Below are 111,645 nucleotides of genomic sequence, written 5' to 3'. Positions count from 1 at the left end.
TCAGGTGACGCTAAGAAAGATGCAGTCGCTGCCGCTATTGCTCGTGCTAAAGCAAAGAAAGCTCAACAAGCGGAATCAGCTACTCAAACCGAAAGTGAAGCTCCAGCTGAAAGTACTGGCGACGCTAAGAAAGATGCTGTTGCTGCAGCTATTGCTCGTGCTAAAGCCAAAAAAGCACAACAAGCTGAATCAGCTACTCAAACCGAAAGTGAAGCTCCGGCTGAAAGCTCTGGCGACGCTAAGAAAGATGCTGTTGCTGCAGCTATCGCTCGTGCTAAAGCCAAGAAAGCTCAACAAGCAGAATCAGCTGCTCAAACCGAAAGTGAAACTCCGGCTGAAAGCTCTGGCGGCCCTAAGAAAGCCGCTGTTGCTGCAGCCATCGCTCGCGCTAAAGCCAAGAAAGCTCAACAAGCTAAGCAAGCCGAGACTGAAGAAACCGCTTCTGAACCTTTAGTTGAAATAAAGGCTGAAACTCGACAAGAGCCCGTCGATCCCAAAAAAGCTGCCGTTGCCGCTGCAATAGCTCGCGCTAAAGCGAAGAAAGCTCAGCAGGTCGAAGCAGAAGCAACCGCTCCTGAACCTGTAGTTGAAATTGAAGTGGAAGCTGAGATTCAATCAGAACCAGTCGATCCTAAAAAAGCAGCGGTTGCTGCAGCGATTGCTCGTGCTAAAGCAAGAAAGGCGCAGCAAGAGCAAGACAAAAAGAATAATGAGGAGAAAGAGTAGTGGCCTTCTTTATCGCCAGCTCACCGCACGCACACAATCGTAGAAGCACCCCTGATCTCATGAAATGGGTCGCTATTTGTGCATTGCCAGGTCTACTAGCTCAAACCTACTTCTTTGGATGGGGTACGCTCATCCAATTAGTATTTGCTATTGCACTTGCTGTTACCTTTGAAGCCGCTGTAACGCTGCTAAGAAAACGTCCGCCAGTGATGGCATTACGTGATTACAGTGCTGTTGTCACCGCTTGGCTACTCAGCGTCGCGATTCCTCCACACTCTCCGTGGTGGATTCTAGTGATAGGCATGTTCTTCGCAATTGTCATCGCGAAACACCTATACGGCGGCCTTGGACAAAATCCATTTAACCCAGCGATGGTCGCTTACGTTGTTTTGCTGATCTCATTCCCAGTTCAGATGACCAGTTGGAATACTCCCGCGAGCTTAACGGCTGAAGCAACCAGTTTTGTTGACTCATTCTTGATGATCTTTACTGGTTTCAATAATGAAGGGTTATCTCTACAGCAAGCTCGTTTAGGGATTGATGGCACCACAATGGCAACGCCACTCGATGCCTTCAAAACCGCACTAACGGCAGGCAACACCGCTTCTGAAGCTCTGTCTCAACCTCAATTTAGCTGGTTAGCTGGCGTGGGTTGGGAATGGGTAAACCTTGCTTACCTTATTGGTGGCTTGGTGCTTATCAAGCAACGCGTGATTCAATGGCATATCCCAGTCGCGTTTCTGGGTAGCTTGACCCTATTTAGCCTAGTGTTCTTGATGTTCACTCCTGGCGAAACCGCATCACCGACCATTCATCTATTGTCTGGTGCGACTATGCTAGGCGCATTTTTCATTGCGACCGATCCAGTTTCAGCATCCACGACAGTCAAAGGTCGCTTGGTGTTTGGTGCTCTGATCGGCGGTTTGGTATTTATCATCCGCAGTTGGGGTGGTTTCCCTGATGGCGTGGCGTTTGCTGTATTGTTAGCCAACATGTGTGTTCCACTGATTGACTACTACACCAAACCTCGTACATACGGCCACTAAAGGGAGCGGATACCATGCTAAATGCAATTAAGAAAAACGGCCTTGTACTCGCGATTTTTGCGTGTGCTTCGACGGGTTTGGTCGCGGTAACTCACTACCTGACCAAAGATCAAATCAAACAACAAGAACAGGCTCAGTTACTGTCTGTGCTTAACCAAGTGATACCACACGATCTGCACGACAACGAGCTGTTTTCGTCTTGTACTTTGGTTCAAGCAGAAGAGCTTGGTACTGAACAAGCGATGCCGGCTTACATTGCTAAAATCAATGGTGAGCCGAGTGCGATTGCGATCGAGGCGATTGCCCCAGACGGCTACAACGGCGCGATTAAAGTGATTGTTGGAATGAAGATCGACGGTACTATTTTAGGTACTCGCGTGCTTTCTCACCAAGAAACGCCAGGTTTGGGTGATAAGATTGATTTGCGTGTAAGTGATTGGATTCTTTCGTTTGCAGGCAAACAAGTTACAGATTCTAATCTTGACCGTTGGAAGGTTCGTAAAGACGGTGGTGACTTTGACCAGTTTACTGGTGCAACCATCACACCAAGAGCGGTCGTGAAGTCAGTCAAACAAGCGGTTCAATACGTTAACCAAAACAACCAAGCATTGCTTGCTCAACCTCTAAATTGTGGTGGTGAATAATGAGTGACCATAAAACACTGATCAAAAATGGCATGTGGGCCAATAACCCTGCCCTAGTGCAACTTCTTGGGTTATGTCCGCTGCTGGCTGTATCGTCAACAGTCACTAACGCACTTGGGCTAGGTATTGCTACCTTGCTTGTACTGGTCGGCTCAAACGTTTCTGTTTCTTTGGTTCGTAACCATGTACCAAAAGAAGTGCGTATCCCAGTATTCGTAATGATCATTGCCTCGCTAGTAACCTGTGTTCAATTGCTGATGAACGCTTACGCCTATGGGCTTTACCTATCTTTAGGTATCTTCATCCCACTGATCGTAACCAACTGCATCATCATTGGCCGAGCGGAAGCCTTCGCGTCTAAAAACGAAGTTTTACCTGCTGCTCAAGATGGTTTCTGGATGGGGCTTGGCATGACATCGGTACTGGTTGTATTGGGTGCAATGCGTGAGGTTATTGGTAACGGAACTCTATTTGATGGCGCAGACCTACTCCTTGGTGATTGGGCTTCGGTGTTACGAATCCAGATATTCCAATTTGATAACAGCTTCTTGTTAGCCCTGCTACCACCCGGTGCCTTCATTGGTGTTGGTTTCTTGATTGCTTTGAAAAACATCATCGACAACCAAGCTAAATCTAGACAGCCAAAACAAGAAAAACCAGCTATTGAACGCGCTCGCGTTACCAATGCCTGATAAGTTACAGTAGCTTAAATCCTGCTGAGTAGCTCAACAGCTCAGCAGGTAAATAGATTGACCAAGTACACATAATAATGACGCTCATAAGAGCGCGTAACCGATGATAAAGCCTGAACCATTGCGAAACTTGTTATTTTAAAACGAGTAAGTTTGAAAGAACTTCGCCGGAACTCAAGCCCTAACTATTTGAAAGTAATGTCGCTATGAACAATGTAAAACGAGTAGAAATACTTGAGCGTTTGAGAGAAAACAATCCAAAGCCAGAGACTGAGCTTAACTGGAACAGTCCATTCGAGTTGCTCATCGCCGTGCTCTTATCTGCGCAGGCAACCGATGTCAGCGTCAACAAAGCCACTGATAAGCTTTACCCTGTGGCTAATACTCCACAGGCTATTTTCGATCTAGGTGTCGATGGCCTAAAAGAGTACATCAAGACCATTGGCCTGTTTAACTCAAAAGCAGAAAACACCATCAAAACATGTCGTATGCTGCTTGACCTACATAATGGTGAAGTACCGGAAGATCGCGCTGCATTAGAAGCCCTTCCAGGCGTTGGCCGCAAAACTGCAAACGTAGTGTTAAATACCGCCTTCGGTTGGCCAACGATTGCCGTTGATACTCACATCTATCGTGTATCAAACCGCACTAAGCTAGCAATGGGTAAAACGGTCGATGATGTTGAAGCTAAGCTACTTAAAGTCATCCCAAAAGAATTCAAACTGGATGTCCACCATTGGCTCATTCTTCATGGACGTTACACCTGTGTGGCGCGTAAACCACGCTGTGGCAGCTGTATCATTGAAGACTTGTGTGAGTTCAAGGAAAAAACCGACGTCTAGGCTAGCTCTAAGCGAATGAAGCTAAGAAGCTAAGAAGCTAAGAAGCTAAGAAGCTAAACAATGCCGCATTTTTCTAGCGGCATAAAACAGAATTACAAAAACGTATACATAATTAAAGCTAGGAGCAAATCATGTCAAACGGCCGTATTTTACACACCATGCTACGCGTTGGTGATCTAGACAAGTCTATCGAGTTCTACACTAATGTAATGGGCATGCAGCTGTTACGTAAGAACGAGAATAAAGAGTACGAATACACACTGGCTTTCGTTGGCTTTGGTGACGAATCTCAAGGCGCTGTGATTGAGCTGACTTACAACTGGGGCACGACTGAATATGACCTTGGCTCAGCTTTTGGTCACGTTGCTATCGGAGTTGATGACATCTACACAACGTGTGACGCGATTAAAGCAGCAGGCGGTAATGTGACACGTGAAGCGGGCCCTGTAAAAGGCGGCTCTACTCACATCGCATTCGTTAAAGATCCTGACGGCTACATGATTGAGCTTATTCAGAACAAACAAGCAAGTGCTGGTCTAGAAGGTTAACCCTTCGTAGCCTCTGCAATATTTGGCTATGGAATAAACACTATAAGCGAGCATAAAGCTCGCTTTTTTTGTAGCTCTATTAATAATCGATATTCTTTACTAATTATTACAACATTCTCACTGATGAAACTTTACATGATAATAATTATCATTTAAATTAAGTCCCCTATTGATTAGTGAGGTAACACAATGATTAGCGAATGGGAAAAACACACGTTACTTGCCGATACGGCATTGCAGCTCGACGATCCTGTACGAAGTATTCTTCACTATCAGCAAGCACTGAACTTAAGCGAAGAAATCACTGAGCGTACCGATATTCAGGCTGACGAACGCCTACTGATCTCGGTGATCTCTTGTCACAATCTCGCGCAATTCTGGCGATGGGCTGGTGATACCGAATACGAGCTCAAGTATCTTCAATTGGCTTCAGAAAAAGTACTGACACTGATCCCGCAATGTCCCAATACGCAATGTTCAAGCTTCATTGACTCAATTGGTTGCTGTAAGAAAGCCCTTATCGATTTCATGAAACGCCATCCCAACCCTAAAATTGCTTCTATGGTGGAAAAGATCGATACCGCGACCAACTGTGAAATGATCGCCCGCTTCCGCTTGAACTAAACAAATTACGTTTAAACAACGACTCAAATTTAAAATATAAAAAAGCCCGTCATCAGTGAAGACGGGCTTTGTCATTTCAAAACGAGCTATTGTTCAGATTACACCTGTGTGCGACCTAAAGAGATAACAACACGTCGGTTTTTGTCTTTACCAATTGGCGAGTTGTTGTCAGCAATTGGACGACGCTTACCATAACCTTGTACTTGAATACGGTCTTCTGGCAAGCCTAGAGATTTAAAGTACTCTCTTAATGATTCCGCTCTGCGCTCTGAAAGATTCTGGCTAATACCTTTGCTATCGACGGAATCGGTGTATGTAGCCACCAGCACAAGGTCGATGTCTTGGTTATAGCGAACATAGTCGGCAATCTGGCTGAGTCTCTTACGTGAAGACTTATTCAACTGATCGCTGTTACGATCGTAGTGCAAGATAGTAAAAGAGATATCTTCGAAGCTGTAAGGCAATAAGTTGGCGATACAGTCACTGAACACATTGTACTTCTCTTGGAATAATACCGATGATAGTGCAACTTCGATTCGCTGATCTCGGCTCTGCCACTCTTGATAGCTGAATGTCGGGTAACGCCCTTTCTCCAACTCACTCAAAATACCCCAAGCGGTTTGACCACCAACATAGCCATCAAATTGTTGGAAGAACTTAATGGTCGTCATGCGGTCAGCACTTTCGCCCGGACGCCAAGCTGGCGGCATAGAGATCAAGCTTACATTGCGTGTCGCACCCATTGGGCGACGCATTTTAAGCTCAAAATCCAAAATGATTTTTTTACTCGCGCGAGATGAAAACTCAGCATCACCGAAGTTGGGGATAGGGTGAACCAAGCGACATTCTAGTGGCGTGTTAGCCACCATCTCCCACGTCGACTGTAGAGGAGATGCTCCGTAACGCTTTGCTTGTGCCAATACCGATGACGACATAAGTAGCGAAAATAGCATTGAACCTGTTATGAGTTGTTTCTTCATAAAGTGGAGTATCTCTTAAGCAATTCGTTTAACAATGCAGCCAATTGCCGCATTTTTCCATCACGTTTGAATATGCAATTATCAAGCCGAAATAGGTCGGCTAATTTATGATTTATTGCCCTTCCCTAGTTTTTATCACTGCTATTATCTGCAATAATGCTGCCTTAATCACACATATTTGGGCTAACATGACTGTAGAAAACGAAGCTCTGACCCTTAAAAAACGCTTTCGTGGCTATTTCCCAGTGGTCATCGACGTGGAAACCGCAGGGTTTAACGCTGAAACCGATGCATTATTAGAAATCTGTGCCATTACACTAAGAATGGATGAGAACGGAGATCTGCACCCTGCATCAACGCTTCATTTTCACATTGAGCCTTTTGAAGGCGCAAATATAGAGCAGGCAGCATTAGACTTTAACGGAATTAAAGACCCATTTAGCCCATTACGTGGTGCTGTGTCGGAACAAGAAGCCCTTAAAGAAATCTACAAGCTTGTGAGAAAAGAACAAAAAGCTTCAGATTGCAGTCGCGCAATCATGGTCGCTCACAATGCTACGTTCGATTTAAACTTCGTTAATACAGCAAGTGAGCGTTGTAAGCTTAAACGCGTCCCTTTCCATCCATTTGCAACTTTTGACACTGCAGCCCTTAGTGGTCTTGCCTACGGTCAAACCGTTTTGGCTAAAGCTTGCCGCACTGCGGGGATGGAATTTGACAACAAAGAAGCACACTCTGCTTTGTATGATACGCAAAAAACCACAGAGTTATTTTGCGGCATAGTAAACAAATGGAAAGCCCTTGGTGGTTGGCCTCTTGTTGACGAAGAATAACAAATAGAGTCGGTAAACGTTCACTCGTATTGCCTTCATAAAAAACACAACATCCCGAGAATAATATGAATCCTGTTGTAATTTCAGTTTGCATCATGCTTGTTTTAGCTTTGATGCGCGTAAACGTTGTCGTGGCTCTCACGTTCAGCGCAATTATCGGTGGCGTAGCCTCTGGTATGAGTGTGAACGATGCTGTAGCAGCGTTCGAAAGTGGATTAGGTGGCGGTGCAACTATCGCACTTAGCTACGCAATGCTTGGTACCTTTGCTGTTGCTATCTCTCGTTCTGGTATCACAGATCTACTTGCTCAAAGCGTCATTAAGCGCATTCACGGCAAAGAGAACAGTGCGGCATCTAATGGTCTAAAATATGGCATCCTTGCGTCTTTGATCTTAGTGACCATGTCTTCGCAAAACGTGATTCCTGTGCATATCGCCTTCATCCCAATTTTAATCCCACCTCTATTAGGCGTATTCGCAAAAATGAACCTAGATCGTCGTCTGGTTGCGTGTGTACTTACTTTTGGCCTGATTACTCCGTATATGGTCCTACCTATCGGTTTTGGTGGCATCTTCCTAAACAACATCCTGCTTAAAAACCTTCACGACAACGGTCTTGAAAACGTAGTAGCAAGCCAAGTACCAATGGCGATGTTGTTACCGGCTGCAGGCATGATCTTTGGTCTTCTTACAGCAGTATTCTTTACTTACCGTAAGCCACGTCAATACAAAGAAACGTCTCATACTGTTGTTTCAACCGAAGTGAAAGAGATCAACAAGAAGCACATCCTAGTGGCTGCTGCGGGTATTGTTGCTGCACTAACGGTTCAACTATCGACAGGTTCTATGATCATCGGTGCTTTGGCTGGTTTCATGGTATTCACCTTCGGTGGTGTAATCGCTTGGAAAGAGACACACGATGTCTTCACTAAGGGCGTTCACATGATGGCAATGATCGGTTTCATCATGATTGCAGCGGCAGGTTTTGCAGCGGTAATGAAGCAAACAGGTGGCGTTGAATCTTTGGTTGAAGCGCTTTCAACCAGCATCGGTGACAACAAGCCTCTAGCGGCACTGCTTATGCTAATTGTTGGTCTATTGGTAACTATGGGTATTGGTTCTTCGTTCTCTACGATTCCAATCCTTGCAACTATCTACGTTCCACTAGCAGCAGCATTTGGTTTCTCACCTATGGCAACGATCGCTCTAGTAGGTACAGCTGCTGCGCTTGGTGATGCTGGCTCTCCAGCTTCTGACTCAACCTTAGGTCCAACATCGGGTCTTAATGCTGATGGTCAACACGAGCACGTATGGGAAACCGTAGTACCGACGTTCCTACACTACAACATCCCACTGATCGTATTCGGTTGGATTGCAGCTATGGTTCTGTAGTTAAAGAATCCTACGCTCACTTTTATAAAGACCGCCTCGTGCGGTCTTTTTTGTATATAGTATCTTTCCCCTTTTATTTCTAACTTTAGAAACACGCTAACCTTCTGAACCAACATCACTCCCTATACACTATTCCGTACGTATTGATGTGCAACTTGTGGCTATTCATTGAATTCACTCCTACACTTAAGTGTTTAATAAATAAGCCGCTAATTCATAGACGACAAAGTGGCAAGGCTCAATACGTCAGAAGGCTACTATATGGATATACTCGCCCGATCGCGCTACCTCATCGTTGATGACAGCAGCGTCATTCAAAGTGCTACCCGCGCACTACTTATCAAGTTAGGCGTGCCTAACAACAATGTGATTAGCGCATCCAATGCACAAAACGCGATTGAGGCTTGTCGCGCACATCGATTCGACATCTTATTAGTTGACCACGATTTAGGCTCAGGAAGCAATGGCTTGCAGTTGCTTGAGTTCTTGCAGCAAAAAGAATTAATCAGGCCACAAACGATCGTCTTTATCGTCACTGGCAATGACAGCCAAGATACCTTCTTTGGTTATGCTAACTTAGAACCTGATGGTTATTTGATTAAGCCAATACGTGCAGATGACATCATAAAAAGAGTCACATCCGCACTCTCTCGGCAGCAATACTTTTCGACATTAGAGCAGGCCTTTTTAAAGAATGGCCTCAATGCGGTAAAGCCACTCTTTGGCAAAGCCCCTGACCCGTCGACACTGAAAGATGCCATTATTTATATGGCGAATATTCTGATAAAAAGCCAACAACTCGATGACGCACAAGCCATGTTGAATGGGCTTTTGCAGCTCCATGATTACCTGCCCGCTAAAGTTAAGCTCATTGAAATACATATCCTCAAGCAGCACTATCACGACGCACTCCGTCAAATCGATGGTCTAATAGAAAGCAACCCTCGCAATATCAAACTTCAGCAACTTAAGGTCAAGATCTGTCTCAATACCAGTGATTTAGATTCCGCGAGCGAACTGATTGACCAAGTACTCACCGTGAACAGCAGTAATATTGAGTTAACCAACACCATGGTCTGGCTGCAGTTGCTAGATAAAAATGTCACACAAGCGACCCAACATCTCAAATCTCTCGCACAACTCATTCCTCACTCAGTTTGGGATTCTACAGGTAAGCGAGCACTCATCTTATGGGCGGATAGTTTGGCGCTCACCCACGAAGAACTAACACTTTGGAAACCTGAAGCCACTTGGCAGAGGCTTTCTCACTCTGAAAAGTCTTACGCATTGAGCAAGCCGCTTCTAAAGCTTTGTCGTACCTTACAACTGATTCAACTCGATCAACATGAGGTTGCAACAGAGTGCATTGAGAGTATTTCGATAAACGAGTTTTCAGGCAATGATGTCGACGCGTTCTTCTTGTTGGCGCTGTGTTATCAAGCCTTAGGATTACAAGACAAAGTCGTTCAAATAAAGCGCCAAATTGACGTTCATTTAAAAGCGGATCACACGAACCTTGCTCTACTTCAACGTATGGCATTGCAGCAAGCTGATAATTTTTCACTCCCCACACTAACTAAAGCCCCTTTGGCTGCCGTTAGTTAAGCATGGCGATACTCTAAAATCAGCAAGCAAACGACAGGATGTCTTTATGCAAAACAGCGCTTCAAAAACGAAAACGTGGTGTGTCGCCTTTTTATTGAGTTGTCTTTCACTGTTGATGTGGCCACTGCTCACCTTTGCCGAAAACACCCCACCAGGGAACACATCACCCGCTAGCTCCTTAGCAAACAAAACAGAGAACTCATCGAGTGACCAAGTCATATTGCGGGTTGGCCTACCTTCTTACGACATGGTCCCCTACAGCTATCAACATAAGACTCCCTCAGGCAACACTGTTTCTGAAGGGCTACTCATCAGTATGTTGGATCAGGTAGCGGTAAATGCAGGTTTCCAATATCAGATTAAGTTGTATTCAACATTTAGTGATGTACTGAGTGCATTCGAAAGAGGTGAATTAGATCTGCTAGTCGGTGTCTCTTCGACCAAGGAGCGCCATAATTACATGACTTTTAGTGAGCCGATGTTTTCCATAAGACGAGCGGTGATTACCCAAAATAGAAAAATAAACGATTTAGGTGCGTTGGCAACCGCCAACCTAGCATTGGAGAAAGGGTTTGCGCTCAATGATCTTCTTCCTAGCCTGCTTCCTGATAGTCAAATTACAACATTAGACAGTACGCAAGCGGCATTCACGGCAATTCAGGAGGATAGCGTGGATGCGTACATTGGCGATGCGCTTGCACTTTCTGCGTTATTACGAGAACAGCCTCGAGACTCACTCACACTATCAGTTCTTCCTGACCTTCCAGCTGACCACTTGCACTTCGCGGTCAAAAAAGGAAAGCACAGATTGCTTAGCCGAATCAATTTCGCTTTACAGGACATTAAGGAAGGCTCACTGCAATCTATTTATAATCAATGGCTTGCTCCGTCACAACATTCGATGCTGCTGAACTATGGAACATTGAATTTAACCCAAGATGAAAAGAACTGGCTCGACAGCAACCCTTCCATCCCCGTAGGCACACACTCCAATTGGTACCCTTACGACTTTACCAATGAGCAACAGCAACACTCAGGCTTATCTGCTGACATCTTAAACCTAATAAGTAATGTGCTTGGCGTGTCATTCGAAAGTACCACTTACCTAACACCAGAAGCGGCCGAGGTCGCGTTCAATAATGGTGAGACAATGGTGCTAACCAACATCACACCAACCACAGATAAAGCCCGATACATGGACTTCACTCAAGCTTACAGTTTTGAACCTTGGGTGTTATTGAGTCGCTCTGATCGCTTAGGCAACTTTGCGCCAAGTGGCACCGAAGCTGTTGGTGTGATTGAAAATTCTGGAGGCTCAACAGTTCTGCCTTCTCTCTGCCTTACTTGCCTAGCCGTCCCTTACATCAATCACGTCAGCGCTTTCCAAGCATTACAGAAAGACGACATCAGTTTCGCGCTTGCTTCACTTCATCATGCTGCACCTTTATTGCATCAAGACTATGTAGGGCAATTCAAAATCACTGGCACCATTAATGAGCAAAACAGCGCACCACTAGCTCTCGCAGTGAACTTCCGCCATCCCATGCTGTTGAGTATTCTCAACAAAACCATTGGAGCACTGCCTGCCAATGAATTAGAGCGCTTGGAAAGCAAATGGTTAACCTATGAATACCAAGAAGGCTTATCACCACGCGAAGTCGCTAAATGGTCGGTGATCATCGGGCTTGGGATCTTTGTGGTCATTTTCGTGATCGTATTTTGGAACCGAAAAATGGCGGCTGAAATCGAGCAGAGAAAGATCGCCGAGCAGAGAGCAAAAGCAGCAGAAGCCCATTTGCAAACGCTGGCCGACAACATTGATGGGGTCGTGCTTAAACATATTCAAACGCACCCTCGACAGCCTTTAGATATCCGGTTTAGCTTTGTCAGTGCAGGTGTAAGCGATATGTTCGGCTTATCCGTGGATAACGTAAAAGAGCACCCTCAACACCTGTTTGATCTGATCGCAGAGGATGACTTGCCCCAGTTTGAAACCAGTATGCTCGAAGCTATTGAAACCGGGCATTGGGAAAATGAACAGCGAATGCAGTTAGAATCAGGTCAAACTAAATGGGTGAAATTTAATAGCCAAGTATCGAACAGCAAAACCATTGAGTGGAATACGGTGATAACAGACATCACCCTACTAAAAAAACAACAGCAAGCTTTAGACAACGCACGCCAAAAAGCAGAAAGTGCAACGGCTGCAAAGTCGCAATTCTTAGCGACCATTAGCCACGAGGTTCGCACCCCGATTAGTGGGATCTTAGGGCTGTTGGAATTAATGCAGGAACATCAGCTGAGTGAAGAGTTACTGAACTTACACGGTGGATTGAATCAGTCAGCTCGGAACTTACTGCACATCGTTAATGACGTACTCGATTACTCCAAGATTGAAGCAGGAAAACTGGATCTTAACCCGACCGAAATTGAGCTCGGCAAAGTACTCGCCCGTATCGTGCAACCGCAATCCATTCATGCACAGCAAAAAGGCTTAGCCTTCCACTATTGGCAAGACCCAAACCTCGCTCAGTGGATGTTTGCAGACGATATACGACTCCATCAGATTCTAAACAATTTCCTTAACAATGCGATTAAGTTCACCGAACATGGCACTATTTCATTGCATATTGATGTGATTGAGCAGAACGAACATCAGCAGAAAATTAGCCTAACGGTTTCCGACACGGGCATCGGCATCCCGAAAGACAGACAACAAAGCTTATTCCAACCTTTTGAACAAGTCGACAAAACCACTAGCCGCCGTTTTGGTGGCACAGGGCTTGGACTATCTATCGCTTTGAAATTGATAGAACAGATGGATGGCAACATAGAACTGTCGAGTGAAGAAGGAAAAGGCAGCCACTTTACGGTTACCGTCACCCTCCCAACTTGTACCCCTGAACATGCAGTAAGCAACGCTTTGGCTCTACGACAAACGCTGATTTTCCCTTCAGAGGGTGAGAATTCTATTGAGCTAGATGTCGGTAATCACTCAAGCGAGGTATACGTCGTCGGCTACGTTCTGCAACAAGAAGAGCTGTGTCGATATCTGAAACACTTCGATCTTGAACCAAAAGTTCTGCACATTAATCAAAAGCACTTACTCAAAGAGATGGTCGTCAAACATCAGCCCAAACACATCTTTGTGGCGATGTCGGTTTGGCAACAACTGGCGATTAGCGATGCTTGGATTCAGCAGCATACGGGTTCAACACGCTTCACCGTAATCAACCAAAACCCAATGCTCTCACCAGAGCCTTTAGGTAACTCTTGGTGCTTGTCGGTAAATCCGCTGCTGCCCGATAACCTTGTTCATGTTTTAACGAAACCCGTCAGTCACAACAATCTAATCCCATCATTAGACAACGAAACCATAGTGCCTATCGCCATCGAGACTCGCGAACAAGCCGAGAGTAATGGCCGACTGATTCTTGTTGCGGAAGACCACCCGATCAATCAGCAAGTCATCGCCAAGCAGCTTGAGAGTATTGGTGTCCACGCTGATATTTTCGATAACGGAGTGCTAGCGCTGAATGCTTTAAAAAATAAACGTTATGGTTTGCTTCTCACCGATTGCCATATGCCGGAGATGGACGGTTACACGCTTGCCTCAAGCATTCGTCAGATAGAACAACGCAATGAAGAACTAAATCAAGAAACTCAAAAGTTGCCTATCGTCGCGTTGACGGCGAATGCGGTTCAGGGTGAAGATGCCAACTGTTATGCACACGGCATGGATGATTTCCTAGTTAAACCTGTTTCCATTAAGCAAATGAAGCTGACCATTGAAAAATGGCTACCCGCAATCCACGATTTAGATCCGACGCTTGAAACCGATATTTCTGATGCAGAAAAGCCAGACTCGCAAAATCAGGACACAAGCTCTTCGTCAAACGCTTTACCTGCAGCTCAAGAAACCAATGAGTTTTCGATGCTGTTCCAAGGCATTGAACAGAGCTTTGCGGAATCGGCAGAAAATAACAACTCAGAGACAATCGAAGATGTTGACCCCACGGTCCCTCAAGATTCACTCCACGAGACCAATAGCCCCATCATCAACTACACCGCGCTCTACGATCTATTTGAAGATCACGATGTGGTGATGACCTTACTCGACGAGTTTGCCGCAAGTTTTCTTGCAGATAATGAACAGATAAAAGCCCAGTGGGCTAATAAGGAATATAAGGGACTAAAAACCACATCACACCGACTCAAAGGTGCTGCTAAAATGGTGGCATGTGACGCGATTGCTTCTCCGCTCGCAATCATTGAAGCACAAGCAAACGACCTAGTAACCGAAGCCACAGACTTAGATCAAGTCGAATCAGAAATTGAAGCATCAATCTCGGAAGCAACTAACACATTCGAACGGTTTACAGAGGAGATAAACCAACTACGTCAGACAAAAGAAAAGGCTTACTCTTATGAGTAAGCCTTAGAGGTTATTGCGTCAATACAGACAGCTCTCGCCGGATTATGCAGCGGGAGCGTTATTCACTAGAATTTCGCGAATAGACTTAAGTGTCGCTTCAGTTGAATGGTAATCCAATTCAACTTCACTAAAGATACCGTTTACCTCAAGCATTAAGGTTGGGTAAGAATGCACACCCATCGCTTCTTTAAAACCTAACTGGTCATCTAACTCGCTTTCCAATAGCTTACTAGAAAGGTCATTTTCAAACTGTTGTACATTCATCCCTAGCTCTTGAGCTAACTGCAAATGCGTTTCTTGGCTATGAGGCAGCATCGCACGAAGGTAGTAAGCGTGTTGGATCGCTTCAAGCATTGCTTCGTAGTGATCTTGAAAACCAGCAGCGATCACTGCACGACACGCTGGGTAAGTGCTGCGAACTGGTTGGCATTCAGTCCAAAACTCATGATTAAATTCAGTACCCAGCTTAGCTTCAATCTGCTTCCAAATAGCCTGAAGCTTGCCTTTCATCTCTTCTGACATCGGCTCTTCAGAATCCGGAGCCAAACCACCGACTACGTAGCTAAACTCAATGCTCGCTGGCAATTGTTGTTTTAATAACTCAAGCGTTGGCTTGTAGCCCCAACACCAGCTGCACATTGGATCATGCACATAATGAAGTTTTACGTTCATTGTTCATTCCTTATCGAGTCTTTGTTGAACCATTCAAACGAAAAAAGGAGCCTAATTAAGGCCCCTTCCATTCAATATTTAAGCACCAAGGCCTAAAGCTTACTCAGCGTCGTCGCCAGCTACTTTAGCAGCGGCTTCTTTAACGATTGGCTGAAGCTCACCCTTTTGGAACATCTCAAGAATGATATCACAACCACCGATTAGCTCACCTTCAACCCAAAGTTGTGGGAACGTTGGCCATTGTGCGTAAGCTGGAAGCTCTGCACGGATATCAGGGTTTTGTAGGATATCTACGTAAGCAAATTTTTCACCACATGCCATTAGCGCTTGAGACGCTTGAGAAGAGAAACCACAGCTAGGTAGCTTAGGAGAACCTTTCATGTACAGTAGAATAGTGTTTTCTTCAATTTGCTGTTTGATTTTATCGATAGTTTCCATTGCTTCCTCGTTAATGGATTACGGCTTTCATTGCCTTTATTCTACCCCAAACCAAAAGAATAAAAACCATATAAAAAAAGAGGTTAACCAGTTAAGCTAACAATTCACACAAAAGTGATGAATTAAGCTTTTAATAAAGTAAAAACTTGCTAAACTATATCGCAAGTCAGCAAATTGACCGTGGTTGGCAATATAGCGAGCCATGAATAATAATATCACTGGAAGCAATCGAAAGAGTTAACTCTTTCATATCAATGGAGAATTGAGCAATGGCATTTGAACTACCGGCTCTTCCTTACGCGAAAGACGCGCTAGAACCACACATCTCAGCAGAAACGCTAGATTTCCACCACGGTAAGCACCACAACACTTACGTTGTTAAGCTAAACGGTCTTATCCCAGGTACTGAGTTTGAAGGCAAAACACTAGAAGAAATCGTTAAGACTTCTACTGGTGGTGTTTTCAATAACGCTGCTCAAATCTGGAACCACACGTTCTACTGGCACTGTCTTGCTCCTAAAGCAGGCGGCGAACCAACAGGCGCGGTTGCAGAAGCGATCAACGCTGCATTCGGTTCTTTCGAAGAATTCAAAGCGAAATTCACTGATTCAGCAATCAACAACTTCGGTTCTTCTTGGACTTGGTTAGTTAAGAAAGCTGACGGTTCTCTAGACATCGTTAACACTTCTAACGCTGCGACTCCTCTAACAGAAGAAGGTGTTACTCCACTTCTAACTGTTGACCTATGGGAACACGCTTACTACATCGATTTCCGCAATGTTCGCCCTGACTACATGGCTGCATTCTGGAACCTAGTAAACTGGTCTTTCGTAGAAGAGAACCTAGCTAAGTAATTATTACTTACGCTGCGCTATTTATAGCAAGTTATCTATTGAAAGCTCATGCCTCGGCGTGAGCTTTTTTGTATCTGTCGTATTCTAATCAATGCGAACATTGCGAAACGAACTAGCAGATCAAGCCTACTTTTCAACCTATTCTTACCTTTCTCAATCGCCCTACATAAATTCGTTATTTGCCTGTAATTAAACTCTAAAGTTTGCCAACTCCATGCCGTTAAAGGTGTATCCAATGAGAGGCAGCATGCAAATACATACTTTAGACAAAGCAGGAATCATCAACGAACTGAAGTTCGGCATCGGGATCAGCCAAGCGGTTGAGCAAGGTCGCCGTGCAGATTTTGCGTTGCTGTTGTCTATGTTTTCTAATGATGTTCGCGACTGTACTCCCATCGACACCATTGACGTCACTGAAACGACTGAAGATCGCTTACGTAAGCAATTTGGCGTAGCAGAACCGCAACAACTGCGTTCAAACCAATCGTCGTATGAAATTTCAGCGCAACAATCGAATCACTTTCATCAAGCTAGCCTTGCCAGCGCCAAGCTAAGCCACTACTTGAAGCCTGAAGCACTTGCTTTCATGCCAGAAGATACCGCCGACTTCCCCGAAGAGGTTTACCAAAACCTTTCTGGTCATGACCGGCGTAAACTGGCAAGTAAACAGTTACCTGATTTACCAAATGCGACGCTCTACAACGAGCTGTCGACAGCTCAACGTCAGTATCAGATTCAGGCGCAAGTATAGCCGCTGCCTAGCCTTCCTCTTTCTCGCTCAATATTCACGACTGCTCTTTGTTCGATCTCGCTTTTTTAATGATTGATGTAGGCAATATGAACCATCACCTTTGGTCATCATCAAAACCGGAGATGTCGGTTAACACTTGAAGTTACTGTAAAATGTGACCTGCCACAAAGTTCATAAAAAGTTATCAATGGGTACACCTTAGTTTGAGCCAATTCACACCCGCTGTATGAAATTTAACCCATCATTATCCAACATGGACGATTTGCTTAGGTACTGGGATGGAAATAAAAAGCTCAATTATATTGGTAACATCTGCCGGCTCGCGATTGGGAGGAACGATTGCGAATCACTTTGTTAACCTTGGAGCCACTGTCATCCTTTGTGATAAAGACGCAAAAGCACTTCAGGCGACTTATTTACAATGTGCCCGCTTCTCCGACTCTGTTTACCATTACACGCTCGAAGGGAATGACAGCCAAGCTATCCTCAGCGTATTTGATTTTATTCAAGCCACCTTTAACACTACACCCGATGTTCTGGTCAACAATTGGATAAGTTCCCCAATGCCTAGTCTAATTGGCGATCAGCCTGTCAGTAGCTTTATCAATGATCTGTCTGCTATGGCATCGACCCTTTTCGCATTTGGGCAAATCAGTGCAGAGAGGTTACGAGAGCAAGACAAAGAAGGCGTAATTGTGAATGTGATATCTCACGATGACTTTCATGATGTGTCAGGCTTAGAGAGCGCAAACTCCATGATTACCGGCTTTACCCATAGCTGGGCGAAAGAACTGACGCCATTTGGTATTCGAGTCGGCGGTGTTGTCCCTGCCGTTCATAACTCCGAAGGCAAGCTCAATGGGTGTCACTGGGCACAACTGCAAGACGAACTGACCAGAACAACGGAATACATTGTCTCTAATGATTACTTTAGCGGACGGGTTGTAGCTGCAGAGGTGTAAGCGTCTGCGGAGGTGTAAATGGATAATAAAAAATAAACCTATTTCAATTCACATAAAAAAAGCCCCAACCTTTCGGTTGGGGCTTTGAATTTCCCGATAGATAAGTATCGTGCTAGCGAAAACCTATCTCAAACTAATGCTTACTTATTATGCGTTAGCTTTTTCTTTTTTAGCTTTTGGTGCTGCTTTTTCTTCAGCTGGCTTTTGGTCAGCTTTCTTCAAAATTACAGTCGTACCTTCAAAAGTTTCACCTTCAACGTATGCTTTACCGAAGTAAGACGTTGTTAGAACTTCTTTAAGCTCAGTGATTAGAGGGTAACGTGGGTTAGCACCTGTACACTGGTCATCGAACGCTTCAACAGCTAGCTCGTCTAGTTTAGCGATGAAGTCAGACTCGTTAACACCCGCAGCCTGGATAGACAGTGGGATGTCTAGGTCAACTTTAAGCTCTTCTAACCAAGTCAGTAGACGTTCAATCTTCTGAGCAGTACGGTCACCAGCTTGGCTTAGGCCTAGATGGTCAGCAACTTCAGCATAACGACGACGTGCTTGTGGGCGGTCGTACTGAGAGAATGCAGTCTGCTTGGTTGGGTTATCGTTCGCGTTGTAACGTACAACGTTTGAGATAAGTAGTGCGTTTGCAAGACCGTGTGGTAGGTGGAACTCAGCACCAATTTTGTGAGCCATTGAGTGACATACACCTAGGAATGCGTTCGCAAAGGCAATACCAGCAATCGTTGCAGCGTTGTGTACTTTCTCACGAGCGATTGGGTCTGCTGAACCGTTTTTGTAGCTTGATGGTAGGTATTCTTTAAGCATCTTAAGAGCTTGTAGAGCTTGACCATCTGAGTATTCGTTCGCAAGAACTGATACGTAAGCTTCAAGAGCGTGAGTTACTGCATCGTAACCACCGAACGCTGTTAGAGACTTAGGCATGTTCATTACTAGGTTAGCATCAACAACAGCCATGTTTGGCGTGATTTCGTAATCCGCTAGCGGGTACTTAGCACCTGTTTTGTCGTCAGTAACAACCGCGAATGGCGTAACTTCTGAACCCGTACCTGAAGTAGTAGTGATACATACTAGCTCAGCTTTTTTACCCATTTTAGGGAACTTGTAGATACGTTTACGGATATCCATAAAGCGCATTGCCAGTTCTTCGAAGTGAGTTTCTGGGTGCTCGTACATAACCCACATGATCTTAGCAGCATCCATTGGAGAACCGCCACCTAGAGCAAGGATTACGTCAGGTTGGAAGCTCTTCATTGCTTCAGCGCCTTTCTCAACAACAGACAGTGTTGGATCCGCTTCTACATCGAAGAATACTTGAACTTCAATACCTTGCGCTTTCAGAATTTGTACTACATCGTCTGCGTAGCCGTTGTTGAATAGGAAACGGTCCGTTACTAGGAATGCGCGTTTCTTACCTTCTAGGTCGCTCATAGCGATTGGAAGGCTGCCACGACGGAAGTAGATAGACTTAGGTAGTTTGTGCCACAACATATTTTCAGCTCGCTTCGCTACAGTTTTCTTGTTGATAAGGTGCTTAGGACCTACGTTCTCAGAGATAGAGTTACCACCCCATGAACCACAACCAAGAGTTAGAGAAGGCGCAACGTTAAAGTTGTACAGGTCACCGATACCACCGTGAGTAGTCGGGATGTTGATTAGGATACGAGCCGTCTTCATCTTGTCACCGAAGTAACGGATGCGATCTGCGTTTACGTCTTGGTTAGTGTAAAGACCAGATGTGTGACCGATACCACCGATTTCAACCATAGTTACTGCTTGAGCAACAGCGTCTTCGAAATCGTCTGCGCGGAATAGACCTAGAGTTGGAGACAGTTTCTCGTGAGCAAATTCGTCATCGTAAGAAACTTTACCAAGGCCTTCACCTACAAGTACTTTTGTATCAGCAGGAACTTTAACACCCGCCATTTCAGCGATTGCAGGAGCAGGTTGACCTACGATTTTAGCGTTTAGGTTGCCGTCGATAAGAAGAACTTTACGTACTTTATCTGCGTCAGCTTTAGATAAAACGTGAGCTTTGTGAGAAGCAAAACGCTCTTTAACTTCGTCATATACTTCGCTAACTACGATTGCAGCTTGCTCAGAAGCACATACAACACCGTTATCGAATGTTTTAGACATAAGGATAGATGCTACTGCACGTTTGATGTCAGCTGTTTCATCGATAACTACAGGAACGTTACCAGCACCAACACCGATAGCAGGCTTACCAGAAGAGTATGCTGCTTTAACCATGCCTGGACCACCAGTAGCAAGGATAAGTGCGATACCGTCGTGCTTCATCAGCGCGTTAGAAAGCTCTACAGATGGTTGGTCGATCCAACCGATGATGTCTTTTGGTGCACCCGCTGCTACAGCTGCGTCTAGAACAAGCTTCGCCGCGTCATTAGTTGAGTTCTTTGCACGTGGGTGTGGCGAGAAGATGATGCCGTTACGTGTTTTAAGAGAGATTAGAGATTTGAAGATTGCTGTAGAAGTTGGGTTCGTTGTTGGAACGATACCACAGATGATACCTACAGGCTCAGCGATAGTCATTGTGCCTAGGCTTTCATCTTCATCAAGAATGCCACATGTTTTTTCGTCTTTGTATTTGTTGTAGATAAATTCAGATGCAAAGTGGTTTTTGATAACCTTATCTTCAACAATACCCATTCCAGATTCAGCAACTGCTTGTTGTGCAAGTGGGATACGAGCGTGGTTAGCAGCAAGAGAAGCTGCGCGGAAGATTGCGTCTACTTTCTCTTGAGAGAATGTTGCAAACTCTTCTTGTGCTGCTTTAACGCGTGCTACTAGAGCATCAAGTTCCGCTAAGTTAGTTACAGGCATGGTGGATCTCCTAAAATAATAAATATTAAAAACTTTTTATTAATTTCGCTGCTTGCTTTTAACCTCAAACAACAACGTTCTTAGTAAATTGCTTTCAGGACTGAGTATATTATTTCACAGTGTGAAAAAAATTGACCCAGATCAGTTACCCAAAAAGAATTAACCAAAAAGTAGTAAGGCAATCGCAAAAACATGCTTAAGATGATGATTTATATAGATTAAAATCACACTTTTCGTTAGTTCAAAAAACAAGCAAACAGACAAACTTTTTCTACATAGAGTCATAAACTGTAAAAAAGTTTCATTTTTAGTCAGTTAAATTACATGTATACAGCCATATTCGTGCTACTGAGAGTATATCCATACCGTTGCACGGGCTAGATTTTGACATAATTTTTATTAAATTCGTGCGGCAGTTAACAGTTACTCGATAATAAATTACAAAATGAAACACTAACAACCAACTCGCAACACCGCCAATACAAAAGTGATATTCAATTAGTTTTTCTAAAAATAATCCCCTATTTCAGGTTAGTTTTTTTCATTCGTGCAAATCCGATTTGTCCCTTACATTACGCGCTCAGACTATTCACCGAATCAAACCTTCAACCTTAAAATTCGCTAACTGGAGATCGCTCTCATGCAAGGCTTAGAACTCGCAATTTTTATGCAATTCTTCCTTGGGCTTGTTGCTGCCGTAAACCCAATCGGCATCATGCCTGTTTTTGTTTCCCTTACTGCACATATGCCGCCAGAAGAGAGGAACAGGACAGCCTTACAAGCAAATATTGCCGTTGCCGTTATCCTGATTGTGTCGCTTGTCGCGGGGCAAATGCTGCTTGATATGTTTAGCATCTCCCTGGATTCATTTCGTGTTGCAGGTGGTTTGCTATTATTGAGCATCGCATTTTCGATGATGAGCGGTAAGCTCGGTGAAGATAAGCAGAATAAACAAGAGAAATCTGAATACATCAGCAAAGAGCAAATCGGTGTTGTTCCTCTTGCGATGCCATTAATGGCGGGCCCCGGGGCAATCAGCTCGACCATTGTTTACGGATCTCGTTACCCTGCAGCCATTGATACTGTGGGAATTGGCATTAGCATCATCGCGTTTGCAACCTGCTCTTGGCTTCTGTTCCGTTCAGCGCCGGTTATCGTTCGCTTTTTAGGTCAAACGGGTATCAATGTGATCACGCGTATCATGGGCTTGATTCTTGGCGCATTGGGCATCGAGTTCATCGCCAATGGCCTACGTAATTTGTTCCCAGGTTTGGCATAACGTTTAACGGTAACCCGTTGCTCTATAAAGGGCAACAATATTGCAATATAGATGAGGCGAGTAAAGCAATTGGGCTTTCACTCGCCTCGTTATTATGAAGCTTGTATAATGACTGTTAATGCATTTAACAAAAGATAAATCTCTCCTTATGTCACGCAAGCCCCTCAAGCATCATTTGTACGTCATTATCTTTGGTACTCACACGCCAGCCGGACGTGCATTTGATATTTCTCTGATCGTTGCAATCTTGGCTTCGCTATTGGTTCTGATCTTAGAGTCCATCCCTAATGTCATGACCGAATGGTCACAGCCGCTGCGTTATATTGAATACACTTTTACTGCTCTCTTCACTCTTGAGTATTTGTTAAGGCTCTATTGTTCTCCGAAACCAAAATCTTATGCCACCAGCTTTTATGGTGTCGTGGACCTATTGGCGATTCTTCCGACCTACTTAGCGATCATCTTCCCAGGCGCTTCATTTATGGGTGTGGTAAGGCTGCTGCGTGTGATGCGTATCTTCCGAATCCTAAAACTGGTTCGCTACCTGCAAGATTCAAACATTCTGTTACGTTCACTTTTAATGGCAAGACGAAAGATACTGATCTTTTTCAGCACAGTTGGCATCTTAGTTGTTATCTTCGGCGCGCTTATCTTTGTTATTGAAGGGCCAGAAAATGGCTTTACAAGTATTCCCCACAGTATTTATTGGGCAATCGTAACCATTACGACGGTTGGCTACGGTGACATGATCCCTCAAACCGCGTTAGGGAAAGCGATCGCTTCTCTGACCATGCTATTGGGTTACTCTATTTTAGCGGTACCGACAGGGATTATTACTGCAGAGCTCAGCAATGAGATGAACTCGCACAAAGAGTTGGTAAAGTGTCCGAACTGTAACCGCGCCGGCCATGATTCGGATGCTATGTATTGCAAACACTGTGCGAGTGAATTGGCAGACCCCGACAAGCGTGTCGTTACAGAAGAGAAATAAAAGCAGACTCGAGATGCGAAGAGGTTTAAGGGCAGTTTCGAGGGCCGAATAACGAGATATCAATAAACTAAAAAGGGTTGACGTTTATCGTCAACCCTTTCGGTTTATCAGCTAATAGAATTTAAGCAATCTTGCCGATTACGCTTTCTCAGCAAGGATAATGCGTAAAGTACGGCGTAGTGGTTCTGCAGCACCCCAAAGTAGTTGGTCACCTACCGTGAACGCATTCAGGAAATCGTTACCCATCGACATCTTACGCAGACGACCGACTGGTACAGACATTGTGCCTGTTACTTTCGCTGGTGTTAGCTCCTGCGCAGTGATGTCTCGGTCATTAGGAATCACTTTAACCCAATCATTGTGCGTCGCGATGATCTCTTCGATCTCGTCCATAGGCACGTCTTGCTTAAGCTTAATCGTTAGTGCTTGAGCATGACAACGCATTGCACCGATTCGTACACAAGTGCCATCAATTGGGATTGGCTGACCATCTAGGCCAAGAATCTTGTTCGCTTCAACGCCGGCTTTCCACTCTTCTTTGCTTTGACCGTTTTCACGCTTCACATCGATCCAAGGAATCAGTGAGCCCGCAAGCGGAGCACCGAACTGATCGGTTGGAAATGAAGATGAACGAATGGTATCAGCGACTTTCTTATCGATATCAAGAATTGAACTTGAAGGGTTCGCTAACTCAGAACTTACGCTGTCGTTGATCACACCCATTTGTGAGATCAGTTCACGCATGTTCTTAGCGCCCGCACCTGAAGCGGCTTGGTAAGTCATGGCACTCATCCACTCAACCATGCCTTTCTCGTATAGACCACCCAAAGCCATAAGCATTAAGCTCACAGTACAGTTACCGCCTACGAAAGTGTTAGTCCCACCGTGGATGCCTTGTTGGATTTGAGCCAAGTTAACAGGATCAAGAGTGATGATTGAATCCGCGTCCATACGTAAGGTAGAAGCCGCATCAATCCAGTAGCCTTTCCAACCTGCTTGACGCAGTGCTGGGTATACTTTTGAGGTGTAGTCTCCGCCTTGACAGGTAATCACCGCATCAAGCTGTTTTAGGCTATCAATATCAAAAGCGTCTTGAAGTAGACCCGCATCTTTACCACCCAAAACAGGGGCAGGAATACCAATCTGAGACGTACTGTAATAAACCGGTTCAATCAAGTCGAAATCTTTCTCTTCAACCATACGTTGCATCAATACAGAACCAACCATACCGCGCCAACCAACTAGACCTACTCTCATCGCTCACTCTCCATGTATAAATTAAAAATTGCTCTCCCCCATCTATAAGTTTTTCAGAAACAGAACTCAAGTGCTTTTTGTCAAAAAGTGTAACTTTTTCGTTTCTTTTAAGTGAACGCAATGAATCGTGCAGTTATCCCTGTATCGACATTTAATATCCACCTCATTGATAAAACGCCCATTATCCTCAAATTCAAACATTTGCATCGCCAAAGCAGCTTAATCCCACTCGCGTCACAAACAGTAAATCCCTCTTTTTAATCAATACTATCCAGAATAATACTTCACAAAACAAAAACAACGTGCGACAAGTTTCAACATGTAACAACCATGAATTTAACAACATTTCAGATAATGAAACCATGATTAACTGTGTTAGCAGTCAAATATCACAACTTGGACGTATTTTTTCGATATAATAAACTAATTACTGTAGTGTCCGTTTTGCACCACACACCATAACGAAGCACTATAAATGCTCGAAATCACAAGAGGCTTTTATGAAGCAGAGTAAAACTCGCCTACCGAACCTATTGCAGGTATTCATCGCGTTAGGATTATTTCTATCCCTTGCTTTTTCCTTTACTGCAAAGCTTGACCTTCCAATTCAACTTGCCTTGTATATTGGCTGGTTCATTATCATGGTTCTCGGTATTCGCCTTGGCCACGAATACAAAGACTTAGAAAAAGCGGCACTCAAAGGAATATCCAATGGCTTAGGCGCGGTTTTAATACTTTTAGCCGTTGGCGCTCTTGTTGGTACTTGGATCTCAGGCGGGATCGTACCTACTATCATTTACTATGGTCTGAAAGCAATCCACCCTTCTATCTTCCTTTTAGCGACCATGATTATCTGTTCTCTAACCGCATTAGCAACTGGTACTTCTTGGGGCGCCGCGGGTACAGCTGGTATCGCGATGATGGGTATTGGCCAAGGCCTAGGTGTTCCAGCACCGATTACTGCAGGTGCAGTGCTGTCAGGTTGTTACTTCGGTGACAAGATGTCTCCACTTTCTGATTCAGTGATTCTGGCTTCTTCAATGTCTGGTGTTGAAGTGGTTGAGCACATCAAGGGAATGCTGCCAGTTGCGTTAATCAGCTACGTGATTACTGGCATCATGTTTACTGCGTTTGGTTTTCACTACGCGGGTAACGTTGACATGAGCCAAGTAGATTCTGTCATTAAAGCAATGGAAGTTCAGTTCTACATCACGCCTTACTCATTTGTCCCAGTACTGATCGTGCTTGGTCTGTTGGCTTTCCGCATGCCTTCATTCCCGGTAATCAGCTTCGGTTCTCTGCTAGGTATTATCTGGGCAGTCATGATCCAAGATATCGATTTCCTAACGGCATTCAATACTGCTTGGGCACCGTTCTCTATCTCCTCTGGCGTAGAGTTTATTGACTCGATTCTTAACCGTGGCGGCATGTCTTCAATGCTTGGTTCGGTAGCGGTGATTGTGTTTGGTTTAGGTTTTGGTGGCTTACTGGATAAAGTGGGCGTATTAGAGACGATTGCTAAGGTGTTCGAGCGCCGAGTAAATAGCGCTGGTTCTCTAGCAACAAGCACGATCGGCACGGCCTTCATGGGTAACGTATTCGGTTCTGCAATGTACGTATCGTTAATCCTAACGCCAAAAATCTGTGCGAAAAACTACGACCGTTTAGGTTACCAACGTAAAAATCTATCTCGTAACGCTGAGTTCGGTGGCACGTTAACTTCAGGCATGGTTCCTTGGAGTGACAACGGCATCTACATGGCGAGTATTCTTGGTGTCGCAACGCTCTCTTACGCTCCGTTCATGTGGTTGAGCTTCATCTGTATCCTCGTGACTATCGTAACGTCTTACATGGGTTGGTTCGTTGATAAATGTGAACCAACAGCACCAGCGCTTGAAACTGAAGAAGCCACTGAACTGAGCAAGCAACAAGCTTAAGCTAAGGCTTTAGTGCGTAAGCACAAAAATGTTGATGATATAAATGCCAAAAGAGCGCTCTAGAGCGCTCTTTTTTGATCTACTTAATTACTGAATTTATTTGCTAGCGGTTCGTTTACCCAACCAATAACCGATGCCTAACGGTGCAAAGAACACCACCAAGATAAACAGGATGAAGTAGATAATCACACCTTTGATTAAGTCCATCAGTTTATCAATCGCGAGTACCACCACCTCTTGAGAGACGCGATCAAGATCTTGTGTAAACAGTTCCCTTTCAGAAGTCACAATGCCTGCAATTTCAATACGCTCTTTCGCAATCATCGCGACCAGAGCTTCTCTCTCTCGTGTCACCATTTTTTCTAACGCTACACGTTCTTCAGTGAGCATCGCCAATTTTTGATCTGTCTTATCACTTAGGTCGTTGAGCAGAGGCTGCATTTCTGTCGACATAATAGAAGCCAATGTTTGCATGTACTCAGGGTTATTCTCAATGAAGTCCTGCATGCTTGCTGATGTTTGACGAAGGCTTTCCAGCGTCATCGATAGGTCTTCACCCGTTAGCGAGCTATTCATCGCCACCAACTCAGCTTTCCACGTCATCAATTTCGGTGTTTGGTCAGCCATTAGGCTTAAGCGGTCTGATGCATCGCTCATGGCTTCTGGCATGGTACCTAGGCTCTGAACGATTTGAGATTCGTCTTTACCCAGATAAGCCAGCCATTCGCGATAAGCAGGCGTACTTCTGAAGGTAAGATCTTTAAAAGGATTGCTCGCGGCGAACTCTGCGACGAATGCTTTGCTCTTTTTGAAATCACTTGAACTCAATACACCCTTTGCTAGCTTCTCAGCTTCTTGGTCAAGAGAACGAGCCGTCTCTACCGCATTATCCGTCACGAACAGATCCGCACCATCGCCTTGGCTATAAAACTGATTCATTTGGGCTGTGAAAACCCATGAGTCAATTAATGCTGACATTGGGGAGGTTTGGTACGCTGCTTGTTGTAAGCCCTGCTCAGCATGGATCTTCCAAAGCAACACATAAGATTGATGTAAGGTGTCATCAGCAGGGTAAGATTGCGCAATGAGATCGGCCGAGTCTTCTACTCGTGTAAAAAACATCTTGGCGTATTCACGCGTCATGATCCGAGCCTGTAACTCTTGCTGAGTAAGAGGCGTAGTTTGAGTATCTAGCTTAACTTCCAAGAGAGAACAACCACTTAGCACAATGCTAAGCACCAACACTATCCAATTTCGACTCGAAACTCGTGACATATAAACCTCTGACAAAGACTAAGGGCGCGGATTGTATGAGCGCTTCGTCAGAGTATTGTCAAAAAACCTGTAAAAGTTAACGTTGGGTATTTAAATAGTCATGAGCAGAATCTACAGAGGCTTTTATCGCCATCTCTAGTTCGGCTAAATCGTGCTCGCTGATGGCTCTGGACTGCTTCATTGTCATTTCAATAGTCGCTGCAATGATCGCTAGTCGAGACGCTTTGATGCTGCCAGCCACACCTTTTAAGCTGTGCACAATGCGAGCAGCAGAGGTTTCATCCTTGGTGAGCAGAGATTTGAATCTGGTATAGTCATCTGCGTGATCTTCGACAAACACCCCTAGCAACAATTCAACAGACTCGGTATCGCCATCAAGAGTCTCTAGCATCTCTTCAATATCAATCGCTGGCTTTGAATCCGTCACACTGGCAATGTGCTTCTCTGGCTCTTGCACTTGTTCTGGTGTTCGCTGAGTTGGGGGTTGCTGAATAGAGTTTTGCTGAACCGGAACTTGTGGAATAGGTTCTTGCAAAATCGGTTCTTGTGAAATAGCTTGCGGGCTTGTCGCACAAACACTCTGCTGAGGTTGGGTATCAGAATGTTGACTCGCTGGCGTAATATCTAATACTGATGGGGGATTACTTGGCGGCGTCACCGCGGAAGAAGCAATATCGCTGTGAGAAACAATATTATTGCGAGCAGCAGTATCGTTACGAGAAGACGTATCTTTGTTGGAAGTAGAGAGAGCATCGTCCTGACTTGAATCGATGACTGGTTCCGGTCTGAGTTCTTGGTCTACTTCTTTCATCGATTTTTGGGACCTAACGCTCCACAACACTAACGCAATCATTGCCATTAAGCTTAAACCTAGCATGACCAATAATAGGGTGTACTGACGCTCATGGAACTCATCTTCAAGTTTAATGATCTGGTCGTTTACTGAATTCTTCTTGATTTTATCGACTAAATAATTGAGCTGAGCGTAATCACTCAGTAATGCTGAAGCATCAGCCAGTAATTGTTGGAGTGCATCTTGCTCTTCGGATTTTAATGAATAAGATTTTTCAAGAATAGAATCAAAGGCGCGATAAGTTGCTGATGAACTTTGGTTATCGGAATACATCGCTTCAAAAACGACGACACCAAATTCGTTGAGTAGCGGCTTTAACTTAGGGGAAAGTTCAGTATCTGTGCGTAACACTTTGATGTTATCGACGATATCTTGCACCTGACTTTCTATCGGAATGAATTCATCAAATTTTTCTAAAAATTGATCGGCAACGTAAAGCAGTTGGTTCACATCAGGGCGAAACAAGGCGTGTTGGAAATCAGATTCAATCTGCAGTCGGATCGAATAAACCAATTGAGCATCGAGTGCTAAATCATTAATGCGAGAGACTCGCAGCGGCTCAGAGAAATAAAGCGATTGCCTCAATTCATTAACGCGAATACCGAGTTCTTCAATTTGAGCGAGCGAGTGAGAGTAAGAACGGCTTAGATTAAGGAGAGCCAGTGAAGGAAGTAGCCACAGAGCCAAGAGTGCAACCAAAAAAGTTGCGGGTCTTTTAAAGCGATTGGGCTTTGCTACTGATTGTTCCATCGATATTCCTTGTTCATGCGAACTCTAAACCATTATGTTGCTAAACATAAACAAGCGACAACAACCTGCTGTCGCTTGCTACCTAATAACTTCGGACTATGACTTATTGCGAGTCAGTTGATCACGTAAGTTCGGTGGCGTCCCTTTAATGGTTAGCGTGTCTGTCTCTGGATCGTAGAAGATACGCTCACCTAAAAGCAGACTATCAAAACTAACATTCAAACCGCCACCAGCACCAACAAATTTTGTTAGTTTACGCATAGTTGCGCGGTCTGCTGGGAAGCTGTCTTCTAACTCGTAGCCTTGCTCACTAGTATAGTCAAAGAAGCTTGTACCATCTGTGCTTGCTGGCAATTCTCCAGAAAGTTCACGAACTTGAACTTCATCACCCGCTTTAAGCTGTTCGTTACAGTAATCCGCAACTTGTTTTTTATAGCTGATTGCTTCTTCTTTCTCTAACTTAGAGTCAGAAACAAAGTCTTCTACCGCTTGCATCAATACTTGGTTTTGCTGCTTAGCATCCAAGCCTACTTCTGCTTGAAGGAAGTCTAAGAAGAAGTCAGCGACTTTACGACCAACGCGCCCTTTAATATAAGTAAGGTAACGGTTTGACTCTTTGTCTGTGTCGTATGTTGAAAGATCAAGGCGCGCAACAATATCCATCTTCGAGATATCAAGGTAATCCGTCGCACTAATATCTAGCCCTTCGGTCACTTTCAAACTTTGGTTTGAAGGCAGTAGTCCGATGAAAAGGTAGTCTGTCGCCAGTGATTGATATTCAGCCAGTACCAAAGTTCCTTCATCAGCAAAAGGATACTTTGAAAGCTCATCTTTTAGACGTAGCGCACTTTTTTGAGAGAAATCATAAAAACTTTGTTCTCCAGCTCGAAATTCATGCAACGACTGCTGGAACTCGCTGTCGGATTTGAAAGAACCAAATCCTTTACCTGCTTTTGAATTAAAAACTCGGTGAAGTTCAGCGACTAGGTTTTCAGATGCTGTATCGTTTTCTAGAGATTCAGCACGATAGTTAACAATCAGCTCTTCCTGATCGTTCTTGCTTAGCTGGTGTAAAATTACGTTGGAAAGGTGAAGGCTCATAGTGAAAATATTACCGTTCAGGTTTCAGTTGTTGTGCATAGTAGGTTATCATAAGCCGCTTTTACTATCATTATTAGAGTCCTTATGCCGATTATATCTAAATACACAGATGATCAAGTTGAAAAAATCCTAGCTGAAGTAGGTGCTGTACTGACTAAGCACAAAGCTTCACCTGAGCTTTCATTGATGATCGCTGGAAATATCGCAACCAATGTCTTAAATCAGAACGTTGCTGCTTCACAACGCAAAAGAATTGCTGAAAAATTTGCCGAAGCTTTAATTTCTTCTCTTGAAGATAAAAAGTCTCACTAAGTTTGATTGACGGAAAAAGAATTATAAATGGTAGACAGCGCAAACTCATATAGCGATCGTGTATCTCGACTGGTAGGTTGGGGCCACTGGTTTGCATTTTTCAACATCATTGCTGCGATGTTGATTGGTACTCGTTATATTACTCAATCTGCTTGGCCGGAAACCCTATTGGGTCAATTCTATTTGGCTGCATCATGGGTTGGTCATTTTGGATTTTTGGTGTTCGCGCTCTATCTATTAGTGCTGTTCCCACTCACTTTTATTCTTCCGTCGAGGAAGTTATTACGTTTGGTTGCCGTTATCTTCGCAACCATAGGTTTAACTGTCCTACTGATTGATACTCAAACGTATCAAAATATAAACCTCCACCTGACACCTGTCGTGTGGGAGGTTTTATTCAGTGGAGAGGAGTCTGCACTCACTTCTGATTTGCAGCACCTCTTCATTGTAATGCCACTAATCTTCTTATTGCAGCTAGGTCTGTCTGAGTGGGTTTGGCGTAAGCAACGTAAACTGTCTCATAAACACATTGGCCGTCCTATTACTGCCGTCTTCTTCTTGTGTTTCATCAGCAGCCACTTGACCTACATGTGGGCTGATGCGTATTTCTACAACCCAATTACAAGCCAGAAAGCGAATTTCCCACTGTCTTATCCTATGACAGCAAAAAGCTTTATGGAAAAGCATGGTCTATTAGACCGTGAAGAGTATTTACAGCGTTTAGAAGCGAACCAAGAGAACGTAAACTTAGTTAGCTACCCGCTAGAAAAAATTCAATACAACCGCCGCAGTGCTGATCTTAATATTCTGCTTGTGAGTGTGAATAATCTTCGCGCTGATGCTCTCAATAGCACTGCAATGCCAAGCAGCTATGCCTATGCACAACAATCGATCAACTTCACTAATCACTACAGTTCAAGTAACGACATGTTTGGTATTTTCGGATTGTTCTATGGCCTTCCTAGCAGTTACGCAAGCAGCATCAAAGCACAAGGCTCGAGCGCAGTACTGCTCGATGTGCTAGATCATCACAATTATACACTTGCCGCTTTTAGCGGTGATGACTTTGACGACGCCCTTTACCCGGAAGTCATCTTCCGAGGCCGTGATGCGCTCCCAGAGCAAGCAACAGATGATGACCAAAGCGCAATACAAGCTTGGTCTGAATGGGTTCAATCACCACAAGCAAAAAGCCCTTGGTTTAACTTTATTGAGCTAACAACGCTCGATAACTTCTCTAGTTACGAAACAGATGTGACGTTGACTACCGCTGAACGTTTTACTGCAGATTACCAAAAATCGACTCAAGCGGCTGATGTTCAGTTAACGAAAATCTACGCAGAGTTGGAGCGCCTAGATCTTCAAGACAACACAGTGGTTATCATTACCTCTAACCATGGTACTGAATTTAACGAGACGAAAACCAACAGTTGGGGCGCAAACTCCAATTACAGTCGTTACCAACTACAAGTGCCTCTGTTCATCAAATGGCCAGGTAAGTCAGCATCTGAATATACTCACCGTTCTAGTCACCTAGATGTGTCAGTCACGCTAATGCAAGAGCTATTAGGTGTATCTTCGAACCCTACAGATTTTAGTAGTGGACGTAGCCTGTTTGATGAGCGTAGAAGAAAATGGATTCTTGCAGGAGACTCACGTGAACTTGCTCTTGTTACTGACCAACAAACAACGGTGTTAGATAAGTTTGGTAACTACAAATTGTACGATCAGAATTACAAACGTCTGAAAGATGTAAGCCCTCGCTTGCCAGTGTTGATGCAAGGCCTTACTGAGTTACAGCGGTTCTATACCAAAAATGACTAAATGATCATCAAAAAGAAAAGGGAAGCCAATGGCTTCCCTTTTTTATTGCCGTGAATGATTAGAAAACAAGCAACAAAACAAAATTATGAAAATTAAGGGTTTACAAGATCCTCTGCCCCTTATATTATTCACGCCACTGGAGGGATGGCTGAGTGGTCGAAAGCACCGGTCTTGAAAACCGGCAACCGTTAATAGCGGTTCTAGGGTTCAAATCCCTATCCCTCCACCACATTTAAGAAAGCCGCTGAGAAATTAGCGGCTTTTTTGCATCTAGCGTAAAGTTAATCGAATCTAAGAGTCAGTTAGTCAACCAGTCCAAGTCCTTAACTATCGGAATCTGATTTAAACCTGTTTCTCATGGCAACTTCAAGCCTATTACCGCTCTGTTGTACTTAAACATATGGCATAGGTACCTGACTCATTCCTCTTATAACCCATCGAAATTCGACGTCACAGTTACAACAAAACATCCCTGCCAATAAACATGTAGACCTACGCCATCAATGCATAACCAAGTAACTTGAAGAATTGGAGGATGTTTATTGGAATAGTGCCCTAGGTTTCTTCAGGTTGTCATTGTGAATACATAACGATAAAAAAATCCAGAGGCTTCATCTAAGTCTCTGGATTTCTAAATTTGGCTTGAGCGCTACTTTAATTAAGCGTTTTCTTGCTTAGTTTCTTGCTGCTCTGCTTGCTTCTTTTGTTCAGCTTCTTTTGCTTTTTCTTCGTGGTTTGAACCACCACATCCGCCACAACAGCTCATAATCATTCTCTCTTTAATTGTATTTAAGTAACTCATTAAGGTCATAATATTAAAGATGCATTTTAAATGCAACTTTAATGTTAGCCAAATTGGCTGCTTGGTGTCTTGAGGTATTTAAGCCCTTGGTTTTATTAAAATTGGTAAGTACAACACAACGAAACAACTGTACGCGACAACCCACAGAGCACTCGATAAGGTGATGATAGAGACAATATTATTGGTAAAGTATCCACCAAATACTCGAACAATAAAGGCAAAAACAATGGCAATTAACGCCGCAGTCATTATTTTACCAATCGCAATAGCTCGACCTGTATGTCCTAGAGAGACGCGTGAGATCATTGATAAGATCATCACCCCCATTACACCCACGGTTAAGGCATGAATCGCTTGTGATTGTGTGACCAATGACGAAATGATCGAAACGCCATACAAGACCAATCCTAACGAAATGGCCCAGTAGCTTAAGTGTAAAGACCACACAAGAGGAGTCTTAAAAGCGACCCATATTTTCCACCTTACCGCCCTAACCGCATTTGCCAGGCCACTGACAATAAACACGCTAGCAACGATATCTTGTGGAACTGGAAGTATCTGAAAGCTCAACACAACGGCGAAAATCGTGCTCACGATGCTCAGCTTTTCAAGCCATGGTAATGCAGGGGTTCGTGGTGTCTGTGTGCCATTCGCGGTAAACATAGGAAAGACTCGTCCACCCATAATGCACATGACTAGAGTCACCAACAGCACCATGCTTGTGCTAGCTTGTGAAATTAAGATTGGCTGCTGAAATAGAACACCATAGTGCATCGCCGCATTGGCAAAAGTCATTAGCAGCAAAATGGGAACGAACAATAGATTTCGCCAAAGTTTCACACTGACAATATTGTGAGCAAGATAAATGACAGCGATAGGCAAAAACAGTAAATCGAGCCCAGCCACCAACCAAGGGCTAAAGACATTAGGTAGGAACATGGCTATTCTCGCACACAGCCAGATAACCAGAAGTATCATTAACCCACGTCCGTTAATACTGCGGACACCTGTCCAATTTTGTACGGCCGTCAGTAAAAAACCAACCACGACAGTTGCTGCAAAGCCAAATAACATTTCATGAATATGCCACCACATTGCTCCGCCATAAACATTCAGAGTTGCGCTACCATTCCAAAACGCGGCCCAACCAACTAGAGCTGCAACGCTAAAAAGTGATGCAAACAAAAAAAACGGTCGAAACGCGAGCTCAAAAAATGCCGTCATTGAAACGCCATTGTTAGGGGGTTGATTTAAATCTTTCATCATCGTAAACCTAGCGAGTAAACAAAACTTGCTTACTTAAATAACGTCAACCGCCAAAAGTTGCCCTAGTTTGTAGCTGTGCCCTTCGCCGAGGAGATCTTGCAAGCTATAAGCGTCTAAGCATTTGTAAAAACACTCTTGAGCTTCAGCAAAGATTGTTTTCAATTGGCAATTTGGTGTAATAACACAGCTATTATCCTCGCCAAAACACTCAACCAAGTTACGCTTGTCTTCTAACTCTCGAACTAACGTACCGATGTTGATCTGACTTGGATGGCAACTGAGTTTCAAACCACCATTTTTTCCTCTTGTAGCGATCAGGTGCCCTTTGAGGTTGAGTTGCTGAACGATCTTCATTAAGTGGTTTTTAGAAATACCATAACTGTTAGCAATGTCGCCGATGGTGCTAAGAGATTGGTTGTTGATCGCTAAATAGATCAGAACGCGTAGGGAATAATCAGTGTAACGTGTGATATGCATGTTGGGATATTTCACTCTATAAGATGTATTTATTATGAATCTTATGAGTAATAAAGGCAAGTTAACCTAATGAGGAGTAGTAGCTAAGCACCAAGAAGCTAAGGCTGCGATCTTAATGACGTTTCTCACATCTGTTGTATGAGATCCTATCTCCATCTTCCTTTCTCAAACGAGATCTAATCCTCTAAGTCGAAGCGATCAGAAACATTTTTCGATATATTTTCACTCTGACAATATAAAAACACACAAACTTGTTCATAAAAAAAGCAGTCAGTTAATAAGGGTATTTACAAGCGAATCACACCACTATATTATTCGCGGCACTGGAGGGATGGCTGAGTGGTCGAAAGCACCGGTCTTGAAAACCGGCAACCGTTAATAGCGGTTCTAGGGTTCAAATCCCTATCCCTCCACCACATTAAAGAAAGCCGCTGAGAAATCAGCGGCTTTTTTGTATCTGGAGCTCACGGAGCTCAACGGTTCAGCTATTCACAGCCAATGCAGCGTTGAGTAACTGCATATGAATGGGCACCAAGTCTTGATGTTGAGTGCGGTACCCGCCACCGACTACGCATGCCATCGGAATAGACTCTGATTTCGCTAATTCAATCATCAAACAGTCGCGCTCAAATATCCCTTGTGTCGAGACATTCAAATAACCCAGTTCATCGTCTTGATGGATATCGATCCCCGCATCATAAATAATCAGATCAGGTTGGTGATGCGCAATCGCCAACTTGGTGACTTGTTCAAAACAACGCAAAAACTCCTCATCTTTAGTTTCACGGCTTAACGGCACATCTAAATCAGATAACGGTTTACGCGCAGGGAAGTTCTTATCGCAGTGGAATGACAGAGTAATAATCTCATCGCTCTCTTGGCAAAGTGTCGCTGTACCATCGCCATGGTGAACATCACTGTCGACGATAAGCACTTTATCTATATGCTCAAAGGTTAATGCGTGCTTGGCCGCCAAGACCAGATCATTCAACAAACAGAAGCCACTGCCAAAATCTCGGTGCGCATGATGATAGCCACCGCTGAGATGAATCGCTAAACCACTCTCGATGGCCATTTCAGCGGCCAAGCAGGTTCCACCACTTGAATAGAGTGTCCTTTCTATAAGCTGTTCACTCCACGGAAAGCCGATACGTCTCATTTTTGCTGCTGGCAAATTTCCAGAAACTAGCAAATCGACATATTCACCATCGTGTACCTGCTTTACTTGTTCTACCGAAACAGGCATTGGCTGGAACATTTCGAATGCATTACCCCATTTTGGATCGCTATCCATGTGGTGCGTCACAGCACTGTGCAACAGTTGATATTTATTGATTGGATAACGATGCCCTTCTGGTAAAGGCAACTGAGAATAAATTGGATGGTAAATTAAAGGAGTCATAGATCGGGCGTATTACGTATCAATCTCAAAATCATAACAGTCTCAGACTTGGCGACAACCTTAATTAATGATAATGGTTATCATTACCTTTAATTAATTCCAGAGACAACAATGAAAAACGTAATACTCATCTGTGGTGTGATCTGTGGTTCGATGGCTGCAGTAATGATTTTTGTAGGTATGCTAATAGCCAGTTGGTGGAGCGTTGATTTTCTCGTGTTAAGCCATCAAACTTAACTAATTGAACTGAAAAGGAATCACCATGAGCGTTATTTTTATTACTGGAGCAAATCGCGGCATTGGCTTAAGCCTGACTCAACAATACTTGGAAGGTAGCCACAAGGTGTACGCGACTTATCGTGATGCCAATTCAGCAAAAGAACTGCTCTCTCTCGCAGACCACAACAGCAATCTGACCTGCATTCAATTAGAGATAACCGATTACCAAGCAGTGAGCCACCTCACTTCGCAAATAGAGTCGATTGATATCTTGATCAACAACGCTGGCTACTATGGTCCTAAAGGTTATGGTCTGGGTAATACCGATGTCGAAGAGTGGCGCCGTGTATTCGAAGTCAACACCATTGCGCCATTGAAGCTTGTCGAGACTCTATTACCTCTTATAGAAAGTAGTGACGTCAAAAAGATCGCCTGCCTGTCTTCTAGAGTCGGTAGCATGTCCGAGAACACCTCAGGAGGCGGGCTACATCTATCGCTCCTCCAAAGCCGCTCTAAACTCCGTTGTGAAGAGCTTAAGTAACGACTTAACCGATAACGGCGTTACGGTGTTAGCTCTGCATCCTGGTTGGGTACAGACCGAAATGGGCGGCCCTAATGCTCTGATCGACACCGACACTTCAGCTTCCGGCCTTATTAAAGTCATCGAGTCAGCGAATACTGAAGTAAGTGGTCACTTCTTCAATTTCGATGGCAGCGAAATAGACTGGTAGCCCGCAGATGAATGATGGCCCTCTCTCAAACCTAGTTAAGCACTCAACACTGTTTTGTCTGACGGTGACGCTAGCTGGCTGTTTTAGTGATGGCCCCGGAGACTTATTCGACGACTACCAAACCAAGATAGCCAGAGTACAAGATGCTGACGAGATAAAAGAGGAATGGGAATTTGAAAGCCTACCGAGAAAACGAGAACTGCTGCTTGACGTGCCCTCGCTTTCTATCGGTCTCATCGACAGTTACCAGCTTCGTCAGTGTGGATTGTTCAATCTGATTGCAGAAAGAAATTCGGTTCTGGGCAAAGTCGCGGATGAGTTTCGTAATTACGACTATCAAGTCGCGTTACTTGCAGGTGTTGGGAAATGTTTATCCGGTAGCGAATTAGACCCTGAGGTCGTAGAGCTACTGAAAGAAATCGAGCAGCAGAAACTCACACAGTTTCCGCTGCACCAGTGGAATCTAATCTATGCCAGCGATGCCATGCAGTCGCAAATGCGTGGTAGTCAGTGGTTACGTGCTGATATCGGCGATCAGGTACGACAAACCAGTGATGCCTTAGAACATATCAATCAAGCGTTAAACGTTCCGCTCGTTTCGGGAAAGACTACTGAGGTTCAAGAAGTATTAGAAAAGAGCTCTACGCTCGGGGATTTATACTACTCGCTCACGCGAGCTTCGGCCGAACTTGATACCATCACCAAACAGCTGACAACTTTTGATCACAATATCATCTGTGGTAAACAACGAGACACGACCAAGTTTCGTTATCTCAACAATGTGTTCGAGCAGCAATATATAGGCAAAGTTCAGCCGTACATGGCGCAGCTGGATGGCTATTATCAGCAGTTAGCCCCGCAACTTGGGATGTTTGACGCGCAACCTGAACTGCACAGTTATTACTTTCCCATCCAAGATGCACATCAAGCTTTTCGAGCATCAACTCGCCGCCATGTTGATTATTGGCAGCAGCTGTTTAAACGTTGTGGGCGCAAGGTCGGTCGTTAATATTGATTCCCAATATCAATAATGGGTGTTGTTAGCTTTCAGTTTCTAACTGATTAACTTTTAGCGCCTTTCTTCGCGTAAGTCTTCTTCCTTGTCCCACCGCCTTTACGGCGCTTGAATGCTGGTCTTTCAACTTTAGGCAGATGACGCAGAGATTCAGGGACTTCACCTGTTTTTACCTTACCCATTAAGCCATCGATCTTACTTTCTAGCGCTTGCATGAAGGGTTGATACGCTTGGTTTCGTTCAGCCATGCCTTGCAACTGATGCTCCCAGTGAGCCGTCATGTCTGGAAAGGTCGAGTCCTCAGGTAAGGCATGAATCAATCCTCTTCCCGCCGGGCTACTGTGAATGCTTTTACCTTGGCGAGTTAGCAACTGCCTTTTGAATAGAGTATCGAGAATACCCGCGCGGGTTGCTTCCGTTCCAAGGCCATCGGTCTCTTTCAAAATGGCTTTAAGGTCTTTGTTCGCGACAAAGCGCGCGATACCTGTCATCGCTTGTAGCAAGGTCGCTTCTGTGAAGTGCTTTGGTGGTTCGGTTTTCTTATCACCAATAATACCTTCACGACAAGTCAGCACCGTTCCTTTATCCAATGGGGGAACCGTATCTGTGCCGTCGCCTTTCTCTTCGGTGTCCGTTTTCCCCATCAACACCTTCCAACCTGGGCTAATAAGTTGTCGCCCCTTTGCGATGAACACACCACCAGCAATATCAAAGACTAACTTGGCATCGGCAAAAATAGCAGGTGGGTAGAATTGCATTAGATACTGGCGAGCGATTTGCTGATAGATTTTCATCTCGTTGGCAGACAGGCCGTTCACCGATGACTTTTTCGGAGTAGGAATTATCGCGTGGTGAGCATCGACCTTGCTGTCGTTCCATGCTTTGGATTTAAGAGAAAGATCCGCACCTTGAGCACCACTTTTCAGCTCTTTCGCATTGTTAGCGATGGCATCCACGACCGACTCTCTTTGCGAGTAGTGATCCTTAGGTAGATAGCGGCTGTCAGAACGTGGGTAAGTGATGAGTTTGTGTTTCTCATACAATGACTGACAAGTGTCGAGTACCTGTTGAGCGCTCATACCAAAACGCTTAGACGCATCAATCTGCAGAGCTGACAGCGAATAAGGCAGTGGCGCCGCTTGTTTGCTTTGCTTTTGCTCTGATTCCGTCACCGTCGCGGGTTGATTCGCAATTCGGTTAGCGACATTCTCAACCAGTTTTCGATTGAGCACCCGGCCTTCTTCATCTTGCCATGGCTTACATGCTTCGCTTGGTTTCCAACGTGCTCGAATATCAAAGCTCTGGCCGTTGTTTTGATAAGGGATCAGCGCATGCAGAGTAAAATAATCTTTCGGAATGAAGTTCTCGATCTCTTCATCACGCCTTACGACCAAACCAAGTACAGGCGTTTGCACTCGCCCTACCGACAACACGCCTTGGTAGCCCGCCTTTTGGCCAAGTAAGGTATAGGCGCGAGTCATGTTCATGCCATATAACCAATCGGCTCTAGAGCGTGCCAAAGCTGAAATTGATAGTGGGATAAAGTCACGGTTACTGCGCATTTGAGAGAGCGCACGTTTTACGGCAGGTAAGTTCAAGTCACTGATCAGTAGCCTGTCCATCGACTCTTTCTTAGCCTTGGATACTTTGCAGTAATCAATCACTTCATCAACTAGCAACTGCCCTTCTCTATCCGGGTCACCCGCATGGACAATTTGGGTCGCGTCCTTCAATAGCTTTCGGATCACCGTAAGCTGCTTACTTGAAGTCTTACGCGGTCTCAGCTGCCATTGCTCTGGCACAATAGGAAGATCAGCGAGGTTCCATTTCTTGTAACGGTCGTCATAAGCGTCTGGCTCAACCTGCTCCAATAAGTGTCCAATACACCAAGTCACCACATCTCCATTGCCACATTTGATAAACCCTTGGTCTTTCTTTTGTGGATTAGGTAGTGCGGCGGCGATCGCGCGGCCTAGGCTTGGTTTTTCAGCAATAATAAGGCGAGACATGTTTTTCCAGATGCTACAAACAATTAGGGCCACATTATCTAATGTGGCCCCTAGAAATCAAGGAAAACTGGTTGTTTATACAGTTAGCATTCAACAATTCGTTGTGTCGTTGTTTTACTGACGAGATCTATAAGAACTCAACGAACTTTGAGAAGTCACGCTCTGGCACTTTCATTGGCGTACAGCCCGGAGTACCTAGGTATAGGAAACCAACAATTTCATCGTCGCCTTCTAAGCCGAAAGCTTGGTGCACTTCAGGGTGGAACATCCATTTACCTGAACGCCAAAAACCTTGGAAGCCTTGTGCAACTGCGGCCATTTGCATTGCTTGCGCAGCACAACCCGCAGACAGGTGTTGTTCGAATGCTGGCACTTTTTCGTGCTCAGTTACCTTTGCGATGATAGTGATCACCATTGGAGCTCGAAACGGCGCTTTTTTAACTTTCTCAATGACCGCTTCTTCGCTCTCGTCAGCTTGTGCTGCACGAACCAAAATATCAGAGAGCTTCTGTAACCCTGAGCCTTGTGCGATAACAAAACGCCATGGTGTCAATGCGCCGTGGTCTGGAGCACGTAAGCCCGCTTTAATGATATTTTCTAACGCCACACCTTCAGGTGCCGGATCAGAGAGTTTTGCGATTGAGCGCCTGTTGAGCAATAGATCCAAAGCATCCATTTGAAGTCCTTACTAATTTTTATTGTTTGTATAATTGAACTGTAGCACAGAACACAAACGATAATAAATCTCAACGGCTGTCTATTTGAAGCAATATTTGAAACGACACTAGAAACAACAAAGGCCCCTAAATCTATGACTTAGGAGCCTTATTTACAAGTTTCGTTCAAGTTTATGAACGGGTGTATTCTGCTTGTTGTTAGAGCTTAATCGCTAACTCAACACCTTGACGAATTGCGCGCACCGCATCCAGTTCACCCGCGTAATCGGCACCACCTATAACGTGCAGTTTGCCACCAAACTCTTGCCACATGTCTTCGAATGGACGAACCGAAACTTGGCCCGCACACACAATAACGGAATCGGCATCGAGTATCTGATCTTTCTTACCAACGCTGATGTGCAGACCTTGATCGTCAATCTTGTTGTAGCTCACGCCACCAAGTAAGTTCACACCACGTTTTTCTAGAGTGCGCTTATGAATCCAGCCAGTAGTTTTACCTGGGCCTTTACCCACTCGACCGGCTTTACGCTGCATCACCCAAACCGTTTTATCACTGAACGAATCAGGGTAAGGATAAAGTCCACCTGGGTGCTCCATATTCTTATCAATGCCCCACTCATGCAGCCAGTCGTCCAAGCTATGAGAAGTCGGCTCTGTCAGCATAGTTGCCACATCAATACCAATACCACCGGCACCAACAATCGCGACTTTTTCGCCTACTGGCGTCTTTTCACGAATCAAGGTTTGATAGTCGACTACGTTTTCTTGATCTATCCCTTCAATATCAAGCTTTCTGGGTTCAACACCAGCAGCCATCACGACTTCATCGTACTTCAACAACATCTCAAACGTCGCTTCAGTATCCAGTTTTAAGTTCACGCCTGATGCATCTATTTGGTTAGCAAAGTAACGAATCGTTTCTCTGAACTCTTCTTTACCCGGAATCTGCATTGCCAATCTAAATTGTCCACCGATGCGGTCATTTTTCTCTATCAGATCAACCTTATGCCCACGCTGTGCCAACGTTGTTGCACAAGCTAAACCTGCTGGCCCAGCACCGACGACGGCAATGGTTTTGGTTGCTTGAGCTGGTTGCACAACAATTTCAGTTTCGTAACAAGCGCGAGGGTTCACCAAGCAGCTCGCTCGTTTGCCTTTGAATACGTTATCAAGACACGCTTGGTTACAACCGATACAGGTGTTAATGAACTGCGCTTGGTCTTGAGCGGCTTTATTAACAAAGTCAGGGTCAGCCAAGAATGGACGAGCCATTGATACCATGTCGGCCTGTCCTGAACTGAGGATACGTTCGGCCTCTTCTGGCGTGTTGATTCGGTTACACGTCACCACTGGGATCGACACGTATGGTTTTACTTTTTCCGTCACCCAAGAGAATGCCCCTCTTGGAACTTGTGTCGCAATAGTTGGGACACGAGCTTCATGCCAACCAATACCGGTATTAATAATGGTCACGCCCGCTTCTTCTAGCTTCTGAGCCAGAAGTACAACATCTTCGAATGTGCTGCCTTGCTCAACCAAATCCAGCATCGATAAACGGAAAATAATGATGAAATCTTTACCCACCGCTTCGCGAATCGATTTAACGATCTCTAGTGGGAAACGCATACGCTTCTCATAAGAACCGCCCCATTCGTCATAACGCATGTTGGTACGTTTACAGATAAATTGGTTAATCAAGTAACCTTCGGAGCCCATGATCTCTATGCCGTCATAGCCAGCAACCTGAGCTAGCTCTGCACTGTTGGCAAAAGCACCGATGGTCTTTTTAATTTGACGAGGGCTCATCTCACTCGGTGCAAACTTAGCGATTGGCGCTTTGATGCCCGAAGCACTTTGCGCGAATGGGTGCATTGCATAGCGGCCAGCATGCAGCAACTGAAGAGCAATTTTACCGCCATGCTTATGCACGGCCTCGGTAACAACTTGGTGAGCTTTTGCGTGCTTAACTTTACTGAACTCAGCACTAAATGGGGTCAATCTGCCACGTAAATTAGGAGAGAAACCACCGGTAACAATAAGGCCAACGCCTCCTTTTGCTCGCTCTTCATAAAACGCGGCAAGCTTGTGGAGGCCTTCTTTATTTTCTTCTAAACCCGTGTGCATTGATCCCATCAATACACGGTTACGTAACTGAGTAAATCCAAGATCGAGTGGTTCGAGTAAATGTGGGTACATGGCAGACATCACTTCTATTATTATATCCTTGTGGTCTGACCACAATATAACTCAATCACCAAAAGTTCAAACAACCGTTTACATTTTTGTAACACCGATCATAATGCAGGACGCATTAATCGTTCAGAAACCCTTAATTTGACTACACTTAATGAGAATATATATCGATTAACAATTCTTGGTGTAGTTTGAGCTAGGGAATTATCGTAGGATATTAAGCAGTTCATATTATTGAGATTAATAGTACTGTTGCTTGTTAAAGCCACGTGATCTCACTGCGGAGACATAATGAAAAAGATATTCAAATTTATAGGCATGATCTTTAAAGGGATTTGGAAGCTCATCACGTTTGTGCGTCTTGCGCTGGTTAACCTTTTCTTTTTACTCAGTATCGCCATCATCTACTTTGTATACTTCCACTCAGACACAACTCAACCCACTGTTCCACAGGAATCGGCTTTAGTACTTAACCTGTCTGGCCCTATCGTGGAGCAAAGTCGCTATATCAATCCGATGGATTCGGTCACGGGTTCACTGCTTGGCAAAGACCTTCCAAAAGAAAATGTCCTGTTTGATATTGTTGAAACAATTCGCTACGCCAAAGACGATGACAAAGTAACTGGTATCGTTTTAGCACTGAAAGAGTTGCCAGAAACCAATCTGACCAAGCTGCGCTACATAGCTAAAGCACTCAACGAGTTCAAAGCAACTGGCAAACCAATTTATGCGGTGGGTGACTTTTACAACCAAAGCCAATACTACCTAGCCAGCTACGCAACTAAAGTCTTCCTATCACCAGATGGTGGGGTTCTTCTTAAAGGCTACAGTGCTTACTCGCTATTCTACAAAACTCTATTACAGAAGCTTGACGTAAATACACATGTATTCCGCGTCGGTACTTATAAGTCTGCAATCGAACCTTTCATTCGCGACGATATGTCAGACGCAGCGAAAGAGTCAGCTTCTCGTTGGTTGGGTCAACTGTGGGGAGCATACGTTGATGACGTAAGCAACAACCGCCAGATCGATGCTAAAACCTTGAACCCAAGCATGGACTCTTTCTTAAAAGACCTTGAGTCGGTTGATGGCGATATCGCAAAACTGGCAGAGAAGCTTGGTTTAGTTGACGAACTGGCAACTCGCCAACAAGTTCGTCTAGAGCTCGCAGACGTCTTCGGCAGTGACGGTCAAGACAGCTATAACGCGTTGGGGTACTACGAGTACCGTACAACCATGCTTCCTGACCTAACAAGTGAATCGCACGATGTCGCTGTAATTGTTGCTAGCGGCGCAATTATGGATGGCAAACAGCCACGTGGCACCGTTGGTGGTGATACCACGGCCGCACTACTCCGCCAAGCGCGCAACGACGACAAAGTAAAAGCGGTTGTACTTCGTGTAGACAGCCCAGGTGGTAGCGCGTTTGCTTCAGAAGTTATCCGCAATGAAATAGAAGCGATCAAGCAAGCAGGTAAACCTGTTGTGGTTTCTATGTCTAGCCTGGCTGCTTCTGGTGGTTATTGGGTCTCGATGGGCGCAGACAAGATTTTGGCTCAACCAACCACACTAACGGGTTCAATTGGTATCTTCAGTGTTATCACAACCTTCGAAAAAGGACTGAACGATATTGGTGTTTACACTGATGGCGTTGGTACGTCGCCTTTCTCTGGCCTTGGTATTACAACAGGGCTTAGCGAAGGCGCGAAAGATGCGTTCCAAATGGGCATTGAAAACGGTTACCGCCGATTCATCAGCCTAGTTGGAGAAAACCGTGGCATGGAAGTCGATGCTGTCGACAAGATTGCTCAAGGCCGAGTATGGACAGGCCAAGATGCAATCGAGAAAGGTCTAGTCGATGAAATTGGTGATTTTGATGATGCGATTACAGCTGCGGCTTCACTTGCAGAGCTTGAAACCTACAACATTTACTGGGTAGAAGAGCCTCTTTCAGCCACTGAACTATTTATTCAAGAATTTATGAACCAAGTTCAGATGTCGATAGGCCTTGATATTCAGTCAATGATTCCAAGCAGTTTACAGCCTGTTACTCAACAGTTAGCTCAAGATAGCCAACTGTTAGGTAACTTTAACGACCCACAAGGTCGATATGCTTTTTGCTTAAACTGCCAAGTTCAATAAGATAAGCTCAACGCTTTGTTATCAAGAGGCGCCTCTGTGTGAGGCGCCTCTTTTTATTGCATGATAATTCGCTATAATCGCCCCCCTGTTCCCTATATCACACTAAGTATTAATCGCCATGGAAAGAAAACACATCTATATCGCGTATACCGGCGGCACAATTGGCATGCAGAAGTCTTTGGACCACGGCTATGTCCCAGTCGCAGGTTTTATGGATAAGCAGCTAGCTGGCATGCCTGAATTCCATCGCCCAGAAATGCCTGAGTACACCATTCATGAATACTCTCCATTGATGGACTCTTCAGATATGACACCACTTGATTGGCAGACTATTGCTGATGATATTCGCGCGAACTACGATAAGTACGATGGTTTCGTTATCCTACACGGTACAGACACAATGGCTTACACCGCCTCTGCTCTGTCTTTCATGCTGGAAAACCTCGGCAAACCTGTGATTGTTACGGGCTCTCAGATCCCATTGGCAGAGTTACGTTCAGACGGACAAGCAAACCTGCTAAATGCTCTGCACATTGCAGCGAACTACCCGATCAACGAAGTGACACTGTTCTTCAACAACAAGTTGATGCGCGGTAACCGCAGTACAAAATCACACGCTGATGGCTTCAATGCGTTTACCTCTCCAAACCTAACTCCATTGCTAGAAGCGGGTATCAATATCCAGATCAGCAATAACGTTAAGGTAAACGAACAACCCGAAGGTGCTTTCAAGGTTCATAACATTACTCCGCAACCCATCGGTGTAATTACAATGTACCCAGGAATCTCGCATGAGGTGATTCGCAACACGCTACTACAGCCTGTAAATGCAATGATTCTGCTTACTTTTGGTGTTGGTAACGCACCGCAAAATCAAGAACTACTTCAACACTTAAAAGATGCCTCAGAACGAGGTGTGATTGTGATGAACCTAACTCAGTGTTTGGCAGGTAAAGTCAACATGGGTGGTTACGCGACGGGTTGTGCACTAGCAGAATCGGGCGTTATCAGTGGTTACGATATGACACCAGAAGCGGCACTGGCGAAATTACATTATCTATTGAGCCAAGATTTAAGCTACGAAGAAGTGAAAGCTCAAATGCAACAAGTGTTACGCGGTGAGATGAGCTTATAAGCCTATCCTGCGATTCGTTTAGCCGAGGGCTTACCTTTAATCAAGCCCCTCACGTAAACCTGAACTAAATCGTATTATTGTTTATAAATAAACAGCTTAACTGTAAAAAAGGGGTGGCACTGTGCCACCCCTTTGTTGTAATTTAAGCCTAATGATTAGGATTAACTCTAACAATATCTTCTTGGTCGGACTTAAACTGCTTCTTTAGTTCAGACTTTGATTTAAAGCTAATTTCTCCGCCGGCTGCAATTGTCATATGTTGAGCTTCAGAGTTATGTTTCGATTGATACAACATAACCGCCTGCATACACGAGTCGCGCTGTTCTTTAGAGAGCGCCGTTCCTTCTGGCCATTTCCCCGTTTCAACTGCATAGTTTAAACGTTCGTAGACCTCGGGGGTCATTGCGCTAAGAAGTTGTTCTGCATCCATGGTAAGGCCTTAGTTTTAACAATTTTCACCAGAAAATAACCCGTATCAGAATTGAGTCAAGAACCTGACTGAAAATAAGTGTATTTGATCACAAGTGAAGGAATATGAAAATTATGAAATGGTTGGTACTAAGCCTATTGCCTTTCACTCTGGTTGGGTGTTTTGACGGGAACAAAAATACCGCTCAATTGTGCGAAAGCAACCCGTGGCTTCAGTGTAAAAAGTTAAATATGAACGACGGACAGTGCCGTGTCGCACGTACCGACCTCGTCTGGCATCGATTTGAAGCAAAAGAAAACCCCAGCGATACCAATAAGATTAAAGAATTCGAATTAGTCACTACTTACAAAAAGTGTCTAGAGCTTGCTGCACAGATCGAAACGATTGATCAATCCAAACTTCAAGAACGTCGCTTCATCTCCTTAATGAATAGTATCGAAGAGTCTGAACGTATTGTTGACGAACTCTCGCGATCAAATACCCCGGAAACGCTTTATTTTATGTGGTCACAAACTGGGGATACCAACGCAAGACGCAGTTTCCTGCAATTAGAAGGGACAGAAGCATTAAACACAGCAGAGATGCAATATGCGCTAGCCACTTTTTATACTACCCGTGACCATGAAAAGACGCTTAAGCTACTCAACAATGCGTTAACGCTTTCTAATGGTTCGAAGGTCAACACCGAGATCTTCAAATCGATGGCGAGTATCAACCACAGCCTTGGGCATATGGAAAAGGCGTACGTGTGGGCCATGGTAGCGAAAGAGTTTGATGTACCTATTGCTTCGGAAGCAGAACTTACCGTGTTGTACCGTTTCGATGAGTCAACATACGAACAACTGAATCAAGACGCGGACAATATAGTAGAAGCTATTGAAGATGAGGTTTACAGCTCTTCAATCGTCCCTCGTTACTGATCGCACTGTTCTCGTTTTCTAGTCCAAACGTTCTATTCACGAGCTTTCAAAAAAACAGCTACCATGATGGTAGCTGTTTTCGTTTGTGCTAGAAATAACTCTGAAATACTGAGCTACTGGGCAGTTCAGTACCACTCAATCAACAAATACGCCTGTAAGGATTAGACAATTGTGACAAGTTATTTGGTAGTTTCGTCATTTTTGTTGAAAATTAACGACACAGAATTAACACAGAACCGTTCACCGGTTGTCTTCGGACCATCAGGAAAAACGTGACCTAAATGGCTATCACAAGCGGTACAACGGATCTCTACACGCTTCATTCCGTGACTTAGATCTTCTATATATCGTACTGCTTCATCATTCACTGGGGCATCAAAGCTTGGCCAACCGCACCCTGAATCATATTTGTTATCCGACAGAAACAAAGGGCTTTCACAGCATGTGCAGCTATAGACACCCGTCTTATGGTTGTGCAGTAACTTACCGCTATATGGGGCTTCGGTACCACGTTGACGACACACAGAAAATTCATCGTCCGTTAGGCGTTCACGCCAGTATTCATCAGGCTTTATCATATTTCCTCCCTTTTGAATCACGTTAATATCTCTCCACATTATCAGTTATTATATTTACTTTTTTCTATAAAGGCTTGCATATGAGTCGTTTTGTAGCACATACTTTCTCACCAGGAAACATTGTACATATACACTCATAAGTGAATCATCATTTAGAGGTATTTTACCCAACTGGAAGGGTACAGAGCCACTCGCAATGGTCAATTTTCAACCACTTACACCCAATTGTTAAGAAAAGCGTCGCTTTTTTTTGACATTAAACAAGTTAAGTCGGATTATCTATTGCAGATGTATACTGGATTCTGTAATTTTACTACCAGTTATCTTTAATCAGAAATTAAGTTGTGGAGCAACTACAATGACTATCAAAGTAGGTATTAACGGTTTTGGCCGTATCGGCCGTTTCGTATTCCGCGCAGCTCAAGAGCGTGCAGACATCGAAGTAGTAGGTATTAACGATCTAATCGACGTAGAGTACATGGCATACATGCTTAAGTACGACTCAACTCACGGCCGTTTCAACGGTACTGTTGAAGTTGAAGGCGGTAACCTAATCGTTAACGGTAAAACTGTACGTGTTACAGCTGAGCGTAACCCAGAAGACCTTAAGTGGGATGCTATCGAAGTAGACGTAGTTGCTGAAGCAACTGGTCTTTTCCTAACTGACGAGACTGCACGTAAGCACATCACTGCTGGCGCTAAGAAAGTAGTTCTTACTGGTCCTTCTAAAGATGCAACTCCAATGTTCGTAATGGGCGTTAACCAAGCATCTTACGCTGGTCAAGACATCGTTTCTAACGCTTCTTGTACTACTAACTGTCTTGCACCTATCGCTAAAGTACTTAACGATAAGTGGGGCATTGAGTCTGGTCTTATGACTACAGTTCACGCTACTACAGCAACTCAAAAAACTGTAGATGGCCCTTCTGCTAAAGACTGGCGCGGTGGCCGTGGTGCTTCTCAAAACATCATCCCATCTTCAACTGGTGCTGCTAAAGCTGTAGGCGTTGTTCTTCCAGAACTAAACGGCCTTCTAACTGGTATGGCTTTCCGTGTACCAACTGCTAACGTATCTGTAGTTGACCTAACTGTTAACCTAAAAGAAGCTGCATCTTACGAAGAAATTTGTGCTGCAATGAAAGAAGCTTCTGAAGGCGAAATGGCTGGCGTTCTTGGTTACACTGAAGACCAAGTAGTATCACAAGATTTCATCGGTGAAGTTCAAACTTCAGTATTCGATGCTAAAGCTGGTGTTGCTCTAACTGACAAATTCGTTAAAGTTGTATCTTGGTACGACAACGAAATCGGTTACTCAAACAAAGTTCTAGACCTAATCGCTCACATCTCTAAGTAATTTCTTTTTAGAAATAGCTTTAGATAAGCATTAGCGAAGACTGTTTTGAGCAGACTTTGAAAAAGGCGACCTTAGTGTCGCCTTTTTAATACCTGCTATCTTTTAAACCGCGTCTGTCTAAGCTCATCAAGATAGCCCAAACGTAAAATTCAATTCTAATACTGACTCTGCTTGTTACTCATGAAAAATCAAGCATCACTCTAGTCAGCATTTGAATTCAATTTCCTTAGAAGGATCATGTAATGGATTTATCTACTCTACCTGCACTGTCGGTACTTTCTGACAACGTCACTATCGTTGAGCACGAAGGTGTAAAACTGGTTCGTGTTATCCACGATAAAGCAAACGCAGCGATTTCGTTGTTTGGTGGTCATGTCGTGTCATTCCAACCGCAAGGTCAAGAAGACCTAATTTGGATGAGCCAACAAGCTAAATTCGATGGCAAAACGGCTCTGCGTGGTGGTATTCCAGTATGTTGGCCTTGGTTTGGTCGCATTGCAGCCCCAGCACATGGTTTTGCACGTTCAAGCGAATGGCAATTGGTTGAGCACCGTGAAAGCGAAGCTGGCGTGATTGTTAGCTTAGGTCTGAAGCCAAGCGAAGAGACGCTAGCAGTATGGCCTCATCAGTTTGATGCACGTTTGAATGTTGAGATCGGCGAGCAGCTAAAAGTAACGCTGGACGTGAAGAACACTGATTCTCAGCCATGGACTTTCTCTGGTGCACTGCACACTTACCTAAACGTTGGCGATATTCACAACACAACCACAACGGGTATGGGTGCTGAGTACATTGATAGCCTACAAGGTGGCAAGATCTGCCAAGGTGGTGCTGAACTGGCACTGACTGACACGATTGACCGCGTTTACACGCAACCAGAAGCGCAAATCTTTGTTGCTGACAAAAAGCTGGATCGCACGCTAACGGTTGAAAACCACGGTCATAACTCCGCAGTACTGTGGAACCCGTGGGCGGAAGGGGCTGCAGGTATGGGCGACATGCAAGACGACGGTTACCTAACCATGATGTGTGTCGAGTCAACACTGCACGCACCAAGCCTAGAAGCAGGCAAAACGTTACAGCCTGGTGAAAGCCACCAGCTGATTACGGTGATTGCTTCGAAATAAGCTTAAAGCTACGCCAATTAGATACGAAAATGCAGCCCATGAGCTGCATTTTTATTGCCCCTAACCCTCTCTATCTCTATCTCTATTCCCATGACCAGTTTGTAAGTTAACGCAGACAAAGCTTACCTACTCAGATTTAATACATTCCAAATTTCATTTCATATCTCATACGCCATAATTTATAAATATAACTATCAATTCATTAATTCTTATCAATTACTGCCTATGAATAAGTTCTTATGATAGGAGGCTCAATAACAAACTTATCTAAAACCACTTAACAACACCTCAATGAAGACAGGATAATGAATTCATGTTCGAGAAATACAAAAATCAAAGTGTTGGCTTCCAACTTAAGTTGGTCATTTTGCTGTGCTTACTTATCGCCTTTGGCTCTATCGCAACGCTCGTGTATCGCAATGCCTCACAAGTATTATTAGACAACACGTTAAGGGAACACCAATCCAAAGTAGAAGCGATGGCCAAAACCATATCTGGCCAATTCGATGCCTACCTGCATACCGCCAAAGTTTTAGAATCCACCTTTCGTAACGGTTACCTAGCAGGTGTTTATGTTGAGAATTACGACGTTGAGTTCAACGGTCATTCCATTCCTAACCTGACTCAATATGGTGAGAGCCTAATCAACGACACTAAACTCGTTGATAGCTTTACTCGCGACACCGGCGCTGTAGCAACCCTATTTGCCCCATTTGGCGATGACTTTATTCGCGTGTCTACTTCTCTTAAAAAACCGTCAGGGGAACGTGTTGTTGCCACAACGTTAGGCAAGGATCATCCTGGCTATAACAAACTCAAAAATGGCGAAGCTTATTACGCGCAAGTGAAGCTCTTCGGCCAACGCTACATTACCTACTACGCGCCTTTAACGAATGCACAAGGCAAAGTTAACGGTGTCTCTTTCATTGGTCTACCCGTAGAAGAGGCGACACAAAACCTGTTCGAGTCATTGCGTTCTGTCTCATGGGGCGATACTGGCTATACCATCATCGTTGACAATGAAGAAGAGCATCAAGGCCAGTACTTACTGCACCCTACTAATGCTGGAGGTGATAAATCTATTGTGGATGTTGCCGACTACGACGGTAACAAACCTTTCTATCAGCTCTTTGAGCAGCCATCCGGCTTGATTCTCTACCCTTTTGAGTATCAAGGAACAGTGGGCGAAAAATACCTCGTCTATACCGAAGTCCCGGGGTGGAATTGGAAACTACTTGGCGGCACATTTATTAATGAAGTCACTAAAGGCAGCGACGAACTGCTGAAACTTATCGCGATAATCGCGACCTTGATTGCCGCCGCTACCATCGTCGTGTTAACGCTCGTATTGAACCGTACGTTGACGCCGTTAACGACTTTAAACGAATACATGATGCGCTTAGGAAAAGGCGAAGTCAGCTTACATATTCCAAACAACGGTAAACAGACTAAGAATGAAATCAGCAACCTAAATACCGGCGTTGCGAATATGGCTGCTCAATTGAATACACTCGTTGGAGAAATTCGTACGACCAGTGATCAAGTACAAAACAGCTCTAGCAGTGTGTCACAGGATGCTAGCCACAATCTGAGCCAATCTGACCGCCAGCAAGCACAGGTTGAGCAAGTCGTTACCGCTATTGAAGAGATGGCTACCTCGGCAGAATCTGTAGCGCAGCAAGTGAATAGCATTGCTGAAAATGTTCGCCTTGCAAATGAAGACAGCCAGAAAGGTTTAGAAGTCGTTGAAGGTGTGTGTATTGATGTTGCCCAGCTAAATGATCAATTAGACAAATCAGCATCGGCCATCGAGCAAGTGAGTTCTGATAGCGAAAGCATTCAAACCGTCACCAAGATGATTGATGACATCGCAGAACAAACCAACTTACTTGCGTTGAACGCTGCAATAGAAGCCGCGCGAGCGGGGGATCAGGGTCGTGGTTTTGCCGTGGTCGCTGACGAAGTAAGAACATTGGCTCATCGTACACAAACGTCAGTACAAGACGTAGTGAGCATCATCGAGAAGTTGAAATCTTCAACTAACAATGCCGTGAACCTGATGACACAAAGCCAATCGAATGCCAACCAAGTACTTGATAAAGCGCAAGAAGCAGGCACAGCCCTAGAGTCGATTGCCTCTCAAGTTGAATCTATTGCCTCTCAAGCTGAAACCATTGCTGCGACATCAGAAGAGCAAGCTCAGGTTTCTCAAGAAATAGCAGCGAACGCGCATGCGATCAGCGATTTGAACCAGCAAAGCCGTGAAACCAGCGCTAAGACTTCTCACAGTGCTGATGAACTTCAAAAACAAGCTGAGTCGTTAAAGAACCAAGTTAACTTCTTTAGCTAAAAACCGAGTTCACTGTTTCTATCAGTGACTTGCTCATAACCAATAGAGCCAACCATACGTTGGCTCTATCTCTTCACTGACAGCCTCTGTATCTTCACTAATTGCCGTAAACCAGACAGCTGCGTTTATTCTAGCGCCCCACTATGCTTCCTGTTAAAATTTTGGACTTGAAATTTCTACCTCGAGTTCGCAATGACTTACCAATGCCCTTTGTGTCACCAACCTTTATCTCAAAACGATCGTACGTTTAAGTGTGAAAAGAACCATCAGTTCGACCTAGCGAAAGAAGGCTATGTTAATTTGATGCCAGCACACCACAAACGCTCAAAAGATCCAGGTGACAACAAAGAGATGATGCAGGCTCGTCGCCGCTTCCTTGAAGGCAACCACTACGATCCAATGCGTCAAGCTGTTGTTGGTTTATGCGCTAGCTATCTGCCAGCAACCGCCCCTAGCCTATTAGATATCGGTTGTGGTGAAGGTTATTACACCAATGAAATTGCGGTAAACCTTCAAGAAAAGAATGGTGCGACTTTTGGCCTAGACATTTCTAAGATTGCTATCAAATACGCAGCTAAACGCTACCCTGCTGTCGACTTCTCAGTCGCTTCGAGCCATCGTCTGCCCTTTGCGGAAAACAGCTTAGACGGCATTCTACGCATTTATGCGCCTTGCAAGGCTGAAGAACTGCAGCGCACCATCAAAGACAATGGCGTGGTGATCACCGTGACACCGGCTAGCCGACACCTGTATCAGCTGCGTGATGCAATTTATGATGGTGTTCGCTTGCACGACGAAGATCCAGAAATGATTGAAGGTTTTACTCTTGATCACCAAGAGCAACTAAACTATATGATGGAACTATCGGGGTCAGACGCATTCGACCTGCTACAGATGACGCCGTTTGCTTGGAAAGCGAGTGAAGAGTTTAAACAACAACTCATTGATGCTGAGCAATTCAACTGTGAAGCGGACTTTATGCTGCGAGTGTACCGCAAACAGATTTAATTGATATTGATTATCGTTTGCATTGAAATATCATCTTGCCTCCTTTAGTATGCGTGTTCTTCAAGGAGGCATTTCATGCAACGTATTATTCTTATCGGATTAGCAACCCTGCTCACGGCTTGTACTAATCAACCTTCAAACAACACTTCTCAAAAAGTGGCTAACACGCAAACGGAAACCGTTTCCACATTCTATGATTACCAGTTTGCTTCTCCACAAGGCGAAACGCTGTCTCTCGATGCATTACCTAAACAGCTGATTGACGCTGATGTGGTTCTTATTGGCGAATGGCACACTCACTCGGCAATCCATCGCTTCCAAACCGATTTCTTAAAAGCACGTCGCAACGCCACATCAAACATCGCGCTTTCAATGGAACAATTCACTCGAGAACATCAGGACACATTAAACCAATATCTCAATGATGAAATTGGCGAACAAATTCTTATGTCTCAAGCGGCTGCTTGGCCAAACTACGAAAGTGATTATCGCGCTTTAGTTGAGTTCGCTAAAACCAATGACGTCGATATCATCGCGGCAAACGCACCAAAACCCTTCGTACAATGCATTGGCCGTAAGGGATTAGCCTATCTAGATCAGCTAACGACGGAACAACGTCAATGGATTGCTTCAGAAGTGGATACCGGCGATAGCCCTTACAAAGAAAAATTCATGGCTTCGATGCATCACGGTACGCCAGAGCAAACAGAAAAACAGTTTGCCGCTCAAGTAACATGGGATGAAACCATGGCGGAGTCGATTGTCGGTTACCTAACATCAAACCCAGATCAGCAAGTGATTCATGTTGCTGGCAAGTTCCACACAGAAGATGGTTTAGGCACAGCTGCATCGATTCTACGTCGTAATCCCGATCTGAAAATTGCGATTATCAGCCCAGTAAAGGAAATATCTTCAGATAGCAGTGACTACCAGCTAAAAGTGCTTTCTCCACCCGCTCGCTTTGTTAAAAAAGAGAACAGAATGAAGGCATACAAACACCTATCTAAGCGCGGCGCTAGCCTAGAGTGCGACTAAACCATTCTTATCCATTCTTATAAGAGAACGAAACGATGGGCTAATTCTAGATAACTAGCCCATCGACAGAGCTTCATTGGATCCTATCATCCACTCTAACTCTATATAACATTCAAATTCCTTATCGGCACAAGATTTGCTTAATAACTAGACGGTTTGACTAAGCAGACGAAAAAACAATGTGCGAATAAAAAAACATCACCACGGTGATTAAATGCACAAGTTTTTCACACCTCTGCCGATACTATATTTAAGGATAGGTAAGGAGAGCGATATGACACCAGTAGGAACGAATAATACTCAGCTGTATTCACCTGCGAAAATGAACGCACAGAATAAAAGCATCGAGGCTGAAAAGCCTGCTCCACTCAAGGTGGAACAAAATACCGTTAAGCTTTCCGATGAAGGAAAAGCGCTATTATCTGCTCTTAAACAAATCGATAAAGAATCCAAAAAATTCGAAGCGGAAAATGCAACCGTTACCGATAAAGTTGAATCGTTCGCTCATGGCGCTTTAGGTATGGATCACCCAGATAAGATTGAAGAAGAGGACGATGGTTCTTATTCAGCTGGGCAATACTTATCCGCAGCGGCAACCGTTGGTGGCATTCTACTTGCCTTAATCTAACTTTCCCCTCTGTTACTGCACTTTCCTCTCTGCATTAAAGCGATTTGTCGTCACGACAACAGACCCGATTTGGTCTAAAAAACGAGTTCATTCCATAATTCCGCTCTCATTTTAATGGAATAATACTCGTGAAAAACACTTTTGAGCTTATTGATAAGCCTACTTTCTTTGGTGCGATTGCACTCCTACTCACGATAGTTTTCCCGCTCATTTTGTTCCCTGCACAGGGCGCAGACTGGATTGCGGTTGCGAAAACATTCATGACGGATCAACTTGGATTTCTATATCTTGCTCTAGGCCTAGCTGCTTGTGCCTTCATGGTTTACGTTGTGTTCAGTGATATGGGACAAATTAAACTGGGTGAAGCTGATGAAGAACCTGAGTTCAAAACTGCATCATGGGCAGCAATGCTTTTCTGTGGTGGTATCGGCGCAAGTATCTTGTACTGGGGCTGTATTGAGTGGGCTTACTACTACCAATCACCGCCTTTCCAACTAGAACCCGGAAGTGAAGAAGCGGTTCGTTGGGCGGCAACTTATGGTTTGTTTCACTGGGGACCAATCGCTTGGTCTATCTACCTGATCCCAGCGATTCCTATCGCTTACTTCTTTTATGTGCGTAAACAGCCTGTTCTAAAGATCTCTAGTGCGTTAATGCCTGTTCTTGGTGAACACCGCAGTAAAGGCGTACCTGGAAAAATCGTCGATATCCTATTCATTTTCGGTCTACTGGGTGGCGCCGCGACAACACTAGGTTTAGCAGCACCTCTCATCACTGAAGGTCTGAATCACCTATTCGGTCTACCTAAAAACAACCTTACGCAAGCAATGGTGCTTTTAGTTTGTACGGCAATTTTTGCTTACTCTTCTTATGCTGGCTTGGAAAAAGGCATCAAGATCCTGAGTAACATCAATTTCTGGGGTGCAATGGGTTTACTGACTTTCGTTCTGATCGCCGGTCCAACAATCTTCATGCTAGAAACAGGTTTAGACTCTATTGGTCGTCTACTGTCTAACTTCTTCGTGATGGCAACGTGGGCTGAACCATTTGGTGGTTACGGTACCTTTGAGAACACGCACTTCCCACAAGACTGGACCATTTTCTACTGGGCATGGTGGCTAGTATTTGCACCAAGTATGGGCCTGTTTGTTGCGCGTATCTCTCGCGGAAGAACCATCAAACAAATGGTGTCAGGTTCAATTTTCTTTGGCTCTCTGGGTTGTTTCTTGTTCTTCATGATCCTAGGTAACTATGGCCTATCACTACAACTTTCTGGTGAACTGGATGTAGTAGCGATTTTGAATGCAGAAGGCGCTACCAAAGCTATCTTCTCGATGCTTGCGCAACTGCCAATGAGTACACTAGTTATCGCGGTATTTACGCTGCTGTGTATTATTTTCACTGCAACGACATTTGACTCAATCTCATACATCCTAGCGTCTGTTGTGCAAAACAACGTGACCGAAGAGCCAATGCGTTGGAACCGTATGTTCTGGGCATTCACACTGTCGTTCTTGCCAACGATTCTGATGTTCTTGGGTGGTCTAAGTACGCTACAAACGGCAGCAATAGTTGGTGGCTTACCGCTACTGGTGATCTCTGTGATGCTGATGATTTCAGCGGTTCGTGCAACGAGCCTCGACCTACGCCATCAAGACGCGTACATCGAGCCAACGATCAATATCGAAGAACTACCAGATATGGACCCTTGGTCTGCAGAAGGTATGGCACTGGCTCAATTTGAGAAAGAAAGAGATGCAGCACAAGAAGCTGCAGAACTTGAGCGTGTTGCTTACACAGAACTTGCCGCAGTGAAGAAAGAAATTCGCGCTTATGTGCTAGAACAAGGTTCACAAATGGAAACTCACGACTTACCAGAGAACCTACAACAAGCACTTGAGCAGGCCGAGAGTAATCTTAGTGCCGCACAAGCGAAAAAAATCGAGTTATCTGAGCAAGCTCAGAATGCTCGTATCACGTTCAACCAGGTGGTTGCAGACTTACCGCTTGCTTGACATTAGCCATGACGCAGTCCATTGATTTGGACCCTCCTAAATACGACAAAGGCTCACAGAAATGTGAGCCTTTTTTTATTCGGGTCATTTGCTACTAATAAGCAACTAACGGTTCGGGTGGTTCAGGATGTCTTCTCTCCTCTTTTTTTCTTAAGCTGTTTAGGCTAAGTCGGGGATAGGCGCACCATTAGCCAAAAGTCTGTACCCATTTGTACAAATGGCTGGCTGTAGGATTAGTTTTACGTGGTATGCACAGCATGCAAACATTGGTCGAAACATAGGCAAATCACAATGTTACTAAAACTGCTCAACATAATTGGCATCACAAGTTCGCTCACAAACACTTGAATGACCCGGTCAGTTGGAACGCTTTCACTAGACGCTGCAATCTTTCTAAAAAAGAGCAGATGCAGTGGCGCGATAGGCTTAACCTAGACCACCATTTTGATGGGGAATTTAGGAGGTAAAAATTGTTTGGTCGGGTAGTTCCATAATATGTTCACTACCATCCGAGTTTGCACCTCATAACCTCTCAATACTCATCATGGTGCATTTATTTACATTGCAAACCATTGTAGAATCTGACCAGACATAATTTACTAAAAAGAATACTTAATGGGCATTGTCAACAATCAAAATTCACCGAGCCAAGCTAAAAACCACTTAATGGACAAGCTAATAGGTTCATTAGGCGATACTGATGGCTTAACATACTTTTGCTACTTAGCATCGCAATATGGATTCAGCACCGCTGGCCGATGGAGTAGTCTTCAGAACATAATCGCCTGTGATATCGAATCAACTGATCAAGGTAAAATTCAATGTACCGTTGATAGACTTGAGACAGCTATTGACCGTTTTATATGTCAGTCTGACCATACTTATCAAATAGTAGAACTGAGTAAAAAGGATGCGACTAATATAAGAAAAAAAATCGTACCTCTAGGCGGTACACCAAGAACATCAGAGGCATATAAATTATACCCAGGTAAATTTAAGTTTGTTGATGGGCAATCTTACCCACAGGGGTTCAGTCTATGTAAAGTGACGGACTTAGGGGATGGGTATGCAATGATATACTCATCGGTAAAAGTAAAGCATTCATACAAAGGCTTTGATGATTACTCGCAAACATTCCACAATGTATTCATTCCTCACACCAAAGACCGTGTTGAATATCGAGTATCATCTGCTGCTGGTAAGCGTTTTTTAAATGAAGAGCTAAAAGAACTTCAAAAATCGTTTATAAATGATATCGCCATCCGTCATTCTGGAGTCGATGCAGAACCAGTAAACGTCTTCAAGGCCATTAAAAACCTATTTAACGATGTCAACGCAGGACGCATGAGCTGGGGAAGAATAGCAACATTTACAGAACGACCTTATTTATCTTCAAGTGCATCTTCAGATCCGGGCCATTGTGGAAGATCCGAGTTAGCTATCCACAAGAAAAGTAAAAATGGCAATGATTATCATCCTTGGCAGATTGTTATCCAGTTTAAGTATTCACCGAGTGAAGATGAAGAAATGCAAGTCGAGTTTTTGCCTCATCGTTTTGACTGGAAAGAGGAGCGGTGTTTTAGCTTTAATGTAAAAGAACCTAAGAACAGTATGGAATTAACAAAAACTATCAATGACATAATATTTAGGTCTTAGTATGAGTTACGAAACTGGGCGCGTAGACAAAGAGCTATTGTGTGAGCGAATAAACATTGTTCGAGAATTGTCATCGACACATGAAAACTCCGAGCCTATTGACAGTATCCTTGATTTTATACAATCACACCCAAGTCAGACATATTACACAATCGTTGATTTGATCGATGCATCTAAAACAACAGATCTTGCGAGTTTAATGGATAGCGTAATCTTCCTATCATCGAAACCGATTTGGATATTTTCTCTTCAATTTTGTTACTTCCCTCAAGGTAACGACGAAACAATTGAAATTACTGCCGAGTCATATTTCGAAGCAAAAATGCACGGTCTTGCCCCTGTAGATACAAAAGGTAGAGAGTTAGAAGATTTCGATAACAAAAGGCTTGGTTTCTCTTGCTTCATTCATCCGAGGTTACGACACGGATGAACCTAGGTGATGTTTTTGAAAAATTAGACGATGAAGTACCGAGAGAGAAACAAGCTAAAGCTGCGTTACCATTTGCGAACTATCTTGAATACAAAGATTTTATTTATGTACTTTACGAAAAACTCGATAAGTATATTCAAGCTATAGAAAACGACGCAGACCAGATGCTTGGGAAGGACGAAGACGCACTTACATCAGAGATCATACGACAGCTTAACGCTAGTGAGTTATTTGATGCAGAATCTCAAGTAAAAAGAGGTGGTGGGGCAGTAGATTTAGTTGTAAAAGGTTTCGGACATGAGTGGATAGCTGAAGCAAAAAAACTTACGACTAATGATAAAGTATTTGAAGGTATTTTGCAGTTGGTCACCCGTTATGTAAGACAGGACCAAAAAGCTGGTTTGTTGGTATACATTCAAAGTGGCAACTTTGCTGATAAAGTAAAAAATTGGAAAAATTTCCTATCTGAGCAAGGATCTTGGAAAACATATGTTGAACAACGGGTTGAGGTAGAGTATCGAGATGATATAACCAAGTTGTTTGAATCCCACGATTTCCTAGAACACCAACCCTATACTTCTGATGCTAAAATTGCTTTAGATAGAGGAACTGACCTTAATATACGTCACTTCTTTTGTAATTTAGTCTATAAACCGATGGATAAAAGTGCAACTCAGGCAAAAAAAGTCAGGGAGGGGTTAGCGATGGAATCTCTAAGAGAAATCTACGACCACAGCACATCTGTTACGCCTAAGGCAATAGATGTAACTGAAGTTCAAAACGCTCTTTCACTCCTATTTAGAGAAGTCAAGAAGTAGAATTTGTCTTTCCACGACAAAGAAGAGTTCCCACAAGAGTGTCTGTCAGAAAGCTAGAGCGTGACAACAAAAAACCATGGCTCTGCGAATGTAACCCACAAGGCCGAAAAGGTAGCGTATTCGTAAACGTGTCGCTACCAAAGCCGAAGCACTTGCGTTCGAAAAGTTCACAATGAACGAAGTAGACGACAAACCGTAGCTTATTAGACATGATTGACCTATGGCAAGAACGCCACGGTCAATCTTTAGCGCATTCAAAATACACCTATAACAAATTAAAGGTTCTAGCGTTGGCAATGGGCGACCCGCTTTACGACAAACTCACCTCATCAATGTTCACAGAATATCGAACCCGCCGCCTTGCAGATGAAGTGGCCGATCTTCAAGGAAATAAAGCCAAGGTTACGTTTCGCACTTGCAACAATGAACAAGATTTATTGAACGCGGTAATTGTTGAACTGAAACGAATGGGCGAATGGAAAGGCGAAAACCCATTGCAATAGGTTCGCCAATTCAGATTGCACGAACAAGAAATGGAGTTTCTTACTGTTGAAGAGATGCAGCATCTAATCGAAGCGGCAGAAGCTCATCCGTACCATGACGATTTACACAAAGTAATTAAGCTATGTTTGGCTGCTGGCGGGCGATTTAGAGAGTCTGTAACTTTAACTGGGGCGCAGTTGACTAAATACAAAGTTACATTCACACAGACCAAAAGCAAAAAGAATCGCTCGGTACCCATAAGCCCAGAGCTTTATGATGGGATTTATAAGGAAGGTTCAGGGCCATTGTTTAGTATTGGCTATTCCACGGTGTATCGTTTCATCGTGAAACACATACCACGCTTAAGCCAGCAAGCTGCCCACGTTCTGCGCCACACTTTCGCGTCTTACTACATGATGAACGGCGGCAACATTATCGCCCTGCAAAGAATCCTTGGTCACAGCGACATAAAACAAACTATGCGCTACGCTCACCTAGCCCCCGATCACCTAGAAGATGTGGTCACAAAAAAAACTCTAGCCAACCTTTAAGTGTCGCCATAAATATGGCGACAAAATGGCGGCGGATTTTCGCAATATAGACAAATATTGGCATTTATTGACAAACCCATAAGCCCCACCAAGCCTTATGCAGCCTACCCCCTGCTAGGGTGGTTTAAAATGTGGTCTTATCATGCACTACCATTTAAACCCTTAAATAATAACAACTTAACTAACAAAAGCCTTTCAATTGCCCCAAAAATGTCCACGCCTCGCATTTTTGTCAACGTAAAACCCTATTTTCTGCCACTTTCCGTGGGTTTCATTTCTTCTTAGTATTTCACCCACGACAAACAAAACCTTTCGAAAAAATCAAAATCACGGGAAATCAGTCCAAAGCCTTATTGCTCAAGGCTTCACAGCCATTAAACCAGATCATCAAAACAGACACCAGATCTTTAAAACCATGACGAAAAACTCAGCGATTCATTAAAATTCAACAACTTACAAAAACAAACGTGATCTTATCAGATCGTTATTATCGCAATTTATTGAAAAAAAGCGCGATGATTGAAATTTTATCAGGCGCCCTATAAGCCATTTTAAGACGCCTCAAGGATAAGCCGAACCCTTTATCACAAAAGGCTTTGCAGCATCATCACCGCACCGCCTAACCCCGTAGTTTTGCACTAAATCAAAATTGCGAAAAAATCAGATCGAAAGTGTCGCAGGTGGGGAGGAGGAGTGCGGATTCCGTCACTTACACGCTCCCTTCCGTGGCTGTAGGTTGTGGTTATGGTATTGGGGTGCGGATATAAGAAAAGCGCCCATGGTGGGCGCTTGGTTTGAATGCGGTGGGGTTTAGCTTACTTTGTAGGTTCCGGCAGAGCTGCCACCTGTTGCTTGAACTTCTGCGTTCTGGGTTATCTCATCCACCACGGCGTTGGCGATGGCTTCGGCCATCATTCCTGCCATGGCAAATTCACCATCAAGCACGAAGCCTTTGGCTTTCAGTTCTGTTTCTATCTTTTGCTTTAATGAACTTTTGCTTATTGCCATTGCTACTTACCTGCGTAAACGGTTTTTGATACATCCACATGCGGTTTCCCCATAAACGGGCAAATGCTTGCGCCAGTGCAAACGCCTTTGCCGCCATTGAACTTTATGGTGTCGGCGTCTTCTGTGATGTTCTTGGCTTTGATGGTTCTATTACCTTTGACGGTTTCGGTATGGTTGCCGCCAATCTCAGCCATTCGATTTTCTAGCACTTTGATTTTTTGAGTTAGGCATTCAAGCTTGTCGGCTTGGTCTGTCTTTCTTTCAAAGTTGCCGTCTTTGTCGATCAGCTGATGGACACCTTTGCGTTGTTGGTATCGGCTTTCGCCCACTTCGATGGCTGGCAACTTCCAACCAAGCCCCAACACTGTGCGAATGAAAGGCTTGTCTGGTTCGCCGTTCGCGAAACCAACCTCAACAATGGCACCAACGGCAGGCGGTTCAAGTCGGCCTGCGTGATCACCTATACCTGGCACTGGTAATGGTACCGCTTGCATTATCGGCACATCTTTCCGTTCTACCAACTTACTATCAAGTAATCGAATATCTGCGGCGTAATGCGGATAAAATCGCTCGGACATATCCCCTTCAGTTGGCAGCTCTGGCAATGCCACAACCTTTGCCAATTGTGGCAAATGCCAGCCGCCAGTCAGTTCGGGAAATAATCGATAGATGATTCGTTTTATTGTTTTTACATCCATGTGATAGCTGTCTCCGTGGCTTTGTGTTCTACCGTCACTAACCTGCGGCCATTAACGATCACACCTGGCTTGAAATGCGGTGAACATGGAACGGTCGCGGTTCTCTGTTCTTTATGTGGGTTAATGATATTACTTGGGATGTTTACGGGTTTATCTGCCCAATAGCTATCCGCCCAACTCCCAACAAATATCTTCCCGTCACCTTGTTGCTGCCACATGTAATCTGAAATGCTAAAGGCTTGCGCTATTTCATCCAATACGCGGTACCCGTTCCCAATAGAGTAGAAACACGGAATTGCGCTATTGGCATAAGCTTTATCTGGCACAACAAACTGCAACCCTGTTTGCTGTGTCATGTTACTAAGCAATTGGGTTAACGTTGGGTGTCGAACAACAATATTCATCGGATGATAAAGCACTGCTGCCAGCTCTCTGCAAAACACCACCACATAACCTGGCTTATCCGGTGAAACTCTTTCGATAAACCCTGTAAAAACACGGCGAAGGTTATCACCCCACCCCAACTCAATGGCGACCTGTTGCATTGGATTGGCTTCGCCTTGAATGGTCAACTGTGCTCTACCTGGTGCATCATCTGAAAAAGTCAGGCGATGAGCGCTGACTTTTCTTGGTGAACTGCCGATATACAGTTGAATGGAAAACTCTGGTGTATTCATGCCAACGCTCTATCTAATGATTGCAAGTACCCCATAACCCCAGACATATCCACTTCGGTGTTTGGTGGAGTATCTACCGATGCCGTTGGTGGTTCTGCCGGAGTCTCAACACCTGCCGCTTTTTGCTGACTTGCAGATTTAGCCGGTTGCCGACTTTCCACCCTTTCAGCAACACTCAAATGTTCAACCAATTCAAAGCTGATCACCCATTGACGCAGGTTTGTATCTTCTTGCGCGGTAATGGTTCCTTGAAATTTTACTTGGTTGATTCTCAGAGCCTTAGCGGTTTGGTTAACAACTCGATACACCGTTCTTGCGCCATCGACCTTAGCCCCTGCCATGGTGTAAATCTGGCCTAATACTTTACCGTTGGTAAAAGGCAACGTTCCAGATATCACGAGTATTTTAGCTTTGTCTCCGGTTTCAGCCTGATCGGTTGATGCAGAGTTGCCGGACATATCTTGTCCGGCTAACTTTTGACGGGCCGTTACTTTCAGCCCTTTCAATGGAAGATTAACAGCCGATAGGGTAAGCATTTAACTTACCTCTACCTGAGTCGGCCAAGGAAACTCCACTTTGATAAGTTCAACCGCTGCATCCGCTTGATTTCTGAAATCGGCAGCATCATCCGTTAGGCCACGCGCTTCTTTTCTCAGTGCTTCCATGTAAAGCGGGTCGCTAACGTTTCGATAAGCAGCTCGGCGAGCACTGTCTACTTGATCATATTCAGCGATGTATTTGTTACTTTGGTTTGTTATCCAAGCAGTACCATTCCATTCGTCCCATTGGGTTGATGGTTTTTCTTTTGTGTAATCATCCGAAATCAAAGACACATCATCGAACTGTTTGGTTTCTTGCGTTTGTTTGTGGTATGCGGTCACTTCCACGAGTTTCAATTCAACAATCCATTTTTGATGAACACCATCAAACTTCGCCTGTTCTGTTTCTTCATCAAAATCCGGAGGAGTAACCCACGTTGAACATTGAGGTTTAATGTAATCGCTGTAACCGGCAACTTTATTAACTGAGCTTTGACCAGAAAAAACACTATTTTCTGGGTTGTAGTGATATGCGATTTTCATTACATCCAACCTCGATGAATTTTAATTGATAGGTTTGCTGCGTACGGGCGGTTTTCGTTTGAGGTTGGAACGACCCTTGCCGCGTTAAAATCATAAGAACTAAGACTCATTGAACCACCGTCTAACGCAGCCCTTACATTATTATGACGCCTCGGTATTGATGAAAACGCGCCACCATTTATGGGGCTTGATGGGTTTCCGATAAATTGCGCGTGGGCAGCCTGTGTTGTACCCGTAATATTACGAATCGCATCCCCTTGTGTTTCACCATGAACCACCCCGCTTGGCGTGCCGCGCACGAAATGCCCCGCGTGATGATTTGGAACGGCAAACGTAGTTGAACCATCACCATCACCAAAATACATCGCATATTTCATAGGGTCTGAATCTTTAAGTGACTGAGCAATGACTAAGCCAGTTGTTTGTGCATAATCCCAAAGCGTTTTATCTACCACTCGCGAAAACTCCCCGCCCTTAGCATCAAGCCAACCGCGCTTTTCTCCTGCGGTATGAAATGGAACAACCATCCCAACCATATTTTCCATGAGCTTTTGATCATGAGAAACAACACGCAAATCAACAATCGAACCATCGGCCTCAACGCCTGCCAACTTACACACGTAATGTTGCAAGCCATCACCATCCGCGTAGTCAACCAAGTCAGCACTTGAAGCGACGACCTTGAACTGGTTTTCATGGGTAGATAACGCGGTACCGTCACGATGTACATCAAGCCACAACGTTGTCGGCTTTTGGGTAACATTGTGCGCAACGACTAAAGCATTTTGAACGCGAAGACCACCGACATAGACAACACCTGGTGCCACCAAATATTTGTTTTGGTCGACACCATGGCGCGTCACATCAAAACCATCAACGAACGCGGTGTGGCCGTAGTTATCCAAACACGCCAAACGGTGTTCTTCATCCATGCCACTCAATCGCGCTTGATAGTCGATTTGCCAAGTAGCCGCATCAACAGTCACATTGGCCGCACTTGCCGCCCCGTCAAATTGCATCAACATGGATTTGGTCAACGCCATTGAAACTTCTTTCGTTTCCGTGGCTTTGTATACCACCATGCCACAGCTATCCGGCACATTCTTATCACGCAAGAACATCGCGTTAAACGTGAACGGCTCTTGGCTACCTTGAATCACAACCGAGTACACAACCGAGTTAATACCAGATTTACCAACTTGGTCGACATCTTGTTGATATACCCACTGTTCTAATGGTGGCAAGCCTACCGTTCTATCAATTGGCTTTGATAAATCGAGGTTTGGGATCATCGCAAAAATGATTTCATTCAAGTCGGTCGGTTCACCTAATGAAATCTTGTTTTGAAGGTACTGCTCAAACTCTAATGGGATGGCCGTTTGGCTCATAGCTCTCGCCCCTTTTATTTTTGAAAATCTACTCGTGACATAGACGCAGTAAAAACCTGCTGATTATGCTCGATACGTTTTTGACGAACAGAAACTAAGGTTTCGTTGTTGGCCTTGGCTGAATGAATGGTGAAACGGTTACCAAACACCGCTGATAACATTCTCATGGTGGCTGGATACGTCACGTTGAAGCGATAACGGCGACACGTTCGGCCATACTGGCGAATCATGGCATTCATCAACCAGTTCTTTTGAGCCAGTTCACCATCAGCCGTTTCAATGGTCACAACGTCCCATTGTTCTTGGTCTTCACGCTCATGAATTTCCACCCAACTCACACCAAGCTTGCCAAACATATCCTTAAAGCCTGCCGTTTCGCCGCCATGCCTAGAAAATGAATAAGCACTTGCCACTCGAATGCGAAAAATCATTTCATCTTCACGTTCTAGTGGTTCAATATCTTTCTCCCAAGCCATCAGCTTTACAATGCCAATTGGAGCCGTTAACGGGTCATGCTTAGCCAATGGCATTCGCAAAACATCTTCAACTCTTAACCAATAATTGTGTAAAGCAACGGCAAACTTGGCTAATTCACCTCGGCTCATCCAATACTTAAAATCTGCAAACGGTAACTGCATGGCTACTCCTGCATCTTAATCGTGAGCGAAGATAAACGCGGAATCGTCAAAGCACTGATAATATCGTCTTGCTCAAACTTCAAAGACTCGATGCCCACCAATAGCGCGTGCAATTCACCTTCTAAACGGGAAAAACTAAAGCGGCCTTGTGGGTTCGTTCGCGTGACGTTGTAATCACTATTCTCACGGAAAGCAGCGCGTACTATGTTTTCAATGTCGGTTTTCAACTGGTCGCGTTCGGCATCTATCAACGTCGACTGAGGCCACACAATCACACTAATGTCATAGTCAGTTTCCGGCATAGCCTTAACCAATAAATCATCACCATGGCCATGTAACCCGCTCACTGTGATTTCATGGTTCAATTCATCGATCAGTTCTTGGGATGGGTTTCCGGTATCCAACAAAATAAGAGCATTGGCGGTACCCGCACCGCGTGGGGCATTGTGCTCAAAATACACATTGTCGTCTTGAATGCCTGCTTTGGTCATAAGCAGCGAACGGTAAGCCGCATCAATATGCCATTTCGCCACAGCACTCCATTGGTTACGAATACGAAGGCGCAATTCATCTTCGTCTTCATCATCAGCACCCGCGCTCGTTAGCCAATCATCTTCATTGGTGGCCGCAGAAATACCCGATATAGCAACGGGAATCACATGGTAGTAACCGCCGCCTAGGTTATAAGCCGCCCCTTCATACTCAGCTTCAACCAATGCCGTAACCGTGGTTTCATTCTCAAGCATGGTGGTATCTTCAAGCACCTTTACGCGGTAGATATTCCCGTTAATCGGTTCGGTTTGAATCCATGTACCTTTTGAGATAATTAACGCAGGGCCTTTCAAAGCAGCGCGTTGAAATACAATCTTGCCTCTGGCTTTGGTTTTGCTTTTCGGCTCCACATCCACTTCCCACGCTTTCAACTTCAATGATTCACCAAAGGCAGTAGCAAGAAAGGTATTTGGTAACACAAACTTGATTAACAAATTCTCGGTTAACCACACCGTGGCGATAATCACAGCCTGTTCAATCAAGCGCCAAAAAGGTGAAAAGCGACTGTCGTTGTTGATTACACTGCCAGCCTTATCCATCTCTTCTTTCAGCACTTTTTTCCAACTTGCCGAATCGGTAGGAATGCCCGACTGCTTAACCAGTTCTTTATAATCTGGCTTTGGAATCTCAGACATTTGTTGTCTCCGAAGTTGTAATATCAAAAGTTACTTCGCCAAAATCTGCCGTAGTAGCAAAAATATAAATCGCACCATCACTCGATTCTTCTAGCCTCACCGTTCCCGGCACCAATCGCACATCTTCTTCAACCAACAATTCCAATCGAGTGCGGATATCCGCTTTCTTTGGTGGGCTGCGCTCTGCGATCAGCTCTACAGCTAAGTTACTTTCAATGATGGCGTGTTTAATATCTTGGGCGATCACTGCGCGGTCTTGAATCAACATAGGGTTTCGACCTGCATCCAACACCACATCACCGTTTTCGATTAACAAATCTTGATAAAGATAATCCGCCATTAACCTGCCGCCATTTCTAATTCACTTGCCATGTCTTGTGGGTTATTCATGTACGTTGGATAAATCGCCACACCGCCATAATTGGTTGAACTGGTTTGGTAGCTTGCAATGTTCTTAGCCGCGCCACCTTGTTGAATCTGCGCGTAGGGTTTCGCACTTTTCACAGATTTAGAGCTCACAGGCTCAACTTCGTCATTGCTGCCGAAACCTGGTATCCAATCCGCCACACCTTTCACCGTTTCAAGAACACTGCCAAAGCTCTCACTAATCCAACCAAACAGATTGGCGAACACAGCGCGAACTTCATCAACAATCGTGAACAGGCCATCAAAGCCACTGGTATCAGAGAAACCACTCATTACCCATTGCCAGCCGCCTTTCATCACTTCAAACAGCATTCGAACTTGAGCGGATAAAACCGTTAACACTTGGAACCAAGCCGTGTCACCAAACGAAGCTTTCAGATCATCCCAGTAGTAAATCAAGGCACCAACCGCAGCAATCGCCGCCACAACACCCGCAGCAATCAAGAAAATAGGATTCACCAGTAACGCCGCTGACATCTTCAAAAATGCCCACGTAACGCCCATTACTCCTTTCGATAAGCCCCACATGGCAACCGTGACGGTTTTAGTAATACCAACACCTAAAGTCATCATTGCCCAAGCCGCTTTCAAGGCTCCCGTAATCATGGTGAACATGCCACCTGCCGCCACCAAGCCCAGAAACGCAACGGCAGCAAAGCCAATGTATTTGGTTAGGTTTGGAAACATCTGTGTCCATTCGATGATTTCCATTGCACCATCGGCCAAACTTGAGATCACAGGCAGCAATGCAGGTAACAACGCAGCACCAAAGGCCGTTCGTACCGCAAACACGCCTTGCTCTAGCCGTTCCCATTGGTCGGTCATAGCTCCGGCCATTTGCTCGGCTACATCCAAGCCCTTTACCTTTCCAAGCTCAGAAATCGAAGTGGCAAGACCATCCGTATTTTGCATAAGAAGCTGAATCATGGCGGTGGCTTCTTGGGTACCAAACGCTTTACTCAGTTCTGCCGCTTCCGCCACGGAAATCGTTTCACCGTAACGGCCTTTAATTTGATTAAGAATATCGACAATAGGCAACATCTGACCTTGGGCATTGGTGAACTGCATGTTCAATGCCTCTTGCGCTTTCGCGGTACCCGCCAAGAACGAACGATATTTGGTACCCGCTTCACTGCCACTCATGGTGGCTTGCAACGTGCCAAGAATCGCCATTTGTTCGGTCATACCCACACCAACAGAAGTCGCCGCTGCACCTACCGAAGTAAACGCAGAAGACATACCTTCACCCGTGGTTTTGAACATCTGCACCGCTTTGGCCGTTTGTCCACCGAGCATGTTCACCCAATCGGCTTTGCCCATTTCATTGGCAGAGTTTTGGAAAATGCCATACATGGTACCCACGTAACTGGTGATGGTTCCGGTATCCGCTTTCGTTGCAGCCGCAAGCACACCCGAAGCTCTTGTAAACTCGGAAAGCTCATCACCGGCTAAACCAGCAATCGCGGATTGGATATCATAAGAAGCGGCCACAAATTCCGTAGCCGACTTGCCATATTCAACCGAGAATTTCATCGCGGTTTGAGCAAGGGTTTTTAGTTGATCATCAGCAACACCCAGTGACTTCACTTCACCGAGTTTTCTATCCATTTCAATGGCTGGCATCAACGCATTTTTCAACGCAAAGCCTGCACCCACCATACCTGCGGCACCTGCCGCCATCGTGTGAGTGCTTTTTTGATACGTAGCAGACACATTGGTAATTTGTTGCTGAATGCTGCCCAGAGGTTTTGAAATCTGGTCAATCAATCCAACTTGAAATCTGAGTGCTTCTGGTAACATCAACAACTCTCTCTGTGCTGATAAAAGTTAAGCGCCAAAGGCTTTGGCTACCCCGTTTGCAGTGGCGGCTTGCATGTTTTCCCAGTGGTCTGTCTCTAACCAAATCGCATAAGCAAGGTTTTGGTCAGTATCAGATTCATTGGGTAGCCACTTACGCCGCCACGCATACATTTTCTGCCTGTCGCTGCCATCAATGGCCGCGACAAGCGCATCTATTTTTTTACTGAGATAACAAGCTTCGGCGTGTACTCTTTAAGAAGCGCACCATAAATCTGCGTTGCTGCACCCGCGTTCTCATTGGTAATGTCACGCAGCGCATCTTTTGAACTATCACTCACACAACTCATCAAGAAGTTATGCGCCGCTGCACTAATATCACCTTGCATGGTGGTATTTTGCGCTTCATCGTATTCCGCAGATGTTGGGGTAAATTCAAGGTCAATTCCTGCAACAGTCAGTACAATCTTGCTCATTTTGATATTCCTATTTTGCTTTCGTGCTCGGCACGCCAATTTAAATAATCTTCAATTTGTTTATCGCACTCAGTAACGGCGACTTTTAACTTTGGAATGTCTTCGGTGATAACTTCGGGCCATGTACCTTTTACAGGTGGCTTATAGCATGGGACCAACATTCCGGCAGGTGGCAATTTAACGATCACCTGCGTTGAAACGGTTTCAATAGGGCTCGCGCAAGCGCTCAGTAACATCGGCAGGGATATGGCAATCAATGCTTTCCATTTCCTTTTTAAGCTTGTCCATTTCTGCATTGAGTTTCCCTTCTGCTTCTATCTGTTCTTGCTTACGCCTTACAAAAAGTTGGTTCGTTTTATCCGCGTCACTTTGTAGGGTGTTAATCACTGCCAAGTTGGCGACATTATCGGCCTTGGCTCGATTTAGCTTTTCAGCCAAGGCGACTTCTTTTAACTGGCTTGCATCCAATTTCAGCCATAAAACCCAAACCGTGATGCACAACGTTCCAACCGCGAGTAACTTAATCCACTTCCATACAGCGAGCATATTCAAGCCCTCGCCTTGTAATTAAACCTGGTAACTTTTCACCGCCGCCATATACCCATTTGGGTAACTCTTTGCAGGCTCGTTCGTAGTCGCCTTGTTTGATGTAAGTGAAAATCCGCGTGGCGCTACCATCATGATTTTTCATGAACCGCGAACAGCCAGTGTTAAAACTAAACGAGGCAAACGCATCGAATTGCCCTTGGCTCATGGGTCGCTTAGCGGCCTTTTCTGCCGACTCGACACACTGCTCAGCACCTTGCAGGTTAACCACCCAATCTTTTGCCACTTGCTCAAGCGTGATGGGTTGGTCTGGCACACCGTGAGTGTTACCAATTCCGTTGGTGACTAACCCAGCAGGGCAGGTGTACGGTTCAAGTCGGCAACCTTCCGCATTACCTGTAATTTCCAGCGCTTTAGGGCTAACACGCAATTCACCTTGGGCCTCACCCTCGATCACCACTTGGCCGACTGACGTTGTGAACTCATCACCATAAAGGCTATTGCCTCCGGTAATTAAGCCCATGACCGCCACTACCGAGCACAGGATTTTGTTACTTAGTTTCATTAATAAAAACACCTTTCTCTTTGGCTATTTTTTGCATGGCACGTTTGTGCCATACATTCGCTAACAACGCGCCTAAACCAATAAATATGGAGGTTAAGAAATACCACTGCTCTAATGTTACTGAACTCAACAGCACACCCGTTGCCGACATCAAATACGCGATATAACCCGTTAATTTGTCGTACCAATCTTGCATCTTATTCACTCCCTTGCGGCTTGGCATGGTGTGCAATACTGACAACCTGGCACCTTTTGGCGACGCAGTTCTGGAATTGGGTCGCCGCACTCGCCGCATTCATGTGCGCTTTCCCTTTGGTTAACTTGCTTAGCCCTTGCCAACTGGTTAGCAAGTGCCACTTCCGTGAGTTTGGCTTCAAGATCACAGGCTTGGTCAATAACATCAGACATTTCAATCCCTACTTACTAAGCAAAAACTTACCAACCAAGATCATCAGTTTCATCACGGCGCAAATACGGCACACCGTTGATACGAACAAAATCAGGGCTTGTCACTTCAAACGGCACTTTGTGAACCAAAGCACTGCCACCACTTGAATCGGCATCGAGTAAGTCAGAGATTTTCAGGCGACAACCGAAGGCTTGAATCTTCAATTCGTCTTTATCAATCTTTCCGTAGAACAATGCATCGAAGTCCGGCATGCCACGCCAAGAACCGGCACGTCTTGCAGCTTTGCTCAATTGGTTGAATTGTTGAGTGGTTAGCTCCATTTCACCACTCGCTTCGACATCACCATCAACATAACCATCGGGCACACCATTGGTTTTATTAACGGCGGAGTTATCCGTGATAGACAACGTGACCTTTTGAGCCTTTAGCTTGTAGTCACCCATAGAAAAGTGCATGTTCTTGCCAGAGATACGCATACTCATGGTTAAGCCTCCGCAGCGTTATTAAGATCAAGCCCGATGTTCACAACAATGTGTTTTGGACAGTTATGCGGCGTAACGATTAAACCAATCACCACTTTGGTTTTGCTTTGCCAAACAATGGTCACGTCTTCATCACTTGGCGGCATAATTTCACCTGGGAACGTAATGCCACCAAGTTCAATGGTCTTCGACATATCACGCATGTCTTTACTGAAGTAATCGCGATTCATTTCAATGCTCACTGGCGTTGAATTCAGAATCTTGTCACCAATACGGCGAATCGCTTTAATGCGTACTCGGCGGTTAATCTTGTGAACAGGGCGAACGTATTCAAGGAATTGGTAATCACCGCCCTTGGCTTCCAGTGTGGTGGCGTCCGTCCAATACACACCTTCCATATCGGCATACCATTGCGGCAACGAATAACGCGCCTCGGCCAACACATTAATCGTGCTCATTTCCAACGCTTTGCCGTTCTTGTCCACTGGCATTTCACCAAGGCCAAGCAAACTGCCTGTTGCTACGCGCATCGGGCTATCGGCCACGGTGACAGCGCGATCACATAAACGGCCAGCAAGCACACCCAAATTGTTGCCATTAAGCTGTGGCACTGGCGTCACCATGTTGGCAGACACATCTTTCACAAGTGCCAGTAAACCCGCTTCGTATTCAGCCCACGCTAGGCCAGTTTCTTCGGTAGCATCAATGCCAGAACATGCAGCAAGGAAAAACACCCAACGGCCAAGTTTGCTTGTCAGCTCGGTGGCTTTGTCTTGCATGGCTGTAAATTCAGCTTTGTCTTTCACAACATCAACAATACCAATCCCTTCGAACGAATCGGTTTTGTTGGCTAAATCAACCGCAGCCGCCCAAGTATCATCAGCACCCAAACCAAAGATGGCACCTGTCCAGTTCTGTTTGCCATTAAGCTGCGCCGCTTTCACGTTCGCGCCTAGTGCATCATCAGCCACCACTTCATCAAGGTTGGTCATGTTATTAACACGAGTCACTTTGCCTTGTAGTTCGGCCTTATCGGTCTTGCCGATAAAAAGCAGATGGCGTTCAATTTCTGGAATCCCGCCTTGCCCTAAATTGAGGTTGTTTACCTCTACCTTTCCGGTTGCCATTGGTTATTTCCTCGCTTATTTTCGCGTCTTGGCCTGCTCAAAAATCTGTATGAGTTGGCGGGTTACTTCACGTTCTTTACTGCCTAATATTTGGCGTTCTGCTAAGGGAATATCCCAAGCTGACACATTCGGTTGATTGCTCAACTCACGAATAATTAGCCCTGCTTGGCCATGGGTCACGGTTGCCATTAACAGCTTGAGCGTGGGCTTCTTCTTTCCCTTGCCACTCTTGCGCGGCACCATGTACCCCAATTCCCTTAGCTTTCGCGCCTGCCCTTTAGAACAAGGCGCGGAATAATCTGGCGTTCCCCATCGCTTTTGCATTTGGCGTTTGGTCATTTTTTGCTTTTGACCAAGGTGATGCCTTGCTGCAATTCTTGCGGTGAGCTTATTGCTCCAAGTAAGGTCGAGCGTGTTGGCGTTTCTCACATAGGGTGTTAACCCCTTTGCCATTCGGCGCATTACCTTGCCGCGCTTGTTTCCTTTCTTGGGTGTTAATGTTTGGCCGTGAATGTCTTTTTGTTGCTGAATTCGTTTGCGTGTATTGGCTTTTTCCCAACGGCCTAGGGTTTTCAATATCCAAATACGCTTTCTTGGTGGAAGAGCTAACATGGCAAGCTTTTCTTGCATGTTGAGCACATCCCTTTGATTCACATTAACTGTCGGTTTCATTCACCAACTCCGCTTCTTCTGCGGTGTAAATCTCAACGGCTTGAACTCGGTACTTAGTCCCGCGCCAAGTGATCATCCCACCCTCATCGGGAACCAGCTCAATCGGCTCCATCAATTCAAGTTCGATACTCACATCAGCCGCTTCTTCGCTGATCACATCAACCGATAAAGTCGGGTCTTCAAGCTCTTGTTCGTTGCGGTCTTCTTCATGGTCGCTTAACCAACAAGCAATCAAAGCCAACAAGCAACGTGGGTCTAACAACTGGTGAGGATATTCCTCAATCGAGATCACCGCGTTGTACTTCCAAAAACATGCGATATACCCACCGTTCCCACGGTCTTCACCGCTCGGCACAATCGAACCACCTTCTTGCCACGCTTCAATCTTGTTATCCAAAACGCTGCTATTTAAGTGACTAACGATGTAATCCGTTAAATGCTCAAGCTTGGTTTTGCTGTAAGCCGTGTCGCTCATATCGCTTCAATTCCGTTGGCACTGCGGCCAAGTAACAAACGAACATCTTGGTTACTCTGAGTAACAAAACGTGCCGCCTGTTCTGGTTCATCCGTTGCCACGCTTTCCCCTTCCTTACGGCGGTCTTGCGTGGCGAATTCAGGTAATAGATCAGCATGGGCCAAACCATAAACCGCACGTTTGTACACCATGGCTTTAACAACGTTCAGTTGTGGCGGTGTGCCATCAACCAACAGGCTTTCTAATCGCTCTTGAATAGCTGCTGCTGCAATCCCAACGGCCATTGCTAAAGAGTCGTTATCAAACGTGTGGGGAATACGGCGCAACTGGCGAAATTCATCGGTTGATAAATCCGGCCAACCTTCACCTGGTAAGGCGGCATTTTCTGCGCGGTTAACTTTCCCACCAAAGCTCATGTTGTTTCCTTGCTTCTCGATCACTAAATAGGTGCGCCTCTAACCACTGGGTCGACGGCATCGAGTAAGCACAAAGGCTTCTCTTACCTCACCAGCCGAGGCGCGGCGGCATAGGAGTCTTTACTAGTCGCTGCGACTAAAGATTCTTGCCATCTTCAATGGCACGAATACGTTGTTCGATTTTCTTCACTTGGGTACCCACTCCCACTTTTGGGTGTTGATTGTGGGCGTGTTGCAGTAGAACCAATGCCTTTTTCAACACTTCGACATCACCAACGGCGGTTGCTTGCGGGTTCCCTTGTTCATTTCGGATCAGGAACAAACCTGCAAACTTGTACCATTTGGCGTTCACCTTCTCGTGTAATCGCCATTCCTTCTCGACCTTCTCAAACACTTGGGAGAAATACGGCTCAATGGAATTACCACGTTCAGATTCATGTTCCGCCCATGCCAATACTTCATCGGCACAGAAGGTTGGCCAATCACGGCGGAAGTTCTCCGGCGTTGGCAGGTCACGTTCAATGGCTTTCATGCACCAATCAATCGCGACATCTAATTCTTTAATGTCGAATAACCAGATCACCACGTTGGTGAAAATCGGGTTCTCGAACTGATCACCGCTTTCTAAATAGCGTTGGACATAAGGCTTGTACTTCGGCACTAAAACATTGCGCTTATGCTCGATACGGTCGGCAATCGCATTGAAAGAACGTAGATGCTTGCGGTCTTCTTCGAACTCAATCAGCTTAATGTGCAGGCTATTGGTGTCGGCCACTGGGCTTGTGCCAATATGTCGCTGCTCTTTGTCTACCTTCTTTGCAAGGTTGTCTCTCATACCTGGCGATAAGCGCATTGTTGTTTACCTTTTGCTGAGCCGGAGTTGCACCAAAGTGAACTTTGGCTTCGTTGAAACTTGCGTAACCTTTGTGCTCACCTACCGCATAACCTTCGTTACGTAGGTATGAGTTTTCATGCTGCTTACGCTCTTCTGAATGCTCAGATTTACGGTGGCGCGTATTACGCTGCGTGTAGATATGCAGGTTTTTCAGCGTGGTCACTGTCATTCGCATACCAGGGAAGAACGGTGGCGACATTGCACGACGGCCAGCAATCGAATTCGGCAGTTGTTGCGCTGCTTTCTTCTCGGTTGGTGTGGTTGCCGCGTCATACAAACGCGCTTGCTCGAATGAAAGCAGATCAGCACCCACCAAAACAATCAGGCTTGGGTCATTACGTAGCGCTGCATGAATCTTGGTGTTGATAAGGTCAGAAGCCATCGCATCAAGGTTTTTGTAATCACCGCCGCCGTCTGGGTCTAGGTACACATCCACATCAATAATTTGGTCTGGTGACTTCTCTTTCACCACTTGCTGCCAACCTTTGTTTACGTCTTCGCCGTTAGGGTTGGTGTCAGGGTCTGTTGTTTCCGATGTTTTAATACCGTTGAAGCCAACACGAATCATGTCTTGCGCGAAGTTCAGCGTTGCGTTCTCGTTCAAACGCTTCATGAATTCGCCCGGCTTACCCGAGTTCGCCCATACGCTTAGCAAATCCCAAGACGCAACCGCGCATGAATCCGTTTCAACTAACGTGAACGTATTGCCCGACACACCCGAAGTGGTCGTGTGACGACCGCCTTTTTTACGGCCCGTATGAAGTTTGTTGGTACCAACATCGATCACTTGGCCTGTCAGTTGGTCTACATCTTCCACTGTGATCAGCTTTAGGAAATCAACCGATTCCATCAGCTTGTTTTTCAGTGCCGTTTCAATCGGGCCTGAAATTGAAAACTGTTTGCTCACATCAGAGCGGCCAAACACTTCACACTGCTTGGCACAATATTGCTCTACCAGAGCACGAGCCGTTTGAGTTAATTGCATGTGCTGTAGCTCCTTATGTAAAGCTGCTATTGTCTACCGAAAAGCCGTCGTTACCTGGTTCTTGATCAGGCAGCTCTTTCGATAAAGCATTAAATTTAGTTTCCAAAGCCGTTACTTTTTCCATAACAGGGGCTAGCTCTGTTTTTAGCGCAGCAGAGAATTGTTCTACTGTTGCACCTTCCGGCTTAACTTCTGGCTCAACTTCCGGCTTTGGGTCTTGCTTGCTGAACTCTTGCGTGAGTTCATCTTTAATCGCGGTTTTAAGCTCGCCTGCAAAAACACTAAATTGCGTTTTCAAGAAAGCTTTTAGCTGCTCTTCGTTCACTTCGCTATCCTCTGGTTGCGATGATTCAGGTACACCCTCTGGCTTCTCTTCACCAGAAGTAAAGAATTGGCTACACATCGATAAAAAGCGTTCACTTCGTGTAAAGCACTCATCAAGATCAATCTCTTCAAGGTGGCTACACTCAAGGTTCGTGGTTTCGCCAGCCTTACGAGAAAATTGAAGTGACGAAGTACCAGTGGAAGCAGGGGAGTCAGTCGCAGCTAGGCCCATTAGGTAACAACGCCCTTCGCCTTTGTAATCTGGCTCTGGCTCAATTGATGTGAATAGTTTTTGCTTCTTACTGTTGGCATCAAGTAAATACTGGTTAGGTTCCAACTTAGCGAACAGGCGCATTTTGCCGTTTTGTTCTTCAACTTTAAGTTCTACAACTCGACCCCAGTTTTCACCGTATCCGTAAAAGCGGCGATGTTCCGGCCAAATCAAAGCTGTGTATTCTTCTGGGTCGTAACTTTCAGCCATTTGAGATAACCATTCACGGGTAATCTTGCGCCCGTCTACAGTTGGCCCTTCTGTTGCAATTACTTTCCAATCACTGATTTTTGCCATTCATCTAACTCGCTAATTTCGATGTTAATTCGGTAATACCATCTTTCTGAGCCCAAACAATACGCCTTTGACTAACTCCTTTCAGCCACTTCAATTCCTAGAAATTCGGATATTCGTCATATCCGAATTCATCCGAATTTTGGTTAGTCATTTGCAAGTTTTCGGGGCGTATGATGCAGGTATGGCATATTCAAATGAAATAAAAGAGGCCGCGAAAAAGCTTTATTTGCGCGGATTACCTCCTAAGGAAATCGCGGCGCAATTGAACCTAAATAGCGACCGTATTATTTACACCTGGGCAGAGAAATCTGGCTGGGCTTTGTTGTTGAACGAACTTTCTGTTGAGGAAATGATTAACCGCCGTTTGGCCGTGTTGATTGATAAAGACGAGAAAACCGATCAGCAGCTTAAAGAGATGGACAAGCTGATTGACCATCACGTTAAGTTGCTTAAAGCCATGAGTGATGCAAAAGCCAAAGCTGACCGAATGCTTGCGCAAGGCAGCTCGGGTAACAATGGGGCAAAAGCTGAAAGCAAGGGCAGCGGCCAGAGTAAAAAGAAAGGGAAAGGCAAAAACAACATCGAGCACCTAAGTGAAGATGACTTTGCAGATTGGCACGATTCCCTGTTTGAATATCAACACGTAATGCGCAACAACATTAAACAGCGTATTCGTAACATCCTTAAATCACGCCAAATTGGTGCCACCTATTATTTCAGTGGTGAAGCGTTAGAAGATGCGATTCTAACGGGCGATAACCAAATATTCTTGTCAGCGTCTCGCGCTCAAGCCGAAGTATTCCGCAGCTACATTATTGCGATTGGCAAAGAGTTTTTAGACATCGAGTTATCAGGCAACCCGATCACCCTATCGAACGGGGCTGAACTGCGCTTTCTATCAACCAACAGCAAAACCGCCCAGAGTTACCACGGCCATGTTTACGTGGACGAATACTTTTGGATTCCGAACTTTGACGAACTGAACAAACTCGCTTCGGCAATGGCCACCCACAAGAAATGGCGCAAAACCTACTTTTCCACGCCATCTTCTAAGATGCACCAAGCTTACCCATTTTGGACGGGCGACTCTTGGCGCAAAGGTAAAGAGTCTCGCGAAAAACTTGAATTCCCAACCTTTGCCGAATTCCGAGACGGTGGCCGACTCTGTGACGACAAACAGTGGCGTTATGTTGTCACGATTGAAGACGCGGCCAACGGCGGTTGTGAGCTTTTCGACATTGACGAACTGCGCGAAGAATACAGCCAAGAAGATTTCAACAACCTGTTTATGTGCATGTTCGTTGACGGTGCGCTGTCTGTCTTCAAATTCTCAGACCTTGAAAAAGGCATGGTCGACGCCGCCCACTGGCAAGATTTCAAACCGAAGAACAAACAACCCTTTGCGCGCCGTGAGGTATGGCTAGGTTATGACCCATCACGAACCCGCGACAATGCGTGTTTGGTGGTAGTGGCACCGCCAGCCGTTGCGGGTGAAAAGTTCCGTGTACTAGAAAAGCACTACTGGAAAGGGCTTAACTTCCAATACCACGTATCTGAAATCGACAAAGTATTTCAGCGTTACAAAGTTTCCTACATTGGTGTAGATACCACGGGCATTGGTGGCGGTGTTTGGGATTTAATATCCAAGAAATACCCGCGTGAAGCTCACGCCATCCATTACAGCAACGAAAACAAAAACCGCTTAGTGATGAAGATGATCGACATCGTTGAAGCCAAGCGACTTCAATTTGATGCTGAACACAAAGACATTGCTATGGCATTCATGGCGATTAAGCGAGTACCAACGGCCAGTGGCAACGCCATGACATTCAAAGCAGAACGCAACCAAACCACAGGCCACGCCGATGCATTTTGGGCGATATCTCACGCCTGCATTAACGAACCGTTAGATCATTCAACGCCAACTAAATCAACTTGGGAAACAGCGGCATGACCGAAGAAACACAAACACTAATTAAACAAGATGAGCACACACCCGATTCGGTTTACCACATTGACTCATCGCCCGAATCAGTCGATGCAAACAGTTGGATGACTTCCTACTCAGATTTGTTTTACAACGACTCAGAGAACTATTGGGAACCGCCTATCTCGCGCCAAGGCTTGTCGGAAACCTCACGCGCTAACGCTTACCACTGTTCAATTCTTAAAGCGCGTGCAAATCATGTTGCAGCCCGTTTCACTGGCGGTGGTGGTTTAACACGCCGTCAGGTTCAATTTTTCGGGAACAACTATTTCACGTTTGGTGATGCGGCGTTCTTAAAAATTCGCAATGGCTTTGGGGTACCCGTAAGGCTTCACCCACTGGCAGGCATGCACATGCGCCGCCGCAAGAATGGTGATTTTGTGATACTTGGCCGCGACAGTAGCCAACGTGTTTACAAACAGAAAGACATCATCTTTTTGCCACAAGACGATTTGCAGCAACAAATCTATGGTGTGCCGGATTACTTAGGCAGCTTGCAAAGCAGCTTGCTAAACAAAGACGCCACCCTGTTCCGCCGCCGCTACTTCAAGAACGGTGCGCACATGGGCTTTATTTTCTACGCATCAGACCCAAACCTGAGTGAAGAAGATGAAAAGAAAATGAAGGAAACCATTGCCAGTTCAAAAGGCGTGGGCAACTTCCGCAGCATGTTTGTGAACATTCCGAACGGCAAAGAGAAAGGCATTCAATTGATTCCAGTGGGCGACATTGCCACCAAAGACGAATTCGAGCGAATCAAAAACATCACCGCGCAAGACATTTTAGTCGGCCACCGATACCCTGCAGGCAAAGGCGGTATGATGCCGCAACCGGGCTCCACGTTCCCCGACCCAGAAAAGGTGGGCAGAGAATACGCCAAGGACGAGATCATTCCAGTGTGCGAACTGATTATGGATGAAGTGAACAACGACCCGGAAATCAGAAACCTAAAGCACTTACATTTGAAATTCGATATTGCGATAGGAACAGAAGCATAGAACTGTACAAAAACACAGTTTATGGCTTAATATTGAACTGTCAGTCAGTTCAGTTAGGTCATTGTTATGAGAGTGTTTTGCCCCGAATGCGGTGAAAAAAGCCGCATTCAAAAATCAAATAGGTTAAGTTCTAAGTATGCCGATTTATATTGTTCATGTAATGACCCTGAATGTGGTCACTCATTTGTTATGAACTTATCTTATAGCCACACTCTTAGCCCTAGTGCTAAAACCACTTCACAGTTAGCCTTTAATATGATTAAGGCTTTAGCACCAGAACATAGAGAAGAATTAAAGCAGCAGCTTTCTATTCTATAACTTGAAAGTAGGACTATCCGCTTCATCAGCCATCCCGATAATTGACTGGATGGCTTTTATTTTTTCTTCATCCACTAAATGAGCAAACCTTGGCAGCATACACTCTAGTAGCACTCTCCCAGCTTCCTCTCTTCCTTCCTCAACCGAACTGACAGCAACACCATCAATGATGACATCCAGAGCGGATTGAAATAGCTGCTTTTCTTTTGACATATCAATACCCTTACCAATGACACTGAAAATATACTGTATATCTATACAGTTTTCTAGCTGTATTCTTAGACCTGCTTCACTCATATGCCATTTTCCTCTTTAATAACTTAGGTTTTAGTGTTCGACCAAATAGCCAACACACGTATCAGCTAATTTTGATTCATTTCTTTATTAAGCTATCACGGGTTTAAAATTTCCAAAGTCACCCGTGGCTACTGGCCCGAACGCCAACCAGTGACTCTAAACCTATCAGCTTTATTTTCGTGTCAACCTTTTGATCGGCAACTATTCAAAAAACAATTCTCAAATGGCAATGACTAAATTGAACGTTCAAAAACGCCAATGACAAATGAGTTAGACGGATTGGTGCTTAATTAAAAAATATGAATGTAGAGAAAGGAGGGTGTATTTATAGTTGCGAAAAGCAGATCGGCTGTCAATAGACGAAAAAAAACGACGGCTGTGGATAACCGTCGTTTCAACCCACTTTAATTATGTTGTGGATAAGTGGAAATTCTTTTCTTTTAATTACATACAGTTGCATTAAAAACCATAACAACCATCACATTAAAACGGGCATCTTGCCCCGTATTTAGCTAACACTTTAGCGATGTATTCCCACAGTTCATTCAAATCTCGATACTCCAAATAGAAGTTACTGTCGACAAACTGCGAACCGCTTGATGAGAAATTCGGTTGCGCTTGCCCTTTCCCACCGATACCCAATTCAAAGGTGGCTGAGAACTTGCCGCCTCTTGGCCTTACATTGAATTTAATATGGTATGTCCAATGGGTTTCAGATTGGCAACGTTGATAGTGGGCCGGTATCCAACCGGAGTCGTAAAAGTTTGGATAGGTGTGATTTGGAAGTTGGTTGCCAGCGAACGGCGGAAGTGTTGGAAGGTTTGAACGAAGTTGGTTAGCCATTTGGTTAAATGCGGTGATGTAGGCTTCTTTGATGGCTGCGGCTTTTGCGCCTGTAAATCCCATCACCAAGAACATAAAGCCGTCTTTGGTCATCTGATAGGCTTTCCTAAATTGCCCTTTTTGATCGATATAATCAACCGCCTCAAAATTGAGGGCGTTAAATTTTTGGGAGCAATCCAGATTATCAAGAGTACGTAAAACGTTGTCATGACGCTTACCAAAGGCTTCTGCTACTTTAAGTGAAGTAGTTCTAAGATTACCGTGGTTTTCTACAACAGAATTTTCAGGAAGAAGAGTAATTGTGGTCATAGTGACCTCCTTGGAATGATTTTCTAAATCACCACACAAAGGTCTCAATCTATGGGTGGTGAACTGAGCAAGGTTGAGACTACCGCTTCCAAGGATACGGCCAGCATAAAGCTGCCTTGCCCAGCCCACCATAATTCAGATAGTACGGTTCTTATGCGAAACGTCTATGTATAGATGCGCTGAAGCCACACATAAAAAAACCAGCTAAAAGCCGGCGTCTATGCGCCTTGGAAATAAAAACGGGGTCTCAATCCCGACACTGGATTTTGCCAGTGCTCTATCACATTAGCCGATGTGAACTATAATAGTCAATGATGTGTAATGATATTGATGAACATTGACGCATATTGATAAAGAACTGACAATGTGATGATTGTTTGAAACTTTAGAGTGATGTATAGTTTGCGTCCTAAGAATTAATATATTATTTGATCCATATCCATGAGGTTCGACCTTGACTGAACGTGTTGCTGAAACTCGCACTAACAACCTACTCGATGAACTTCGAGATTATATCTTTAGCGATAAAACGCTCAACGATATCCAGTTTGCGACGTTGAAGAAAGAAGCATCCAACCTTCCGACTATTGAAGAGTCAGCTTTAATCGAAGTACTTGCCTATTGTGCAGCCAACAAACTGGACTTAGCAGAAGATAAAGCAATGAGTGTTGCTCGACAGTTTTCTCACGAGTCTTTTGTTTCATCAAATATGATTTGGACTATGCTTTACTTAGGAAAGCCAACTATTGCATATGAAGTCGTTAAGCGTATGCCTCTTGAATGTGCAGACGAATACGATGTGGAAAACATTATCAGCACCAATTTTCTATTTAATGATTTCGGCATTGATGCTCGATTGAATGAGTGGTTACTAAGAACTAATCAGCATGAGCTCTTAGAGCGCATGCAAGAAGGGACTGAGGTAAGGCGTATGGTAATGAGAGAAATAGAGTCAAGGTTTGACGTTTCATCCAACACTGTAACCGAACTTTCTATTTTAGCTGCTCGCGTGGTTGAAGAGCATACTGGTGTTGTAATTAACAACACCTTACTTGCCATTCCACCCGAATCAGGACGTGCTACCCTAACGGTTTACGTTGAATGCGAGCCTGAAAAAATCTTCGATTTAAACTGGGACTTATCAGGAGCTTTGGTTGACGCAGAGTTAGATGATATCAAATGCGTGACCCATTTCGAAATCCTTGGCGAAAACGTTCCTACATTTGCAGAGAGGTTGAGAAATGCCGGTTAATCCTAGCGACTTTCTTTCTCTTATACATAATGCCGAATGCGAGTCAGAAATAGATTATCGCAACATAATTAGCCGAGGCTACTATGGGATGTATCACGGTGTTCTAGATATGTTAACCCAAAGGCCTATCATGCTTGCTGATGGTGGTGTCCACGAGTCTTTGAAAGAATATTTAGGCTCACATCATGCAAAAACCCATGAACCTTATGATCGTCGAGAAATGTTGCGCCTGAAGACTTTTTTAGAAATTTACAAAGTCAAAAGACAAAATGCTGACTATCAACTGAGTGTAGACATTTCAAAGAAAGAAGCTGAATCAGCTATTCATGCGACCAAAAACCTTCTAGCTAAATGCGAAGAAATGAAAGCCGCACTACCAGACTGTCCTACAGGTACTTAGTCAAGATATTGTATAGAATAGCTCCCAATAGGGAGCTATTTTTTTACCTGTATTCCCAATTGATGAGTTATACCAACGGCCAAGCGCATTGTACTGCTTCTTGCATATCTGGGTCTAAAGCATCCACTTCCCACATTCGGAAACGTTCAAAATCAGGATGAATCATATTAACGCTTCCCCATATTAGAAAGCGCCGCATAAAGAGCTGCGCCTTGAGCCTTAACAGCCAGCAGGTTTTCTTGCTCAGAAGTTAAATTTTTCAAAATCAAAAGTCGTTCATAATCTGAAAGTGACATATCGTTAATAAACTCTTTCAATGTGGCTTGGTGTAGTTCAACCACCTCTTCGTCTAGTGCAATATTTTTAGTTGTCATTTATCTAGCTCCTACGCTAACGGCCAATCACATTCCGCATCAGGGAAAAACGAAAGGTCAGGTTGTTGGTATTCATCTTTTGCTTGTTCCGGTTGGGCGAATGTCTTGTCCCAACCCTCAAAATTCAGCCAATTCATATCATCTGCAGGTACTCGGCTCACTTCGACCAGTTGCGCTGGGCGTTTATTGCCGTGTTCGTCTACCTCCACAGGGCGGATTTGAATACTTGTCTCATTATCGATTCGAACTGAGCTGCCTTTTAGTAAGGCAGAAACCGAAAAGGCACCCATATTTGGTGGGCTATTCGCCACTATTTCATTTGGGCTTAACAATCTAGTTAGCTGATCGCAGACCTGTACCTCATCAAGCTCCGTACAGTTATTGACAGAACTCCGAGAGGAGCCAGAGGCTCCAGAAAGAGCAAGATCAGAAGCAAGAGCAAGAGCCCCCGCTTCCGCTTCTTCGTTAACTGGTGTTTTCTTCTTAATCGTCCAAACCTTTAGACGTGTTTTAACCACTTCCTCTGGCGTTTGGAAACCTTGTAACTTGCGAACGGTTTCGCCATGCGGTGAAGCAAATGGCAGCTCTTGGTAAACATTCACGATCAGCAAATCGTCACGCTTAACGAACGGGCCACCTTGCCCCATGATGTAACCTTGCCAGTTACCATGGTCAGCCGCTTTCAACGTGCCAGCGATGCTTGGGGAATGGGTTTTAATACGGGATTCATAGTTAGCCGCAATGAACTCAACCAACTCGGCGTTGGTTAGAACTCTTGCAGGTTTTACAGGGCCAACAATGTGACGATTCAACATGCCGTAAATTGCCATTAGGTCGCCGCGCTCTTGCATGAACACGTATTCCATAAAGGCTTTTTTGTTCTGGTTAGCAAAGCGGCGTAACTCGCGGTATGTCGTAACCGGAGCACCACCAAAGAATTGGAACTGACGAATACACCAACGGCTTTTCCAAGCGCTCACGTTCTTCGCCATGTCTTTAACTGACTTGCCAGTTTCATCGGACACTTCATCATCCATCGCGAAACCGTCAATGTTCTTAGAAATGTATTTAGCGATGTAACCCGTTGCGGTGCCTTGCTCTGGGTCGATAAAACCCACATCGCAACGCGCTGAGTAATTCACGTTTAAAGTGGTTAGTGTTTTCTCAACAATAGGCAGGCGCTGCGCTGAACTTGGGATCACAACTTCTGGGCAGTTGCGCTTCATCTTCACAGGGAAGTTGTTCGCATACACCTTTGAATAAACCGTGAATGGGTTTACTGATTTGTTTTCACGCACGCAGCTATCAACCAACGGCCATTGCTTAGTTGGCATCAGTTCATGCATATCGGCTTTTACTGCATAACGGATAAAGATGTCCGTCACGCGCAATACTTCTTCTGGTTTAACCCAAAGCAGCAAGTGCCAGTGCGGTGTGCCGTCATGGTGAGGCTCTGCCACACGAACGCCAAACCAACGAATTCCATCACGGCTTAACTTAGCGCGAATACGTTGCCAAACATTGTTCAAGTAGCCTTGCGCATCGCGAGGGCTTGCACCATTCCAATGGCTAATAAAGCCACCTTTCTTGTAACTGTTGTGATATTGCGCCGGAGTGGTCAGCGTTAAAAACAGACCTTGTAAGCCAAGTGATGTGGCGATGTCTTCACAGCCACGGCAACGAACCATTAATTCATGACGGCGAATAGCAGGGTTAGAAACACTTTTCAAAACCATGCCAGCAAGATCAGCTTCTTCACCTGTTTCTTCATCAAACAGGCTCATGTTTTGGATAGCTTCCCAGTTGCGCTTTTGCTGTTCTTGGTGTTCGCGAATGCAATCCCATGAAGCATAAGGTGACGCCTTTGAAGATACTTGGCCCATAGCAATTGCTAAGTGCTCACGCATCACCTTTCTTACTTTCACTAAGCGGTTATTCCACCACTTGTCGCAACGCATTTTCGAGATAAATTGAAACACGTTTTCATCGGTTAGCTTTTTGCCCGCACCTGGCGCTTTAATGCCGAATTGGTCGATAAGCTCAGCACACTGGCGATAAACCATTAATGCCGCTAGGTTCTCACCTTCTTCGGTTTCACATTCAATGTTTGCAGTTAGCGTGGCTTGGTAACTAATGATGATGGTCGAAAGCTTGAACGCCATTTCTTTAAGCTCATCAAGTTCGAGCTCTGCCAAAATGCGGCTTTTCACTGGCTTGCGGTTTTTCTCTGCTTGGTCGAAATCAAAACGCGCTTGCTCGGCCACTGGTGTGTTTGGGCGGGTAAAGTTGCTTTGCTCAGTGTCGTTATGTTCTTCACTTAGCAAAGCCACCTTTTGAGTGGTTGGGAGTTTTTTGTAATTAGCCAATACCATGCGAACGCGATCACTTGCAGGGCGCATTCTTTCACGCAGAAAGATGTTGGCATCTTTAAAGCTTTTCTTCTCACAAATAGAGATGTAACGAGTCGCAAAGTATTTAACCAAATACTCTGGCAGGTCATTGAAAAACTGTTTGCGCCATTCGTGGTCGCGTGGGTTCACATCATAAAGCTTACGCTCTGTAACGCTCATCCCGTCCGGTTCACGCTCAAGTGTTGAACGTTCTGCCGGAGCATCTATGGCTTTCGGTTTTTGCGGGTAAACGTGCAATTGCCCCCATTGCTGACAAGCGATGGAGGCTGCACGTTTTTGCTCTGTGGTAAATTCAGTGTTTGAAGAACTCAAAACTAGTTTACACCCATGTGTTCATCAAAAGCTTTACGGCTCATCATGCCCAAAGCGAACGCCCAGAACGGGCTCATGTTAGATGGCTTTTTCATAGCAACTCGGTTGTTTTTAGTCACACGAACACCGCCGCGCTCAACCGGAGTTTCTACCGCTTGCGCCAACGTCATGCCTTTTTTCAAACGAAAGAAAATGGTGGAAGGGCAAATACCAAATGCTTTAGCAATTGGTACTACGCCGTGAACACCTTTATAAACATGTTTAACACTCATGCTGCCACCTCAGACTTTGATAAGGCCTCGTCACATGACGGTGAAACCCAGAGACACTCAACTTTTAACTTGGTGCCTTTTCCTGCCGAAATACGGGACAATTTTTCCTTTTTAAACCAACCAGGCAGTAAATCGTTGTAAAGATCAGAGTCATACCCAGAAAGAACCACCATGCCTTTGAGATTAATAAGGCAAGCTAGCAGTTGCTCGTGTTCTGCATCTGTCATTTCGTGTTGATAGACCTGTCTTGATGAATTCAAAACCCTTGTTTCTTTCATGTAAGGAGGGTCAACATAATGAAGAGTTTCCACGCCATCATGAGTAAGCATACATTTTGTCGCATCGCGATTTTCAATGTTAACGCCTCTTAGACGTTCACAAACGAACTCAATAACTGGCGTGTATTTGCCCCAACAATGAGCTGATGTACTGTATTTTCTTTTGGCTTCACAACGAAAACCAGTAGGATGAAACGTCGCTGCGCCAGAACCAAATCCCATAGCAGATCGCACAATTGTTCTTCTTGCTCTCTCGATAGGATCATTTGTCTTTTCGTATGCCAGGCAGAACTCATCCCTGCTATAAGGTGTAAGCTCGCACATACTAGTTAATTTCTTGGCATGCTCTTCATTACGCAAAACTTGGAAAAGATTAAAAACATCCTGATCTAAGTCGTTGTAAACCTCTCCATGTGAACGTTCCTTTTGCAGCAAAACACTGCCAGCACCACCAAACGGCTCTACGTAACATTTATGATCAGGAAAGAACTCCATAACCCATTTCGCCAACCGAAATTTGCCACCGTGATAACGCAATAATGGTGTGTGCATCTTTTTAACACTCATGCTGCCACCTTCTTATTTACTGAAACGATATGACTCAAACCTTGTGGGATGTCGAAGCGGTTGCCGTTATCCCAGATAAACCACATGTACTCGCAAGAATCCGAACCGCCATTTACAAAGCGTGGACGCGGGACAATAACTGGCGTTTTCTGAGGAAAACCAACTTCCTCCCAGAAAGACAAACGCTTTATTGAACCGAGATAATTCACGCGTTGCAGGTAAGCCATTGTTCCGTTTGGTGCCAACTCGCTCAGGCTTTTACGGATGAATTCTTCCGTTAGTGAAAAAGGTGGGTTTGTGATGATCACGTCTTGCATTCCAAAATCAGTCGCTAGGTAATCAATACCCTTTTCAATTTCAGCAAATGACTTTTGGCTTTGTGGCAAATCAACCTTGTTGAAGATCGCGCCAGTACCAAAGCAAGGTTCTAAAAACTTATCGGTAGGACGAAGCGTTAACTTTTCCAATAGAGCAATAACGCACTCGTCAGGTGTTGGGTAAAGTTCGCGTGGGATTGTTTTTCCAGTAGTAGAACTCATGCTTCCACCTCTGCAATAGTGCTGAGGTATTGGTTAGCTATTTCAATGAACACTCGACCATCTTCAACAGTGGTTTGAGAATCATCAATGGTGTGGCCAGAAGAACGCACAATGTCATAACCCGCTTCAATGCAATCGCATGTTTCTTGTAAACGGTCACGCAGGTACTCAATTAAAGTTTGCGCTTTGGCGTGAGTAGCGCACGCAAGAGAAAGGACACACCATCCCTTTTCTAAACCGAACTGATCACCATGTAGGATGTGACAAATTTGGGCATTAATTTCCTGCCCTGTGTAATCTCCGTTTTCGTTAATCTCGCGCAGGTTTAAGCAGTCGTTCACTTGGAAGTCACGATCATTCAATCGAACTTCGTTAGTTTTACGTCCTGCCAATACTTCGGTGAAATGAACAGATTGAATTTTCAACTCATGCAGTTTGAAAGTGCTCATGCTTCCACCTCAACATTTGTTTCAGCTTCTTCTCGCGCTTCAATAATGAGCTCAGTCAGTTTGCTTTCAATCGAAAGAAGTTGCTCCAAAGCATCTTCTTTATCAATCTCCACATCAGCCGCGTATAGGTATTTTCGCTTGACGCTAGAGTAATCAGCGTCCATTGGTGCCACGTTGACAAACAAGCAATTCACATGAGCCGAATAACGAGTAAAAATATGAATCACATCAGCGTTAGCCATCGCCAACACATTAATCGCGTGAACAATATCGAACACTTCGCGCTGCTCAATGGCCGCCGCTGTTTCCTTTTCAACCTTGTTGGTAAACTCTTCTGCCTCTAAGTCGAAGTTCACATCTAAACGAATACGGCTAGGCAACAATGAGTTCAATGCAAAAACCATCTTGCGTTGGTTAAACATTGCTTGGTCGTTGAAACGTTGAGTTTTGACTAGAGTTGCGCGGCACTCTTTAAGCGTTTCGTTTGCTTCCGCTTTAAATTGTGCTGCTTCTTTAACTAGCTTTTTAGCTTGCTCTAACTCTGTTAATTTTTCTGAATTCATCTTCTATGCTCCTACGCTAAGACGAAAAAAAAGCCCCCGTTACAGGGGCAAAGGCTGCTTGCTCTTAATGGGTCTTACTAAACTGTTTGTGCTTCAATCGGCGAACATCACCGAACTGCTTATCGAATCCTGAAACGAGTGTTTTTAAGTACTGCATTCCCGTTCTGATTTTCTGCAATTCCAAATCATCGAATGATTCAAAAGTGCGTTGGTAATCTTTGGCAGGTAAGCCACCTGCAATCAGCACTAGGCCTCGGCTTTTATCTGGCAACGTGTTGAACATTTCCTGCAACTTACGGCGCGTTGCTTCACCGTTAAAAAGCGACTTACAAGCGGCGATGCTATCTGCCGCGCTTGGTAATGGTTCTTGAATAGGTTGTTCTTGTTTTCTAGCTAACTGGTTCATGCTCATTTCCTTATGCCAAACCTGGAAGTGGAGCACCGCTTGCAATTAGGTCGGTACCAAATTGCATCAAAGGCTGTAAGCCTCCGGTGGTGCGGTTTTCAACATCGTTGATAAGAAGCACAAGGTTGCCAATGCCAGCTTGCGCCTTTTGGATTAGAGATTGTTTGTGGGTGCGAGAAAGTCGAGAGTTGTTGCCGTGTTCCAATGCCCAAGTAGAAAGCTCACCTGCATTCGCGCTGTTATGTAACAAACGCTCCATCATGCTTTTTTCGTCTTCTTCCTTTAGAACTGGCGCGGCCACCATATCGAGCCCAAGCAAAAGACAGTTAATAAGCGTGTAGTTCCCGCTTACCTTTGAAACCGCAATCAACTCAACAGGCTTTAAAACGTGCGGTTGTTCTGGGTTTAACTTGTTGCGTAGCATGCCCGGCTTCATTCCAAGTTCACGAGCGATTTGCTCCATGTTCTCGGAATTCGCAAACGAGCAACAAGCCTCGTCAAATGACTTTTGTTTGGACTCACAAAATACGTACATTGAGTTATTCCTATCCGTAAACAATACTCAAATGAAGAAGAAAGGGACGCAAACGAATGACCAACCAATGACATTGAGCCAAAGAGGACACTTGTTTGGATACTTATCTTCCCATGACTCACTCATTGCATCTTGCAGAGTGAGTTTGGTTTTAGGGCGGCGAATAAAGCTCACGCTTGTTGAGCCGCAGTGCGTTGGTATAGAAGAACCAAGTTGATCAGCACACTGCCCTTGCTTCCTTTTTTTTCTAGCACTGGGATATCGCCAGATTGAATTGCGCGGTTTAACGAAGAGTCCGACCAGCCACTGCGGCGACAAAACTCTTTTTTGGTGCAGAAAGGCACATCTATTGCTATTTGAAGTGTTGCCATAAGTGGTATCCTATTCGTTTGTGTTTATTTGATGGTTATTGACTGATATTGACCAACCATCTTCGGTGTATGACTAATTATTAGATCAAAGTTAGTCACACAGCAACAATTAAAATCACTTGAATGGCAATTTTCTGATGTTTATCCGACTTTTGTCACTCTACGAGTGATATTGGAGTTAAGCATATGACTAGAATACCCGCCAAAGTTCCGGCATTTGACTACATTAACGGTCGAGAATTTACCGAAAAACTAAAAGAAGTCACTGAATGCAAAACATATGAGTTATTGGCTGACTACTACGGGATTCCAAAATCTACGTTTTCGACTTGGCATACTCACAGCCGAACAGGTTGGGAGTTGATAATCAGAACACACCTAGCAACAGGCGCATCTATTCGCTACATGGCTTTGGGTGAAGGCGAACCGTTTGAAGGTGGTGAATCGAATACGCTGTCTTCTCAAGAAATGCAGATATTCAACTTGTCCGATGGGGCTTTAACTGAATCAGGTAAAACTGCTTTAGATATGGTGATGCTTGATAGGTTTGGCTTAAAGCCATCTGTGACTCAAGTAATAGAAGACGATGCGGGTATTTATTACATCAACAAAGAATCAACCGACCCAGTTGCGGGTGATTACCTTATCGATATTGATGGCCGACTTTCTTTGAATTACCTGCAACGTTTACCAGGCAACAAACTGGCAATTGCGTTTGGCACTTCAACGATTGAAGTATCCGAAGACGATATAAAAGTGCTTGGCCGCGTGGCCATGGAAATGAAGAAGAAGTGACTCGGCCTCGCGAATGTTATCCGCAAGGCCGAAAGGTAAAAGGACTCAAAATAGCGTTGGTGGTTAGCCTGTAAAAAGCAACAGCAGTAATGTGGCAAGAAACACTGGAAACGACCAATCCTTGGCAATTTGCGTTACTTTTTCATAGTTAGTCTTTGGTCGAATTTTTTCATCAATCAGAGTAACCATATAGGTTCTTTCTGAAACAGTAATAGAGTGATTTTTCATAAAGGAGCCTCAATTGAACGTCATTCCTCATATCATCACCACAAAGAAACATGCTGATGGTATATACAGTATACTGCAAGACCATAACGCCACATATACGCAATTGGATACTTTTTCCTCCTTCCAAGCTAGTGACGTTTTTTTGATATTGAATGAGCTCCCTTGGGAATTTCTTGCAGGTATTATCGCTGGCTATATTGGTCATAAAAACACAAAAGTCGAAGCGAGTACAAAGCGCAGAGTCGTGATTAAGTATCCTGATAATTCAGAAATTGACGCAACCAACATTCCACCGGAAGAGCTGAAAGAGCTTATCCACCCCCACAAACAGATTTACATTTCGATGTTTGAAGAAAATGAGCGTTCGTAAACTAGAAGACGGCGATAAAAAACCATGGATGTGCGATGTTCGCCCCAATGGCCGCAACGGTAAACGAGTGAGAAAACGCTTCGCCACTAAAGGTGAAGCGCTTGCTTATGAGAAGTTTGTTTTGAAAGAAACAGACGACAAACCGTGGCTTGGTGACAAAGCCCAAACACGCAGCTTGTTAGACATGATTGATTTATGGCAAGAACGTCACGGCCAATCGCTAGCGCATTCAAAATACACGTACAACAAATTGAAGGTGATTGGGTTGGCAGTAGGCGACCCGCTTTACCACAAGTTCACGGCAGGGATGTTCACAGAATATCGAACTCGCCGCTTAGCGGGTGAAGTGGCCGACCTTAACGGCAAAAAAGCCAAGGTGACATTCCGAACCTGCAACAATGAACAAGATTTGCTAAACGCGGTTATTGTCGAACTGAAAAGAATGGGTGAATGGAAAGCGGAAAACCCTTTGCAAATGGTTCGCCAATTCAAATTGCACGAACAGGAAATGGAATTTCTCACTGTTGAGGAAATGCAGCACCTGATCGCCAATGCCGAGGCACACGAATATCATGGTGATTTACACAAGGTGATAAAGTTGTGTTTGGCCACAGGTGGGCGTTTTAAGGAAGCGGCAACTTTAACGGGTGCGCAACTCGCTAAATACAAAGTGACGTTCACGAAAACGAAAGGCAAAAAGAACCGCTCGATACCGATCAGCCCAGAGCTTTATGAAGAAATTTATAAGGCAGGTTCAGGGCCATTGTTTAGCATTGGCTATTCAACAGTGTATCGATTCATCGTGAAACACGTTCCACGTTTAAGTCAGCAAGCAGCTCACGTTCTTCGCCACACTTTTGCGTCTTACTACATGATGAACGGCGGCAACATTATCGCGTTGCAAAGAATACTTGGCCACAGCGACATAAAACAAACAATGCGCTATGCTCACCTAGCGCCCGATCACTTAGAAGATGTGGTGCAGAAGAACCCACTCACGAATATCCGCCTTGCCGAACAAGCCAACCTAAAAGCCTCAGATTGACCACACAGCGTGGACACTTTAATGTCCACATCGTGTCCACATATTTTAGTAATATAGCCAATTATTGGCATTTATTGACTAAGTGACCACACCACAGCCCCCGCAAACCCTTACTACGCCTAGCCCCTGTTAGGATGATTTAGAATGTGGTCTTCCCAATCGACAACATCAATTTCGTATACCACTTTATTACGAACGCTTTCACCTGCTGCATGCATCTCTGTTTTTGATCCCGTAATCAATGGGTGCCATTCTGGGATCGGCTTAGATTCTGATAGAAGACGGTAAGCACAAGTGTCTGGTAACCAGTGAAATTCATCGATCTTGTCACGAGTCAGCTTCAGACACTCTTCACCTGAAGTGAAACGGTTCGGGTAATCTTTACACGAACATGTTTTGTCGTTTAACCAGCTACACGCGACATTGGTGTAGTACACTTCATCGCTATCTTCATCCATTAGTTTATGTAGGCAACACTTACCACAACCGTCACATAGTGATTCCCACTCGTTCTCGGTCATTTGCTCTAGTGTCTTTTCTTGCCAAAATGGAATAGTCATAGGATTACTTCTTACTCTTTTACTGGGGTGCGTGTTATACCGCTAGCCCATAAAAAGTTCAAGGATAATAATTGTTCATTCTTTGATTCAATCAACAGCTGCCACTCTCCTCATTTTTTGCTACTATCGCGCACCCTGTTATTTAGTGAGTTTAATTTGATGGAATGTCGCCTAGGTTGTGGAGCTTGTTGTATCGCTCCAAGTATTACATCTGCTATTCCTGGAATGCCTAATGGCAAGCCTGCTGGCGTACGCTGCATTCAATTAAATGAGCAAGATCTATGCAAATTATTTGGTCAACCTTCACGCCCGAAGGTATGTCACCAATTCAAAGCCTGCCCTGTCATCTGTGGCAAAACAGATCAAGAAGCCCTTGATAACCTGATCGAGTTAGAAGCCATTACCTAAAAGATTATCTGACCTTTTCTTCCTCCTATATGCCCAAGATCTCACAAAGTCGCGAAATCTAAACTATCTTGTTGATACTGGTACAGATTAATAAGGATCGTTATGAATAGGTATATTGCAGAAATGTTTGGTACGTTTTGGTTGGTGTTAGGCGGTTGTGGTAGTGCCGTCTTAGCCGCGGCTTTCCCTGATGTGGGAATTGGTCTACTCGGAGTTTCCCTCGCTTTTGGTTTAACCGTTCTCACCATGGCTTTTGCTATTGGCCATATATCCGGCTGTCATCTCAACCCTGCTGTTACTATTGGACTGTGGAGCGGTGGTCGCTTTGATGCCAAAGATGTCGCACCTTATATTATTGCCCAAGTGATTGGCGGTATTATCGCAGGTGGCGTGTTATTTGTGATTGCTTCAGGCCAAGCTGGCTTTGATGCAGCTGCCTCTGGCTTTGCTTCCAATGGTTATGGTGAACACTCACCGGGCGGTTACTCACTTACCGCTGCACTCGTTTGTGAAGTGGTCATGACCATGGTGTTCCTATTCGTGATCATGGGCGCGACAGATTCGAAAGCACCTGCTGGATTTGCTCCTATCGCAATTGGTCTCTGTTTAACCTTAATCCACCTTATCAGTATCCCTGTAACGAACACCTCTGTTAACCCCGCTCGAAGTACCGGCGTGGCTGTATTTGTTGGTGATTGGGCTGTTTCTCAGTTATGGCTATTCTGGATTGCACCGATTATTGGTGCCGTGATTGGCGCAATGATATACAAAGCGGTGAGAGGTTCAGATTAAGCTCAGAGAAGTGTTTTGGAATAGAAACCTTTGAGAACCATAAAAGAAAAAGCCGCTTGGTGATGGTTCACCAAGCGGCTTTTTTAGATTTTATGACGACCGAGTAACGAGTGTGAAAGCGTGGTGCCATCCACTAGCTCGAGCTCACCACCAACAGGAACACCATGGGCGATACGGCTAGCGTTCACTTCATGGGCATTACATAGCTCAGCAATGTAATGTGCTGTCGCCTCCCCTTCTACTGTCGGGTTAGTCGCTAAAATAACTTCAGTGATATCACCACGACGTAAGCGGTAATCCAAGACATCGAGACCGATGTCACTTGGACCAATACCATCAAGTGGTGAAAGATGCCCCATAAGCACAAAGTAACGACCGGAATATTGACCCGTTGCTTCAATGGCTGCGATGTCTGCAGGGCTCTCTACTACACAAATTTGACCGTTATCCTGACGTTTAGGATTGGTACAAATGTGGCAGGTCTCTTCTTCGGTAAAAGTACGGCACTCATTACAATGACCAATTTCTGTCATTGCTTGGCTAAGAGCTTCAGCCAACTGCAGGCCGCCTTTTCTATCGCGCTGTAACAAATGAAAGGCCATACGCTGCGCCGACTTGGGGCCAACCCCAGGTAGACAACGTAAGGCCTCCATCAAATGCTCCAGCATATGACTGGTACGCATATATAACCGTTCTGATTTTCAAGTAATGGCCAGTTCAACACAAGCTACTACGAGAATTAACCTTTAAGAATGAGTTATTTAGAAAGGCATCTTCATACCTGGTGGAAGTTGCATTCCGCCAGTTACGCCAGCCATTTTCTCTTTTTGAGTTTCTTCAACGCGACGAGCCGCATCGTTGAAAGCAGCAGCGATAAGATCTTCAAGCATCTCTTTATCGTCTTCCATTAGGCTTTCATCGATATCAACACGGCGAACGCTGTGGCTACCAGTGATCGTTACTTTTACAAGGCCAGCACCTGACTCACCTGTAACTTCCATATTTGCGATTTCTTCTTGAAGCTTTTGCATGCGCTCTTGCATTTGCTGGGCTTGCTTCATCATGTTGCCCATACCGCCTTTACCAAACATGTTAATACTCTCTGGTCTAATTGGTTTATTAAAATTAATTAAGCTATACGTGCTTAAATGGGGGTTAAAACAGTGTGATTCAACCCCTCGGTGTTCAGTTCTCAGATTTGCTTATCTGGGATGATACGCCGGTCACTAAACGTGAAAAAGTTCTAGATAGGACGAACGCTGTCTCTGTCGAGTTCTGCAGCAAAACGTCTTTCAATAAACTGTACGTTGGCATCGTTTTCCAAAGCGGTAAACGCGTCTTTCAACTTACCTTGATACAATCTTTCTCGTAGTTCGAGTGGCGTTTCTCCACCATCACCGATTTCAACACTCAAATGACACTCTTCTCCCAACACGGTATTGAGCGACTGTAATAGTTCGCTCTGTGCGCGATCCGTATTCAAGTGAGCTTGGCTCGCTCTTAACGTTAAAGTGATTGATGTGTCGTTTTTAGCAAACACTGAGTTCAATGCTAACTGTTCAACAAGCTTGGCTGTCTCTAGCTTTTGAATCGTGGCAGACCATTCATCTTGAGCAATCGACTCTTGAAGCAATTTATCGACCATTTCTGGTGTCTTAATATGCTCTAACGCACGCTTGATCTGAGTAGGTGTAAGCTCTTTGCTCACCTCTTTCACTACAGGTTTAGACGGTTTCCAGCGATAAGGTTCATTATCATTGGTTACCTTTTCAGTAGAAGAGGCTGATAAAGAAGCTGGCGACACCCGCTCAGAACCACCGTGTTGCTGAGCAACTCGGTCAAGAACTGAAGTTTTAGCTGGTATCGCTTTAGCCTTTTTTGGCGCCGAACCTTTGTTTTCTGTTGCTGCACCACCTCTACGTTGAGAACGCAATTGGTGGCGTAAACCACTCACCGGTGAAGTTGCACGCGCGGGTTGCTCTTGTGAAGCAGAAGGCGCAGCGCTTGGCTGTTGAACCGGACTCTGGCTCTGATAATTCGTTTGTTGCTGCTGAGGCTGATCTGCACCGTAACTTGGACGCTCATCATAAGCAGGTGGTACATCATACTGGCTGTGCGGGTAATCCTGTTCTGGATAACCTTGATTGCCTGAGTGATCAACGTAACCTTGCGAATCTGAATATTGGCTCTGATTCTGCTGCGGTTGCTGTTGTGCCGACTGTTGCGGTATAGCTTGCTGCTGAGGCGCCTGTTGTTGCACTTGAGGCTGTGAAACCGCAGGAGCCTGAACTGGCTGTCTCGGCTCTGGCACAGGTTGACTCATTGGCTGAGCAACACTCTGAACCTGGTTCTGAACCGGATTCTGAGCTGCAGGAGCTGGCGCTGGGCTTGTCGACTCAGTCGAGATTGCCGTAGCAACAGTTTGCTCAGCAGGCCTAAATGCCAACATACGCAGAACCACCATCTCAATACCAACACGAGCGGTTGGCGATAATGGTAAGTCTTGACGACCTTTTAGCACTATCTGGTAGTAGAGTTGGATGTCTTGAGGGCTTAACGTTTTGCTCAGCAGTTCCAGCCTTTCAGCATCAGGCTGGGCCTTGTCTAAAGTAGACGGCAGAGCTTGATACATCGCTAAACGGTGTAATTGAGTCGCAAGTTGACTCAGCAATCCATCCCACTCAACGCCATTTTCAGCAAGAGCTTGAATACAAGCCATCGCCTGCTGAGGCTGTTTACTGCTAATCGCTTCAAGTAGGTGAATCGCTTGGTCTGTATCCAGCGTTCCAAGCATATGAGCAACAGTGTCTGTTACGACATTACCGTTACCTAATGCGATAGCTTGGTCACTCAGGCTTAGCGCATCACGCATACTGCCATCAGCAGCATGAGCAATCATCCCAAGCGCACGAGGTTCAGATGTCACATTTTCTTGTTCAAGAATATGATCGAGCTGCTCGTGGATATTATCGACACTGATCGGCTTAAGATGGAACTGCAAACAACGTGAAAGAATCGTAACCGGAAGCTTTTGTGGATCGGTCGTTGCGAGCAAGAACTTCACATACTCAGGCGGCTCTTCTAAGGTCTTTAGAAGCGCGTTAAAACTGTGCCTAGACAGCATGTGTACTTCATCGATTAGGTAAACCTTGAAGCGACCACGTGCAGGCTTGTACTGAACATTGTCCAGAAGCTCGCGGGTATCTTCTACCTTTGTACGTGAGGCAGCATCGATCTCGAGCAGGTCAACAAAACGACCTTCATCGATCTCTTTACAGGTTGCACACTCACCACAAGGGGTTGAAGTAATGCCTGTTTCACAGTTGAGTCCCTTCGCAAACAAACGGCCGATGGTCGTTTTACCGACACCTCGTGTACCGCTGAATAGGTAAGCGTGATGCAACCTATTTTGGCTAAGGGCATTCTCTAGTGCTGTTAAAACATGGGCTTGACCAACCACTTCTTTGAATTTGGTTGGTCGCCATTTTCGCGCTAACGCAAGATAGCTCATGAATAATTCCGAAAAGGATTAGTGACCGTCGAATTCGCAGATGCTAAACACTTCTAGACCTAAGCCTTGTAAGCGCTTATCACCACCGATTTCTGGAAGGTTAATAACAAATGCAGCGTGTTCAACCACACCACCAAGCTGACGAATCAGCTTCGTTGTCGCTTCAATCGTACCGCCTGTTGCTAACAAGTCATCAACCATCAGCACTTTATCGCCTTCAACGATAGCATCGGTATGAATTTCTAGCGTATCAGTGCCGTACTCAAGCTCATAAGATTGTGCCACAGTTTGACGAGGCAACTTGCCCGGTTTACGAACAGGAATGAAGCCAACACCTAGCTCTAGTGCCAAAGGCGCACCAAATAAGAAACCACGAGCTTCAGTACCAACGATCTTAGTAAAGCCCATGCCCTTGTATGTGTCCACCAACAGATCGATTGTCGCTTTGTAAGCGGCAGGATCTTCCATCAAGCTTGTTACGTCACGGAACAAAATACCCGCTTTAGGGTAATCAGGAATGCTTTTGATGCTTGCTTTGATCAGAGAGATTTTTTCTGTGTTCATAATCTTATGCACTTCATTAGGCCGCTTTCCAAACTCTCGTTAACGAATCAAACATCAACGCTCGGAATTAAGGAAAGGTACGATTGGTATTCATTGCAACGAGAGTCATAACTCAAATTGCTGAAATAATAAACGCCCGCTATACAAGCAGGCACACTGGCTTAATGGTAGTGATTTTCTTTGCTGTCAGCAACCAACTCATGGGTTGGAAGTCGCATAAACCATGTGAGAAGAATAACAAGTACACAAATTAGGAAAGCCTTGACCCAAATGATCGGGGCAAAGTAGATCGATAACGCAAAACTTAACAAGATAAAGAACACGCCACGCGTTTTTACTTGCTTGGTAACGGCACCATGTTGATACCAATTGTTCAACAAGGGACCCAGCGTTTTATGCTCATGCATCCATTTGTGAACTTTGGGGTTGCTTCGCATGAAACATGCACTGGCAAGAAGGAGGAAAGGCGTGGTTGGCAGTACGGGTAAAGCTATCCCTAAAACTGCGAGAAATATGCAAAGGCCACCAGCAATATTGAGGCTTAAAACTCGAACGCTAATTGTGGCCTCCTTGAGTTAGCTATCACCAATCGGCGACGATAACTTAACTAGAATGTTGCGTAACCATTGAATACACGGATCAACGTAAGTGTTGCTGGTAATAATGGAATCACTAAAAATGCGGCTAAAAATCCTAAAAAGTAGAATACATTAAACGGGTCTTGAAAGTCTTTGTTATCTGCCATGATTGCTTCTTGTTTTTGTTAGTAAAGGTAAGTATCTGGCGAACCAAACCCGCTTTGCTAAATCGACATTTAACAAAAAAGGCATAGCCACACCATTTGCGCAACTATACCTTAATCAATTATTCACAAAAACCGAGGAAATATAGGGTTAATCGGTGGACCCTTGGTGTATGTCTAAACTAAAACTGGCCGACCCAAGCAGGCTCAATGATAACTGGCAGCCTTGTTCAATCGGAAGATCCCGTGTAATGAAGTTCTTCTTACAGTTCTCACCCAAGCGCTCGCCCGCCGCAATATGTTGATTCAATTCGCCATTCGACCATTGTCCATCTAAACCCGCAGGTAAAATAGAGATAGTTCCCACAGCAAGGTCAGCAACACCAAACAAAGCATTCACAGGGGTTGAACATTTAGAGCAACGAATCCCCTTCTCCAAAATTTCCGCAATATCTTTGAGATCAACGTTAAAATCTTTTCTATTTCTGATGTAATCGTGGAATAACGCTCTCACCAACAATGTGGCCGCTGAGCCGCCGTTATCAGAAGACGACGAATCGACGAGGTAGAAAGCAAACTGCCCGTTCATCATCCACGCATAGTCGAACACAAGTGGCATCATCTCTGTTGATTGTAGTAGGCGGTAACTGCAACGCCATGAGCCTTGTCGTGTGTCTTTGTCAGGAAGCAGCGCGTGCAATAAGTCTCTTGCCGCACTAGGGTTATCTTGCAAGTGATTTAGGTGCCAATGCAGCTCTTGGTCTTCAGGGATCTCTCCGCCGTCATCAACGCAAAACCATTGGCTTGAAAAATCTCGTTGGTCTGAAATGTTATCGAACGAATCTGTTAATGTATTCGCAATCGCACTGCCTAAATGACCGTGATCCTCCAGAGGTTTGACTAAAAAGTCTTTGATACCAAATCGTAATGCTTTCGCCACATCAGACATATCATCGGTGCCAGACACAACGATCATAGGCAGTGACGGATACTCTAAACTGAGCTCTTCTACAAGCTCAATGCCATCCAGAATAGGCATTGATAAGTCACACACAATTAAATCTGGCGCCGAGTCTCTAAGCTTTTGCAGAGCGTCCAGCCCATTTTCAGCCTCAACCACTTTATAACCAATCTTGTCTAAATACGCGCTGGTTATCCGGCGAAAAATAGGATCATCATCAACCAACATAACGCATTTTTGATTGAGAACTTCCTGAGCCGAGGTCATAACTGGCTGACTGTGAGTTTTGTACATAATCTCTAACCTCACAAAACTAAGTCGAATTATTATTGTTATCTGTTCCAAGAACTAATATAAAACTTAGTAACAAATTGCTAAATACACAAATACGTACTCTTTACTGGAAATTCGTGACAAGGGTTGGAATACTGGTAAATAGTGCAACGAATTGACGTAACGCAAACATTGATCTCACTATTACGTATAAATTAGATGAGATTGTAAACAAATGTGTCTGGATTTATGAAATTAGATGATTTAAACCTCTTTCGACTTGTCGTTGAAAATGGGAGCTACACCGCAACATCACGCAAGACTATGATTCCGGTTGCGACCATTACACGACGCATCCAAGCCTTAGAAGATTCACTAAACCTAAGACTTCTCAATAGACACGCGCGTAAACTCTCTTTAACAGAGGCAGGCGAACGTTTCTTCAACGAATGCTCTCCGTTACTGCAACGTCTATCTTCTACTGCAGAAGAACTGACTGACGTTTGTAAAGGGGCTTCCGGTAAGATTCGCATTACGGCACCCTCAAACCTGACCAAGCGCATGATGATGCCGATGTTCAGTGAATTCATGACTCAATATCCTGATATTAATATTGAGCTGATGATGAACAACCAAGCCGATCAGCTTGATCCAACCGAGTGGGACGTAATTTTCAGAGTAGGCCCACAACGTGATTCAAGCCTAATCGCTCGAAAAATCAGTGAAGTAAAAGATATTCTTATCGCAAGTCCTGACTACTTAGCGAAGAACCCGGCACCAAGTCATGCAGAAGAGCTCGCGAATCATTCGCTACTTAAAGGCTATCCGCTGATTAAGTGGCAGCTGAGTAATTCGAATGAAGAGACGGTGGTGAATAGCGAGAAAGGCCGTTTCAACGCGAATGCGCTCAATGTCGTGAGACAAGCATGTTCAGAAGGCCTCGGTATCACCCTAATGCCCGACGTTATGATCCGCGAATACATTGAAGATGGCAGCTTAGTGCAAGTCTTAGAGGACTGGAGCGCTAACCCTCGTGATATCTACATGCTTTACAACCACAAAGACCACCTGCCAGAGAAGGTTAGATTGTTTATCGATTTTGTGATCGCATACCACATTCACTAAGATTCAATCCCCTTCCCCGCAAACAAAAAAACCAGAGTCGATGCTCTGGTTTTTTATTACTCATTTTTATGAGTACGCTAAGCGCCTTCGTTATGTAGCTCTAGGTTCGCGAGATCTTGTTGGATTTCACGCTCAACCTTTGAATCGTCATTACGTAAAGAGTCTAGGAAATCTAGGTACGCTTGGTCGATATCGCCCGTTACATACTCACCGTTGAATACGGATGTATCAAAACGAGAGATGTCTTGATTACCCATACCAACTGCAGAGATTAAGTCTGGTAACGTTTGGAAAATCAAAGCATCTGCACCAATCTGCTTACAAATCGTTTCGTTATCACGACCATGAGCAATTAACTCAGTCGCGCTCGGCATATCAATGCCGTAAACGTTCGGGAAGCGAACCTCCGGAGCGGCAGAAACCATGAAGACTTTGTTTGCACCAGAATCACGAGCCATCTCAATGATCTGCTCTGATGTTGTACCACGAACAATCGAGTCATCAACCAGTAGAACGTTCTTACCTTTAAACTCAGAACGAATCGCGTTGAGTTTACGGCGAACCGACTTCTTACGTTGTTGCTGACCAGGCATGATAAACGTGCGGCCAACGTAACGGTTTTTCACGAAACCTTGACGATATGGCTTATCAATCGCTTGAGCAATTCGTAGAGCAATATCATTTGATGTTTCAGGAATTGGAATAACCACGTCAATGTCTAGGTCTGCGTACTCTTCTTTAATACGCTTACCTAACATCTCACCCATCTCAACCCGTGCGCTGTAAACCGAAATTTTATCGATGAATGAATCAGGACGAGCAAAATAAACAAACTCAAAAATACATGGGTTTAGTTGTGGGTTGTCTGCGCATTGTTTAGTGAAAAGCTCACCATCGAATGTTGCATAGATAGCTTCACCAGGAGCAACATCGCGCATAAAATCAAAACCAACAGCGTCTAACGCTACTGACTCAGACGCAACCATGTACTCTGTTTTACCGTTAATTTCACGTTTACCAAGACACAGTGGACGAATACCATGTGGGTCACGGAATGCGATCATGCCGTGGCCGATGATCATCGCTGTTACTGCGTAAGCACCACGAATAGTGCGGTGCACGTTTGCAACTGCGCGGAAAACGTCATCTGAAGTCACGTTACCTTTTACGGTATCGATTTCATGAGCCAATACGTTTAGTAGAACTTCAGAGTCAGAGGTTGTGTTGACATGACGGCGGTCTTTTTCGAACAACTTCTCACGAACTTCACTTGCATTCGTTAAGTTACCGTTGTGCGCCAGCGTGATGCCAAATGGAGAGTTTACGTAGAAAGGTTGAGCTTCAGAAGCACTCGAACTTCCCGCTGTAGGATAACGAACATGACCAATACCCACGTTGCCTTGGAGGCGTTGCATGTGTTTTGCTTCAAAAACATCTTTAACTAAACCGTTCGCCTTACGCAGACGGAAACGATTGCTTTCTATGGTACAAATACCAGCGGCATCTTGGCCACGATGCTGCAATACCGTTAAAGCGTCATAAATAGACTGGTTTACAGGTGTTGAACCCACGATTCCAACAATACCACACATGTCCTAATCCTCGATTTTCGACATTAACTGGCGCTAGAGCGCGCCAGATAAGAAACTAGATGTTGCTTGTAAATGCTCGAAGAACGGCGCAATGATTCGGCTAAACTCCGGAACCAATTGCGAATTCTTCCACCACTCAGAACTTGGGAATGCAGTAAACGCATCCATGAAAAACAACACTGCAGAAACAATCAAAACACCACGTAAGCCACCAAAGACGACACCGAGGATTCTGTCTGTACCCGACAGGCCTGTTTTCTGAACTAGCTGCCCGATGACATAGTTAACTAAGGCACCAACAACTAACGTTGCAACAAACAATGCTGCTATCGCAGTTCCGTTTCGAAACATCTCATCTTCAATATTGGTGAAGTACATTGCTAATTTAGCGTAGTACTGGCTAGCAATAAAAAATGCTCCAAACCAAATAACAAGTGACAACGCTTCTTTAGCGAAACCGCGAACTAAACTGATCACGGCAGAGAAGCCGATCACGCCTAAAATGACAAAATCTAACCAATTCATGAATTCTTCATCTTAAGTTGGCGCGCATTTTAACAGAAAAAATGCTGACGCAAACGTTTTCTTATGGATTTAACGGTTTAAATTTGAGCAATTGGCCTTTTGAACCCGTAATTTTTTCTAATTCCTTAATTTGTCGCTCAAGTTTGGATTTAGAAACATCCGGGCCAATAATTACTCGCGTAAATGTTTTTTCTTGCTTGGTATGAGCCTGATAACCACGCTTCTGTAAATCCTTAACAACGTTTTTTGCGTTGTCAGCATTCTTCAAAGCCATCAATTGAATAATCCAAGCACTGTCTTGGTATTCATTTTTTTCAGGTACCGGCTTAACCACCACCGCCACTTTATCCGCTTCTTTGTTACTGGAAGCCGACGCAGTTTGCGTATTTGAATTGTCAGTACGACCACTTTCAACCACTTGCTCAACCGGAGAGTCCGGCAGTGCAATCTGATCTTCAACAGGATCGAGCACTTCAAACACTTCAACATTACTATCAAGCTCAGGCTTAATCGGAATGCTTGCAAACTCTTCTTTATAGTGGAGCTTCTTACCATCCAGCACATCGGGCAATACAATCACGCCAATGGCCACTAAAATGATGGTGCCGACTAATCGGCTTTGGAATTTACTTGCCATTTAGTTTCCTTTTTTCTGCCAATGCTCCAACACTTCACCCACGGTATGGAAAGAACCGACAACCAACACAACATCGTCATCTATAACAGAAGCTAAAGCCGCTTCAAACGCTACAACAGGGTTTGAATACTGCTCTACACCTTCAGGTAAGCTTTGACACAATTCAGCGGCTGTTGCGGCTCGTGGGCCGTTCAGCGAAGCTGGGTACCAATGTGTTGTTATTGGAGCTAATACTTCCAATGTCGCGGGGATATCTTTGTCATGAAGCATGGCGACTACAACGTGTAAATTTTTGCCTGCGTACTTCTTCGCGACTTGCTGCGCAAAGTACTCAGCAGAATGCGGGTTGTGTGCTACATCAAGCACAATCACCGGTTGTTCGCTAATTTGCTGCATACGCCCAGGAAGCTGCGCATTCTTCATGCCGTTAACAACGTTCACATCACTAATGCTTAGTTCTGAAGTACCTAATGCCATCAGTGCGGTGGCTGCGTTCGGCAGCGGTAAGCTTGGGATAGGTAGCGATTCTAATTGGAATGCACCACTGCGCCAGTTCCAAGTATCACCATCTATATCATAGGTGTATTGAATCCCTACTTGGTAGAACTCAGCGTTAATATCATCAGCGTGTGCCGCAACCGTAGCTGGTGGCTTGGGTTGACCACAAATAGCTGGTTTACCGCTACGATAAATGCCCGCTTTCTCAAAACCGATCACATTAATGTCATCACCTAGCCAGTCAACATGGTCGACAGCCAAACTAGTAATCACAGAAACGTCATGCTCAACGATATTGGTCGCGTCTAAACGTCCGCCTAGACCAACTTCTAACAATACAACATCAACCGCTTCGGTTTGAAAAGCACGTAACGCAGCTAAAGTGCCATATTCAAAAAAGCTAAGGCTGATTTCACCACGTTCTTTCTCAATGAAATCGAAAGACTGAACCATCTTTTGATCAGAAAGATCTTTGCCATTGATACGAACACGTTCGTTATAGCGAATTAAGTGAGGGGAGCTGTAGACACCAACAGAGTAACCAGCATCCAATAGAATAGCTTCCATGAGTGCACATGTTGAGCCCTTGCCGTTGGTTCCAGCAACAGTAATAACATGTTGAGCAGGTTTGGTGAGGTTTGCCTTAGAGGCGACAGCTTGAACTCGGTCTAAGCCAAGATCAATAGCGCTTGTGTGGATGTTTGATAAATAATCAAGCCACATCTCCAAAGAGGATGTGGCTTGAGGAATAGGTTGTTGACTCATCTAACTCATAACCATAATTAAGTAGGTTTGTTAGAAGGTACTTTACCCTTTTTCTGGCGCTTCTGGTACTTCATAAGCAGCTTCATTCGGTGAATCGTTCACAGAAACTACTAATGGTGAAGGCTGATTGGTCATTTTAGCAACAAGGCTTGCAACGCGCTGACGCATCTCACGACGGTCAACGATCATGTCGATAGCACCGTGGTCTAGTAGGAACTCACTGCGTTGGAAACCTTCAGGAAGGTCTTCACGTACAGTTTGCTCGATTACACGACGTCCAGCAAAACCGATAAGCGCTTTTGGTTCACCGATATTGATATCGCCAAGCATTGCTAAACTTGCAGAAACGCCACCCATTGTTGGATCAGTCATTACTGAAACAAACGGTAGGCCTTTCGCAGATAGACGCTCTAGAGCAGCACTGGTTTTTGCCATTTGCATGAGAGACATCAATGCCTCTTGCATACGTGCACCACCACTTGCAGAAAAACAAACTAAACCGCAGTTGTTTTCAATAGCTGCATCTACCGCTTTCACAAAACGAGCACCAACAACAGAACCCATTGAACCGCCCATGAATGAGAATTCAAAAGCACACGCTACGATAGGTAAACCAAGCAGTTCGCCTTTCATTGCAACTAATGCGTCTGTTTCACCACTGTTCTTTTGAGCAACAGAGATACGTTCTTTGTAACGCTTAGAGTCTTTAAACTTCAGTTTGTCTTGTGGCTCAAGATCAGTACCTAGTTCAACACGATCACCTTTGTCTAGGAATGTATCCAGACGGCGACGTGCTTTCATACGCATGTGATGGTCACATTTTGGACATACTTCTAGGTTACGCTCTAGTTCAGCATGGTAAAGAACCTGCTCACAAGAAGTACATTTAGTCCAAACACCCTCAGGGATCGACGCTTTACGAGATGTTACGATGTTGCTTTTTTCTAAAATCTTTTCAAGCCAACTCATGGAAGACCTTTTTGTTTCGATTCCTCCGCTTGATTGCGAAAGAAATAAATTTGGGAATTATGCCGGGAATTAAAGCACATAAAACAGCGACTGTAGATAAAAAACTGGTTGTACCTATTTTCCGTGACTATTTTACGCACGAAACCGTAATATTTTTTGAACCTAAGTCTCACATTTAGTTCAAATTATCCGGCAAAAATAGAGGGCCAATAGGCTCTCTTGGTAGTCCAAAATGTTCAGGATAATCAACATCGACTAAGTATAAGCCTTCCGCTTTCGCTGTCGCGCCTGCCACTTTTCGATCTTTAGCCTCTAAAAGCCACTGAATCCACTCTGGTTTTTGATCACCTTTACCTACCGCAATTAGGCTACCAGTAATATTCCTCACCATATGGTGAACAAACGCATTCGCTTTAATATCGATCACTATGTAATGCCCATGACGAGTCACGTTTAAGTGAATCATGTTTCTCCATGGGCTACGAGATTGACAATGTGTTGCCCTAAACGAAGTAAAGTCATTCTCACCAAGTAAGTACTGACCCGCTTCATGCATCTTTTTCTCATCAAGGTGACCATGATAATGGCTCACACCTGAATTCAAAATGCCAGGACGTAAAGCATGGTTAAAGATAATGTAGCGATAACGGCGTGCTGTTGCAGAAAAACGAGCATGGAAATCCTCATTCACTTCTGTTGCCCAACGAACGGCAATATCTTTTGGCATGTTGGCATTTGCGCCCATTGTCCATGCAACCATTTTACGATCGACATTAGTTTCAAAGTGAACGACTTGTCCCGTACCGTGAACACCGGCATCTGTGCGACCAGCACACATAACTTCTACAGGGTGATTCGCGACAACTGAAAGAGCCTTTTCCAATTCTTCTTGGACACTTTTCACGTCTCGTTGGCGCTGCCAACCAAAGTAGTGGGTACCGTTATATTCAATACCTAAAGCAATTTTCATGTTCTTGTTCTCTTTGAAAATGGGCGAGAAGTATATACGGAAATGAGTGCTAGCCCAAATAGGATGGGGCTAAAACTTCAATAAACAATCACTACCGCCTAGACGGTGGTTTTAGCAAGCTAAATAAAATAGACGCTAACTGTATCGCCCTAAAATAAAGGGTAGCCAACGCTACCCTTTATAATTTTTTGAATTTATCGACCGTTTAACGTATCGATAAGATTCTTTGCCTCTCGACGAATATCATCACTGCCGTCAACGATAGCCTCTTCTAGAAGCTTAATTGCACCTTGTGAGTCACTCATCTCGATGTAGATTTTAGCCAAATCGAGCTTACCAGCGGCTTCTGCATTGCTGTCGACATCGTAATTACCAATGTCACCGATAACGTCTGGGAATTCATTTAGGCCAACATCTAGCTTCAACTCTTCGTCATCTGGATTAATCGCGTCTTCGCCTTCTTGCTCAACTTGAGCCATCAGCTCATCAATCGTCATGTATTGCTTATCACGACCTTTGTCTGACTCGGTTAGGTTGTCTTGTTGAGCCCAATTCTCTTGTTTGATTTTTGGTTCAGCTTGTTGATCTGCCGACGCCCAAATCTCCTGTTGATCATCAGGCACATCATTATGCATGCTCGATTGCTGCTCAGGAGCAAGGTTGAAGCCTTTCCAGTCTTCGCCGCCGACTTCAAGCATGGCGTCAATATCGAGCCCTGCACTATCAATCGATGTAGCATCCAGTGGCTTGTCGAACATGCTGTCGACAGAGTCTTGAACATCTTCAGAAAGTAATTCAGCTAATGCTGTCTCATCAAAATCCTCAAAACCTTCTAACAGATCGTCTTGAACTGTTTTAGGCACTGAGCTTAACTCAGAAGGTACTGGGCTTAATTCTGACGGCGAATCGGGTGATTCCTCAGGTTGTGTGAAACTAGCCAAATCAGACTCTTCTGCACCTGAGAAGCCTTCTGCGTCTGAGAAATTTTCTGTATCCGAGAAGTCATCACCATGACTAAAACTCTGCGGGTTTGAAAATAAATCATGCAGCGCATCTTGTTCTTCACCCTGTGGGCTGAAAGAAGTCAGTGGCGTTGGTTTCTCAGCAAACGCATCAGAGATAGCTTCATCTTCACCGTATTCTGGCAAATCAAACTCATCGAGCTCTACGCCTTGCTCTTCCGCTACAGGCTCAGCACTGCTTTGTTCGATGTCATCTAAGACTGAATCCGCTTTTGCGCTCTCTTCATCGTATTCAGGCAGGTCAAGGTCATCGAACTCAAACTTTTCGGACTCTGGAGCAAGATCTTGCTCTAACTGCGCTTCATCCGGTTCGCTAACCACTTCCGCCAACGCATCTTCTTCGCCAAACTCTGGAAGCTCTAAATCATCAAACGAGAACTCACCTTCGCCTTCTTGTCCTAGAACTTCAGCTTGTCCCGTAGCTTCAACTTGCGGTGCCGATTCTGCTTGCGGTTCATGGTCTAACTGAGGTTCAGCGTCTAGTTGAGAATCAACAGTAGGAGCAACTGGTTCTGGTATTACTTCAACATCAGCTTCTGCCAATGCGTCTTCTTCATTAAACTCTGGAAGATCAAAATCATCAATCGAGAACTCATCTTCGCCTTCTTGTCCTAGAGGTTCAGCATCTAACTGAGGTTCAACAACCGGTGTTACTGGCTCTGGGGTTACTTCGGCGTCAGTTTCCGCCAACGCATCTTCTTCACCAAACTCTGGAAGATCAAAATCATCAATCGAGAACTCATCTTCGCCTTCTTGATCTACCGCTTCAGCTTGTTCCGTTGCTTCTACTTGAGGTTCGGTTTCAACTTGTTGTGCAGCTTCAACTTGCGGTTCATGGTCTAACTGAGGTTCAGTATCTAACTGAGACTCAACAGCAGGAACCACCGGCTCTTCCGCTACTTCATCAACTTGTGCCAATATTTCTTGTTGAGCCGTATCATCTTCAATCAGCCAATCATCGTCTTCTGGCACACCGAATTCATTTGGAACGATCTCTGGCATATGTGCAGCACGAACTGGCTCTGGCTCTGGCTCTGGC

Annotated in this window: 111 protein-coding genes, 2 tRNA genes and 5 pseudogenes; 49 read left to right on the top strand and 69 right to left on the bottom strand. The window is 44.7% G+C overall.

Features of this window, described 5'->3' with window-relative positions; genetic code table 11:
* The 7 genes and pseudogenes from AB4180_RS01185 to AB4180_RS01155 form a co-directional block, all read left to right on the top strand.
* A pseudogene (locus tag AB4180_RS01185) lies at positions 1-726 on the top strand (electron transport complex subunit RsxC); the annotation flags it as partial.
* Positions 726-1,772: an electron transport complex subunit RsxD gene (rsxD, locus tag AB4180_RS01180; RefSeq protein ID WP_102249331.1), complete on the top strand. Its 1,047-nt coding sequence runs from the start codon at positions 726-728 to the stop codon at positions 1,770-1,772. The pseudogene AB4180_RS01185 and the gene rsxD, both read left to right, overlap by 1 nt.
* Positions 1,773-1,786: 14 nt before the next feature.
* The gene (rsxG, locus tag AB4180_RS01175) at positions 1,787-2,416 is read left to right on the top strand and encodes an electron transport complex subunit RsxG (RefSeq protein ID WP_012603532.1); all 630 of its coding nucleotides are present in this window, start codon (positions 1,787-1,789) and stop codon (positions 2,414-2,416) included.
* Entirely contained in the window at positions 2,416-3,108 is a 693-nt protein-coding gene (locus AB4180_RS01170; protein WP_017088559.1) for an electron transport complex subunit E, read from the top strand. Before rsxG ends, AB4180_RS01170 begins: the two co-directional genes overlap by 1 nt.
* Positions 3,109-3,314: 206 nt before the next feature.
* Positions 3,315-3,950 carry an endonuclease III gene (gene nth / locus AB4180_RS01165; protein WP_010437137.1) on the top strand — a complete coding sequence of 212 codons (636 nt, stop codon included), beginning with the start codon at positions 3,315-3,317 and terminating at the stop codon, positions 3,948-3,950.
* A gap of 131 nt (positions 3,951-4,081) precedes the next feature.
* On the top strand, positions 4,082-4,498 hold the full coding sequence (gloA, locus tag AB4180_RS01160; RefSeq protein ID WP_004734046.1) for a lactoylglutathione lyase: 417 nt from the start codon (positions 4,082-4,084) through the stop codon (positions 4,496-4,498).
* A gap of 189 nt (positions 4,499-4,687) precedes the next feature.
* Positions 4,688-5,122, top strand: a complete 435-nt coding sequence (locus tag AB4180_RS01155) for a DUF2753 domain-containing protein (RefSeq protein ID WP_004734047.1) — start codon at positions 4,688-4,690, stop codon at positions 5,120-5,122.
* A gap of 98 nt (positions 5,123-5,220) precedes the next feature.
* Here the strand turns inward: AB4180_RS01155 and motY are convergent, their stop codons facing one another.
* Positions 5,221-6,102, bottom strand: coding sequence for a flagellar protein MotY (gene motY / locus AB4180_RS01150; protein ID WP_065677932.1), 882 nt, complete (start codon positions 6,100-6,102; stop codon positions 5,221-5,223).
* A gap of 188 nt (positions 6,103-6,290) precedes the next feature.
* Between motY and rnt the strand changes: the two genes are divergently transcribed.
* The 4 genes from rnt to AB4180_RS01130 all read left to right on the top strand — a co-directional run bounded on the left by rnt (position 6,291) and on the right by AB4180_RS01130 (position 14,366).
* The gene (gene rnt, locus AB4180_RS01145) at positions 6,291-6,935 is read left to right on the top strand and encodes a ribonuclease T (protein WP_102249330.1); all 645 of its coding nucleotides are present in this window, start codon (positions 6,291-6,293) and stop codon (positions 6,933-6,935) included.
* Positions 6,936-7,000: 65 nt separating this feature from the next.
* Complete coding sequence (locus AB4180_RS01140) at positions 7,001-8,326, top strand: Na+/H+ antiporter family protein (RefSeq protein ID WP_012603527.1); 1,326 nt, start codon at positions 7,001-7,003, stop codon at positions 8,324-8,326.
* Positions 8,327-8,587: 261 nt separating this feature from the next.
* Positions 8,588-9,931 (top strand): response regulator, encoded by a 1,344-nt coding sequence (locus AB4180_RS01135; RefSeq protein WP_241909254.1) that lies wholly within the window; start codon positions 8,588-8,590, stop codon positions 9,929-9,931.
* A gap of 46 nt (positions 9,932-9,977) precedes the next feature.
* Positions 9,978-14,366: a transporter substrate-binding domain-containing protein gene (locus AB4180_RS01130; protein ID WP_102249328.1), complete on the top strand. Its 4,389-nt coding sequence runs from the start codon at positions 9,978-9,980 to the stop codon at positions 14,364-14,366.
* A gap of 42 nt (positions 14,367-14,408) precedes the next feature.
* On the opposite strand, the gene AB4180_RS01125 is transcribed toward AB4180_RS01130, so the two are convergent.
* The gene (locus tag AB4180_RS01125) at positions 14,409-15,038 is read right to left on the bottom strand and encodes a DsbA family protein (RefSeq protein WP_012603524.1); all 630 of its coding nucleotides are present in this window, start codon (positions 15,036-15,038) and stop codon (positions 14,409-14,411) included.
* 99 nt (positions 15,039-15,137) lie between these two features.
* Positions 15,138-15,476 carry a Grx4 family monothiol glutaredoxin gene (locus AB4180_RS01120; RefSeq protein ID WP_009848715.1) on the bottom strand — a complete coding sequence of 113 codons (339 nt, stop codon included), beginning with the start codon at positions 15,474-15,476 and terminating at the stop codon, positions 15,138-15,140.
* 269 nt (positions 15,477-15,745) lie between these two features.
* Here AB4180_RS01120 and sodB point away from each other — a divergent pair, with 269 nt between their 5' ends.
* From sodB to AB4180_RS01105, 3 genes are all read left to right on the top strand, one after another.
* Positions 15,746-16,330, top strand: coding sequence for a superoxide dismutase [Fe] (gene sodB / locus AB4180_RS01115; RefSeq protein ID WP_004734050.1), 585 nt, complete (start codon positions 15,746-15,748; stop codon positions 16,328-16,330).
* A gap of 247 nt (positions 16,331-16,577) precedes the next feature.
* Positions 16,578-17,081: a VC2046/SO_2500 family protein gene (locus AB4180_RS01110; protein WP_269146599.1), complete on the top strand. Its 504-nt coding sequence runs from the start codon at positions 16,578-16,580 to the stop codon at positions 17,079-17,081.
* A gap of 278 nt (positions 17,082-17,359) precedes the next feature.
* Positions 17,360-18,043, top strand: coding sequence for an SDR family oxidoreductase (locus AB4180_RS01105; RefSeq protein WP_017099967.1), 684 nt, complete (start codon positions 17,360-17,362; stop codon positions 18,041-18,043).
* 147 nt (positions 18,044-18,190) lie between these two features.
* On the opposite strand, the gene adhE is transcribed toward AB4180_RS01105, so the two are convergent.
* Positions 18,191-20,899, bottom strand: coding sequence for a bifunctional acetaldehyde-CoA/alcohol dehydrogenase (adhE, locus tag AB4180_RS01100; protein WP_017098217.1), 2,709 nt, complete (start codon positions 20,897-20,899; stop codon positions 18,191-18,193).
* A 640-nt stretch (positions 20,900-21,539) separates the two neighbouring features.
* On the opposite strand from adhE, the gene AB4180_RS01095 reads away from it, so the two are divergent.
* Both AB4180_RS01095 and AB4180_RS01090 read left to right on the top strand, forming a co-directional pair.
* Positions 21,540-22,178, top strand: coding sequence for a YchE family NAAT transporter (locus tag AB4180_RS01095; protein ID WP_004734056.1), 639 nt, complete (start codon positions 21,540-21,542; stop codon positions 22,176-22,178).
* Between the two features lie 148 nt (positions 22,179-22,326).
* Positions 22,327-23,169, top strand: a complete 843-nt coding sequence (locus AB4180_RS01090) for an ion transporter (RefSeq protein ID WP_102249334.1) — start codon at positions 22,327-22,329, stop codon at positions 23,167-23,169.
* Positions 23,170-23,307: 138 nt separating this feature from the next.
* Here AB4180_RS01090 and asd read toward each other — a convergent pair whose 3' ends face one another.
* The gene (gene asd, locus AB4180_RS01085) at positions 23,308-24,426 is read right to left on the bottom strand and encodes an aspartate-semialdehyde dehydrogenase (RefSeq protein WP_012603520.1); all 1,119 of its coding nucleotides are present in this window, start codon (positions 24,424-24,426) and stop codon (positions 23,308-23,310) included.
* Positions 24,427-24,926: 500 nt separating this feature from the next.
* Between asd and nhaC the strand changes: the two genes are divergently transcribed.
* The gene (nhaC, locus tag AB4180_RS01080; RefSeq protein WP_012603519.1) at positions 24,927-26,363 is read left to right on the top strand and encodes a Na+/H+ antiporter NhaC; all 1,437 of its coding nucleotides are present in this window, start codon (positions 24,927-24,929) and stop codon (positions 26,361-26,363) included.
* A gap of 96 nt (positions 26,364-26,459) precedes the next feature.
* On the opposite strand, the gene AB4180_RS01075 is transcribed toward nhaC, so the two are convergent.
* The 4 genes and pseudogenes from AB4180_RS01075 to yejK form a co-directional block, all read right to left on the bottom strand.
* Positions 26,460-27,638, bottom strand: coding sequence for a chemotaxis protein (locus AB4180_RS01075; protein ID WP_102249327.1), 1,179 nt, complete (start codon positions 27,636-27,638; stop codon positions 26,460-26,462).
* 76 nt (positions 27,639-27,714) lie between these two features.
* Positions 27,715-28,086: pseudogene (locus AB4180_RS01070) on the bottom strand (Hpt domain-containing protein); the annotation flags it as partial.
* Between the two features lie 368 nt (positions 28,087-28,454).
* Positions 28,455-29,241: pseudogene (locus AB4180_RS01065) on the bottom strand (Hpt domain-containing protein); the annotation flags it as partial.
* A gap of 96 nt (positions 29,242-29,337) precedes the next feature.
* Positions 29,338-30,342, bottom strand: a complete 1,005-nt coding sequence (yejK, locus tag AB4180_RS01060; RefSeq protein WP_009848690.1) for a nucleoid-associated protein YejK — start codon at positions 30,340-30,342, stop codon at positions 29,338-29,340.
* An 84-nt stretch (positions 30,343-30,426) separates the two neighbouring features.
* On the opposite strand from yejK, the gene AB4180_RS01055 reads away from it, so the two are divergent.
* From AB4180_RS01055 to AB4180_RS01045, 3 genes are all read left to right on the top strand, one after another.
* On the top strand, positions 30,427-30,654 hold the full coding sequence (locus AB4180_RS01055; RefSeq protein ID WP_102249325.1) for a YejL family protein: 228 nt from the start codon (positions 30,427-30,429) through the stop codon (positions 30,652-30,654).
* 27 nt (positions 30,655-30,681) lie between these two features.
* Entirely contained in the window at positions 30,682-32,478 is a 1,797-nt protein-coding gene (locus AB4180_RS01050) for a DUF3413 domain-containing protein (RefSeq protein ID WP_009848691.1), read from the top strand.
* A 138-nt stretch (positions 32,479-32,616) separates the two neighbouring features.
* Positions 32,617-32,707 (top strand) — tRNA-Ser (locus AB4180_RS01045).
* Between the two features lie 651 nt (positions 32,708-33,358).
* On the opposite strand, the gene AB4180_RS01040 is transcribed toward AB4180_RS01045, so the two are convergent.
* Complete coding sequence (locus tag AB4180_RS01040; RefSeq protein ID WP_102249324.1) at positions 33,359-34,543, bottom strand: NnrS family protein; 1,185 nt, start codon at positions 34,541-34,543, stop codon at positions 33,359-33,361.
* Positions 34,544-34,579: 36 nt separating this feature from the next.
* Entirely contained in the window at positions 34,580-35,023 is a 444-nt protein-coding gene (locus AB4180_RS01035; protein WP_009848694.1) for an Rrf2 family transcriptional regulator, read from the bottom strand.
* A 325-nt stretch (positions 35,024-35,348) separates the two neighbouring features.
* Here AB4180_RS01035 and AB4180_RS01030 point away from each other — a divergent pair.
* Positions 35,349-35,439, top strand: a tRNA-Ser gene (locus AB4180_RS01030).
* 65 nt (positions 35,440-35,504) lie between these two features.
* Here AB4180_RS01030 and AB4180_RS01025 read toward each other — a convergent pair.
* Positions 35,505-36,425 (bottom strand): histone deacetylase, encoded by a 921-nt coding sequence (locus tag AB4180_RS01025; protein ID WP_102249323.1) that lies wholly within the window; start codon positions 36,423-36,425, stop codon positions 35,505-35,507.
* A 111-nt stretch (positions 36,426-36,536) separates the two neighbouring features.
* On the opposite strand from AB4180_RS01025, the gene AB4180_RS01020 reads away from it, so the two are divergent.
* From AB4180_RS01020 to AB4180_RS01010, 3 genes and pseudogenes are all read left to right on the top strand, one after another.
* On the top strand, positions 36,537-36,662 hold the full coding sequence (locus AB4180_RS01020; RefSeq protein WP_258957299.1) for a hypothetical protein: 126 nt from the start codon (positions 36,537-36,539) through the stop codon (positions 36,660-36,662).
* A gap of 25 nt (positions 36,663-36,687) precedes the next feature.
* A pseudogene (locus tag AB4180_RS01015) lies at positions 36,688-37,375 on the top strand (SDR family oxidoreductase).
* Positions 37,376-37,382: 7 nt separating this feature from the next.
* A complete protein-coding gene (locus AB4180_RS01010; protein ID WP_017099416.1) occupies positions 37,383-38,384 on the top strand; it encodes a DUF3080 domain-containing protein in 1,002 nt (333 codons plus the stop codon).
* A gap of 53 nt (positions 38,385-38,437) precedes the next feature.
* On the opposite strand, the gene AB4180_RS01005 is transcribed toward AB4180_RS01010, so the two are convergent.
* From AB4180_RS01005 to AB4180_RS00995, 3 genes are all read right to left on the bottom strand, one after another.
* Positions 38,438-40,399 (bottom strand): DNA topoisomerase III, encoded by a 1,962-nt coding sequence (locus AB4180_RS01005; protein WP_017099417.1) that lies wholly within the window; start codon positions 40,397-40,399, stop codon positions 38,438-38,440.
* A gap of 127 nt (positions 40,400-40,526) precedes the next feature.
* Entirely contained in the window at positions 40,527-41,075 is a 549-nt protein-coding gene (locus AB4180_RS01000) for an NAD(P)H nitroreductase (RefSeq protein ID WP_009848708.1), read from the bottom strand.
* Between the two features lie 199 nt (positions 41,076-41,274).
* A complete protein-coding gene (locus AB4180_RS00995; protein WP_198592247.1) occupies positions 41,275-43,284 on the bottom strand; it encodes an NADPH-dependent 2,4-dienoyl-CoA reductase in 2,010 nt (669 codons plus the stop codon).
* 279 nt (positions 43,285-43,563) lie between these two features.
* On the opposite strand from AB4180_RS00995, the gene sppA reads away from it, so the two are divergent.
* Both sppA and ansA read left to right on the top strand, forming a co-directional pair.
* Positions 43,564-45,414 carry a signal peptide peptidase SppA gene (gene sppA, locus AB4180_RS00990; protein WP_102249322.1) on the top strand — a complete coding sequence of 617 codons (1,851 nt, stop codon included), beginning with the start codon at positions 43,564-43,566 and terminating at the stop codon, positions 45,412-45,414.
* Positions 45,415-45,532: 118 nt separating this feature from the next.
* Entirely contained in the window at positions 45,533-46,549 is a 1,017-nt protein-coding gene (gene ansA, locus AB4180_RS00985) for an asparaginase (RefSeq protein ID WP_102249321.1), read from the top strand.
* Positions 46,550-46,697: 148 nt separating this feature from the next.
* Here the strand turns inward: ansA and AB4180_RS00980 are convergent, their stop codons facing one another.
* Positions 46,698-46,979: a YeaC family protein gene (locus AB4180_RS00980; protein WP_009848655.1), complete on the bottom strand. Its 282-nt coding sequence runs from the start codon at positions 46,977-46,979 to the stop codon at positions 46,698-46,700.
* Positions 46,980-47,092: 113 nt separating this feature from the next.
* On the opposite strand from AB4180_RS00980, the gene AB4180_RS00975 reads away from it, so the two are divergent.
* A complete protein-coding gene (locus AB4180_RS00975) occupies positions 47,093-47,899 on the top strand; it encodes a DUF2989 domain-containing protein (protein ID WP_102249320.1) in 807 nt (268 codons plus the stop codon).
* A gap of 179 nt (positions 47,900-48,078) precedes the next feature.
* On the opposite strand, the gene msrB is transcribed toward AB4180_RS00975, so the two are convergent.
* Entirely contained in the window at positions 48,079-48,477 is a 399-nt protein-coding gene (gene msrB, locus AB4180_RS00970; protein ID WP_009848657.1) for a peptide-methionine (R)-S-oxide reductase MsrB, read from the bottom strand.
* Positions 48,478-48,835: 358 nt separating this feature from the next.
* Here msrB and gap point away from each other — a divergent pair, with 358 nt between their 5' ends.
* The 11 genes and pseudogenes from gap to AB4180_RS22790 all read left to right on the top strand — a co-directional run bounded on the left by gap (position 48,836) and on the right by AB4180_RS22790 (position 61,932).
* Complete coding sequence (gene gap / locus AB4180_RS00965) at positions 48,836-49,831, top strand: type I glyceraldehyde-3-phosphate dehydrogenase (protein WP_009848658.1); 996 nt, start codon at positions 48,836-48,838, stop codon at positions 49,829-49,831.
* A 242-nt stretch (positions 49,832-50,073) separates the two neighbouring features.
* On the top strand, positions 50,074-50,958 hold the full coding sequence (locus AB4180_RS00960) for a D-hexose-6-phosphate mutarotase (RefSeq protein WP_102249319.1): 885 nt from the start codon (positions 50,074-50,076) through the stop codon (positions 50,956-50,958).
* 313 nt (positions 50,959-51,271) lie between these two features.
* Complete coding sequence (locus AB4180_RS00955; RefSeq protein WP_009848661.1) at positions 51,272-53,308, top strand: methyl-accepting chemotaxis protein; 2,037 nt, start codon at positions 51,272-51,274, stop codon at positions 53,306-53,308.
* Between the two features lie 192 nt (positions 53,309-53,500).
* Positions 53,501-54,316 (top strand): 23S rRNA (guanine(745)-N(1))-methyltransferase, encoded by an 816-nt coding sequence (gene rlmA / locus AB4180_RS00950; protein WP_017099212.1) that lies wholly within the window; start codon positions 53,501-53,503, stop codon positions 54,314-54,316.
* Positions 54,317-54,391: 75 nt separating this feature from the next.
* Positions 54,392-55,351 (top strand): ChaN family lipoprotein, encoded by a 960-nt coding sequence (locus AB4180_RS00945; RefSeq protein ID WP_065678627.1) that lies wholly within the window; start codon positions 54,392-54,394, stop codon positions 55,349-55,351.
* A 274-nt stretch (positions 55,352-55,625) separates the two neighbouring features.
* On the top strand, positions 55,626-55,979 hold the full coding sequence (locus AB4180_RS00940) for a hypothetical protein (protein ID WP_065678626.1): 354 nt from the start codon (positions 55,626-55,628) through the stop codon (positions 55,977-55,979).
* A 128-nt stretch (positions 55,980-56,107) separates the two neighbouring features.
* A complete protein-coding gene (locus AB4180_RS00935) occupies positions 56,108-57,994 on the top strand; it encodes a BCCT family transporter (RefSeq protein ID WP_102249318.1) in 1,887 nt (628 codons plus the stop codon).
* 615 nt (positions 57,995-58,609) lie between these two features.
* Positions 58,610-59,650, top strand: a complete 1,041-nt coding sequence (locus AB4180_RS00930; RefSeq protein ID WP_102249317.1) for a hypothetical protein — start codon at positions 58,610-58,612, stop codon at positions 59,648-59,650.
* A gap of 1 nt (position 59,651) precedes the next feature.
* Positions 59,652-60,080, top strand: a complete 429-nt coding sequence (locus AB4180_RS00925; RefSeq protein WP_102249316.1) for a hypothetical protein — start codon at positions 59,652-59,654, stop codon at positions 60,078-60,080.
* On the top strand, positions 60,077-60,898 hold the full coding sequence (locus AB4180_RS00920; protein ID WP_102249315.1) for a hypothetical protein: 822 nt from the start codon (positions 60,077-60,079) through the stop codon (positions 60,896-60,898). The genes AB4180_RS00925 and AB4180_RS00920 overlap by 4 nt, the downstream gene beginning before the upstream one ends.
* Before the next feature lie 38 nt (positions 60,899-60,936).
* Positions 60,937-61,932 (top strand): annotated as a pseudogene (locus AB4180_RS22790) (tyrosine-type recombinase/integrase).
* Between the two features lie 810 nt (positions 61,933-62,742).
* Here the strand turns inward: AB4180_RS22790 and AB4180_RS00905 are convergent.
* The 24 genes from AB4180_RS00905 to AB4180_RS00790 all read right to left on the bottom strand — a co-directional run bounded on the left by AB4180_RS00905 (position 62,743) and on the right by AB4180_RS00790 (position 78,773).
* Entirely contained in the window at positions 62,743-62,940 is a 198-nt protein-coding gene (locus AB4180_RS00905; protein ID WP_102249314.1) for a hypothetical protein, read from the bottom strand.
* A gap of 2 nt (positions 62,941-62,942) precedes the next feature.
* Positions 62,943-63,638, bottom strand: a complete 696-nt coding sequence (locus AB4180_RS00900) for a hypothetical protein (protein ID WP_102249313.1) — start codon at positions 63,636-63,638, stop codon at positions 62,943-62,945.
* Positions 63,629-64,315, bottom strand: a complete 687-nt coding sequence (locus tag AB4180_RS00895; RefSeq protein ID WP_102249312.1) for a hypothetical protein — start codon at positions 64,313-64,315, stop codon at positions 63,629-63,631. The genes AB4180_RS00900 and AB4180_RS00895 overlap by 10 nt, the downstream gene beginning before the upstream one ends.
* Positions 64,312-64,851 (bottom strand): adenine glycosylase, encoded by a 540-nt coding sequence (locus AB4180_RS00890; protein ID WP_102249311.1) that lies wholly within the window; start codon positions 64,849-64,851, stop codon positions 64,312-64,314. Before AB4180_RS00890 ends, AB4180_RS00895 begins: the two co-directional genes overlap by 4 nt.
* The gene (locus AB4180_RS00885) at positions 64,852-65,397 is read right to left on the bottom strand and encodes a hypothetical protein (RefSeq protein WP_102249310.1); all 546 of its coding nucleotides are present in this window, start codon (positions 65,395-65,397) and stop codon (positions 64,852-64,854) included. It lies immediately after the preceding gene.
* A complete protein-coding gene (locus AB4180_RS00880) occupies positions 65,397-66,785 on the bottom strand; it encodes a phage tail protein (protein ID WP_102249309.1) in 1,389 nt (462 codons plus the stop codon). Before AB4180_RS00880 ends, AB4180_RS00885 begins: the two co-directional genes overlap by 1 nt.
* 14 nt (positions 66,786-66,799) lie before the next feature.
* Positions 66,800-67,423, bottom strand: coding sequence for a hypothetical protein (locus tag AB4180_RS00875; protein ID WP_102249308.1), 624 nt, complete (start codon positions 67,421-67,423; stop codon positions 66,800-66,802).
* Positions 67,424-67,425: 2 nt separating this feature from the next.
* The gene (locus AB4180_RS00870) at positions 67,426-68,610 is read right to left on the bottom strand and encodes a baseplate J/gp47 family protein (protein WP_102249307.1); all 1,185 of its coding nucleotides are present in this window, start codon (positions 68,608-68,610) and stop codon (positions 67,426-67,428) included.
* Positions 68,603-68,950 carry a DUF2590 family protein gene (locus AB4180_RS00865; protein WP_102249306.1) on the bottom strand — a complete coding sequence of 116 codons (348 nt, stop codon included), beginning with the start codon at positions 68,948-68,950 and terminating at the stop codon, positions 68,603-68,605. Before AB4180_RS00865 ends, AB4180_RS00870 begins: the two co-directional genes overlap by 8 nt.
* Positions 68,950-70,836, bottom strand: coding sequence for a phage tail tape measure protein (locus AB4180_RS00860; RefSeq protein ID WP_102249305.1), 1,887 nt, complete (start codon positions 70,834-70,836; stop codon positions 68,950-68,952). Before AB4180_RS00860 ends, AB4180_RS00865 begins: the two co-directional genes overlap by 1 nt.
* A 27-nt stretch (positions 70,837-70,863) precedes the next feature.
* Positions 70,864-71,007, bottom strand: a complete 144-nt coding sequence (locus AB4180_RS00855) for a DUF6890 family protein (RefSeq protein WP_198592246.1) — start codon at positions 71,005-71,007, stop codon at positions 70,864-70,866.
* A 41-nt stretch (positions 71,008-71,048) separates the two neighbouring features.
* A complete protein-coding gene (locus AB4180_RS00850; RefSeq protein ID WP_102249304.1) occupies positions 71,049-71,309 on the bottom strand; it encodes a putative phage tail assembly chaperone in 261 nt (86 codons plus the stop codon).
* 204 nt (positions 71,310-71,513) lie between these two features.
* Positions 71,514-71,855 carry a hypothetical protein gene (locus tag AB4180_RS00845; RefSeq protein ID WP_102249302.1) on the bottom strand — a complete coding sequence of 114 codons (342 nt, stop codon included), beginning with the start codon at positions 71,853-71,855 and terminating at the stop codon, positions 71,514-71,516.
* Positions 71,830-72,420, bottom strand: coding sequence for a lysozyme (locus AB4180_RS00840; protein WP_102249301.1), 591 nt, complete (start codon positions 72,418-72,420; stop codon positions 71,830-71,832). Before AB4180_RS00840 ends, AB4180_RS00845 begins: the two co-directional genes overlap by 26 nt.
* Positions 72,407-72,616 (bottom strand): HP1 family phage holin, encoded by a 210-nt coding sequence (locus AB4180_RS00835; protein WP_102249300.1) that lies wholly within the window; start codon positions 72,614-72,616, stop codon positions 72,407-72,409. The genes AB4180_RS00840 and AB4180_RS00835 overlap by 14 nt, the downstream gene beginning before the upstream one ends.
* Positions 72,617-72,621: 5 nt before the next feature.
* Complete coding sequence (locus tag AB4180_RS00830; protein ID WP_102249299.1) at positions 72,622-72,828, bottom strand: TraR/DksA C4-type zinc finger protein; 207 nt, start codon at positions 72,826-72,828, stop codon at positions 72,622-72,624.
* 27 nt (positions 72,829-72,855) lie between these two features.
* On the bottom strand, positions 72,856-73,311 hold the full coding sequence (locus tag AB4180_RS00825) for a phage protein (protein ID WP_102249298.1): 456 nt from the start codon (positions 73,309-73,311) through the stop codon (positions 72,856-72,858).
* Between the two features lie 2 nt (positions 73,312-73,313).
* A complete protein-coding gene (locus tag AB4180_RS00820) occupies positions 73,314-74,438 on the bottom strand; it encodes a DUF2586 domain-containing protein (RefSeq protein ID WP_102249297.1) in 1,125 nt (374 codons plus the stop codon).
* A 15-nt stretch (positions 74,439-74,453) separates the two neighbouring features.
* Positions 74,454-75,110 (bottom strand): virion morphogenesis protein, encoded by a 657-nt coding sequence (locus AB4180_RS00815; RefSeq protein WP_102249296.1) that lies wholly within the window; start codon positions 75,108-75,110, stop codon positions 74,454-74,456.
* Positions 75,094-75,585 (bottom strand): phage tail protein, encoded by a 492-nt coding sequence (locus AB4180_RS00810; RefSeq protein ID WP_102249295.1) that lies wholly within the window; start codon positions 75,583-75,585, stop codon positions 75,094-75,096. The genes AB4180_RS00815 and AB4180_RS00810 overlap by 17 nt, the downstream gene beginning before the upstream one ends.
* Positions 75,582-76,001 carry a head completion/stabilization protein gene (locus AB4180_RS00805; RefSeq protein WP_102249294.1) on the bottom strand — a complete coding sequence of 140 codons (420 nt, stop codon included), beginning with the start codon at positions 75,999-76,001 and terminating at the stop codon, positions 75,582-75,584. The genes AB4180_RS00810 and AB4180_RS00805 overlap by 4 nt, the downstream gene beginning before the upstream one ends.
* Before the next feature lie 136 nt (positions 76,002-76,137).
* A complete protein-coding gene (gene gpM, locus AB4180_RS00800; protein ID WP_102249293.1) occupies positions 76,138-76,854 on the bottom strand; it encodes a phage terminase small subunit in 717 nt (238 codons plus the stop codon).
* A complete protein-coding gene (locus AB4180_RS00795) occupies positions 76,760-77,881 on the bottom strand; it encodes a phage major capsid protein, P2 family (protein ID WP_241909250.1) in 1,122 nt (373 codons plus the stop codon). The genes gpM and AB4180_RS00795 overlap by 95 nt, the downstream gene beginning before the upstream one ends.
* Positions 77,882-77,894: 13 nt before the next feature.
* Positions 77,895-78,773 carry a GPO family capsid scaffolding protein gene (locus AB4180_RS00790; protein WP_102249292.1) on the bottom strand — a complete coding sequence of 293 codons (879 nt, stop codon included), beginning with the start codon at positions 78,771-78,773 and terminating at the stop codon, positions 77,895-77,897.
* 181 nt (positions 78,774-78,954) lie between these two features.
* Here AB4180_RS00790 and AB4180_RS00785 point away from each other — a divergent pair, with 181 nt between their 5' ends.
* From AB4180_RS00785 to AB4180_RS00775, 3 genes are all read left to right on the top strand, one after another.
* Positions 78,955-80,727 (top strand): terminase large subunit domain-containing protein, encoded by a 1,773-nt coding sequence (locus AB4180_RS00785; RefSeq protein ID WP_102249291.1) that lies wholly within the window; start codon positions 78,955-78,957, stop codon positions 80,725-80,727.
* Positions 80,724-81,758 carry a phage portal protein gene (locus tag AB4180_RS00780; RefSeq protein WP_004734129.1) on the top strand — a complete coding sequence of 345 codons (1,035 nt, stop codon included), beginning with the start codon at positions 80,724-80,726 and terminating at the stop codon, positions 81,756-81,758. The genes AB4180_RS00785 and AB4180_RS00780 overlap by 4 nt, the downstream gene beginning before the upstream one ends.
* Positions 81,759-81,824: 66 nt before the next feature.
* Positions 81,825-82,076: an ogr/Delta-like zinc finger family protein gene (locus tag AB4180_RS00775; RefSeq protein ID WP_019350515.1), complete on the top strand. Its 252-nt coding sequence runs from the start codon at positions 81,825-81,827 to the stop codon at positions 82,074-82,076.
* On the opposite strand, the gene AB4180_RS00770 is transcribed toward AB4180_RS00775, so the two are convergent.
* Together AB4180_RS00770 and AB4180_RS00765 are read right to left on the bottom strand one after the other, a co-directional pair.
* Positions 82,071-82,373, bottom strand: a complete 303-nt coding sequence (locus AB4180_RS00770; protein WP_102249290.1) for a hypothetical protein — start codon at positions 82,371-82,373, stop codon at positions 82,071-82,073. The two genes, AB4180_RS00775 and AB4180_RS00770, sit on opposite strands and share 6 nt — an antisense overlap.
* Positions 82,374-82,856: 483 nt before the next feature.
* Entirely contained in the window at positions 82,857-83,525 is a 669-nt protein-coding gene (locus tag AB4180_RS00765; protein WP_102249289.1) for a Rha family transcriptional regulator, read from the bottom strand.
* Positions 83,526-83,979: 454 nt separating this feature from the next.
* Here AB4180_RS00765 and AB4180_RS00760 point away from each other — a divergent pair, with 454 nt between their 5' ends.
* Both AB4180_RS00760 and AB4180_RS00755 read left to right on the top strand, forming a co-directional pair.
* Positions 83,980-84,777, top strand: coding sequence for a hypothetical protein (locus tag AB4180_RS00760; RefSeq protein ID WP_102249288.1), 798 nt, complete (start codon positions 83,980-83,982; stop codon positions 84,775-84,777).
* The gene (locus AB4180_RS00755; protein WP_004734134.1) at positions 84,767-85,177 is read left to right on the top strand and encodes a hypothetical protein; all 411 of its coding nucleotides are present in this window, start codon (positions 84,767-84,769) and stop codon (positions 85,175-85,177) included. Before AB4180_RS00760 ends, AB4180_RS00755 begins: the two co-directional genes overlap by 11 nt.
* A 167-nt stretch (positions 85,178-85,344) precedes the next feature.
* Here AB4180_RS00755 and AB4180_RS00750 read toward each other — a convergent pair whose 3' ends face one another.
* From AB4180_RS00750 to AB4180_RS00705, 10 genes are all read right to left on the bottom strand, one after another.
* Positions 85,345-85,551: a hypothetical protein gene (locus AB4180_RS00750; protein ID WP_004734136.1), complete on the bottom strand. Its 207-nt coding sequence runs from the start codon at positions 85,549-85,551 to the stop codon at positions 85,345-85,347.
* An 11-nt stretch (positions 85,552-85,562) separates the two neighbouring features.
* Complete coding sequence (locus AB4180_RS00745) at positions 85,563-88,274, bottom strand: replication endonuclease (RefSeq protein ID WP_102249287.1); 2,712 nt, start codon at positions 88,272-88,274, stop codon at positions 85,563-85,565.
* 2 nt (positions 88,275-88,276) lie between these two features.
* Positions 88,277-88,546, bottom strand: coding sequence for a hypothetical protein (locus AB4180_RS00740; RefSeq protein WP_102249286.1), 270 nt, complete (start codon positions 88,544-88,546; stop codon positions 88,277-88,279).
* Complete coding sequence (locus AB4180_RS00735) at positions 88,543-89,391, bottom strand: DNA adenine methylase (protein WP_102249285.1); 849 nt, start codon at positions 89,389-89,391, stop codon at positions 88,543-88,545. Before AB4180_RS00735 ends, AB4180_RS00740 begins: the two co-directional genes overlap by 4 nt.
* Complete coding sequence (locus AB4180_RS00730; protein WP_102249284.1) at positions 89,388-89,930, bottom strand: DNA methyltransferase; 543 nt, start codon at positions 89,928-89,930, stop codon at positions 89,388-89,390. Before AB4180_RS00730 ends, AB4180_RS00735 begins: the two co-directional genes overlap by 4 nt.
* A complete protein-coding gene (locus AB4180_RS00725) occupies positions 89,927-90,379 on the bottom strand; it encodes a DUF3850 domain-containing protein (RefSeq protein ID WP_102249283.1) in 453 nt (150 codons plus the stop codon). Before AB4180_RS00725 ends, AB4180_RS00730 begins: the two co-directional genes overlap by 4 nt.
* On the bottom strand, positions 90,376-90,942 hold the full coding sequence (locus AB4180_RS00720; protein ID WP_241909249.1) for a hypothetical protein: 567 nt from the start codon (positions 90,940-90,942) through the stop codon (positions 90,376-90,378). The genes AB4180_RS00725 and AB4180_RS00720 overlap by 4 nt, the downstream gene beginning before the upstream one ends.
* Positions 90,943-91,006: 64 nt before the next feature.
* The gene (locus AB4180_RS00715; protein WP_102249282.1) at positions 91,007-91,348 is read right to left on the bottom strand and encodes a hypothetical protein; all 342 of its coding nucleotides are present in this window, start codon (positions 91,346-91,348) and stop codon (positions 91,007-91,009) included.
* A gap of 10 nt (positions 91,349-91,358) precedes the next feature.
* Positions 91,359-91,883: a phage regulatory CII family protein gene (locus AB4180_RS00710; RefSeq protein WP_102249281.1), complete on the bottom strand. Its 525-nt coding sequence runs from the start codon at positions 91,881-91,883 to the stop codon at positions 91,359-91,361.
* A gap of 170 nt (positions 91,884-92,053) precedes the next feature.
* Positions 92,054-92,254: a Rha family transcriptional regulator gene (locus tag AB4180_RS00705; RefSeq protein ID WP_102249280.1), complete on the bottom strand. Its 201-nt coding sequence runs from the start codon at positions 92,252-92,254 to the stop codon at positions 92,054-92,056.
* Between the two features lie 186 nt (positions 92,255-92,440).
* On the opposite strand from AB4180_RS00705, the gene AB4180_RS00700 reads away from it, so the two are divergent.
* Positions 92,441-93,049, top strand: coding sequence for a helix-turn-helix domain-containing protein (locus AB4180_RS00700; protein ID WP_102249279.1), 609 nt, complete (start codon positions 92,441-92,443; stop codon positions 93,047-93,049).
* Between the two features lie 63 nt (positions 93,050-93,112).
* Here AB4180_RS00700 and AB4180_RS00695 read toward each other — a convergent pair whose 3' ends face one another.
* The gene (locus AB4180_RS00695) at positions 93,113-93,277 is read right to left on the bottom strand and encodes a hypothetical protein (RefSeq protein WP_157936317.1); all 165 of its coding nucleotides are present in this window, start codon (positions 93,275-93,277) and stop codon (positions 93,113-93,115) included.
* A gap of 13 nt (positions 93,278-93,290) precedes the next feature.
* On the opposite strand from AB4180_RS00695, the gene AB4180_RS00690 reads away from it, so the two are divergent.
* Both AB4180_RS00690 and AB4180_RS00685 read left to right on the top strand, forming a co-directional pair.
* Complete coding sequence (locus AB4180_RS00690; RefSeq protein ID WP_102249278.1) at positions 93,291-93,647, top strand: hypothetical protein; 357 nt, start codon at positions 93,291-93,293, stop codon at positions 93,645-93,647.
* Positions 93,634-94,692, top strand: a complete 1,059-nt coding sequence (locus AB4180_RS00685) for a tyrosine-type recombinase/integrase (RefSeq protein ID WP_102249277.1) — start codon at positions 93,634-93,636, stop codon at positions 94,690-94,692. Before AB4180_RS00690 ends, AB4180_RS00685 begins: the two co-directional genes overlap by 14 nt.
* A gap of 119 nt (positions 94,693-94,811) precedes the next feature.
* Here AB4180_RS00685 and AB4180_RS00680 read toward each other — a convergent pair whose 3' ends face one another.
* Positions 94,812-95,252, bottom strand: a complete 441-nt coding sequence (locus tag AB4180_RS00680; protein ID WP_102249276.1) for a YcgN family cysteine cluster protein — start codon at positions 95,250-95,252, stop codon at positions 94,812-94,814.
* A 159-nt stretch (positions 95,253-95,411) separates the two neighbouring features.
* Here AB4180_RS00680 and AB4180_RS00675 point away from each other — a divergent pair, with 159 nt between their 5' ends.
* Positions 95,412-95,660: a YkgJ family cysteine cluster protein gene (locus AB4180_RS00675; RefSeq protein WP_017059389.1), complete on the top strand. Its 249-nt coding sequence runs from the start codon at positions 95,412-95,414 to the stop codon at positions 95,658-95,660.
* 102 nt (positions 95,661-95,762) lie between these two features.
* A complete protein-coding gene (aqpZ, locus tag AB4180_RS00670) occupies positions 95,763-96,452 on the top strand; it encodes an aquaporin Z (protein ID WP_017099207.1) in 690 nt (229 codons plus the stop codon).
* A gap of 83 nt (positions 96,453-96,535) precedes the next feature.
* Here the strand turns inward: aqpZ and recR are convergent, their stop codons facing one another.
* The 7 genes from recR to AB4180_RS00635 form a co-directional block, all read right to left on the bottom strand.
* A complete protein-coding gene (gene recR / locus AB4180_RS00665) occupies positions 96,536-97,135 on the bottom strand; it encodes a recombination mediator RecR (RefSeq protein WP_004734155.1) in 600 nt (199 codons plus the stop codon).
* Positions 97,136-97,213: 78 nt separating this feature from the next.
* On the bottom strand, positions 97,214-97,543 hold the full coding sequence (locus AB4180_RS00660) for a YbaB/EbfC family nucleoid-associated protein (protein WP_009848672.1): 330 nt from the start codon (positions 97,541-97,543) through the stop codon (positions 97,214-97,216).
* 152 nt (positions 97,544-97,695) lie between these two features.
* A complete protein-coding gene (gene dnaX / locus AB4180_RS00655) occupies positions 97,696-99,963 on the bottom strand; it encodes a DNA polymerase III subunit gamma/tau (protein ID WP_102249275.1) in 2,268 nt (755 codons plus the stop codon).
* A gap of 18 nt (positions 99,964-99,981) precedes the next feature.
* Positions 99,982-100,527 (bottom strand): adenine phosphoribosyltransferase, encoded by a 546-nt coding sequence (gene apt, locus AB4180_RS00650; protein WP_004734171.1) that lies wholly within the window; start codon positions 100,525-100,527, stop codon positions 99,982-99,984.
* Between the two features lie 161 nt (positions 100,528-100,688).
* Positions 100,689-101,060, bottom strand: coding sequence for a YbaN family protein (locus tag AB4180_RS00645; RefSeq protein ID WP_029223120.1), 372 nt, complete (start codon positions 101,058-101,060; stop codon positions 100,689-100,691).
* 74 nt (positions 101,061-101,134) lie between these two features.
* Complete coding sequence (locus AB4180_RS00640) at positions 101,135-101,272, bottom strand: hypothetical protein (protein ID WP_017099204.1); 138 nt, start codon at positions 101,270-101,272, stop codon at positions 101,135-101,137.
* A 148-nt stretch (positions 101,273-101,420) separates the two neighbouring features.
* Positions 101,421-102,524, bottom strand: a complete 1,104-nt coding sequence (locus AB4180_RS00635; RefSeq protein WP_017099203.1) for a response regulator — start codon at positions 102,522-102,524, stop codon at positions 101,421-101,423.
* Between the two features lie 228 nt (positions 102,525-102,752).
* Between AB4180_RS00635 and AB4180_RS00630 the strand changes: the two genes are divergently transcribed.
* A complete protein-coding gene (locus AB4180_RS00630) occupies positions 102,753-103,628 on the top strand; it encodes a LysR family transcriptional regulator (RefSeq protein ID WP_004734167.1) in 876 nt (291 codons plus the stop codon).
* A 77-nt stretch (positions 103,629-103,705) separates the two neighbouring features.
* On the opposite strand, the gene purF is transcribed toward AB4180_RS00630, so the two are convergent.
* The 7 genes from purF to AB4180_RS00595 all read right to left on the bottom strand — a co-directional run.
* Positions 103,706-105,220 carry an amidophosphoribosyltransferase gene (gene purF, locus AB4180_RS00625; RefSeq protein ID WP_012603488.1) on the bottom strand — a complete coding sequence of 505 codons (1,515 nt, stop codon included), beginning with the start codon at positions 105,218-105,220 and terminating at the stop codon, positions 103,706-103,708.
* A gap of 33 nt (positions 105,221-105,253) precedes the next feature.
* On the bottom strand, positions 105,254-105,745 hold the full coding sequence (locus AB4180_RS00620) for a CvpA family protein (RefSeq protein ID WP_009848678.1): 492 nt from the start codon (positions 105,743-105,745) through the stop codon (positions 105,254-105,256).
* Between the two features lie 61 nt (positions 105,746-105,806).
* Positions 105,807-106,382, bottom strand: coding sequence for an SPOR domain-containing protein (locus AB4180_RS00615; RefSeq protein ID WP_012603487.1), 576 nt, complete (start codon positions 106,380-106,382; stop codon positions 105,807-105,809).
* Positions 106,383-107,645: a bifunctional tetrahydrofolate synthase/dihydrofolate synthase gene (gene folC / locus AB4180_RS00610; RefSeq protein ID WP_102249274.1), complete on the bottom strand. Its 1,263-nt coding sequence runs from the start codon at positions 107,643-107,645 to the stop codon at positions 106,383-106,385. It lies immediately after the preceding gene.
* Between the two features lie 42 nt (positions 107,646-107,687).
* Positions 107,688-108,614 carry an acetyl-CoA carboxylase, carboxyltransferase subunit beta gene (gene accD, locus AB4180_RS00605; RefSeq protein ID WP_102249273.1) on the bottom strand — a complete coding sequence of 309 codons (927 nt, stop codon included), beginning with the start codon at positions 108,612-108,614 and terminating at the stop codon, positions 107,688-107,690.
* Positions 108,615-108,789: 175 nt separating this feature from the next.
* Positions 108,790-109,584: a tRNA pseudouridine(38-40) synthase TruA gene (gene truA / locus AB4180_RS00600; protein ID WP_009848683.1), complete on the bottom strand. Its 795-nt coding sequence runs from the start codon at positions 109,582-109,584 to the stop codon at positions 108,790-108,792.
* A 194-nt stretch (positions 109,585-109,778) separates the two neighbouring features.
* Positions 109,779-111,645 (bottom strand): FimV/HubP family polar landmark protein (locus AB4180_RS00595; protein WP_372081738.1); only part of this gene is annotated, 1,867 nt, incomplete at its 5' end.

This window comes from Vibrio sp. 10N.286.49.C3 (genome assembly GCF_041469545.1).
Taxonomy (GTDB): Bacteria; Pseudomonadota; Gammaproteobacteria; order Enterobacterales; family Vibrionaceae; genus Vibrio; species Vibrio tasmaniensis_A.
The sequence above is the reverse complement of the archived record's forward strand: the minus strand, read 5'-3'. Positions and strand labels throughout refer to the sequence as shown.

What these genes read in the sequence shown, in the direction of transcription:
- rsxG (WP_012603532.1), top strand. Translation starts at nt 1,787, where the DNA reads ATGCTAAATGCAATTAAGAAAAACGGCCTTGTACTCGCGATTTTTGCG.
- AB4180_RS01170 (WP_017088559.1), top strand. Translation starts at nt 2,416, where the DNA reads ATGAGTGACCATAAAACACTGATCAAAAATGGCATGTGGGCCAATAAC.
- nth (WP_010437137.1), top strand. Translation starts at nt 3,315, where the DNA reads ATGAACAATGTAAAACGAGTAGAAATACTTGAGCGTTTGAGAGAAAAC.
- gloA (WP_004734046.1), top strand. Translation starts at nt 4,082, where the DNA reads ATGTCAAACGGCCGTATTTTACACACCATGCTACGCGTTGGTGATCTA.
- AB4180_RS01155 (WP_004734047.1), top strand. Translation starts at nt 4,688, where the DNA reads ATGATTAGCGAATGGGAAAAACACACGTTACTTGCCGATACGGCATTG.
- motY (WP_065677932.1), bottom strand. Translation starts at nt 6,102, where the DNA reads ATGAAGAAACAACTCATAACAGGTTCAATGCTATTTTCGCTACTTATG.
- rnt (WP_102249330.1), top strand. Translation starts at nt 6,291, where the DNA reads ATGACTGTAGAAAACGAAGCTCTGACCCTTAAAAAACGCTTTCGTGGC.
- AB4180_RS01140 (WP_012603527.1), top strand. Translation starts at nt 7,001, where the DNA reads ATGAATCCTGTTGTAATTTCAGTTTGCATCATGCTTGTTTTAGCTTTG.
- AB4180_RS01135 (WP_241909254.1), top strand. Translation starts at nt 8,588, where the DNA reads ATGGATATACTCGCCCGATCGCGCTACCTCATCGTTGATGACAGCAGC.
- AB4180_RS01130 (WP_102249328.1), top strand. Translation starts at nt 9,978, where the DNA reads ATGCAAAACAGCGCTTCAAAAACGAAAACGTGGTGTGTCGCCTTTTTA.
- AB4180_RS01125 (WP_012603524.1), bottom strand. Translation starts at nt 15,038, where the DNA reads ATGAACGTAAAACTTCATTATGTGCATGATCCAATGTGCAGCTGGTGT.
- AB4180_RS01120 (WP_009848715.1), bottom strand. Translation starts at nt 15,476, where the DNA reads ATGGAAACTATCGATAAAATCAAACAGCAAATTGAAGAAAACACTATT.
- sodB (WP_004734050.1), top strand. Translation starts at nt 15,746, where the DNA reads ATGGCATTTGAACTACCGGCTCTTCCTTACGCGAAAGACGCGCTAGAA.
- AB4180_RS01110 (WP_269146599.1), top strand. Translation starts at nt 16,578, where the DNA reads ATGCAAATACATACTTTAGACAAAGCAGGAATCATCAACGAACTGAAG.
- AB4180_RS01105 (WP_017099967.1), top strand. Translation starts at nt 17,360, where the DNA reads ATGGAAATAAAAAGCTCAATTATATTGGTAACATCTGCCGGCTCGCGA.
- adhE (WP_017098217.1), bottom strand. Translation starts at nt 20,899, where the DNA reads ATGCCTGTAACTAACTTAGCGGAACTTGATGCTCTAGTAGCACGCGTT.
- AB4180_RS01095 (WP_004734056.1), top strand. Translation starts at nt 21,540, where the DNA reads ATGCAAGGCTTAGAACTCGCAATTTTTATGCAATTCTTCCTTGGGCTT.
- AB4180_RS01090 (WP_102249334.1), top strand. Translation starts at nt 22,327, where the DNA reads ATGTCACGCAAGCCCCTCAAGCATCATTTGTACGTCATTATCTTTGGT.
- asd (WP_012603520.1), bottom strand. Translation starts at nt 24,426, where the DNA reads ATGAGAGTAGGTCTAGTTGGTTGGCGCGGTATGGTTGGTTCTGTATTG.
- nhaC (WP_012603519.1), top strand. Translation starts at nt 24,927, where the DNA reads ATGAAGCAGAGTAAAACTCGCCTACCGAACCTATTGCAGGTATTCATC.
- AB4180_RS01075 (WP_102249327.1), bottom strand. Translation starts at nt 27,638, where the DNA reads ATGTCACGAGTTTCGAGTCGAAATTGGATAGTGTTGGTGCTTAGCATT.
- yejK (WP_009848690.1), bottom strand. Translation starts at nt 30,342, where the DNA reads ATGAGCCTTCACCTTTCCAACGTAATTTTACACCAGCTAAGCAAGAAC.
- AB4180_RS01055 (WP_102249325.1), top strand. Translation starts at nt 30,427, where the DNA reads ATGCCGATTATATCTAAATACACAGATGATCAAGTTGAAAAAATCCTA.
- AB4180_RS01050 (WP_009848691.1), top strand. Translation starts at nt 30,682, where the DNA reads ATGGTAGACAGCGCAAACTCATATAGCGATCGTGTATCTCGACTGGTA.
- AB4180_RS01040 (WP_102249324.1), bottom strand. Translation starts at nt 34,543, where the DNA reads ATGAAAGATTTAAATCAACCCCCTAACAATGGCGTTTCAATGACGGCA.
- AB4180_RS01035 (WP_009848694.1), bottom strand. Translation starts at nt 35,023, where the DNA reads ATGCATATCACACGTTACACTGATTATTCCCTACGCGTTCTGATCTAT.
- AB4180_RS01025 (WP_102249323.1), bottom strand. Translation starts at nt 36,425, where the DNA reads ATGACTCCTTTAATTTACCATCCAATTTATTCTCAGTTGCCTTTACCA.
- AB4180_RS01020 (WP_258957299.1), top strand. Translation starts at nt 36,537, where the DNA reads ATGAAAAACGTAATACTCATCTGTGGTGTGATCTGTGGTTCGATGGCT.
- AB4180_RS01010 (WP_017099416.1), top strand. Translation starts at nt 37,383, where the DNA reads ATGAATGATGGCCCTCTCTCAAACCTAGTTAAGCACTCAACACTGTTT.
- AB4180_RS01005 (WP_017099417.1), bottom strand. Translation starts at nt 40,399, where the DNA reads ATGTCTCGCCTTATTATTGCTGAAAAACCAAGCCTAGGCCGCGCGATC.
- AB4180_RS01000 (WP_009848708.1), bottom strand. Translation starts at nt 41,075, where the DNA reads ATGGATGCTTTGGATCTATTGCTCAACAGGCGCTCAATCGCAAAACTC.
- AB4180_RS00995 (WP_198592247.1), bottom strand. Translation starts at nt 43,284, where the DNA reads ATGTCTGCCATGTACCCACATTTACTCGAACCACTCGATCTTGGATTT.
- sppA (WP_102249322.1), top strand. Translation starts at nt 43,564, where the DNA reads ATGAAAAAGATATTCAAATTTATAGGCATGATCTTTAAAGGGATTTGG.
- ansA (WP_102249321.1), top strand. Translation starts at nt 45,533, where the DNA reads ATGGAAAGAAAACACATCTATATCGCGTATACCGGCGGCACAATTGGC.
- AB4180_RS00980 (WP_009848655.1), bottom strand. Translation starts at nt 46,979, where the DNA reads ATGGATGCAGAACAACTTCTTAGCGCAATGACCCCCGAGGTCTACGAA.
- AB4180_RS00975 (WP_102249320.1), top strand. Translation starts at nt 47,093, where the DNA reads ATGAAATGGTTGGTACTAAGCCTATTGCCTTTCACTCTGGTTGGGTGT.
- msrB (WP_009848657.1), bottom strand. Translation starts at nt 48,477, where the DNA reads ATGATAAAGCCTGATGAATACTGGCGTGAACGCCTAACGGACGATGAA.
- gap (WP_009848658.1), top strand. Translation starts at nt 48,836, where the DNA reads ATGACTATCAAAGTAGGTATTAACGGTTTTGGCCGTATCGGCCGTTTC.
- AB4180_RS00960 (WP_102249319.1), top strand. Translation starts at nt 50,074, where the DNA reads ATGGATTTATCTACTCTACCTGCACTGTCGGTACTTTCTGACAACGTC.
- AB4180_RS00955 (WP_009848661.1), top strand. Translation starts at nt 51,272, where the DNA reads ATGTTCGAGAAATACAAAAATCAAAGTGTTGGCTTCCAACTTAAGTTG.
- rlmA (WP_017099212.1), top strand. Translation starts at nt 53,501, where the DNA reads ATGACTTACCAATGCCCTTTGTGTCACCAACCTTTATCTCAAAACGAT.
- AB4180_RS00945 (WP_065678627.1), top strand. Translation starts at nt 54,392, where the DNA reads ATGCAACGTATTATTCTTATCGGATTAGCAACCCTGCTCACGGCTTGT.
- AB4180_RS00940 (WP_065678626.1), top strand. Translation starts at nt 55,626, where the DNA reads ATGACACCAGTAGGAACGAATAATACTCAGCTGTATTCACCTGCGAAA.
- AB4180_RS00930 (WP_102249317.1), top strand. Translation starts at nt 58,610, where the DNA reads ATGGGCATTGTCAACAATCAAAATTCACCGAGCCAAGCTAAAAACCAC.
- AB4180_RS00925 (WP_102249316.1), top strand. Translation starts at nt 59,652, where the DNA reads ATGAGTTACGAAACTGGGCGCGTAGACAAAGAGCTATTGTGTGAGCGA.
- AB4180_RS00920 (WP_102249315.1), top strand. Translation starts at nt 60,077, where the DNA reads ATGAACCTAGGTGATGTTTTTGAAAAATTAGACGATGAAGTACCGAGA.
- AB4180_RS00905 (WP_102249314.1), bottom strand. Translation starts at nt 62,940, where the DNA reads ATGGCAATAAGCAAAAGTTCATTAAAGCAAAAGATAGAAACAGAACTG.
- AB4180_RS00900 (WP_102249313.1), bottom strand. Translation starts at nt 63,638, where the DNA reads ATGGATGTAAAAACAATAAAACGAATCATCTATCGATTATTTCCCGAA.
- AB4180_RS00895 (WP_102249312.1), bottom strand. Translation starts at nt 64,315, where the DNA reads ATGAATACACCAGAGTTTTCCATTCAACTGTATATCGGCAGTTCACCA.
- AB4180_RS00890 (WP_102249311.1), bottom strand. Translation starts at nt 64,851, where the DNA reads ATGCTTACCCTATCGGCTGTTAATCTTCCATTGAAAGGGCTGAAAGTA.
- AB4180_RS00885 (WP_102249310.1), bottom strand. Translation starts at nt 65,397, where the DNA reads ATGAAAATCGCATATCACTACAACCCAGAAAATAGTGTTTTTTCTGGT.
- AB4180_RS00880 (WP_102249309.1), bottom strand. Translation starts at nt 66,785, where the DNA reads ATGAGCCAAACGGCCATCCCATTAGAGTTTGAGCAGTACCTTCAAAAC.
- AB4180_RS00875 (WP_102249308.1), bottom strand. Translation starts at nt 67,423, where the DNA reads ATGCAGTTACCGTTTGCAGATTTTAAGTATTGGATGAGCCGAGGTGAA.
- AB4180_RS00870 (WP_102249307.1), bottom strand. Translation starts at nt 68,610, where the DNA reads ATGTCTGAGATTCCAAAGCCAGATTATAAAGAACTGGTTAAGCAGTCG.
- AB4180_RS00865 (WP_102249306.1), bottom strand. Translation starts at nt 68,950, where the DNA reads ATGGCGGATTATCTTTATCAAGATTTGTTAATCGAAAACGGTGATGTG.
- AB4180_RS00860 (WP_102249305.1), bottom strand. Translation starts at nt 70,836, where the DNA reads ATGTTACCAGAAGCACTCAGATTTCAAGTTGGATTGATTGACCAGATT.
- AB4180_RS00855 (WP_198592246.1), bottom strand. Translation starts at nt 71,007, where the DNA reads ATGTATGCGTGGCGGCGTAAGTGGCTACCCAATGAATCTGATACTGAC.
- AB4180_RS00850 (WP_102249304.1), bottom strand. Translation starts at nt 71,309, where the DNA reads ATGAGCAAGATTGTACTGACTGTTGCAGGAATTGACCTTGAATTTACC.
- AB4180_RS00845 (WP_102249302.1), bottom strand. Translation starts at nt 71,855, where the DNA reads ATGCTCGCTGTATGGAAGTGGATTAAGTTACTCGCGGTTGGAACGTTG.
- AB4180_RS00840 (WP_102249301.1), bottom strand. Translation starts at nt 72,420, where the DNA reads ATGAAACTAAGTAACAAAATCCTGTGCTCGGTAGTGGCGGTCATGGGC.
- AB4180_RS00835 (WP_102249300.1), bottom strand. Translation starts at nt 72,616, where the DNA reads ATGCAAGATTGGTACGACAAATTAACGGGTTATATCGCGTATTTGATG.
- AB4180_RS00830 (WP_102249299.1), bottom strand. Translation starts at nt 72,828, where the DNA reads ATGTCTGATGTTATTGACCAAGCCTGTGATCTTGAAGCCAAACTCACG.
- AB4180_RS00825 (WP_102249298.1), bottom strand. Translation starts at nt 73,311, where the DNA reads ATGAGTATGCGTATCTCTGGCAAGAACATGCACTTTTCTATGGGTGAC.
- AB4180_RS00820 (WP_102249297.1), bottom strand. Translation starts at nt 74,438, where the DNA reads ATGGCAACCGGAAAGGTAGAGGTAAACAACCTCAATTTAGGGCAAGGC.
- AB4180_RS00815 (WP_102249296.1), bottom strand. Translation starts at nt 75,110, where the DNA reads ATGAAACCGACAGTTAATGTGAATCAAAGGGATGTGCTCAACATGCAA.
- AB4180_RS00810 (WP_102249295.1), bottom strand. Translation starts at nt 75,585, where the DNA reads ATGAGCGACACGGCTTACAGCAAAACCAAGCTTGAGCATTTAACGGAT.
- AB4180_RS00805 (WP_102249294.1), bottom strand. Translation starts at nt 76,001, where the DNA reads ATGAGCTTTGGTGGGAAAGTTAACCGCGCAGAAAATGCCGCCTTACCA.
- gpM (WP_102249293.1), bottom strand. Translation starts at nt 76,854, where the DNA reads ATGCGCTTATCGCCAGGTATGAGAGACAACCTTGCAAAGAAGGTAGAC.
- AB4180_RS00795 (WP_241909250.1), bottom strand. Translation starts at nt 77,881, where the DNA reads ATGCAATTAACTCAAACGGCTCGTGCTCTGGTAGAGCAATATTGTGCC.
- AB4180_RS00790 (WP_102249292.1), bottom strand. Translation starts at nt 78,773, where the DNA reads ATGGCAAAAATCAGTGATTGGAAAGTAATTGCAACAGAAGGGCCAACT.
- AB4180_RS00785 (WP_102249291.1), top strand. Translation starts at nt 78,955, where the DNA reads ATGGCATATTCAAATGAAATAAAAGAGGCCGCGAAAAAGCTTTATTTG.
- AB4180_RS00780 (WP_004734129.1), top strand. Translation starts at nt 80,724, where the DNA reads ATGACCGAAGAAACACAAACACTAATTAAACAAGATGAGCACACACCC.
- AB4180_RS00775 (WP_019350515.1), top strand. Translation starts at nt 81,825, where the DNA reads ATGAGAGTGTTTTGCCCCGAATGCGGTGAAAAAAGCCGCATTCAAAAA.
- AB4180_RS00770 (WP_102249290.1), bottom strand. Translation starts at nt 82,373, where the DNA reads ATGAGTGAAGCAGGTCTAAGAATACAGCTAGAAAACTGTATAGATATA.
- AB4180_RS00765 (WP_102249289.1), bottom strand. Translation starts at nt 83,525, where the DNA reads ATGACCACAATTACTCTTCTTCCTGAAAATTCTGTTGTAGAAAACCAC.
- AB4180_RS00755 (WP_004734134.1), top strand. Translation starts at nt 84,767, where the DNA reads ATGCCGGTTAATCCTAGCGACTTTCTTTCTCTTATACATAATGCCGAA.
- AB4180_RS00750 (WP_004734136.1), bottom strand. Translation starts at nt 85,551, where the DNA reads ATGACAACTAAAAATATTGCACTAGACGAAGAGGTGGTTGAACTACAC.
- AB4180_RS00740 (WP_102249286.1), bottom strand. Translation starts at nt 88,546, where the DNA reads ATGAGTGTTAAACATGTTTATAAAGGTGTTCACGGCGTAGTACCAATT.
- AB4180_RS00735 (WP_102249285.1), bottom strand. Translation starts at nt 89,391, where the DNA reads ATGAGTGTTAAAAAGATGCACACACCATTATTGCGTTATCACGGTGGC.
- AB4180_RS00730 (WP_102249284.1), bottom strand. Translation starts at nt 89,930, where the DNA reads ATGAGTTCTACTACTGGAAAAACAATCCCACGCGAACTTTACCCAACA.
- AB4180_RS00725 (WP_102249283.1), bottom strand. Translation starts at nt 90,379, where the DNA reads ATGAGCACTTTCAAACTGCATGAGTTGAAAATTCAATCTGTTCATTTC.
- AB4180_RS00720 (WP_241909249.1), bottom strand. Translation starts at nt 90,942, where the DNA reads ATGAATTCAGAAAAATTAACAGAGTTAGAGCAAGCTAAAAAGCTAGTT.
- AB4180_RS00715 (WP_102249282.1), bottom strand. Translation starts at nt 91,348, where the DNA reads ATGAACCAGTTAGCTAGAAAACAAGAACAACCTATTCAAGAACCATTA.
- AB4180_RS00710 (WP_102249281.1), bottom strand. Translation starts at nt 91,883, where the DNA reads ATGTACGTATTTTGTGAGTCCAAACAAAAGTCATTTGACGAGGCTTGT.
- AB4180_RS00705 (WP_102249280.1), bottom strand. Translation starts at nt 92,254, where the DNA reads ATGGCAACACTTCAAATAGCAATAGATGTGCCTTTCTGCACCAAAAAA.
- AB4180_RS00700 (WP_102249279.1), top strand. Translation starts at nt 92,441, where the DNA reads ATGACTAGAATACCCGCCAAAGTTCCGGCATTTGACTACATTAACGGT.
- AB4180_RS00695 (WP_157936317.1), bottom strand. Translation starts at nt 93,277, where the DNA reads ATGAAAAATCACTCTATTACTGTTTCAGAAAGAACCTATATGGTTACT.
- AB4180_RS00685 (WP_102249277.1), top strand. Translation starts at nt 93,634, where the DNA reads ATGAGCGTTCGTAAACTAGAAGACGGCGATAAAAAACCATGGATGTGC.
- AB4180_RS00680 (WP_102249276.1), bottom strand. Translation starts at nt 95,252, where the DNA reads ATGACTATTCCATTTTGGCAAGAAAAGACACTAGAGCAAATGACCGAG.
- AB4180_RS00675 (WP_017059389.1), top strand. Translation starts at nt 95,412, where the DNA reads ATGGAATGTCGCCTAGGTTGTGGAGCTTGTTGTATCGCTCCAAGTATT.
- aqpZ (WP_017099207.1), top strand. Translation starts at nt 95,763, where the DNA reads ATGAATAGGTATATTGCAGAAATGTTTGGTACGTTTTGGTTGGTGTTA.
- recR (WP_004734155.1), bottom strand. Translation starts at nt 97,135, where the DNA reads ATGCGTACCAGTCATATGCTGGAGCATTTGATGGAGGCCTTACGTTGT.
- AB4180_RS00660 (WP_009848672.1), bottom strand. Translation starts at nt 97,543, where the DNA reads ATGTTTGGTAAAGGCGGTATGGGCAACATGATGAAGCAAGCCCAGCAA.
- dnaX (WP_102249275.1), bottom strand. Translation starts at nt 99,963, where the DNA reads ATGAGCTATCTTGCGTTAGCGCGAAAATGGCGACCAACCAAATTCAAA.
- apt (WP_004734171.1), bottom strand. Translation starts at nt 100,527, where the DNA reads ATGAACACAGAAAAAATCTCTCTGATCAAAGCAAGCATCAAAAGCATT.
- AB4180_RS00640 (WP_017099204.1), bottom strand. Translation starts at nt 101,272, where the DNA reads ATGGCAGATAACAAAGACTTTCAAGACCCGTTTAATGTATTCTACTTT.
- AB4180_RS00635 (WP_017099203.1), bottom strand. Translation starts at nt 102,524, where the DNA reads ATGTACAAAACTCACAGTCAGCCAGTTATGACCTCGGCTCAGGAAGTT.
- AB4180_RS00630 (WP_004734167.1), top strand. Translation starts at nt 102,753, where the DNA reads ATGAAATTAGATGATTTAAACCTCTTTCGACTTGTCGTTGAAAATGGG.
- purF (WP_012603488.1), bottom strand. Translation starts at nt 105,220, where the DNA reads ATGTGTGGTATTGTTGGAATCGTGGGTTCAACACCTGTAAACCAGTCT.
- AB4180_RS00620 (WP_009848678.1), bottom strand. Translation starts at nt 105,745, where the DNA reads ATGAATTGGTTAGATTTTGTCATTTTAGGCGTGATCGGCTTCTCTGCC.
- AB4180_RS00615 (WP_012603487.1), bottom strand. Translation starts at nt 106,382, where the DNA reads ATGGCAAGTAAATTCCAAAGCCGATTAGTCGGCACCATCATTTTAGTG.
- folC (WP_102249274.1), bottom strand. Translation starts at nt 107,645, where the DNA reads ATGAGTCAACAACCTATTCCTCAAGCCACATCCTCTTTGGAGATGTGG.
- accD (WP_102249273.1), bottom strand. Translation starts at nt 108,614, where the DNA reads ATGAGTTGGCTTGAAAAGATTTTAGAAAAAAGCAACATCGTAACATCT.
- truA (WP_009848683.1), bottom strand. Translation starts at nt 109,584, where the DNA reads ATGAAAATTGCTTTAGGTATTGAATATAACGGTACCCACTACTTTGGT.